Below are 115,343 nucleotides of genomic sequence, written 5' to 3' on the forward strand. Positions count from 1 at the left end.
CGCAATGGGGGTTTTGAATGAACATGGACAATCTGATATTGAAGTACTTCGACGCCGAGATGCGTTACCTGCGCGAGGCCGCCAGGGAGTTCGCGCAAGCCTTCCCGGACCGGGCGGCGGCACTGAACCTGGATAAAACGGGGGCGCGGGATTCCTCCGTGGAGCAACTGTTCGAGGGCTTCGCCTTCCTGATGGGGCGCCTGCGCGAGAAGCTCGACGACGACCTGCCGGAGCTGACCGAAGGTCTGCTCAGTCAGCTATGGCCAGACTACCTGCGCGCCATTCCTTCGCTGTCGGTCATCGAGTTGCTGCCCGAACTCCATAAGATGAAGGGCTGCGAGCAGATCGGCCAAGGCTTCGAGGTGTTGTCGCAACCCATCGGGCCACAGCGTACCCGTTGCCGCTACACCACCACCCAGGATCTGACGCTGCGTCCACTGGCCCTGGAGTTGCTGCGACTGGACCGTGAGCCGGACGGTCGTTCGTTGTTGCGTTTGCGTTTTGCCCGCAGCGAGCTGGCGAGCTGGAACGATATCGGCCTGAGCCGTCTGCCGCTGTACCTGAATGCCGATGCGCCGCTGGCCAGCGCATTGCACCAGGCGCTGACACTCAACGCCCAGGCGTTGTACGTGCGCCTGCCGGGGCAGTCGGAGCGCCGTGTGCTGGGCGGTCATTTCTCGCCCAAGGGTTTCGCCGAGGAAGATCGCCTATGGCCCAAGGGCGACGGCACCTTCAGCGATTATCAGTTGCTGCTGGAGTATTTCACCTTTCGTGAGAAATTCATGTTCGTGAGGCTCTGCGGGTTGGAGCAGCTTGAGATCAATGAGGGAACACCCTGGTTCGAACTCGAAGTGGTGTTGCGCGAGCCGTGGCCACACGAGTTCAGCCTGAATGCCGGGCATCTTCGCCTGCATGTCGTGCCGGTGATCAACCTGTTCCCGTTGAAGGTCGATCCACTGCCTCTGGATCCCTTGCAAACCGACTATCGGCTGCGACCACCGCACGGGCAGGACGGGCATACCGAAATCTATTCGGTGGATCGGGTCAGCATCCCCCGGAGAGCCAAGCGGCATGACTATGTGCCCTTCACCAGTTTTTGTCACAAGGGCGGCATGTTGTGTGATGACGCCCCCGAACGTTACTTTCATACGCGTTTGAAACGGGCCGCCAATGGGCGACATGACACCTGGCTGATTCTCGGCGGCGAGGGCTTCGAACAGGATCGGTTGAGCGCCAGTGAAGGCCTGTCGTTGCAGTTGACCGGCACTAACGGCCAACTGCCGCGCAAGGCGCTGCAAAGCACTTTGCTCGACACCCCGGGCCAATCCGTCCATATGGGCTTGCGGGTGCGCAACCTGTGCGCGCCGACCTTGCCCTGCTATCCACCGAACCGCGACCGTTTCCACTGGCACGTGCTCGGTCACCTGGGCTCGAACTTTCTGCCGATGCTCGACAACGCCGACTCGCTGCGCGCTACCCTGGCGTTGTACGACTGGACGGACAGCGAGCTGAGCCGGCGGCGTCTGGCGGCGATCGTCGAGGTTCGCCATCATCTGCTCCAGCGTTTTGAGAAGGGCTTTCTGCTACGTGGGGTGGATATCGAAGTCACCCTGGATGCCGATGGCTTTTGCGGCGAAGGCGATATCAGCCTGTTCGGCGAGATGCTCAATCGCTTCTTTGCCCTGTACGCCGACATTCACCTGTTCAATCAACTCACCTTGATCCTGCAACCGACCGGGAAGTGCCTGCGCTGGAGCGAGAATCACAGTCAGTGGATTCCCGGCTGAAAGCCGACGGTTTGCTGGACAACCTTGAAGGGCGGGCGCCGAGGCGATCCTCAAGTTGTTGATCGAGGAAGGGGTGGTGCGCTGATAGCGGCGATCATTGATTTTGTGACAGCCAGCTTTGTGATGATGGGGCCGGTGAGCGCGAACTTTGTGGGAGGGGCTTGCCCCCGAAGAGGCCAGTGGAAGCACTAAAAGCTTCGGGGGCAAGCCCCCTCCCACATAAGCCCGCTCGCCACACTACCCGCCACTGCCGGCCTAAGGTGGTGGAGCGGCTGGTGCGGCCGCCGGGGGTTGCTCCACCGGCTTGGGCAAGGGTGATTCCATCACCGGTTGCTCCACGGGCGCCGGCAACGGCTGCCAGTTCTCGTTCGCGCGCGGCACCGCCAATGGGGGTGGAATAGCGCTGCCATTCGCCCCTCCGCTGGTCTTCATGTTCAGGTTCTGGCTGTTGTGCAGGACCATGCCCTCGGTTGAACTGCGTGCCTCGGTACCGCTGTTGAAGGTACTGACCTGGGACGCCGGCAGGTCGAGATTCCGCTCGATGCGTGGGGTGATCAGCAGGATGATCTCGCTCTTGCCCTGTTCGCTCTTGTTGGTGCCGAAAATCGCCTGGCCCAACCCTGGGAGACGACTGAGCCCCGGCAGGCCGGCGCCTTCTTCGGTGTCGGCGGTGCGGATGAGGCCGGCGACCACCTGGGTTTCATTGTTGCGCGCGGTCAGCGTCGTGCGGGTCGAGCGCGAGCCCAGCTCGAAGGTCGCAGGTATCTCGGCCGTCGCCTCGTTGCGCTTGGTGATATGGGTCATGTCGATCAGCATCTGCAGGTTGATCTCGTCGTTCAGGCTGATATTGGGCTGTACCTCGATGGTCAACCCGACGTCCTGGTAGGACACCGACGAAGTGGTGACCAGGTTGGCGGTGGTGGTGCTGATCACCGGAATCTTGTCGCCGATCTTGATCTCGGCCTTTTCCCGGTTCTTCACGCGGATCCGCGGATTGGCCAGCGTCACCGTGTTGCCGCTGCGTTGCAGCAGGTTGATCTTGGCTTCCAGGCTGCCGACTTCGAGCTGGCGCCCACCGAGGCCCGTGGTGGCCGGGATGGTGCCGGGCAACGAGAGGCCGATGGAGCCGGGGTAGTTGATCCCCAGGTTGAGTTCGTCCACCAGGCTGACTTCCATTACCTGGATATCGATGGTCACTTCCGAGTCGGCCAGGTCGATGGCCTGTACCAGCTTCTCCACGGCGCTCAGGGTTTCCAGGCCGTCGCGCACGATCACCGCGCTGAGCCGTTCGTCCACCAGCACTTCCTTGGGCTTGAGCAACTGCTTGATCTCGGCCGCCGCCAGTTTCGGATCGGCGTGGCTGAGGTAGAAGGTGCGCACCGCCAGTTCGCGGTATTCGCGTTCCTTGTCCGGGCGCGCGGGGTAGATCAGCACGGTGTCGGCATTGAGCACCTTCATCTGCAACTGATGGGTCGACAGCAGCAGGTTCAGCGCATCTTCGGCGGTGGTGCGGGAGGCGGAGATGCTGGCGGCGGCGTTGGGGTTGACGTCCTTGTCGATGACGAAGTTGATGCCCGACAACCGGGCAATGGTCTCGAAAATGGTGGTCAGGCTCTGAGAACTGAAGTGCAGGCTGACCGGCTTTTTCATCGACTCGCTCAGCTTCGGCTTGAGACTGTCGACGCTGACCAGGGTGCGCGTCAGGCTGTCGCGCAGGTCCAGGGCGTCGCGGTAGTTGGGTTGCTGCGTGATGATCTGTCGGACAATCGCCAGCGCCTCCCGCGGGTTGCTCTCGCGCAGGGCATTGGCCCGGGCCAGCTCGGGACGCAGCCGGGCGAGATTCTGGATGGTGCGGATGGCCTGGCTGGCGCCGAGGTTGCCGGGGTCGTACTTGAGGATCTGCTGCATGGCCGCGATGGCCCCGGCATCATCGTTGCGCGCCAGCGCCTCGCCGGACTGGCGACTGTACAGATCGACCAGTTGTTCGGTGCGGCTGAACAGCGCGGCGCGCAGCTGGATGTCGTCCGGGTGTTCGCGCACGGCGGCGCGCAGCACGTCCACCGAACGGGTGATATCGCCGTCCTGGCGCAGCAGTTCGCTCTCGTTGAGCGGCCCTTGGGACTGGCAGGCCGTCAGTCCGATCACCAGCAGGCCCAGCCATGGCCGGATAGATTTTGACATGATCGTTCTCTTCGCTAGAGCCGTCCGTGCTCAGGGAGTATCCAGGCGCAACGTGGTCACCTGGCGCAGGGGCAGGTACGTCAGCACCACGCTGGTGTCGGTCAGTTTGTCCAGGCGATAACCCTTGTCGAAGGTCGCTCCCGGGCGGATATGACCCTCCACCGAGCAGCTCTTGCACAGGGTGTAGCGCACGCCCTGGCCCTGCAGCACGACGATCTTCGACTGGCCCTGGTAGCGCCATTGCGCGCTGACCGTGAAGGGCATCGGCGGTGCCTGTGGGGTAGCGGGTTTCGTCGGTTCCACCGGTGGCGGTGGTGGCAGCCAGCTCTGGGCGGGAAACAGATCCACCAGGGTCGTGGCGGGTGCCGGCGCACTACCGTCGGACGGCACTTGCGGCAGGGCGTCCGGCGCGCGTTGTACCGGGGCGGGCACCGGGATGTCCGGCGGCGTGGGACTGTTCAGGTCCTGCCAGAACAGCCAGCCACAGCCGAGCAGCACGACACCGAGCAATACGCGCAGATACGGCGGCAGCTTCACTTGAGCACCGCCAGCAGGCTGAGGCGCAGGCGGATGTCCAGTTGCGCGGTGGTGATCTCCTTGCGCTGCAGGCTCAGGCTTTCGATGCGCACCGCCGGTTGTTGCGCGACTTCGTCGAGGGCCCTGCGCAAGTTCGGGTAGCCGCCGCTCAGCGGGATATCCAGTTCCAGGCGCTGGGTCTGATCGTCGCCCGGAGACGAGTACTGGAAGTCGGTTTGCAGGACCGCGAAACCGTTGCGCTGCAAGACCGTCAACAGGCTTTCCAGGCGCGCCTCGAAGCTGTCGGTGTCGGGCAGGCGCCGGACTGCCTCGGGTTCGGCGGCATGCAGGTCCAGCGGACGTTCGGCGATGCCCGCCCGGGCCTCGCGCAGGCGCACGGCGCTGTCTTCGAGGCCGGGAACGATCAGGCCCTGGCGGATCACCAGGGCGACCACGATCAACAGCAACGCCAGGCCGCCCCAGAACCCGAGCACGCGTTGCCCCTGGGCCAGATACCAGCGCAGCCGCGCTTGCAGTTGGGCGGCGTCGGGCCACTGGCGGGGTGTCGGCTTCATGGCCTGTCCGTTCCCTATTGGGCGCTGAGTTTGAATTTGACGCTCATCGGCAGCATCGGATCGCGGGTATTGCGCGCGCTCTGTTGCAGGCTGACGGTGAGGCCGGTGTCGGTCTTGAGTTTCTCGATAAAGCGCAGGCTGCCTTCCAGGTGCTGGCTCTCCAGGTCCAGGCTGAGTTCCCGGGCCGCGGTGTTGACCTCCAGGCGCAACAGGGCGACGTCCGGTGACCAGGCCTGGCCAAGGGCATCGAGCAGGGCGAAGGGCGTGGCACTCTGGCGGGCAAAGGTTTCCAGCTGTTTTTTCTGCTGGGGCGAGGTGCGCAGGGAGGCTTGCATCCGTTGTTCCTGCTGGATCGCCAGGGCGGTGAATTGCCGTTCCACTTGTTGGGCTTCGGCTTCGCGGACCTGCAGGGTCTGCCAGTCCGACCACAGCAGCAGCCACAGACCAAGGGCGATCACGCCGAGCAGGATCACCAGCCAGGGCCTGGCCCTGTCACCGCGCAGATCGATCAGCGGTGCCCGTGGCTGGCGCCAGCGCCGGATCAGCCGGGTCTTCATCAGGCCTGCTCCGCCAGCCAGGGATGCAATGGTCCGAGCCAGCGCCAGGGCAGGGTCGTCGACGGTTCGAAGGCCGCTTCGGCGGCCACCACCAGGGTCTGCTGTTCCTCTTCGTCGCACAGTACATCGGCCATCAGCAAGGCATCGGCCAAGGGTGTCTGCTGGTTCAGCGGCAGGACGCAGACTTGCGTCGGCCGGCCCTGGTGGGCGAATACGCACCCGAGGGCGCCGGGTTCGCGAACGGCGAAGCGATAGTCCCGGGGCAGCCTGGGCCAATGGCGGTGCAGGGCATCGATGAGCAACGGTGCGCAGTGTGTGATGGGCAGGCGACGGGCGCGGAACAGGGCCTTGAGGGACTCCAGCAGTTCCTTGTTGACCGCCGCCGCCAGGCGCTCGCGACCGAACGGCGCGGGATCGAGCGCGACCTGCCACTGGGCGGGATCGAGGTCGTTGTGCTGACGGAACAGCGCCATGGCGAAGCCCTGCCAGTCGAGGGCGCTGTAGAGGCCTTCCTGCCAGGGCAGGACCCGGTAATGCACATGGGGAAAGCCCAGCAGCAGGGTGACCCGCTCCAGATAGCTCACGCGGCCATGGGGCGCCTGCTCCAGCAGCGCGGCACAGGCCGCCAGCGGCTCGCCACGTTGGCGGCCCTGCCAGAGAGGGCCGGCGGGCCAGCGCGGGCGGGCGGCCCAATGGACGTCGTCCTGCGCCAGCAGCACCACATGATCAATAAAGGGAGAGGACACGGTGCACCTCCTGCAAGGTGGTCTGTCCGGCGGCGGCGCTGGCCAGCGCGATATCACGCATGAAGCGGTGGCCCGACTCCCGTGCCAGTTCACGCAGGGCGGCGGCCGAGCGGCGTTGCAGCAGGCCTTCCTTGAGCGCATCGGTGACGGTCAGCACTTCCGCCAGCGCCAGCCGGCCGCGATAGCCGGTATGGCGGCACGCCTCGCAGCCCCGGCCAAGCCGGTAGTGGCTGTCCGGCGAATCGGCCGGTAGGTGTGCCAGTTGCAGCAGTTGCGCGTCGGGCTCGCAGGCTTCGGCACACTCGCTGCAGACCCGGCGCAGCAGCCGTTGTGCGACCACGCCGTTGAGCGCCTCGACAAAGCTGGCGGGCTCGACCTTCAGGTAGTTGAAGCGCTCCAGTACGCTGAATGCGCTGTTGGCGTGCACCGAAGACAGCACCAGGTGGCCGGTCAGCGCGGCCTGCACGGCGATCCCGGCGGTTTCGCCGTCGCGGATCTCGCCCACCAGGATGGTGTCCGGGTCGTGCCGCAGAATCGAGCGCAAGCCGCGGGCGAAGGTCAGGCCCTTCTTGTCGTTCACCGGGATCTGCAGCACGCCGGGCAGTTCGTATTCCACCGGGTCCTCGATGGTGATGATTTTCTTCTCGCCGGTATTGGTCTCCGACAGGGCCGCATACAGCGTCGTCGACTTGCCGCTGCCGGTGGGGCCGGTGACCAGCAGCATGCCGTAGGGTTCGCTGGCCAGCAGGCGGATACGGCGGATCGCGTCCGCGTCCAGGCCCAGACTGTCGAGGCTCAGGGACTCGCCACGCTGGGACTTGTCCAGCACCCGCAGCACCGCATCCTCGCCGTGAATACTGGGCATGATCGAGACCCGGAAATCGACGTCGCGCTGCTGGATGCGTGCCTTGAACCGGCCGTCCTGGGGCACCCGGCGTTCGCCGATATCCAGGCCCGAGAGCACCTTGAGCCGTGACAGGGCCTGCTCGGCGGTGTCGAGTCCGGCGCTCTGGCCGATCTGTTGCAGCACACCGTCGATGCGGTACTTGATCACCAGGCCCTCGGGGGTGCTCTCGACATGGATATCGCTGGCGCGGCTCTGCAGGGCGTCGAACAGCATCGAATTGACCAGCCGCACCACCGGGTTGTCATCGCGGGCGATGCTGCTCAGGGAGATTTCCTGGACGGCTTCGGCCACCCGCGCGTCTTCGTCGTCGCGGGCGAACGGGTCCATCACGCGCTGGCTGGCCTCGGCCTTTTTCAACTGCGTCTCGACAACCCCCGGCAGGCTCATCGCCAGGGCCATCGGCGCCAGTTCGGCATGGGCCTGCAACCATTGGCGACCGCTCAGGGAGAAGGGCGCGCCGAGCACCAGGTAGGCCTGGCCGTCGATTTCCACCGGCAGCGTGCGGCGGTTCAGGGCCTGGGGCAGGGTGAGAACGTCGAAGCGCTCGTGCCCGTCGATCTGCGTGTCGGTGAGCGGCGTCAGGCCCAGGAGCGCGGCGACATCGGCGAGGTGCTCCGGCGTGTCCTCCAGCACCTGTTGCAGGTACTCCGACAACGGCAGGTTGTCCTGCCGTGCCTGCTGCTGCCAATGCTGTCTGAGTGTGTCCATCGTGCTACCCCTGGATGGAACCGGCCAGTTCGAAGATCGGCATGTACAGCAGGAACACAATCAGCCCGATCAGGCCGCCGACCACCAGCATCAGCAACGGCTCGAAGACCTTGCTGAACAGTTCGATGGCCCGCTCCAGCGCCTCGTCGTGGAACTGCGCGATACGCTCGCACATGGACGCCAGTTCGCCGCTCTGCTCGCCGACGCGCAGCAGGCGTTCGGCCACCGGCGTGGTGAGCCGGTGCCGGGCAAGGGTGGTGGACAGCGGCCGGCCGGCGCGAATATCGCTCAGGCTGCGGTGCAGGTCGCCCTGGCGCTCCGCCGGCAACAGCGCGCCGGCCATGTCCAGGGCCGATACCGCGGGCATCCCGCCCATCAGCAGCATGCCGGCGGTGCGGTAGAAACGCGCGAGGATAAACAGGGTGCGCTGGGCTCCGAGGCTGGGGATTTTCCACAACAGGGCGGCCAGATGGCGCTTGACCGCCGCGGTTCGCACCAGCAGCACCAGGGCGGCGATCAGCAGCGCCAGGCCGCCCATCAGCAGGCCACCTTGCTGCTCCACCAACTCGCCCCACCAGACCATGAACCGCGCGGTCGCCGGCAGGTCGCTCATGGCATCGAACACCGAGGCGAAGCGCGGGATCACGAAGAACAGCAGGAACAGCAGGATCACCGCGCCCACGCCGATGACCACCAGGGGGTACATCAGCGCACTGCTGACGCGTTTCTTCACGGTTTCCAGGTGGGCTTCGAAATGGTGGTAGCGACGCAGCGCCACCGACAATTGCCCGCTGTGTTCGGAAGAGGCTGCGGTGGCCACCAGCAGGTTGGGAAAGATCGCCGGCTTGGCCTGCATCGCCCTGGAAAAGGCATTGCCCTGGTACATCGACGCCAGCAGTTCGCTCAGCACTTGCCGGTTGATCCCCGGCGCGGCCTTGTCGCGCAGGGTTTCCACCGATTCCACCAGCACCAGCCCGGCATCGAGCAGCACCACCAGTTCCTGGATAAACAGGCCCAGGGCGAAACGCGCGCCGCGTCCCGGCCACTTGAACGAGGCGCGTTGGCGCAACGAGACCACCTGGGCATCCTGCAACTGGCGACGGGCATCGTCGAGGTCGACGGCCTGCAGGCGCAGGTTGCGCAACTGGCCCTGGCTGACGATGCGCGCGTCGAACTCCCTCATGGTCGTGCACCGTGGCGCGCCGCGAGTGTGCCCGCGCTGCGCTGGCGCAGTTCCAGCAGGCTGGCGTAGTAACCCCACACCAAGCGAGCGTAACGGCTGCGATTGGCATCGCGTTCAGCACGGGCACCGGCGTTGTAGGCGCCCACGGCCTGCCAGCCATAACCCAGTTGCTGGACGAACTGGGCGAGAATCCAGGCACCGGCCATGACGCTGGTGCAGGGCTGGTCGAGCAGGTCCTGTTCGCCGATACCGAAGGCGGCGAGGCGCCCCAGGTGACGGCTGTTGATCTGCATCAGGCCGATATCACGGCTGCCATCGCGGTTGATATTGCGTGCCCGGGGATCGAGTCCCGATTCGACCTGGGCGATGGCGTAGAGCAGCAGGGGATCGATACGGTAGCGCTCGCCGGCGTCCTGGAAACAATTGGCCGCGCTGGTGCCGGCCATCAGCAGGGCACCCAGGGCGATCAGCAAATCGAATGAGTGACGCATGGGCGCGGCCTCCGGGCTCAGAAGCCAAACACGATATCGGCGTTGGTCCCGTCGCCCGCGGCCTTGCCATCGCGGCCGAGGGAGATGATCTCGACCTCATGGCCGGCGCCGGGGTTCTTGAAGATATAGGGATTGTTCCAGGGGTCGGGCGGTATGCCCTTGGACAGGTACGGCCCGTGCCAGCCGGGTTCGCTGGCCGGCCGCTCGACCAGTACAGTGAGACCCTGGGCCTCGCTGGGGTAATGGCCGTTGTCCAGGCGGTACTGATTCAGGGCATCGGACAGGGATTTCATCTGGCCCTTGGCGGTCTGGACTTTCGCCAGTTCCAGGCGATCGAACATCTTCGGCCCGACATAGCCGGCCAGCAGGGCGATGATCAGCAGGACCACCAGCAGTTCGAGCAGGGTGAAGCCGCGTGAGGGCTGGGCAAGGCGCGGGCGTGACGATAAACCGTTCATGGAGGCCGCTCGGCTGATGAGGCAGGGAACGCGGTTACTTCTAACCTATTCCGGCCCTACATCAGGTGGGCACCACCGGCAGGTACACGTTGAACATGTCTCGGGTTGAATGACTGAGTGTAACTCTAGTTCAATACCCTCGGCGGCAAGGGCCTGGAGGTTATATCTCTTTATTATTAAAAAAAGAGTCCTCGTTGTTGGGACATATAAAAAGAAACATGTAGCGGGAATAACGCCGTACAGGCAGTACGGCGTTATCACTCACCGATGGCTAGAGCTTGTCCCAGGCCTCCTGCCAGTGCACGCCGGTGCCGGGGGCATAGGCCCAGGCCGCGCCCTTGCACCAGCCGGTAGCGGGCCAGGGTTTGCAGCGGTACTGACCGCCGGCATTGCTCACGACATCGCCTGCCTTGTAGTCCGTGCCTTCCTGGTAGGCGGGAGCATCGCCACCGCCTGACGCGGGAGTCGCGGTCAGTGTCACTTCCGCTTCATGGCGTTTCTTGTTGGCGTCATCGTAGACGTTGAGCAGCAACTTCGCGGTCGAGGCCTTGTCGCTGGCCGGGGTGGTGATGGTGAAGGTCTGCTCGGTGTTCGAGCCGTAGGTCCAGCCCTCTCCGCCGAGGAATGTCCAGACATAACGTAACGGCGTGCTGTTATAGGACACGGATTTCTTGCCATCGAGGGTGAACCGCTCGCCGGCCTTGATCTCGGTGCGCCCTTCGATCACCGCCACGGGCGGACGCTCATCCACCGGGCCGGGATTGCCGCCACCGTCATCCTCGGTGTCGACCGACATCTGCGTGGAGTCTCCGGCATCCATCAGGTAGTTGTAGTTGGCGTAGATGTCGGTGGGGTTGAACGTGATGGTTTCATTCTTTTTGACGCCGACACGAATGATGTGCGGGCTGCTGCTCAACAGGTTCGCCAACTGCGCCCCCCATGTGGCGGGGTTCTGGTTGCTGGCGTCGATGGGCAGTTTCAGGTCGATCAGCTCGCTGACCGCGCGATCATGTCCGAACACGCGAAAGTGCACCGTATCACCGGCCTTCGGATCGATCCCGTTGCCGTCGATAAACACCTTCTCCTTGACCCAGGGGGAAGGTTGGGTCTTGTCGTCGAAGGCGATATCGCTGCAGCCGTAGAAACCTTCACCCACCGGATCCCGGCGTTGCCAGCGGGTGAAGAGTACGGCAGTACCCGAGCGGCTGGCGGGTATCTGCACGTTGAACTGAAAGAAACCGCTGGCGCCCGATATGACCGGAGGCTTGTCGCCCCAGTCCTTGCGGGAAGCGGTCAGTTCTTCGCTGTGAATCAGCTCCAGATCGTCCCATTTCAGAGGGCGAGTCGCGCTGTCGTAGCCGGGCTTGCTCAGGTAGATCCTGACGAAACTGGGTACATGGGGGGCCGTGGCGATCAGGCGCATGGTGACCTTGCCGGAGCTGTCGGGTTTGACCTCGGTCTTGGTCCACTGCGGCATGGCCAGGTTGAGTACATTCATCCCCGGACGGTTGACCGAGCAGAGCTTGCCGTCGGGTACGAGGGCCTTGACGGCCGCCTCGCCGCCGTCGGCATCGTTGTAGCGACCACCGATGTTCAGGGTGACTTCATGCCACTGGGTCGCGGCATGGGTCAGCTGCCCCGAGTACCCGGGCTCCGTCACGGCCCGGCGGCAGCCCGCGTCTTTCATCTTGTCGGGAGCGCCCCAATAGTCAGCGTAGCTTCGACACAGGGTCTGTCGAGTGATGGGGATGTCGAATGCCCCGTGCCCCCAACTCAGCGCGGGTACTGCCAATAACGTCGCCAGGGCGCAACCGATGAGGGGGCGTGCGTAAAAATGTAAGCTGTTCATTGTTTAATCCACATTCAAGTTGGAAGAAACGTTCCGAACCTTTCGGAACTTTGGCTTTTCACTTAGCGACTGGCTGGATCACCAGACATGCTCACCTCCCACGTAGCCTTTACGTTCTTTTTGGAGGGTTACTCTGTCCAGGCCGGTACAGAAACTGCCACCCCTGATAACTGCGTTGCCCGGTGAAACTCTCCTGGTGATGACGAAAGTTGCCTTGCTTGAGGGGTTGTCCCGCCGCCTGGCTGAATACGCCCATGATGGTTTCTCCGGGCCCGGCGATGACGCCCCAATCGGTCGTGCCGCTCATGGGGTCGGGGTAGACCCGGCGCAAGTAGCGTTGGGTCGTGGGTTGGCGCCGGTCCAGCAGCAGGTCCTGTAGGGTCTTCGGGTACTGTCTGCCCGGTTGTTCGTAGTACAGGCCGATGGCCCGACGGATTTCCTCGCCCTGGGCCAGTAGTTGCGCTTCGCGTTCGCGGCGCAGTCGGGTCGACCAGAGCACGCCGACTTCCATCATCATCACGGCGACGATCGCCACCGAGACCAGCAGGCCCATGAACACCGAGCCGTGCTGCAGTGTCCGCGGGCGCCGGGCGTTACCAGGAGCCATAGTCCGTGCCATCCCCGGCCCGCCCTTCGGCACCGCTGTGTACGTCGCCGAAACCGCTGTCCTCGCCGCTCTGCAAGCGCCAGGTATCGCGCCGGCCGGTGATCGGGTCGCGGGGGATCTCGCGCAGGTAGCGGCCGTTGACCAGGTCTTCCAGGGACTCGGGGTTGCTGCCCTTGTCTTCGCGGTAGTGATCGAGCGCCTGGCGGATCGACACCAGGTTGTGGCGCAACACAGTTTCCTGGGCCTTGCCGTGCTGGCGAAAATACTGCGGCATGACCAGGGTCATCAGCGTGGCGATGATCGCCATCACCACCAGCAGCTCGATCAAGGTGAAGCCCTTGGCCTTACCATTGGTTGTATGGCGTCCCATTGAGGCCCTCCCGCTGGCTGGTGGAGCTGATGTCGAAGACGTCTTCGCCTTCCGCCGGATTCTCGGCGGTGCTCTTGTAGCTGCGCAGGCGCCAGGTTTTTTCGGCGGGCAGGTCCGGGCATTCGCAGACCGGATCGCGGGGAATGCGGCGCAGGAAAAAGATCTTCCCGCCGCTCGGGTCGCTCTTGTCGACGATGCCTTCGACCAGGGCTTCGAGGGAGGGTGGATAACCGTTGGTGATGCCCTTGTCGATCCGTCCGTCATCGACCGCCTCCCTGTAGGCGTCGATGGCACGGCGGATCTCCCGCAACGAGCGTTGCAGGTCGAGTTCACGTTCGCGTTTGCCCACCAGGGCGGTCAGCGGATAGGCCACCGTTGCCAGGGTTGCCAGCAGTGCCAGGGCAAGCAGCAACTCGATCAGGGTGAAGCCGGCTGCGGATGGGCGGCGAAAGGCTAGGGGAAATAGCGCAAGCGACCACATGGAGAACGCACCATCTGGATATCCTCGGGTAAATGCGTCAGGCCAAGACACCTTTACTGCAAGAACATGGCGCGCTGTGCGAGAAGTGTAGTCGATAGTTCAAGGATGCCAGGTTTGCCCCCGGCACCGGCCGATGCTCGTGTTCATCGATAAATGTCCACAGAGGCTGTTGGTCGATCTGTGGATAAGTTGTTCGTGCATCGCTGTACCCGTTACGATTCAAGGGCTGTAGCCCTTCGTACGAAAAATGATCAACCTAACTGACGGTTTTTGTTCAGGTTTTTATGTGGATAAGCGGCTTTCAGGAGGGCGTCCCGTGGGCGACTTGTTAACAAAGTCTGTTGGCGCTTTTGTGGATAAGATGTTCGTTATCCGCTGTAGGCCTTGTTTTATAAGGTTTACAAGGTGTTGATCAAAAAACATCCAAATGTGGTTCTTTCTTCCTTCGATCGGCTTGAAACCTTCATATCTCGCGGTTTTCCAGGGTTTTCCACAGAGCCTCGGGGAAACGGTCGAGTTGCACACAAAGTCTGTTGGCCGTTCTGTGGATAAGGTGTTCGCGATCCTCTATAGACCTTGATAAACGTGGCCTGTATCGATGTGATTAAAAAATGATCAAAAGCTGCCCGAACCGGCCTTTCTGAATAAGTCACGGATTTTATTCAGATTCTCTGGATATCGACGGTGCATAAACCGGCACTTGCCCACATTTGCGGTGGATGGCTCTGTGGATAAGTTGTTCGCCAAGTCCGGCAAGCCGCGGTTCTCATAGCTCAGTGCGCTATAGATCAAATTTCATACAGTTCTAAGGGTGTTTATTGACACCCCTCCGGTCCAAGTCTTCACTCATGGCACAAGGACACAGCGTTATTCGCATCCATACCAGGTTCAGGGAGAACGCTTGATGGGTCGCCAGCCGTACCACCGCCCACCGTCACCCTCCACCTTCAATGCCGTGGCCCGCGCCAGTGCCCTGGTGCCCAGGCGCATTCACCGCCACGCCACCAACCAGCGTGCTCGCCTATAGCGCCTGACCCGGCGCCTGTGCGCCATCCCGATCATCCACCGCATACCCGGCCTGTCTGGAGAACCCGCGTGCGCGTTCGCCCGTTGCACCACCGTCTGCCCCTGTAGCGGCAACCGCAGAGTTGCCCGACTTAGCCCGATAGAGGAAATGACCATGACACGGATTTCGACATCCATCAGTGAGATCAAGGAGCGCTACGACGTTATCGTCATCGGTTCCGGCTACGGCGGCGGCATCGCCGCTTCCCGGCTGTCGCGTGCCGGGAAAAGCGTGTGCCTGCTGGAGCGCGGGCGCGAGATCCAGCCGGGGGAATACCCCAACACCATGATCGCGGCGACCGAGGAGTTGCAGGTGCATGACCCGGACGGCCATATCGGCTCGCGCACCGGCCTGTTCGACCTGCACGTCAATGCCCAGCAGAACGTGGTGGTCGGCTGTGGCCTGGGCGGCACGTCGCTGATCAATGCCAACGTGTCCCTGGAGCCGGAGCCCGGTGTCTTCGACGATCCGCGCTGGCCCCAGGCGGTGCGCGAACATCGCGACACGCTGCTGGCCGAAGGCTATGCACGGGCCCGGGAGATGCTCAAGCCCAACCCGTATCCGGCATCCGGGCCGAAGTTGCCGAAGCTGGACGCCAACCGCAAATCGGCGGATTACCTGCAGGAAAAAGCGCATTTCTACACCCCGCCGATCAACGTGACCTTCGACAAACTGCCCAACAATCTCAACCATGTCGGTGTCGAACAACTGCCCTGCAACCAGTGCGGCGACTGCGTCTCGGGCTGTAACAACAAGGCCAAGAACACCACGCTGATGAACTACCTGCCGGATGCCTGGAACCATGGCGCGGAGATTTTCTGCCAGGCCGAGGTACGGCATCTGGAGCGCGACGGCGAGGGCTGGATCGTGCACTTCCAGTACCTGGACAGCGGCCGGGAAAAATTCTCGGCGCCGACCCTGTTCGTCAAGGCCGACATCGTGGTCGTTTCCGCCGGCACCCTGGGCTCCACGGAGATCCTCCTGCGTTCGCGCGGCATGGGCGTGCCGATGTCCGGTCAGTTGGGCGAAAACATGAGCGGCAACGGCGACATCCTCGGCTTCGGCCATAACTGCGAACAGACCATCAACGGCATCGGCTTCGGCGCCCATCCGGCCAAGGAGCTGCAACCCGTCGGCCCATGCATCACCTCGATCATCGACATGCGCACCGAAGGCGACTGGCGCAGCCGCATGGTCATCGAGGAAGGTTCGATTCCCGGCGCCCTGGGCCGGCCCATGGTGCCGGCCATGGCCGGGTTCGCCGAACTGATCGGCGAGGCCACCGACAAGGGCGTCAGCGCCGAACTGCACTACAAGGCCCGCGAGGCCGAGAGTTTTTTGCGCGGGCCGTATTACGGCGCGCTGCACAATATGCAGACCTACCTGATCATGAGCCATGACAACGGCAAGGGCCGTATGGTCCTGGATGACAAGGACCAGTTGCGTATCGACTGGCCGGGCGTCGGCGAGCAGGAGAACTTCAAGCTCGGCAATGACCGCCTGCACCGCTCGACCCAGGCGCTGGGCGGGGTCTGGGTGCCGAACCCGATCTGGACCAAGCTGCTCAAGCACAGCATTGTCTCGGTGCACCCGCTGGGCGGTTGCGTGATGGGCGAGGACGCGGCCCAGGGCGTGGTCAACCACAAGGGCCAAGTGTTCAGCGGCGCCAGCGGCACCGCCGTCTATCCCGGGTTGTACGTGACCGACGGCGCGGTGATCCCGACCTCGCTGGCGGTCAATCCGCTGCTGACCATCTCGGCGGTCAGCGAGCGCAATATGGGCCTGCTGGCCGCCGATCGTGGCTGGGTCATCGACTACCGCCTGCCGTCGGCACCACGCAAGCCGGTGGCGCCGCCGACCCTCGGCGTGCAGTTCACCGAAACCATGAAGGGCTATTTCTCCAAAGACTTCACCCAGCCCCAGGGCACCGACCTGGCGCTCTACCAGGCCGCCGCCAAGAGCGGCGAGGCGCAGAACTCGCCCATCGAGTTCACCCTGACCATCACCGCCAATGACCTCAACCGGATGATCAAGGAGCCGGAGCATGCCGCGACCCTGGTCGGCACCCTCAACGCCCCGGCGTTGTCACCCTATCCGCTGACGGCGAGCAACGGCGTGTTCAACCTGTTCGAGCAGTATCAGGAGCAGGTCGGCGTGCGCCATATGAACTACGACATGAAGCTGACCGCCGAAGACGGTCGCGACTATTATTTCAGCGCCTTCAAGACCGTGCCCGAGGACAACGGCGTGCTGAATATCTGGCCGGACACCAGCACGCTCTACGTCACGCTTTACCGGGGCGCGGACAAGAACGGCGCGGTGATCGGCTCCGGGGTCATGCATATCCAGCCCGCCGACTTCGCCAAGCAGATGACCACCATGAAGGTGCTCAATGCGCGCAACGAGCGCGAGCGGATCGAAGCGCTGGCGCGGTTTGGCAAGTTCTTCGCCGGGATCCTCTGGGAAAGCTACGGCGGTGTGTTTGCCGGTGATATCTACTTCAATCCGGATGCGCCGCCCCGGCACAAGCGGCCGCTGGATGCGCCGGTGCCGACCGTGCATTTCTTCGCGACCGAGGACCAGGTGCAATTGCGCCTGACCCGCTACCAGGCCGGCAACAAAGGCCCGGTGATGCTGGTGCACGGGCTGGGCGTGGGCTCGAACATCTTCTCTACCGACACCATCCAGACCAACCTGCTGGAGTACCTGTGCAAGCACGAGTACGACGTCTGGCTCCTGGATTTGCGTGTCAGCATCCTGTTGCCGGCGAGCAAGCACGAGTGGAACGGCGACCAGATCGCCCAGTACGACTACAAGGCCGCCATCGCGCAGATCCGCCAGGCTACCGGCGCGCCGGACGTGCAGTGCGTGGTGCACTGCTACGGCGCCACGACCTTTTTCATGTCGCTGCTGGCGGGGTTGGAGGATGTGCGCTCGGTGGTCTGCTCGCAGATCGCCGCCGATACGGTGGTGGCCACGGCGACCGGGATCAAGGCCGGCCTGCATCTGCCGGGGATGCTCGACGCGGTGGGCATCAAGTCGTTGACCGCTTATGCCGACAGCAAGGAAAGCTGGTTCAACAAGCTGTATGACAAGGCCCTCAACGTCTATGCGCGGATCGAGGCCCAGGGCTACTGCACCAACCCGGTCTGTCACCGGATCACCTTCATGTATGCCTCGCTGTACCGTCACGACACCCTCAACGAGACCCTGCACGACAACCTGCACGAACTGTTCGGCGAATCGAATATCCAGACCTTCGAGCACCTGGCGCTGATCTGCCGCAAGGGGCATCTGGTGGACTTCAAGGGCAACGACGTCTACATGCCGCATTTCGAGCGGTTGCAGATGCCGATCTGCTTTATCAGCGGCGCCGACAACCAGTGCTACCTGCCGGAAAGCACCGAGAAGACCTACGAGCGCCTGGTCAAGCTGCACGGCCCCGAGCTGTTCAGCCGCCATGTGGTGCCGGGTTACGGCCATATCGACTGCATGTTCGGCAAGAACGCGGTGGTCGATGTGTATCCGCTGATTCTCGAGCACCTGGAGAAGACCGCGCTGGGTTGACGGGGCACACGCTCATCAACGCCACACCTGTGGGAGCCGGCTTGCCGGCGATGGGGCCCGTCGGCCTTGCATCGCCCTCGCGACCGCCATCGCCGGCAAGCCGGCTCCCACAAGGATCGTGATCGGCCGGTAAAAAACGGATTTGCAGGGAAGGGTGACATGGACAATTACATCCGCTGGTTTCAACGCTTTATCTGGATAGGCATCGTGATGAACATGGTGTTCGCACTGCCTGCCCTGTTCGCTCCGGCGCTACTGACCTCGGTGGTCGGCCTGCCGCCGGTGCTGTCGGACCCCTGGCTGGAAAACGCCGGCATGCTATTGGTGGGCATCAGCGTGTTCTACATGCCGTCGGGCTTCAACGCCCGGCGTTTTCCCGTCCACTCCTGGCTGTGCGTGCTGACGCGACTGATCGCCGTGGCGTTCTGGATCTACCTGATCGACACCAGCAACCAGGCCTCGGTGTTTTTCCCGATGCTGATGGGCGACCTGAGCATGTTCCTGATCCTGGGAATCCTGCTCTACCTCGGCAGCCCGCCGGCCGAGCGGCCCTGGGCCCTGCTCGCCAGTGGCTGGCATAGTTGGTGCGATGGCTGGGCCGTGCGCTGGCAGGGCCACGGCTTGCGCGTGGGCCTGCTGGTCACCGTGCTGGTGCTCGGGTTTATCGGCTACCAGACCTGGTACAACATGCTGCGGGTGGTACCCGAGGAGCAATTCGCCTCCGACGAGGACCACTTCAAGTACGCCGCCATCGGCCTGGGGATCGAGGCGCGGATTCCCTACTACCTGTTTGCCGTGCTGCCGCAGATGTGCCCGGAAAAGATGCCCAAGGCCGGCGGCGGCTGGGATTCGTTCGGCTTCCTCTATGAAAACGGTCGCGACCTGCCCATCGGCATGGCCAAGCGGCAGATCGGCTACCCGACGGTCGAGCCCAACTGCGCCCTGTGCCATACCGGTTCCTACCGCGCGTCGGCGGGCGATGTGGCCAGGCCGATTGCCACGGCTCCGGCCAATACCCTGCAACTGCAGGCCTTCCAGTGGTTCGCCTACGATTGCGCCAGCGATCCGAAATTCACCACCGACGCGGTGATGACGGCGATCAACGGCAAGTTCCAGCTGGGTTTCTTCGAGCGCCTGTATAACCGCTACCTGATCATCCCCATGGCCAAGACCGCGCTGCTCAAGCAGAAGCAGGCCTATGCCTGGCAGAAACTGCGGCCGGCCCAGGGGCCTGGGCGCACCGACACCTTCAACCCGACCAAGATGGTGGTCTTCGGTTTCCCGGATGACTCGACCATCGGCACCGTCGATCTGCCGCAGATCTGGAACCAGAAACCACGCGAATCGCTCTACCTGCACTGGGACGGCAACAACAACGATATCCACGAGCGCAACTACGCCGCTGCCATGGCCGTCGGCGCGACGCCGCAGTCGGTGTTGCCGGCCAGTTTCAACCGCGTCACCAACTGGCTGCTGGGCACCAAGCCGCCGGCCTGGCCGTTCGCCCTGGACCAGGCGCGGGTTGCCCAGGGCAAGCCGCTGTGGGACAACAACTGCGCGGGTTGCCATGAGTTCGGCAAGGCCGACACCGGCCAGGTCACCACCCAAATCGATCAACTGGGCACCGACCCGCATCGCCTGGACTCCTTCACCGTGGGCCTGGTGCAGGCGTTCCATGGCTTCAAGAAACCGCCGTTCGACTTCAACGCCTACCGCAAGACCCAGAGCTACAGCAACACTCCCACCGATGGTGTGTGGATGCGCGCGCCGTACCTGCACAACGGTTCGGTGCCGAGCCTGTGGGATCTGTTGCAGGCCCCGGACAAGCGCCCGGTCACCTTCAGTACCGGCTCGGATGTCTACGACCCGGTCAAGGTCGGCTTCGTCACCAGCGGCGCGCAGGTCCAGGCGCCGAGCTACTTCAAGTACGACACGCGCCTGGAAGGCAACCACAACAGTGGTCACCTGTACGGCACCGAACTGACCGACGCCGAGAAATGGGCGCTGATCGAATTCATGAAGACGTTGTAGGGAGAGCGCCATGACCATGCATCATTTCGAACACGAACTGGCGAAGATCCGCGTGCGCCTCAGCGGCTTGAAGGCACGGCTGGAACTGTCCTGGAAAAAACTCGTCAGCGAGATCGAGCCCGAGGAGTTCCAGGCGATCCAACTGCTCCTGCAGCGCGGGCATGACCAGGCCCAGTACGTGCTGGAACACGGCGACTTGCCGACCGACGAGCCCTCGGTGCCGTGGGAGTTGTCCCATGGCCTGTCGATCTTGCATATGGGCAGTGCCAAGGCGCTGCCGACATCAGAGTCGCAATTGCCAACCCGGGTGCTCAAGGACGGCACGTTGCTGGGCTGTCGCAAGTGGGAGCTGCTGGACCTGCTGTGGAGCGAGGCGCTGATCAAGTGGATCGAGAACCTGCGGCGTCATGCCACTTTCGCCACCACGCCGATGGTGATGATGATGGATCGCGAGGTGGTCCTGGCGATTGCCGGCGACTGGGGCACCGGGCCGTTCGACAGCCATGCACCGGCGGTCGCCGTGGCCAATCAGATGCAGCTGGCCCAGGCCGATTTCACCATTCACCTGGGCGACGTCTACTACGCCGGCACCGGCTCCGAAGAGGACGTCGACATGGCCGGTTGGCCGATGGGCAAGCACGGCGCGTTCACCCTCAACTCCAACCATGAGATGTACAGCGGTGCCCACGGCTATTTCGCCGAGCTCAAGTCACGTTTCCCGATGCAGCAGGGCACCAGCTATTTCGCCTTGTACAACGATGACTGGCTGATCGTCGGGCTGGATTCGGCCTATGCCTCCAAGCCGCTCAATCTCTACATGGACGGCACCCTGAACCCGCAGCAGATCGACTGGATGCAGACGTTGCCCAAGCGCGGCAAACTGATGGTGCTCAGTCATCATCAGGGCTTCGATATCAGCGGGCACCACCCGAATGACCTGTACAAACAGGTGTGCGCGGCCCTGGGCCGGGTGCCGGACTACTGGTACTGGGGGCATCTGCACAACGGTATCGTCTATGCCGAGCAGGGCGGGTTGCGGGCGCGCTGTGCCGGGCACGGAGCGATTCCCTATGGCGTGACCAGCGAACTGGTCGGCAATGAACGGGTGCTGTTTTCCGAGACGCAGAATGCCGGTGACGATGAATATCCGGAACGGGTGCTCAATGGTTACGCGAGGGTGCGTCTGAGCGGGGAGAACATCATCGAGGAGTTTGTCGGCGAGGATGGGTCGGTGCGGTGGTCGTCACACGGGTAATTCGCTGTTGAGCGCGCTGTGGGCGTGAAACGCGACCTTGTTCTGGGACCTTGTAGGAGCTGGCTTGCCAGCGATGGCGATGCCCGTCGCACCGCCGCTTTCGCGGGCAAGCCCGCTCCCACAGGAGGGTGGCGCACCACGGACTGTCGTCTAGCCCGGGACCTTGTAGGAGCTGGCTTGCCAGCGATGACGATGCCAGTCGCACCGCCGCTATCGCCAGCAAGCCGGCTCCCACAGGGCGATGTTCCACCACGGACTGTCGTCTAGCCCGGGACCTTGTAGGAGCTGGCTTGCCAGCGATGACGATGCCAGCCGCACCGCCGCTATCGCCAGCAAGCCGGCTCCCACAGGGCGATGTTCCACCACGGACTGTCGTCTAGCCCGGGGTCGTGTGGGAGCGGGCTTGCCCGCGAAGCTTTTAGCCGTGAACGGGCACGCCCTTGAGGTACGGCGCAGGCTCGGCCCCCAGGTTGCTCAGCAGGCGCTCGCTGTACCAGTCCACGAAGTTGACCACGCCGAACTCGTAGGTCTTCGAGTACGGGCCCGGCTGGTAGGCCGTGGAGTTGATGCCGCGCTGGTTCTCTTCGGCCAGGCGACGGTCCTGGTCGTTGGTCGCATCCCAGACTTCACGCATGCGCGCCACGTCATAGTCGACACCTTCGACCGCGTCCTTGTGCACCAGCCATTTGGTGGTGACCATGGTTTCCTGGGCGCTGATCGGCCACACGGTGAACACGATGATGTGGTCGCCCATGCAGTGGTTCCACGAGTGCGGCAGGTGCAGGATGCGCATCGAACCCAGGTCCGGGTTCTGGATCCGGCCCATCAGCTTCTTGCAGCCCTGCTTGCCGTCCATGGTCATCGACACGGTGCCCTTGAGCAGTGGCATGCGCACGATACGGTTGCGCAGGCCGAAGCTGGCGTGGGCGTAAGGGATCTTCTCGGCTTCCCAGGCCACGGTGCACTCGGCCACGTGGTCCTTGAATTTCTGGTCTGCGCGCGGGTCGGTGACGTCGTCCCACTCCAGCAGGGTCTTGAGCAGTTCCGGGTGGGAGCCGCCGCAGTGGTAGCACTCGCGGTTGTTTTCCAGCACCAGCTTCCAGTTGGCCTTTTCCATCAAGGTGGTTTGCACCGCCACCTTGGTGTTCTCCATGTCGTAGGGTTCCATGTAGTGGTTCAGGGTCGCCAGGAACTCATCGATCGGCGGCGGGTTTTCCGCCAGGCTGATAAAGATGTAGCCGCCGGAAGCCTTCACGTGCACGGGCTTGAGGCCGTATTGTTTCATGTCGAAGTCGGCGCCCATCTCGGTGCCGGCGAACAGCAGGCGGCCGTCCAGCTCGTAGGTCCACTGGTGGTAGTGGCAGACCAGTTTGGCGACCTTGCCCTTGTCGCTGGTGCACAGGCGTGAACCGCGGTGGCGGCAGACGTTGTGGAAGGCGTGGACCACGCCATCGGCACCGCGGATCACGATGATCGGGTTCTTGCCGATCTGCAGGGTCATGTAATTGCCCTTGGCCGGGATCTCGCAGGTCATGCCGGCGATCAACCATTCTTTCTGGAAGATTTCCTGCATATCGATTTCGAACAGCCGCTCATCGGAGTAGAACGGTTGCGGCAGGGAAAAAGTCCGCTCGCGCTCTTGCAGCATTTTCGCGGTGGCCTTGCGTGCGGGTTCCAGCGGATCGCCCAGGCTCAGGGTTGCGGTGACGTCCATCGATTTAGTCCTCATGGCCATGCGGTGTGGCCGGCGAATAGTGGCTGATACGGTTAGCACGCAAGTACGGAAATACAGTGGATCATTTGCGATGGAGTGTGGGGCTGGCAGCGACACGAACCTTATCCATGGGCGACATGGCCGAATCCGTTCCCGACGCCCAACCCCCGGTCGTTGGGGGCTGGTCGCGATAAGCATGCCAATGTCGCGGATAGGTAAATGGTCGCCCCGGCGCTTGCGCAGAATCGCCAACATAGAGCCGACAGTCGGCGGTGGAGAACAATATGTCGAACAACTTCCTCAATCCGGTAACCACCCAGACCTGGGCCAATGGTCGGCATATCGTGCGCTGCGTGAAGGTCATCCAGGAAACCTGGGATGTGCGTACCTTCTGCTTCATGGCCGACCAGCCGATCATGTTCTTCTTCAAGCCGGGGCAGTTCGTCACCCTGGAGCTGGAAATCGAAGGGCAGCCGATCATGCGCTCCTACACCATTTCCAGCTCGCCATCGGTGCCCTACAGCTTTTCCGTGACCATCAAGCGCGTGCCGGGAGGCAAGGTTTCCAACTGGTTGCATGACACCCTGCACGAAGGCCAGGAGTTGGCGGTGCACGGGCCGGTCGGGCTGTTCAACGCCATCGATTTCCCCAGCCCCAAGGTGCTGTACCTGAGCGGCGGCGTCGGTATCACCCCGGTGATGTCCATGGCTCGCTGGTTCTACGACACCAACGGCAACGTCGATATGGTGTTTATCCACAGCGCCCGTTCGCCCAAGGACATCATCTATCACCGCGAGCTGGAACATATGGCGTCGCGGATCGACAACTTCAGCCTGCACCTGATCTGTGAAAAGCATGGCCTGGGCGAGCCTTGGGCCGGTTATCGCGGCTACCTGAACCACAAGATGCTGGAACTGATGACACCGGATTTCCTTGAGCGCGAAGTGTTCTGCTGCGGTCCGACGCCGTACATGAACGCGGTCAAACGCCTGCTGGAAGCGGCCGGGTTCGACATGAGCCGCTACCACGAGGAATCCTTCGGTGCGACGCCGCCTGAGGCCCGCGCCGATGCGGTGGAGCAGGCCGAACAGGCTGCCGAGGCCCCGGAAGTGGATGCCGCTGATCTGCACCAGGTGGAATTCACCGCCACCGGCAAGAGCATCCGCGTGGCCCCGGGCGAAACCGTGCACGCGGCGGCGGCCAAGCTTGGCCTGATGATTCCCAAGGCCTGTGGCATGGGCATCTGCGGAACCTGCAAGGTGCTCAAGCTGGGCGGGGAAGTGGAGATGGACCACAACGGCGGGATCACCGACGACGACGTGGCCGAGGGTTATATCCTGTCGTGCTGCAGCGTGCCGAAGGGTGATGTGCGGATCGAGTACTGATCGCACACCGCGGCGCTTCTTTCGCGGGCAAGCCCGCTCCCACAAGACCGGTGTCAAGCCTGGGACCTTGTGGGAGCGGGCTTGCCCGCGAAAGCGGCGGAGTGGCTGGCATCGTCATCGCTGGCAAGCCAGCTCCTACAAGGTCCCGGGCTAGACGACAGTCCGTGGTGCACCCCCTCCTGTGGGAGCGGGCTTGCCCGCGAAAGCGGCGGGGCGGCTGGCATCGTCATCGCTGGCAAGCCAGCTCCTACAAGGTCCCAGGCTAGACGACAGTCCGTGGTGCGCCCCCTCCTGTGGGAACGGGCTTGCCCGCGAAGGCAGCGCCGCTCTCTCGGGGTTTTCTACAGACTGAAGCGCGCCACCATGCTGTTCAGGTCCACCGCCAGGCGGGCCAGTTCGTTGCTCGCGGCGCTGGTCTGGTTGGCTCCGGTTGCCGACTGCACCGACAGGTCGCGGATATTCACCAGGTTGCGGTCCACTTCACGGGCCACCTGCGCCTGTTCTTCCGCCGCGCTGGCGATCACCAGATTGCGTTCGTTGATCTCGACGATCGCGGTGTTGATGGTGTCCAGCGCCAGGCCGGCGCCCTTGGCGATGCTCAAGGTCGACTCGGCCCGCTCGGTGCTGTTGCGCATCGAGTCCACGGCGTGCTCGGTGCCGCTCTGGATGCTGCCGATCATCCGTTCGATTTCGCTGGTGGACTGCTGGGTGCGGTGCGCCAGCGCGCGGACTTCATCGGCGACCACCGCGAAGCCGCGACCGGCTTCCCCGGCGCGTGCCGCTTCGATGGCCGCGTTCAGTGCCAGCAGGTTGGTCTGGTCGGCCAGGCCGCGAATCACGTCCAGCACCTTGCCGATATCCCGGGACTCTTCCGCCAGGTTGCCGATCAGCGTCGCGGTGCTCTGGACATCGCCGCTCATGCGTTCGATGGCGCTGACGGTTTCCTGCACCAGGTCACGACCGTCGCCGGCCGAGGTGGTGGCGTTCTTCGAGGCTTCGGAGGTGCTGACCGCATTGCGCGCGACTTCTTCCACGGCGCTGGTCATTTCATTGACCGCGGTGGCGGCCTGTTCGATCTCGTTGTTCTGCTGCAGCAGGCCACGGGCGCTTTCGTCGGTGACGCTGTTCAATTCTTCGGCCGCCGAAGCCAGCTGGGTGGCGGAGCCGGAAATACGTTGCAGGGTATCGCGCAGTTTCTGCTGCATCTTGACCATCGCCTGCAACAAGCGGCCGGCTTCGTCGGTGCCGTCGACCTGGATGGGGCGGGTCAGGTCGCCTTCGGCGATCTGTTCGGCGGCACTCAGGGCCTGGGCGATCGGTTGGGTGATGCTGCGGGTCAGCAGCCAGGCGAACAACAGCGTCAGGCCGGTGGCGAGCACCAGCAGGGCCACGACCAGGTTGAAAGCCGAGTCGTATTGATCGATGGCCTGCTGGTTGGTGGCGTTGGTCTGCTGGGTGTTGATGTCCAGCAGGCGGTTGAGCACGGTGTTGACCTGCTCGGAGTTGGCCAGCAGGTCGCTGTTGAGCAGGTTCGCCAGCTCGGTCACCTGGTTGTTGCGCGACAGGGTTTTCATGCGATCTTCGATCTGCCGGTACTGGCCGAGCAACTGGACGTATTGCTCATAGATCGAGCGTTCCTCAGGGGCGGCGATCAGCTTTTCATAGACCACCCGCGCCTTGTCGATCTGCTGGTTGCGCTGGGCGAGCAAGTCCAGGGTCTTGGCCTGGGTATCCGGCTCGCGATTGGTCAGCAGGCGATAGGACAGCACACGCAGGCGCAGGGTCAGCTGGGTGAATTCGTCCAGGGCCTTGATGCTGGGCACGCTGTTGGCGGTGATTTCCTGGGCCGCTTCGCGGATCTTGCTCATCTGGTTCAGCGAGAACACCCCCAGGATCAGCATCAACGCGCCGATCATGGCAAAGCCGAGGAACGCCCGTGGGGCGATATTCATAGTGCGTAGGGACATGGTTTTTCCTGAGAGAAAGCGCGTTCCGTGCGGCTTTGGAGACGGGTCTATGTGACCTATCGGTCATACGACTAAAGTCTAAAGCCCCCTGCGCGCATTTGTCGCAGGAACGGCTTTGCGACAGGAGACCGGGAACCTGTTCCATCAATCGCAGTCCCTAGGGGGCGAAGAAAAGCATCTGGCCAGGAAAATCAAGGCTTTGAGAGCGTTTTTCCCTGGCAAAGCCGGGGGCTTTTCTTTATCGTACGCGCCCTTTGAAACTGCCCGAGAGATCAAGAAAATGTTGGAGACTTCCCTCAATCAACTGGAACAACTGGTCAGCGAGCTGGTTCAGCAGAAGCAGGAGCTGTTGGCTGCCAACACGGCGCTGAGCAGCGAACTGGCCCAGGCCCGGGATGAAAACGAAAGCCTGCAACTGAGCCTGATGGAACAGGAAGAAAAGCACGGCGCCACCGCCGCCCGTATCCAGGCGCTGGTGGAGCGCGTCAGCGCAGGTCCTGTCGGCGCATGAGAACCAGCACCGACGGGGTGACCGTCATCTCGATCCTCGGTGAGGAATATTCGATCAAGGCACCTGCCGGCCAGGAGCAGACGTTGCAGGACGCAACCCTGATGCTCAAGACGGCCCTGGTCGATACCAAGAAGAAGTTTCCCACGCTGATCGGCGAGCAGTTGCTGGTCCTGGCCGCCCTGAACCTGTGTTCCCGGCAGATCGAGGCGCAACGCCAGCACCGCGAGGAACTCGACCGTTATCAAGAGCAAGTCAGCGCCACGGTCGAAGTGATTTCCAAGACGATCGGGCAGAACTGAGGTGATATCCCGGTCGCGGGATGGATCGAACCCTGGTCGGCGTCGGCTTGTCGACGATAAGGCCCTTGGGCTCGGACGCTATCGTTGGCAAGTCGACGCCTGCCTGAACGGCGTGGTTCAGGCAGCGCAGGATTATTCCTCGTTAACCGTGAGACTGATTTCGTAAAAGCCGTTCTCCGTTAGCCTGTAGGTCTTGCTCTTGACGACCAGCTTGGTTCCGGCGTTGTTCTCGATGCGCTCGCCGATATGGGCCAGCTTCAACAGTTCTTCGAAGGTGATCACGGGGTAGGTTTTGGCCTTGCCGTCTGCTTTGAGAACGTATTCGGTCTGCTTTGTCATGTCGATCTCTCCATAGGTATGGCGGCGGTCATTTCTTGAATGACGTGCCCATATCCTGAAAGACTGCACACACTTCTTTTCAGGCTGACCGCATTTTCCCACGCTCGGGAGGGCGCTCAATACTGTCAGAAATGACAGTCGCGACCGGCGGTAGCCGCCTGAAACAGCCGGCTCCTACAGGGCGCCGGTCATGACCGCGCGGATATCCGCCGCCAGCTCCCGCACCCGCGCCTCTTCGGTGTCCCACGAGCACATGAAGCGCGCGCCGCCCTTGCCGATAAAGGTGTAGAAGCGCCAGCCTCTGGCGGTCAGCGCGGCGATGGCCGGTTCCGACAGTTGCAGGAACACGCCGTTGGCCTCGACCGGGAACATCAGTTCCACGCCGGGAATATCCCTGACCAGGCTGCTGAGCAACTGTGCGCAGTGGTTGGCGTGGCGGGCGTGCTTGAGCCAGGCGTCGTTTTCCAGCAGGCCGACCCAGGGCGCGGAGAGGAAGCGCATCTTCGAAGCCAGTTGCCCGGCCTGCTTGCAGCGGTAGTCGAAGTCCACCGCCAGGTCGTGGTTGAAGAACAGGATCGCTTCGCCCACCGCCATGCCGTTTTTCGTCCCGCCGAAGCACAGCACGTCGACCCCGGCCTTCCAGGTCAGGTCGGCCGGCGAGCAGCCGAGGAAGGCGCAGGCGTTGGAGAAACGCGCGCCGTCCATGTGCAGGTTCAGGCCCAGTTCCTTGCAGGTGGCGCTGATGGCACGGATTTCATCCGGGGTGTAGACGCTGCCGACTTCGGTGGCCTGGGTCAGGGTCACGACCCGTGGCTTGGGGTAGTGGATGTCCTGGCGCTTGAGGGCGATTTCACGGATCGAGTCCGGGGTCAGCTTGCCGTTTTCCGTACGGGCGGTGAGCAGCTTGGAACCGTTGGAGAAAAACTCCGGCGCGCCGCATTCGTCGGTCTCGACGTGGGCGGTTTCCGAGCAGATCACGCTGTGGTAGCTCTGGCACAGGGACGACAGGGCCAGGGAGTTGGCGGCGGTGCCGTTGAAGGCGAAGAATACTTCACTGTCGGTTTCGAAGAGTTTGCGGAAGCCGTCGGCGGCGCGCTGGGTCCACTCGTCGTCGCCGTAGGCGCGCTGGTGGCCGTGGTTGGCCTGCTCCATGGCGGCCCAGGCTTCGGGGCAGATACCGGAATAGTTGTCACTGGCGAATTGTTGGCTCTTGTCGGTCATGGCCCGGTCCTTGTGATCGATTATGGTGCGCACTGTAACCAGAATTGACTGTGCCGCACAGGCACAGTTTCTGTAGGAAAAACCGGTATTCAACGATCACGGATCACCTTGTGGTGAGCGGGCTTGCCCGCGCTCGGCTGCGAAGCAGTCGTAAAACCGGCCCCCTCGGTCTGCCTGACAGACCGAATGCAACGGTTTCAGGGCCGCTTCGCGCCCCAGCGCGGGCAAGCCCGCTCGCCACGGGGTTGCACTACCTTTCGCCTTGATTATCCCCGCGCGCCAGGCCATGTCGTAAACGCACCTTTGCGTGGCGTGCGTAGGCATTTGACCTGTCTGCGCCGGTCATACCATCACGTCCAAAGGGCACTGCCGCACGGCAAAGGCCTCACCGAGACGAATGGCGTACCACCGCCGCCGGGAGAGACGCGATGTTCAGCAAGCAAGACCAGATCCAGGGTTATGACGATGCACTGATGGCGGCCATGAATGCCGAGGAGCAGCGTCAGGAAGATCACATCGAGCTGATCGCGTCGGAGAACTACACCAGCAAGCGTGTCATGCAGGCCCAGGGCAGCGGCCTGACCAACAAGTACGCCGAAGGTTATCCGGGCAAGCGCTACTACGGCGGCTGCGAGCACGTGGACAAGGTCGAGGCCCTGGCCATCGAGCGCGCCAAGCAACTGTTCGGCGCCGACTACGTCAACGTCCAGCCGCACTCCGGTTCCCAGGCCAACAGCGCCGTGTACCTGGCCCTGTTGCAGGCTGGCGACACCATCCTGGGCATGAGCCTGGCCCACGGCGGTCACCTGACCCACGGCGCCAAGGTGTCGTCCTCGGGCAAGCTGTACAACGCCGTTCAGTACGGAATCGACACCAATACCGGCCTGATCGACTACGATGAAGTCGAGCGCCTGGCCGTCGAACACAAGCCGAAGATGATCGTCGCCGGCTTCTCGGCCTACTCGAAAACCCTTGATTTCCCGCGCTTCCGCCAGATCGCCAACAAGGTCGGTGCGCTGCTGTTCGTCGACATGGCCCACGTCGCCGGCCTGGTCGCCGCCGGTCTGTACCCGAACCCGCTGCCTTACGCCGACGTGGTCACCACCACCACCCACAAGACCCTGCGCGGTCCCCGTGGCGGCCTGATCCTGGCCAAGGCCAACGAAGAGATCGAGAAGAAACTCAACGCCGCGGTGTTCCCCGGTGCCCAGGGCGGTCCGCTGATGCACGTGATCGCCGCCAAGGCCGTGAGCTTCAAGGAAGCGCTGGAGCCGGGCTTCAAGGTCTACCAGCAGCAGGTGATCGACAACACCCAGGCGATGGCGGGCGTATTTATCAAACGCGGCTACGATGTAGTGTCCGGCGGCACCGACAACCACCTGTTCCTGGTCAGCCTGATCCGCCAGGGCCTGACCGGCAAGGAGGCCGATGCCGCCCTGGGCCGTGCCCATATCACCGTGAACAAGAACGCGGTGCCGAACGATCCGCAGTCGCCGTTCGTCACGTCCGGCCTGCGCATCGGTACCCCGGCCGTGACCACCCGTGGTTTCAAGGTGACCCAGTGCGTGGAACTGGCCGGCTGGATCTGCGACATCCTCGACAACCTCGGCGATGCCGATGTCGAGGCCAACGTCGCCAAGCACGTGACAGCCCTGTGCGCGGACTTCCCGGTTTATCGCTGAGAGCGTTTTTGGAGTAAATGACTATGCAACGCTATTCGGGCTTCGGCCTCTTCAAGCACTCTCTCAGCCATCACGAAAACTGGCAGAAAATGTGGCGCACGCCGACCCCGAAAAAGGTCTATGACGTGGTCATCGTCGGCGGTGGCGGGCATGGCCTGGCGACCGCCTACTACCTGGCCAAGGAGCACGGCATCACCAACGTCGCCGTGGTCGAGAAGGGCTGGCTGGGCGGCGGCAACACCGCCCGCAACACCACCATCGTGCGTTCCAACTACCTGTGGGACGAATCGGCGCACCTGTACGAACACGCGATGAAACTGTGGGAAGGCCTGTCCCAGGACCTCAACTACAACGTGATGTTCTCCCAGCGCGGCGTCTACAACCTCTGCCACACGCTGCAGGATATCCGTGATTCCGAGCGCCGGGTCAGCGCCAACCGCCTCAATGGCGTCGACGGCGAACTGCTCAACGCCAAACAGGTGGCGGACGAGATTCCGTACCTGGACTGCTCGAAGAACACCCGCTACCCGGTGATGGGCGCCACCGTCCAGCGTCGCGGCGGCGTGGCCCGTCACGATGCCGTGGCCTGGGGCTTCGCCCGTGCGGCCGACGCCCTGGGCGTGGACCTGATCCAGCAGACCGAAGTGATCGGTTTCCGCAAGGAAAACGGCGTGTGCATCGGCGTCGAAACCAACAAGGGCTTTATCGGCGCCAAGCGCGTCGGTGTGGTCACCGCCGGCAACTCCGGGCATATGGCCCGACTGGCGGGCTTCCGCCTGCCGGTCGAATCGCACCCGTTGCAGGCCCTGGTGTCCGAGCCGATCAAGCCGATCATCGACAGCGTGATCATGTCCAACGCCGTGCACGGCTACATCAGCCAGTCCGACAAGGGCGACCTGGTGATCGGTGCCGGTATCGATGGCTACAACGGCTACGGCCAGCGTGGTTCGTACCCGGTGATCGAGCACACCATCCAGGCCATCGTCGAGATGTTCCCGGTCTTGTCCCGCGTGCGCATGAACCGCCAGTGGGGCGGCATCGTCGACACCACGCCGGACGCCTGCCCGATCATTTCCAAGACGCCGGTACCGAACATGTTCTTCAACTGCGGTTGGGGCACCGGCGGCTTCAAGGCCACCCCGGGCTCGGGCAACGTGTTTGCCGCGAGCCTGGCCAAGGGTGAAATGCACCCGTTGGCCGCACCTTTCTCCATCGACCGTTTCCACAACGGTGCGTTGATCGACGAACACGGCGCTGCAGCGGTCGCCCACTAACAAAGGCCCCATGAAAACTACTGCGCCCGGCAATACGGCGTTAAAAACAGGCTCGAAATGCTCACTTAGTAAACTAAGCTCCGCTTTCTCCCCTGTTTTTGCCTTGTCTTGCCTTCGCTCGCTACGTTTTCACGGCGCTTGATAGGAGAAATCCCTATGTTGCATATCTTCTGTCCTCATTGCGGCGAAATGCGCTCCGAAGAGGAATTCCACGCTTCCGGCCAGGCGCATATCCCGCGTCCCCTGGACCCGAACACCTGCACCGACGAGCAGTGGGGCGACTACATGTTCTTCCGCGACAACCCGCGCGGGCTGCACCACGAGCTCTGGGACCACGTCGCCGGCTGCCGCCAGTATTTCAACGTGACCCGTGACACCGTGACCTACGAAATCCTCGAAACCTACAAGATCGGCGAGAAACCGCAATTCACCGCCAAAGCAGACAGTTCGAAAGTGCCCGGCGCGGCTGTGGGAGAAAAGGTATGAGCCAGGTCAATCGCCTGTCCAACGGTGGTCGGATCGACCGCAACAAAGTCTTGAGCTTCACCTTCAACGGCGAGACCTACAAGGGCTTCGAAGGCGACACCCTGGCCGCCGCGTTGCTGGCCAACGGCGTGGATATCGTCGGGCGCAGCTTCAAGTATTCGCGGCCACGGGGCATTTTCGCCGCCGGGGCCGAAGAGCCGAACGCAGTGCTGCAGATCGGCGCCACCGAGGCCACCCAGATCCCCAACGTGCGGGCTACCCAGCAAGCGCTGTATCAGGGCCTGGTCGCCACCAGCACCAACGGCTGGCCGAGCGTCAACAACGACATGATGGGGATTCTCGGCAAGGTCGGCGGCAAGCTGATGCCGCCGGGCTTCTACTACAAGACCTTCATGTATCCGCAGTCGTTCTGGATGACCTACGAGAAGTACATCCGCAAGGCCGCCGGCCTGGGTCGCTCGCCGACCGAGAACGATCCGGATACCTACGACTACATGAACCAGCACTGCGACGTGCTGATCGTCGGTGCCGGCCCTGCCGGCCTGGCCGCCGCGCTGGCCGCTGCCCGCAGCGGTGCACGGGTGATCATCGCCGATGAACAGGAAGAGTTCGGCGGCAGCCTGCTCGATTCGCGCGAAAGCCTCGACGGCAAGCCGGCGGCCGAGTGGGTCGCCAGCGTGATCGCCGAGTTGAAGGCGCTGCCGGATGTCCTGCTGCTGCCACGGGCCACCGTCAACGGTTACCACGACCACAACTTCCTGACCATCCACGAGCGTCTCACCGATCACCTCGGCGACCGTGCGCCGATCGGCCAGGTTCGCCAGCGTATTCACCGCGTGCGTGCCAAGCGCGTGGTCCTCGCCACCGGCACCCACGAGCGTCCGCTGGTCTATGGCAACAACGACGTGCCGGGCAACATGCTCGCTGGTGCCGTTTCGACCTACGTGCGCCGTTACGGCGTGGCACCGGGCAAGAAGCTTGTGCTGTCGACCAACAACGACCACGCCTACCGCGTGGCCCTGGACTGGCTCGATGCCAGCCTGCAAGTGGTCGCCATCGCCGACGCCCGCAGCAATCCTCGCGGTGCGCTGGTGGAAGAGGCTCGGGCCAAGGGCATTCGCATCCTCACCGGCAGTGCCGTGGTCGAAGCCCGTGGCAGCAAGCATGTGACCGCTGCGCGCATTGCCGCCATCGACGTCAAGGCGCACAAAGTCACCAGTCCCGGTGAATGGCTGGACTGCGACCTGGTGGCCAGCTCCGGCGGCTACAGCCCGGTGGTGCACCTGGCCTCGCACCTGGGCGGCAAGCCGATCTGGCGCGAAGATATCCTCGGTTTCGTCCCTGGCGAAGCGCCGCAGAAACGCGTCTGCGTGGGCGGCATCAACGGTGTCTATGGCCTCGCCGATGCCCTGGCCGATGGTTTCGAGGGTGGCGTGCGCGCCGCCAGCGAAGCCGGTTTCAAGGCGGTCGAAGGTGTACTACCCAAGGCCCTGGCGCGTCTGGAAGAGCCGACCCTGGCCCTGTTCCAGGTGCCTCATGAAAAAGCCACCGCACGGGCGCCGAAGCAATTCGTCGACCTGCAGAACGACGTCACCGCCGCCGCCATCGAACTGGCGACCCGCGAAGGCTTCGAATCGGTCGAACACGTCAAGCGCTACACCGCACTGGGCTTCGGTACCGACCAGGGCAAGCTGGGCAACGTCAACGGCCTGGCGATTGCCGCCCGTTCGCTGAACGTGACCATCCCGCAGATGGGCACCACCATGTTCCGTCCGAACTACACGCCGGTGACCTTCGGCGCGGTCGCCGGTCGTCACTGCGGGCATATCTTCGAGCCGGTGCGCTACACCGCCTTGCAGGCCTGGCATGTGAAACAGGGCGCCGAGTTCGAGGACGTCGGCCAGTGGAAACGGCCATGGTACTTCCCGCGCAACGGTGAAGACCTGCATGCCGCGGTCAAGCGTGAGTGCAAGGCCGTGCGCGACAGCGTCGGCCTGCTCGACGCCTCGACCCTGGGCAAGATCGATATCCAGGGCCCCGATGCCCGCGAGTTCCTCAATCGCGTGTACACCAACGCCTGGACCAAGCTCGATGTGGGCAAGGCCCGCTACGGCCTGATGTGCAAGGAAGACGGCATGGTCTTCGACGACGGCGTCACCGCCTGTCTGGCCGACAACCACTTCCTGATGACCACCACCACTGGCGGCGCCGCGCGCGTCCTGCAATGGCTGGAGCTCTACCACCAGACCGAATGGCCGAGTATGAAGGTGTACTTCACCTCCGTGACCGACCACTGGGCGACCCTGACCCTGTCCGGCCCGAACAGCCGCAAGCTGCTCAGCGAAGTCACCGACATCGACCTGGACAAGGACGCGTTCCCGTTCATGACCTGGAAAGAAGGCCTGGTCGGCGGTGTGCCGGCGCGGGTGTTCCGGATTTCCTTTACCGGTGAGCTGTCCTACGAGGTCAACATCCAGGCCGACTACGCCATGGGTGTCCTGGAAAAGATCGCCGAGGCGGGCAAGCAGTACAACCTGACTCCTTACGGCACCGAGACCATGCACGTGCTGCGGGCCGAGAAGGGCTTCATCATCGTCGGCCAGGACACCGACGGCTCGATGACCCCGGACGACCTGAACATGGGCTGGTGTGTCGGTCGCACCAAACCGTTCTCCTGGATCGGCTGGCGCGGGATGAATCGCGAAGATTGCGTGCGTGAAGAGCGCAAGCAGTTGGTCGGGCTCAAACCGATCGATCCGACCAAGTGGCTGCCGGAAGGTGCGCAGCTGGTGTTCGACACCAAGCAGACGATCCCGATGAAGATGGTCGGTCACGTAACCTCCAGCTATGCCCACAACTCCCTCGGCTATTCGTTTGCCATGGGCGTGGTCAAGGGCGGTCTGAAGCGCATCGGCGAGCGGGTGTTCGCGCCACTGGCCGATGGCAGCGTGATCGAGGCGGAAATCGTTTCTTCGGTGTTCTTCGATCCGAAGGGCGATCGCCAGAACATTTAAGTCGATCGTTCCCACGCTTGGCGTGGGAATGCATCCCGGGACGCTCCGCGTCCCAAGAGCGGACGCAGAGCGTCCATGGCGGCATTCCCACGCAGAGCGTGGGAACGATCAACCTGAGCTAAAGGTGTTTTATGACCACAGCCAACGTTTACCAACAACGCCCGACTTCCGGGGCCAAGGCCGAGTCGTCGTTGCACCATGCCGACCTCGCCAGCCTGGTGGGCAAGGGCCGCAAGAACGCCGGCGTGACCGTGCGGGAAAAGAAACTGCTCGGTCACCTGACCATCCGTGGCGACGGCCATGACCCGGCGCTTGCCGCCGGCGTGCACAAGGCCCTCGGCCTGGAACTGCCCGTGGCCCTGACCGTCGTCGCCAAGGGCGAGACCAGTCTGCAATGGCTCGGCCCCGATGAATGGCTGCTGATCGTCCCGAGCGGCGAAGAGTTCGCCGCCGAGAAGGCGCTGCGCGAAGCCCTCGGTGATCTGCATGTGGCCATCGTCAATGTCAGCGGTGGCCAGCAGTTGCTGGAACTGAGCGGCCCGAACGTGCGCCAGGTACTGATGAAGTCCACCAGCTACGACGTGCACCCGGACAACTTCCCGGTGGGCAAGGCGGTCGGCACGGTGTTCGCCAAGTCGCAACTGATGATTCGCCACACCGCCGAAGACACCTGGGAGCTGGTGATCCGTCGCAGTTTCTCGGACTACTGGTGGCTGTGGTTGCAGGATGCGGCGGCCGAGTACGGTCTCAGCGTCCAGGCCTGATACAGATTCAATGTGTTCGGTGGACTCCAGGTGGCGAGGGGGCTTGCCCCCGCTGGGTTGCGCAGCAGCCCCAAACCCCGAAAACGTGGTCTGTCTGACACCGCGCGATTTGATCGTTCCCACGCTCTGCGTGGGCATGTATCCCGGGACGCTCCGCGTCCCAAGAGCGGACGCAGAGCGTCCATGGCGGTGTTCCCACGCAGAGCGTGGGAACGATCATCAACCGCCTGGCGGTTGCCCCACACGAACAGGAGTCAAGCAATGAGCCGCGCACCCGATACATGGATTTTGACCGCCGATTGCCCCAGCGTGCTCGGCACGGTGGATGCGGTGACCCGCTATCTGTTCGAGCAGGGCTGCTACGTCACCGAGCACCACTCGTTCGATGACCGGCTCTCTGGCCGGTTCTTCATTCGCGTGGAGTTCCGCCAGCCCGACGGTTTCGACGAACAGGCCTTTCGTGCCGGCCTGGCCGAGCGGGGCGAGTCCTTCGGCATGATCTTCGAGCTGACCGCGCCGAACTATCGGCCGAAAGTGGTGATCATGGTCTCCAAGGCCGATCACTGCCTCAACGATCTGCTCTACCGCCAGCGCATCGGTCAATTGTCCATGGACGTGGCCGCCGTGGTGTCCAACCACCCGGATCTCAAGCCCCTGGCCGACTGGCACCAGATTCCCTACCACCATTTCCCGCTGGACCCGAATGACAAACCCGGCCAGGAGCGCCAGGTCTGGCAGGTGATCGAAGAGTCCGGCGCCGAACTGGTGATCCTCGCCCGCTACATGCAGGTGCTGTCGCCGGAACTGTGCCGCAAGCTCGACGGCAAGGCCATCAATATCCACCACTCGTTGCTGCCCGGTTTCAAGGGCGCCAAGCCCTATCACCAGGCCTACAACAAGGGGGTGAAACTGGTGGGCGCCACGGCGCACTACATCAACAACGACCTGGACGAGGGCCCGATCATCGCCCAGGGCGTGGAAGTGGTGGATCACAGCCATTACCCCGAGGACCTGATCGCCAAGGGCCGGGACATCGAAGGGCTGACGCTGGCCCGTGCGGTGGGTTATCACATTGAGCGGCGGGTCTTCCTGAACGCCAACAGGACGGTGGTCCTCTGAGTTTTTTGCTGCCCAGGCGGGCCCCATCGCCGGCAAGCCGGCTCCCACAGGGGAAACGGTGCCTGCCGTATCGATGGATGACCTCTATCGCCGGCAAGCCGGCTCCCACAGGGGAAACGGTGCCTGCCGTATCGATGGATGACCTCCATCGCCGGCAAACCGGCTCCTACAGGGAAACGGTGCCTGCCGCATTGATGGATGACCTCCATCGCCGGCAAGCCGGCTCCTACAGGGGAAACGGTGCCTGCCGTATCGATGGATGACCTCCATCGCCGGCAAACCGGCTCCCACAGGGGAAACGGTGCCTGCCGTATCGATGGATGACCTCCATCGCCGGCAAGCCGGCTCCTACAGGGGCGGGTGAACGCGGTCTATTGTAGGAGCTGGCTTGCCAGCGATGAGGCCCGTAAGAACAACGCAACAACCACAGGCAATAACCCGAGCAATCAACGCGCTGCCCCCTTGGCGGCGCGCCGCTACATAAAAACAACAGCGAGGTGAAAGCATGTCTGGCAATCGTGGTGTGGTGTATCTCGGCAACGGCAAGGTCGAAGTACAGAAAATCGACTATCCGAAAATGCAGGACCCGCGCGGCAGGAAGATCCAACACGGCGTTATCCTGCGCGTTGTCTCCACCAATATCTGCGGCTCCGACCAGCACATGGTCCGCGGTCGTACTACCGCCCAGACCGGTCTGGTCCTGGGTCATGAAATCACCGGTGAAGTGATCGAGAAGGGCAGTGACGTCGAGAACCTGAAGATCGGCGATCTGGTTTCGGTGCCCTTCAACGTCGCTTGCGGGCGCTGCCGCTCCTGCAAGGAACAGCACACCGGCGTCTGCCTGACCGTCAACCCGGCTCGTGCCGGCGGTGCCTACGGCTACGTCGACATGGGCGACTGGACCGGTGGCCAGGCCGAGTACGTGCTGGTGCCGTACGCTGACTTCAACCTGCTGAAACTGCCGGATCGCGACAAGGCCATGGAGAAGATCCGCGACCTGACCTGCCTCTCCGACATCCTGCCGACCGGCTATCACGGTGCCGTCACCGCCGGTGTCGGTCCGGGTAGCAGCGTGTATATCGCCGGTGCCGGTCCTGTCGGCCTGGCCGCCGCCGCCTCGGCGCGCCTGCTGGGTGCCGCCGTGGTCATCATCGGTGATGTCAACCCGATCCGCCTGGCCCACGCCAAGGCCCAGGGTTTTGAAATCGCCGACCTGTCCAAGGACACACCGCTGCACGAACAGATCGCCGCATTGCTGGGCGAGCCGGAAGTGGACTGCGCCGTCGATGCCGTGGGCTTCGAAGCCCGTGGTCACGGGCATGAAGGCGTGAAACACGAGGCTCCGGCCACCGTGCTCAACTCGCTGATGGGCGTGGTCCGCGTGGCGGGCAAGATCGGTATTCCGGGCCTGTACGTGACCGAAGATCCGGGTGCGGTGGACGCCGCCGCGAAAATCGGCAGCCTGAGCATCCGCTTCGGCCTGGGCTGGGCCAAGTCCCACAGCTTCCACACCGGCCAGACCCCGGTGATGAAGTACAACCGCCAGCTGATGCAGGCGATCATGTGGGATCGGATCAACATCGCCGAAATCGTGGGTGTGCAGGTCATCAGCCTGGATGACGCACCGAAGGGTTATGGCGAGTTCGACGCCGGCGTACCGAAGAAATTCGTGATCGACCCGCACAAGCTGTTCAGTGCGGCATAAGCGGTAAAGGGCAAGACGGAAAAAGGGCGACTTCGGTCGCCCTTTTTAATTTTCCGGATCTGCTTGTGCCGGTTGATCGTTCCCACGCTCTGCGTGGGAATGCCTCACTGGACGCTCCGCGTCCGCTCTGGATCTGTGACGCGGAGCGTCACGGGCTGCATTACCACGCGGAGCGTGGGAACGATCAATCAACGATCAATCAGGTTGTGCTGGCGGCTACTGCAAGAGCTGCCTGGCCTTTGCGGTGCTGACCCGCTGGCAGAACTCGGGATAGAAGCCCTGGGCACTTGGGCCACGGCAATAGTCGCGCGCCTGGGCCAGGCTCGCGCTGCTGAACCTTAGCACGCGGGGCATGCTGGCAAAGGTGGTGTAGCCGTCCTGTTGGGTCTTGATGGCGTCGAAATCGACCATCGCGTAGATCAGTTCGACGTCATTGGGAGTGATGATCTGCGCATTAATCGTCACTTGTGTGTACTGCTTGCCGCCCGGTGCGCTGTTCACGGCCGCCAGTCCCTGGCCAACAATACGCAGCAGGCGCGGCGGCCACGCCTCGTCATCATCGGCAGCCTTGTCCGGCTGATAGAGAATACTCAGTGTTTGCCCGTCATGCGTGACCTCGGTAAAGGCCGGGTCGGCACGTTTGATCCGGTGTTCGAGGGTCAGCCAGGCCTTTTGCTCGTCGCTGGTCCCATCGACCACTTCCGGGTCCAGCGGGCCGCGTTGGCATTCGGTCACGCCGAAGGCGATGGCCAGGCCCACCAGGATAATGGCCAGGGCCGCGCCGCCGATCTTTACGTCCATGTGCAGATTCTCCTGAAGGGATACGCACTGTACGACAAGCGTCCGGGCAACGGCAGGGAATTGATCGTTCCCATGCGCCGCGTCACAGAGCTGGAGCGGACGCAGAGCGTCCGGTGAGGCATTCCCACGCGGGAGCGTGGGAACGATCGGAGGGCCGGGGCGTTTACGATCATTGATCGTTCCCACGCTCTGCGTGGGCATGCGGCCCGTGACGCTCCGCGTCACAGACCTGGAGCGGACGCAGAGCGTCCGGTGGGGCATTCCCACGCGGGGACGTGGGAACGATCGAGTCGGCTATTGGCGGATCGGGCAATGCGCCTTTAAGGTCAAAGCGTCGCCAGCGGCCCCGAATACAGTACCGGTCCGGTCGGTTGTCCGGTCGGCGAGCCGCCTTGCGGTTCAAGACTGACCGCCAGCACCACCGCGGTCCCGAGCAGGGCCTTGTGCGCTTCGCTCAACTCCAGCCGACCCTTGCCTTCTTTCGGCACCAGGCCAAGGGACACCGGCTTGCCATCCACCGGGATCGCCCACAGTTCCAGGCTGCGGTTGGCGTCCACCGTGGCCAGGGTCAGTGGTTCCACTTGCAGGTAGCCGGCATGGGCCTGGATGCGCAGCGCCGGTTGTTGCGTGCCGCTGAGCAGGGTCGCGCTGGCGCTGACCGGGTCATGGTTGTAGAACACGCCCAGGGCCACGACCACCGCCAGTGAACAGACCGCCGCCGTGGCGCGCAGCCAGTTCCAGAACGGCCGTTTCGCCGGTATGTGCAGTTGCTGCGGATCGATGCGCGCGACGATGGCGTGCCAGACGCGGTCCGGCACCGGTTGCGGTGGCACGGATTCGGTCAGTGTCGCCAGGGTTTCCTGCCATTCGGCGACTTGCGCCCGCAGCCGGGCATCGTCACGCATCAGGCTTTCGAAACGACGACGGCCGGCGGCGGACATCAGGCCGATCGCGTAGTCGGCAGCCAGGGCGCGGCGCAGGCGGGGGTTCTGGTAGTTCATGATTCAAGGCACCTGCGCAGGCGCTCCATGCCGCGGCGGATCCAGGACTTGACCGAACCCAGCGGCGCGGCCAGTTGTTCGGCCAGTTCCGAGTACGACAGGCCATGGAAGTAGGCAATGGTGATCGATTGGCGCTGCATGCCTTCGAGGCTGTCCAGGCAGCGATTGAGCGCCGAAGCGTCGCGGGCGCTGGCCAACTGGTCGTGGGCACTGGGCGCGTCGTCGGGCAGTTCCTGCTCCTGGAACTCGCCCAGGCGTTCCTCGCGTTTCTTGCGCAACTGGTCGATGGCCAGGTTGCGGGTGATGTTCACCATCCAGGTCATCGGTGCCGACAGATGGGCGTCGTAGCGCGAGGCGTTGTTCCAGATCCGCACGAAGCTTTCCTGCAGCACTTCCTCGGCCAGGTCCGGGCGGCCCATGCAGCGCAGGGCAATGCCGTGCAGACGTGGGGCGACGCTGCGGTAAAGCGTCTCGAATGCGCGGCGGTTACCCAGTGAGCACTGGGCCAACAGCTGCCTGAGTTGATCGGCGTCGGCGGTGGGAATGGGCATTCTCCAGACAATCACACTACGTTGAATGGGCCGCGCGCGGTGCACGTTGCTGGCTGAGGGTAGTTCACGGCACGGGGTTATTCCATTCATTTAAGCGGGCTCGCAGAGGGGGCGCCAGGGTTCGGGCCATTGGCTGTCCGTCTCTGATGTACGCAGGAAGACGAGGATCGGATGCAAGCTTTGTGGTGAGCGTCAGGGGAATGGGATCTTGAAAACGCCGCGTAACCTGTAGGAGCCGGCTTGCCGGCGATGGCGTCCGAACAGGCGCCGCATGGCTCAAGGGCCTCATCGCTGGCAAGCCAGGCTCCTACACAGAATCAGGGCAAGCCCGCTTAGGGAACAAGCCGGGTTTTTTCGACTCCAACGGGCAGTGCCAGGTCCCTGCACGCAGGGGCTTTCGATGACTCAAGAGGTGGTAGCGATGAAGATTTCCCGCGGTGTTGTATTGGCTTCGCTCATGGCCTTCGCCGCCACGCCGGTGTTCGCGGCGTTCAGCCTGAGCGATGCGGCCAATGCGGTATCGTCCATGCAGGGTGGTGACAAGAATGCCGCGGCGCCGGCCAACGGCTTGCTCAGTTCCCTCGGCTCGCAGCTCAATGTCACGCCGGAACAGGCCATCGGCGGTACCGGCGCGATGCTGGGGCTGGCGAAGAACAAACTCAGCGGCAACGATTACTCGCAACTGAGCCAGAGCGTGCCGGGGCTGGATCAATTGTCGGGTGGCGGTGCCCTGGCCGGACTCGGTGGTTTGCTCGGCGGGCAGTCGGGCAGCTCTTCCGCCGTCGGCAATGCCCTGGGCAATGTGAAAGATACCGGTGACCTGAACAATGCCTTTGGCGCCCTGGGAATGAACAGCAGCATGGTCGGCCAGTTCGCGCCGATCATTCTCAAGTACCTGGGCGACCAAGGTGTCGGTGGGCCGCTGTTGCAGAGCCTGAGCGGGATCTGGGGCGCCGGCAGCTAAGCGCTCTCCGGGGCAACTGAAAAACGCACCGGGAACCTGAAAAGGCCCGGTGCGTTTTTGTCCGTGGCATCGAAGGTCTGTTCAGTTCTGTCGTGCAGTGTGCTATTTGTCGCCGCCTGTTCATGGAGAGAGTGGCGCAAGCATGTTGGTCGATGCAGTGAGAATGTCGTTGCACCTGGATGCGGTCATGGGCTTTGTCCTGTATCTGCTGGTGGCGCTGCTGGTCTTTGGGCTGTATGCCTGTCTCTACACCCGCCTGACCCCCCACAAGGAATGGACGTTGATCCGCGAGGGCAACGTGGCCGCCGCCATCGCCCTGGGCGGTGCCTTGGTCGGCTTTGCCATTCCCGCCGCCAGCGCTATTGCCCATTCGGTGTCGTTGGTGGATTTCCTGGTCTGGGCATTGATCGCACTGGTGGCACAGTTGGGCGCCTTTGCGTTGGTCAACTGGGTGATCCGCGGCCTGTCGGCGCGCATCGGTAACGGTGAGTCGGCGGCGGCGATCCTGTCGGCCGCGATCTCCATCAGCGTCGGCCTGCTCAATGCGGCCTGCATGACGCCTTCGGTCTGAGGACGCCCGCGATGAAACGCAGTCAACGTGTGGGCCTGGTATTGCTGGGCAGCGTGCCCTTTGTGCTGGTGGCCTGCGATGGCGAGCAGGTGGTGACGCGCGATGTCAGCGAGACCGTGCAGTACGCCAATGAGCAGGCCTGCGTGGTCGCCGGTGTGCCGGCCGATGCCTGTGCGGACGCGGCGGAGACGGCCCGCGAGCAGCATCGGGAGATCGCTCCGGTCTATGGCGACCAGGCGGCCTGTGCCCTTGATTTTTCCCTCGACAGTTGCATCGCCGATCCACAGCGTGCGCAGTTCAACCCACTGATGGCCGGGTTTGCCCTGACCACCTTGCGCGCGGTGACGGTCGCACCGGGGCAATCCGTGCCGCCGGAGAAACAGGAGGAGCAGTCCGCAACCTCCAGCAGTTCGTCATCGGGTGGCGGCTACGGCGGTTCGAGCGGCGGCTCGGCAACGTCCAGTCATTCCAATAGTTGGGCCAGCCGGGTCTGGCGCTGGATCGGCCTGGGCACCGACCCGTATGCACCGCGTTACTTCAGCGAACCGCTTTACCAGGAGCGCGATGGGCGTGGCGGCTATCGCCTGAGCAGCCTCGACCAGCAGGTCAAGGCCGGCAAGACCTTTGCCCAGGCGCGCAATGCGCGTTTCCGGGTGGCGAGCCCGGCGCATTTCGTCACCGGTTTCTATGACGGCTCCGCGCCACGGGCGGTCAGTCGTGGCGGTTTCGGTTCGTCCCACGGCAGTTGGGGGGGCTGATGCAACGCATCCAGATCGCACCGCGCCCGGACTGGCGAACCACCGCCGAAAAGCTCGGTTTTCACTTCCATACCTTCGATGGCGAGCCTTACTGGGATGAATCGGCGTACTACCGCTTCAGCCTACGCCAGATCGAGGACGAGCTGGAAGAGCCGACGCGGCAACTGCACGAGCTGTGCATGGCCCTGGTCGAACAGGTGGTGGACAGCGAACAACTGCTCGACCGGCTGGCGATTCCCCCGGCCTATCGCGACCTGATCCGTGACTCCTGGCGCCAGGGCCAGCCGCATCTCTATGGGCGGATGGACCTGTGCTACGACGGCCGCGGCCCGGCGAAACTGCTGGAGACCAATTACGACACGCCGACCTCGTTGTACGAGGCGAGCTTCTTCCAGTACGTCTGGCTGGAAGAGCAGATGAAGTGCGGGCAACTGCCGGTCCATGCCGACCAGTTCAACAGCATCGAGGACAAGCTGCTCCAGGCGTTTGTCGAAGGCGGCTTCCAGTCGCCGTTCCACTTCGCCTCGATCAAGGGGTCGCTGGAGGATCGTGGCACGGTCGAGTACCTGCGCGATATCGCCCGCCAGGCCGGACTGCGGACGCGGCTGATCGATATCGAGGACATCGGGCTGGATCAGGCCGGGCGTTTTGTCGATGAGCTGGGCTCGCCGATCGACACCCTGTTCAAGCTCTATCCCTGGGAAAATCTGTTCAGCGAGGCGTTCGGGCCGGCCATCGAGCACAGCCGGACGCTGTTCGTCGAACCCCCGTGGAAGACGATCCTGTCGAACAAGGGGGCCATGGCCTTGCTCTGGGACATGCACGAAGGCCACCCGAATCTGCTGCCGACCTTTATCGATCCGGACCCCACCAGCCGGTTGGGCGCGGGCTGGGTGCGCAAGCCGTTCTTTTCCCGCGAGGGCGCCAATGTCGAGATCCATACGCCGGCGGGCGAGCGGCTCAGCCAGCCGGGGCCTTATGCGCAAGGGCCGTTTGTCCTGCAGCGGTTCCAGGCGCTGCCGTTGTTTGCCGGCAGCCATACGGTGCTGGGCAGTTGGGTGATCGGCGATCAACCGGCCGGTATCGGCATCCGCGAAGACCACTCACTGATCACCCAGGACACCAGCCGCTTCCTGCCCCATGTGATCCTCGACTGAGGTTCAGTCGCGCTCATTGCGCAGAGCGGCGATACGGCGGTCCTTCTCGCTCCAGAGCCGGTTGACCCAGTCCTGGATATGTTGACGAAACACCGGGTCGTTCTCGTAGTCGCCTTGCCACAGCGATGGGTCCATGGCGTGGGTCTGGAAGTCGATGATGACCTTGGGCACATTGCCGCTGATCAGGTCCCAGAAACCCGGAATACGTTCTTGCGGATAGACCACGGTGACGTCGAGGATCGCGTCCAGCTGTTCGCCCATGGCCGCCAGCACGAAGGCCACGCCGCCGGCCTTGGGCTTGAGCAGGTGGGTAAAGGGCGAGGCCTGTTGCTGGCGCTTGGCTTCGCTGAAACGTGTGCCTTCCAGGTAGTTGACCACGGTGACCGGCTGGCGCTTGAACAGCTCGCAGGCGGCCTGGGTGATTGCCAGGTCCTGGCCCTTGAGTTGCGGGTGCTTGTCCAGGAAGGCCTTGGAATAGCGCTTCATGAACGGGTAGTCCAGCGCCCACCAGGCCAGGCCGAGGAACGGTACCCAGATCAGTTCCTTCTTGAGGAAGAACTTGAAGAACGGCGTGTGGCGGTTGAGGGTCTGGATCAGCGCCGGGATATCGACCCAGGACTGATGGTTGCTGACCACCAGGTACGAAGTGTCGCCACGCAGGCCTTCGGCGCCGCGGATATCCCAGCGGGTGGGGATGCACAGGGCGAAGATCAGCTTGTCGATCTCGGCCCAGGTTTCGGCGATCCACATCACCGCCCAGCTGGCGTAGTCGCGAAAACGACCGGGCAGCACCAGCTTGAGCAGGGCAAAGACCATCAGCGGGCCGAACAGCACCAGCGTGTTGAGCAATAGCAGCGATGTGACGAAGCTGCCGGTGAGCAGGCGGCGCATACAGGAACTCTTTCCAGGCGAGAGGGCGCGCCATGATAAAGGCGGCGCGGGCGGACGCCAAATCCGGTGGCTCACACATCCCTCTCGCAGGCGCCGGGCTTGCCCGCGAAGAGGCCCTCGAACCTTGCGGTGCCTGTACGCACGCCATCGTCGGCAAGCCGGCTCCCACAGGGTTTGTGTTGATCGTTCCCACGCTCGGCGTGGGCAATGCAGCCCGTGACGCTCTGCGTCACCCGCAGAGCGGACGCGGAGCGTCCAGCGAGGCATTCCCACGCGGGAGCGTGGGAACGATCAAATCCGGTGGGCCGACAAAAGTTTCACGCGCGTGGGGATACGTTGATTTGTTCATGAACCAACGCGGTCGGCGCGGTCTAAAATGCCGACCCATGTGCGTCCACTCAAAGGTACCGCCCCAGTGAAAGCCCTTCTTGTCCTGTTGCCCCTCCTGGCTCTGCCCGCCATGGCCGCCGAGCCGACCCTGTACGGGCGTTACGAATACATCCAGCTGCCGGAAATTGGCCAGACTTTCAAGGCCAAGATGGACACCGGTGCCCTGACCGCGTCGCTGTCGGCCAAGGATATCGAGCTGTTCAAGCGCGACGGCGAAGACTGGGTGCGTTTCCGTCTCGGTACCGCCGATGCCGACAATAAGGTCTATGAACACAAGGTTTCGCGCATCAGCAAGATCAAGACCCGTACCGAGGAAGACGAGGACAGTGAAGTCGCCGATCCGAGCAAGCGCCCGGTCGTGGACCTGGAAATGTGCCTGGGCAACGTCAAGCGCACGGTGGAGGTCAACCTGACCAACCGCAGCAGCTTCAACTACCCGCTGCTGATCGGCGCCAAGGCCTTGCGCGAGTTCGGCGCGGCGGTGAACCCGGCGCGGCGTTATACCGCCGACAAACCCGACTGCTGATTGACGGGGCGACACGCGTCCGGCACCGTTGCGCCATTGATGCCAGTGCTCGGACGCCATGCCCCATATCCTGATTGTCGAAGACGAAGCGGCGATTGCCGATACCCTTGTGTATGCCCTGCAGGGCGAGGGGTTCACCACCACCTGGCTGAACCTGGGCGGCGCCGCGGTCGAGCACCAGCGCGTCACGCCGGCTGACCTGCTGATCCTCGATATCGGCTTGCCGGACATCAGCGGCTTCGAGGTGTGCAAGCAGTTGCGGCGCTTTACCGAAGTGCCGGTGATGTTTCTCAGTGCCCGTGACGGTGAGATCGACCGTGTGGTGGGCCTGGAAATCGGTGCCGACGACTATGTGGTCAAGCCTTTCAGCCCTCGGGAAGTGGCGGCGCGGGTGCGGGCGATTCTCAAGCGTGTGGTGCCCCAGGCGTCGCCGCTGCCGTCCGGCGAGCGTTTTCTGGTGGATCACGAACGGGTGCAGATCAGTTATCGCGCCCAGGCGCTGAACCTGACCCGTCATGAATTCCGCTTGCTCGCCTGCCTGCTGGAGCAGCCCGAACGGGTCTTCAGCCGCGAGCAATTGCTCGATGCCGTCGGTGTGCCGGCGGACGCCGGTTATGAACGCAGCATCGACAGCCATATCAAGAGCCTGCGGGCCAAGCTGCGGGCGGTGGCCGCAGAAGCCGAGCCGATCCAGACCCACCGTGGCCTGGGCTACAGCTACAGCCCGGGGAACAGCTGATGCCGCTGGGGATCCGCATCTTCCTGATGTATTTCCTGTTCGTCGGCCTCACCGGCTATTTCGTGCTGAGCACGGTGATGAAGGAAATCCGCCCCGGCGTGCGCCAGTCCACGGAGGAAACCCTGGTAGACACCGCCAACCTGCTGGCGGAAATCCTCCACGACGACGTCAAGGCCGGCACCCTCGGCCAGAGTCGCCTGCCCCAGGTGCTCAAGGCCTACGGCCAGCGCAAGCCGGCGGCGAAGATCTGGGGCTTGTCGAAGAACCAGGTCAACCACCGCATCTACGTGACCGACGCCAAGGGCATTGTCCTGCTCGATTCCGCCGAACTGGCGGTGGGCCAGGACTACTCGCGCTGGAACGATGTCTACCTGACCCTGCGTGGCGAGTACGGTGCCCGCTCGACCCGCGCCGTGGCGGACGATCCGAACTCGTCGGTGATGCATGTCGGCGCGCCGATTACCGATAACGGCCAGATCATCGGCGTGGTCACCGTGGCCAAGCCCAACAGCTCGTTGCAGCCCTATGTCGACCGCACCGAGCGCCGCCTGCTGTGGTGGGGGGCGGGGCTGATCGCCCTCGGCCTGTTGTTCGGCGCATTGTTGTCCTGGTGGCTGAGCGGGGCATTGCGCCGGTTGACCGCCTATGCCCAGGCGGTGAGTGAGGGGCGCCGCGCCGAGCTGCCGCATTATCGCGGCGGGGAGATGGAGCAGTTGGCCAATGCGGTGGAACATATGCGCACGCAACTGGAAGGCAAGGCCTATGTCGAGCGGTATGTGCACACCCTGACCCATGAGCTGAAAAGCCCGTTGGCGGCGATTCGCGGCGCGGCGGAGTTGTTGCAGGGCGACATGCCGGTGAGCCAGCAACAGCGTTTCGTCAGCAATATCGAGAGCGAAAGCGCGCGGATGCAGCAGTTGATCGAGCGGCTGCTGAACCTGGCCCTGGTGGAACAGCGCCAGGTCCTGGAAGAACAGGTCGAGGTGCCGCTGGCGGCCCTGGTGGACGAGGTGGTGCGGGCCCAGGGCGCGCGTATCGAACGGGCCGGGCTGCGGATCGAGCAGACCATCGTGCCGGGCATCCAGGTCTTCGGCGAACGCTTTCTGCTGCGCCAGGCCATCGGCAACCTGCTCGATAACGCCCTGGATTTCACCCCCCGGGGCGGGGTGATCCGCTTCACGGCCGAACAGCAGGGACGGCAGACACGCTTGACCCTGTTCAACCAGGCCGAGGCGATTCCCGACTATGCCTTGCCGCGCCTGAGCGAACGCTTCTACTCGTTGCCGCGTCCGGGCAGCGGGCGCAAGAGCACCGGACTGGGGCTGAACTTTGTCGAGGAAGTGGTCAAGCTGCATGGCGGCGAGCTGCTGATCGGCAATGTCGCCGGTGGCGTCGAGGTGACGTTGCATCTGCGCTGACTCTCCACGCAGTCTCCACACAGTCTCCACATTGCGCCCATCAAGGCTCCACACGGGCGGCACAGACTTTCTCCCATTCCAACAGGGAGAGAGACCCCATGAATCGCAGTCTGGCCATAAAACTCGGGGCGATTGCCCTATTGATGCTGTTGTTGCTGATCCCCTTGATAATGATCGACGGGATGATCGACGAGCGGCAGAACCTGCGTGACGGCGTCCTTGAGGATATTGCCCGCAGTTCCAGCTACAGCCAGTTGCTGAGCGGCCCGGTGCTGGTGGTGCCGTATCGCCAGACGGTGCGCGAGTGGAAGACCGACGCCAAGGGCGATCGCTTCCAGCAGACCAGCGAAACCAGCGGACGCCTGTACTTCCTGCCGGAGCGCTTCGAACTCGACGGCAAGGTGCAGACCGAGCTGCGTTCGCGGGGCATCTATGAGGCGCGGCTGTTTCACGCCAGCAACCATATCAGCGGCACTTTCGCGCTGCCGGCGCAGTTGGGCATCAGCGAGGATTTCGCCGACTACCGTTTCGACGAGCCGTACCTGGCGGTGGGTATCAGCGATATCCGTGGCATCGAGAATGCCCTGACCCTGCAACTGGGCAGCCAGCAGCTGGAGTTCCTGCCGGGGACTCAGGTGAGCTGGTTGGGAGATGGCGTCCATGTGACCTTGCCGCGTGTCGATGGCCGCGAGGAAAAGCGCCTGGACTTCGCCTTCGACCTGGCCCTGCAAGGCACCGGTCAGTTGCAGGTGATGCCGGTGGGCAAGACCAGCACCGTGCACCTGAGCGCCGATTGGCCGCACCCGAGCTTTATCGGCAACTACCTGCCGACCCAGCGGGAAATCAACGATCAGGGGTTCAGTGCCAACTGGCAGACGTCGTTCTTCTCCACCAACCTGCATGAGGCCCTGAACCAGTGCCTGGAGACCACCCGCTGCGAAGCGTTCAAGGCGCGCAGCTTCGGCGTGAGTTTTATCGAGCCGGTGGACCAGTACCTCAAGTCCGACCGGGCGATCAAATACGCCCTGCTGTTCATTGCCCTGACTTTCGCCGGCTTCTTCCTGTTCGAAGTGCTCAAGCGCCTGGCGGTGCACCCGATCCAGTACGCCCTGGTCGGCGCGGCGCTGGCCTTCTTCTACCTGCTGTTGCTGTCGCTGTCGGAGCACCTGGGGTTTGGCCTGGCTTACGTGTTGTCAGCCGGGGCCTGTGTCGGCCTGATCGGCTTCTATGTCTGCCATGTGTTGCGCAGCCTGAGTCATGGCCTGGGTTTCGCTGCTGCCTTGGCCGCGCTGTATGGTCTGTTGTATGGGCTGCTCAGTGCCGAGGACTATGCGTTGCTGATGGGCTCGCTGTTGCTGTTCGGCCTGCTCGGAGTGTTCATGGTCCTGACCCGCAAGCTCGACTGGTACGGCATCGGCCAGGCCAGGTCCGCCGTAGCGCTGAAGTCCGATAGCGAGGCGGTCCATGGGTAAGTCGCTGGGGTTGCGTGAGGATCAGCGGTGGGGCACGGAGTTGGCGCGGATGATCGTCGATACCCTCACTGGAGGCGCTGGCTTGCCGGCGATTAGGCCCTTGAGCCTTGCGGCGCCTATCCGGGCGCCATCGCCGGCAAGCCGGCTCCTACAGGGTTGCGCATCACCGCGCAGTACGGTGTGACCCGGATCTTCTGGAGGCGCTGGCCTGCCGGCGATGAGGCCCTTGAGCCTTGCGGCGCCTGTCCGGACGCCATCGCCGGCAAGCCGGCTCCTACAGGGGGCGGCGTGAGGGCTAGGCCACGGCGGGTGTCCCGCTGATCGCCGGTTCGGCCGGGCTCGACTTGAGCGGCCGGGCCACGTTCCACACCAGGAAGGCGGCGACGATATCGAGGATGGCCAGGGTCACGAACAGCGGGCTATAGCCGACCTTGGTCACCATGATGCCTAGCACCATGGTGAACAGGGCCGCGCCGAAGAAGCCGAACATGCCGCTGACACCGGTGGCGGTGGCCACTTCGTTCTTGCCGAAGGAATCTGAGGTGATCGCATACAGCGCACCGGACAGGGTCTGGTGGGCAAAGCCGCCGACACAGAGCAGGGCGATGGCGACGTAAGGGCTGTCCACCAGGCCGATGCAGGCCGGGCCGATCATGCAACTGCAGCCAAGGAACATGACCATTTTGCGCGAGGTGAACAGGCTGACCTTCAGGTGCTTGTGGAAGAACGGGCTGAGGTAGCCGCCGACGATGCAACCCAGGTCGGCGGCGAGGAACGGCAGCCAGGCGAACATGGCGATTTCCTTGATGTTCATGTGCCGCTCGGTCATCAGGTACAGCGGAATCCAGGCGTTGAAGGTCTGCCAGGCCGGCTCGGAAAGAAAGCGCGAGCTGGCGATGGCGAAGAAATTGCGACTGGCGACGACCTTTTTCCAGTTGCCCTTTTTCGCCGCGGTGTCCTTGAAGTGGTCTTCCTGGCCACTGAGGATGTAGTCGCGCTCGGCGTCGCTCAGGCGTTTCTGGTCACGGGGATGCTTGTACAGCAGCAGCCAGGCCGCGCTCCAGGCGATGCCCAGCACGCCGACGCTGATAAATGCCAGTTGCCAGCCGCTGTGCAGGATCGCCCAGACCACCAGCGGCGGGGCGAGCAGGGCACCGAAGGACGAGCCGATATTGAACCAGCCGATGGCGACGGAGCGCTCCTTGGCCGGGAACCATTCGGTGGAGGTCTTGACCGCCGACGGCATGCCGGCCGCCTCGGTGACGCCGAGCAGGCCGCGCATGAACGCCAACCCCTGCCAGCCGGTGGCCAGGGCCGCCGCCGCGCAGGCCAGGGACCAGGCAATGGCGAAGATCGCAAAGCCCAGCTTGGTGCCGATGGCGTCGACGATATAGCCGGCGATCGGTTGCATCAGGGCATAGCCTATCTGCCAGGCGACGACGATGTGCGAGTACTGCTCGGTGGAGATGTTCATCTCGCTCATCAGGGTCGGTGCCGCTACCGACAGGGTATTGCGAGCCAGGTAGTTGACCATCAGGCCGCACGTGACCAGCGCGATCATCCACCAGCGGATGCCTTTGACTTTCATCACTTCACCATTGTTATTTTTGGAATGGGGGTGGTGCAGGGCGACCCCGTGCGCGAACGCTCAGCGAGGCGGGAAGGACATCACAAGCGTGACGTGCCTGTCGTTCGGGAGCGGGGAGTACGGAATGCGGGAAGGCCTGCGGAGAAAGCGGCGAGTCTGATCATGGGGGCGGACACTCTTTGAATTATTTTTATTTGAGTAAATATGTTTCGTTGTATGTCATCGTATGACTGTGGTCCTTATAAGGAGTGTCGAGCGGGGATGTCAATCGCGGGCGCAACAAAAAAGCGCCGGTAACGGCGTTTGCCGACGAGCGCTATGGTGGGGACAGCGCCGGACCTGTGGGGGCTTGCCCGCGGAGGGCACGCTGCGTTTCTTCAGGAAAACCGCGTTATCGTTCTTCGCAGTTCAAGCCAGCTCCCACAAGGGGCGCAACTTCGTGGGCGCGGGTGGGTGTGGGAGCGGGGTTGCCCGCGAAGGGCACGCTGCGTTTCTTCAGGAAAACCGCGTTATCGTTCTTCGCTGGCAAGCCAGCTCCTACAAGGGAAGCAACTTCGTGGGCGCGGGTGGGTGTGGGAACGGGTTTGCCCGCGAAGGGCACGCTGCGTTTCTTCAGGAAAACCGCGTTATCGTTCTTCGCTGGCAAGCCAGCTCCCACAAGGGGCGCAAGTCCGTGGGCGCGGGTGGGTGTGGGAGCGGGCTTGCCCGCGAAGGGCACGACGCGGGCTGTTGTCGTATGACTTCAGTTTTTTCTCGGACCGGACCTCAGCAATGCCTGCACCGCGATCAGTGTCGGAATCCCCAGGCCCAGCCAGCTCAACGCGTCCCACGCGCCATCGCCGAGCAGGGCGGCGAACAGCCCGATGGCGGTGAGCACGGCGATCACAGTCGGAAGGCTGAAGACCTTCCAGAAGTTCGATTGCCTCGGTTTCATCGCACGACCTCCGCCGCGACGCCCGCCGTCGCCCGGCGCCGCACCCACCACAGGTACAGGCCGCTGCCGAGCACGATGAGGGTCAGCACATCGAGGGCGGCCCAGAGGATTTTCATCGGCATGCCGCCGTAGTCGCCGAAGTGCAGCGGTTGCGACATGCCCATGGCGTCCATGTACCAGGGCCGTTCGGCCACTGCCGTGACGTGCAGGGTGCCGGCGTCGATCAGCACCGGGGTCAGCAGGTGCGAGGTCAGGTGCGTGCTGCCTTTCATGAACACCGCGTAGTGGTGCTCGCTGGAGAACCGTGTGCCGGGAAAGGCGATAAAGTCCGGGCGCATGCCGGGGGCCGCCCGGGCGGCGATCTCCAGCAGGTGCGTAGCGGGCGCGCGGTCGGTCAGCGGCGGCGCATTGCGGTAGGGTTCGACCATGGCGCCGAGGCTGTCGTTGCGCCAGGCGGCGATGATCAGGTCGGCGCAGGCGCTGATCACGCCGGTAATGCCGACCACCAGGCACCAGGTCAGGGTCACGATGCCGATCAGGTTATGCAGGTCGAGCCAGCGCAGGCGGGTGGATTTGTCCTGGCGTACGCCGGCGAACTTCAGGCGGCGCATGAACGGCAGGTAGAGCACCACGCCGGAGATGATCGCCAGCACGAACAGCAACCCCATGAAGGCCAGCAGCAGTTTGCCGGGCAGCCCGGCGAACATGTCCACATGCAGGCGCAGCATCACCATCATCAGCCCGCCGTTGGCCGAGGGCAGTTCCAGGGCTTCGCCGGTGCGGGCGTCGAGCATGAAGGTGTGGGACGAGTTGGGCTCGGTTCCGGCGGTTTTCGCCATGATCGCGATCACGCCATTGGGATCTTCCTCGTCCCAGCCGAAATACTGCATGACCTCGCCCGGACGATGGGCCTCGGCGGCGCGGACCAGTTGCTGCAGGTCCAGTTGCGGGGTATCGGCGGGCATCTGCCTGAGCTCGGCCGCATCGCCCAGCAGGTGGTCGATCTCATGGTGGAAAATCAACGGCAGGCCGGTCAGCGCCAGCATCAGCAGGAACAGGGTGCAGATCAGGCTGGTCCAGGTGTGGATAAAGGACCAGCGGCGGATGGTTTTGCTTTTCATGGTTGACCACAGTCTGGATGAGGGCGCGCTATGGGAATGCGGCTTGCCTCAAGGTTGCCCGGCTAAGCAAGTGGGAGGCGGGAAACGTCACAAGGCCTGTGGGAGCCGGCTTGCCGGCGATGGCGTCCGAATGGGCGCTACAAGGCTCAAGGGCCTCATCGCCAGCAAGCCGGCTCCTACAGGTCCGTGGTGGTTCAGGTGGTCCGCGTGATCAAGGCGGGTGCCGTTACCACTTGTAATTCACGCTGGCGACCACGTTGCGCTCGTCACCGTAGTAACACCAGGTGCCATCACAGGTGGAAAGGTAGTCCTTGTTGAACAGGTTCTTCGCGTTGACTTCCACCGAAGCACCCGCCAATGAACTGCTCAGGCGACCCAGGTCGTAGTGCACCGCCGCATCGTAGACGGCGTAGGAACCGACGTGGCCGTTGGCGGTGTTCGCCGTGTTGCCGTAGGTGTCGCCGACATAACGCACGCCGCCACCGACGCCGAAACCATCGAGGAAGCCGGTGCGCCAGGTGTAGTCGCTCCAGACGGAGGCCTGGTTGCGCGGGACCAACTGCAGGCGATTGCCCTTGTCGTCGCCCTTGAGGATTTCCGAATCGGTGTAGGTGTAGGCCGCGATCAGCTTGAGGTTCTCGGTCACGTTGGACGTGGCTTCGAGTTCCAGGCCACGGACCTTGGTTTCGCCGATCTGGCTGGTGATGCCACGGTCGCTGACCGATACGTTCTCCTGGCGCAGGTCGAAGACGGCTGCGGTGAGCAGGGTCTTGCTACCCGGCGGCTGGTACTTCACGCCCAGCTCGTACTGGTGACCTTCGGTCGGCTTGAAGGATTGGGTTGCGCTGGCGTTGGCGCCCTGGGAAGGCTGGAACGACTCGGTATAGGAAATGTACGGCGTGATGCCGGAGTCGAAGACATAGCTCAGCCCGGCATTGCCGCTGAAGGCCTTGTCGCGACGTGTGCTGGTGGCATCGTTCTGGTTGAAGAAGGTGGTGCCGGTATGAATCCAGTCTTCACGTCCGCCGAGGGTCAGGCGCCACTTGTCCAGCGAGATCTGGTCCTGGGCATACAGGCCGGTCTGGTTGGTCTTCTGGTTGTAGTTGTAGAAGGTGTTGTAGGCGATATTGGAGAAGTCCTGCCCGAAGATCGGATGGATCACGTTGCTGTTGGGCGCGCTGCCTTCCTGCCAGTGGTAGCTGGTATCGGTGCGCTGGTGGTCCAGGCCCAGCAGTACGGTGTGGCTGAGGACACCGGTCTGGAAGTCGGCCTGGAAGTTGTTGTCCAGGGCGAACTGGCTGATGTCTTCGTCGACCTTGTCGACGAGGCGGGTAAGGGTGCCATCCGGAGCGACGACATTGCCAAAGGAGGCGTAGGCCTGGCGGAAGGCCAGTTCGCTCTTGGTGTAGCGCAGGTTTTGCTTGAACTGCCAGACATCGTTGAAACGATGATCGAAGCTGTAGCCCAGGGCGTAGTAGGTACGGTCGTAGTAGTCCGAATCCGGGTCGCCCAGGTTCTTGTGATGGGAAATATCCCCGGCCGCCGAAGGCAGCTTGGTGCCCTGCAGTGGCAGGAACTGACCGGTGATGCCGGTATCGTCGCGGGTGTACTGCGACAGGAAGGTCAGGTGGGTATCGTCGTCGATATTCCAGGTCAGACTGGGGGCGATGTTGTAGCGCTTGTCGTCGATATGGTCGATGGGCGAGCCGCCGTCACGGATCACGCCGTCGATGCGGTAGAGGAACTGGCCTTCGTCGTCGATCTTGCCGGTGCTGTCGAAGCTGATCTGCTTGCGGTTGTTGCTGCCGACTTCGGCGCGTACTTCGTGGCTGCTCTCGGCCTCGGGGCGGCGGCTGACCATGTCGAGCATGCCGCCTGGTGGAGTCTGACCATACACCGAGGAAGCTGGGCCGCGCAGGACGGCAATGCGTTCCAGGTCCCAGGTTTCGGCTTTCGGGTTGGCATAGGAACCCTTGGGCAGTGGCAGGCCATCGAGGAACTGGGTCGGTTCGAAGCCGCGTATTCTCAACCAGTCGGCCCGCGAGTCGCTGCCGTAGCTGCTGGCGATCACGCCGGGGGTATAGCGCAGAGCGTCGTCGAGATTCTGTACGCCGCGATCTTCCATCTGTTCACGGGTAATGACCGAAATCGAGCGGGGGGCTTCGACGATCGCCGTGTCCGTCTTGGTGCCGGCGGCAGTGCGGGTCGCGGTGTAGCCTTCGACCGGGCCCCAGGCGCTTTCAGCATTGGCCTGGCCGGTAATGCTGGTTTCCGGCAGGGCCATGACGCCGCTCGGAATGGCGATCAGGGTGTAGGTCCCGGCGCTGCTCTGCACCAGTTGCAGGCCGGTACCGCCAAGGGCAGTGTGCAGCGCGGTAATGGCGTCGAGCTTGCCCTTGACCGGGGCCGAGGTCTTGCCCGACGCCAGTGCCGGGTCGAGGCTGAGGGTCAGGCCCGCCTGGCTGGCGATCTGGCTCAGGGTCGAGCCCAGTGGCCCGGCTGGCAGGTCATAGGCGCGAACGCTGGACGTCTGTTCGGCGGCGACCAGCGTCGGGCTGAGCAGGGGAGTGCCGAGGGCGATGGCGACGGCCAGGAGACTGGGGCGGAGCAGGGTATGGAGCGAACGGGACATGGCATGGGTTCCTGAATGGAAATGTTTCTCAATGCCTATGTGCCGAGCGAAATCCGAAAAGTGATAGGGCTGATTGAAAATAATTTAGATTCACGAATTTTCTGCTTACAAAATATCAAGTGGATCCCTGTGGTGAGCGGGCTTGCCCGCGCTGTGGCGCGAAGCGGCCCTGAAACCGGCTAGTCAGGTCTATCAGGTAGACCGCAATAACCGGTTTTACGACTGCTGCGCAGTCGAGCGCGGGCAAGCCCGCTCGCCACAGAGTTGTGTTCGTCCTTGATATCTGGATCGTTCCCACAGGCTGTGCAGGTATCCAGCCGTGCGCTCTGCTTCACACCGTGGACGCAGAGCGTCCAGAGAGGCATTCCCACGCAGAGCGTGGGAACGATCAGCCGCCGAGCGCGGGCAAGCCCGCTCGCCACAGAGTTGTGTTCGTCCTTGATATCTGGATCGTTCCCACAGGCTGTGCAGGTATGCAGCCGTGCGCTCTGCTTCACACAGCGGACGCGGAGCGTCCAGAGAGGCATTCCCACGCAGAGCGTGGGAACGATCAGCCGCCGAGCGTGGGAACGACCGGCGTTGTTATTCAGGGTTTGCTGATGGCCTTGGCCTGCACCGTTACCCACCATTGCGTGTGTCGTGCGATCTGCACCGGCAAGGTCGGCAGCAGGGCGGTCAGCGCCAGGTCGGTGTCGTGCAGCGGGAAGCTGCCGGTGATCCGCAGGTCGGCGACTTTCGGGTCGACGCCCAGGTGGCCGCGTCGATAGCGGCCCAGTTCTTCGAGCATGTCCGCCAGGCGTACGTTGTCCACCACCAGCATGCCGCGGGTCCAGGCATCGGCGCCGGGGTTGAGGGCTTGTAGCGGGCCGAGGCCATCGCGGTGCATCAGTACTTGCTGGCCTTCATGCAGGATCTGTTCGTCGGTCGCCGCGTACGGGCGGGCGGCGACCGCCGACTGCAGGACGCTCAGCAGCGTGCCGTCCTCCTCGCGCTTGACCAGGAAGCGGGTGCCCAGCGCGCGCATGCGGCCGTCGTCGGTTTCGACGATAAACGGCCGGGTATCGTTATGGCCGGTTTCGATCAGGATCTCGCCGTCCCTCAGCACGATGCGCCGGGTCTTCTCGTCGAAACGCACATCCAGGGCACTGTGGGTATTGAGCTGGATAACGGTGCCGTCGGCCAGGTGCAGGGTGCGCTGCTCGCCGGTGGCGGTGCGCTGGTCGGCCAGCCAGTAGTCGACGGGCAGGTAGCGATTGCCGAGGAACAGCGCCAGGCCGCAAGCCAGCATCACACTGGCCAGGCCGCTGCCGAGCTTGCGCACGCGCTGGCGAACGCCATCACGGGATTTCAGCAGGGCGCCGCGCGCCGGGCCACTGGTGCCGCTGAAACGCTGGTCGAGCATGCCCAGTTGGCTCCAGGCCCGGGCATGTTCTTCATGGGCCGCATGCCATTTCTCGAACTCGGCCTGCTCCACGGAGCTGCGTGTGCCGGTGTCCAGGCACAACTGCCAGGCAATGGCGGCATCGAGGACACGGGCGGAAACCGGCTTGGCGCTGAACTGATTCATGTCGGCTCGCCATACAGCGCGATGTAGCACTGGCGAATCCCCTGGGCCAGGTACTGGCGCACGCGGGGGACCGAGACGCCGAGCTTCTGCGCGATCTCGGCATGGCTCAGGCCTTCCAGGCGGTTGTAGAGGAAGGCGGCGCGGGCCTTGCTCGAAAGTTTGCCGAGCAGGCGGTCGATGGCCTTGAGGTCTTCGAGGATCAGTTGCTGTTCTTCCAGGGACGGTTGCTCGCCTTCCGGGATCAGCATCAGCTCGTTGAGGTAGGCCTGTTCCAGCGCTGCGCGGCGGAAATAGTCGAACAGCAGGCCCTTGGCGATGGCCGCCAGGAAGGCCCGGGGCTCACGGGGTGTCTTCAGTTCGTCACGTCCCAGCAGCCGGACGAAGGTGTCCTGGCTCAGGTCTTCGGCACGCTGCGGGCAGGCAATGTTGCGCCGCAGCCACGACAACAGCCAGCCGCGATGGTCGCGATACAAGGCTCCAACAAGCTCATTGTGCGGGCTTCGGGCTGACGACACGGGCGTTACCGATAGGAAGTTTAAACTAACGAGAATTATTCGCGATTGTGTCAGGGCGTAGGAAAAGGCGCAATGGTTGCTGGTCGGGAAGCCATTACGCGGTATGGAGTTTGTGTGAAAGGAGCTTGCATGGGGGCTCCGATGATCGTTCCCACGCTCCGCGTGGGAATGCCTCGCTGGACGCTCCGCGTCCGCTCTGCAAGTGACGCGCAGCGTCACGGGCTGCATGCCCACGCGGAGCGTGAGAACGATCAAGTGAGGCTGGCTAGAACGAGTGGCTGTGCTGGCGTCGCTTCCACTGGCTCAGCCGTTGTTGCAGGTTCAGCGGGCTGTGGATCTGCTGTTGCCGGGCGCGGCTGAACAGGATCAGCGCCAGTTCGGCGGTGGCCAGGGCATCGGCGCTGGCGTGGTGGCGTTCTTCGACGTGCAGGTTGAAGTGGCCGATCCAGTCATCCAGCCCGGCTTCGCGCAGAGTGGCTTGCGGGCACAGCAACGGCGCGATATCGGCGACATCGAGAAACGGATGCTGCAGGCGATAACCCAGGCTGTCCTTCAGGGCGCGGGACAGCATGTGCTGGTCGAACGGCGCGTGAAAGGCCAGCAGCGGGCTGTCGCCGACAAATGCCATGAAGTCCAGCAGGGCTTCGGCCGGGTCGCTGCCCGCCGCCAGGGCGCTCGGTCCCAGGCCATGGATCAGTACGCTGGGGTTGACGGTCTGTTCGGTGCGCAAGAGCGTGCGTTCGAAGGATTGCCCCAGGTCGATGGCGCCATCCTCGATCACCACCGCGCCAATCGAAATCACCAGGTCGCGGTTGAGGTTGAGCCCGGTGGTTTCCAGGTCGACGACGATCCAGCGCTGCTCACGCAGCGAGCACTCGCCCAGGGGTGTCGCCGTCGGCAATTGTCGCAGGCGCTCCAGTTGCGCCGCCGTGAGCTGCGGTGTGTTGGACTTCAGCCAGGAAAACAGCTTCATAGCTGGTACCGCAGGGCCAGGCTGCTTTGCAGGCGCTGGGCCTGGCGCAGGGATTCGCGCAGGATGCGCCGGTCCAGGTGATTGAGGCTTTCCGGGTCGACCCGGTTGGAGTACGGCAGGTTGTCGCGGGTCTGCAACTGGTGCTGCTGCATGCGGGTCTGCTGGATAAAGTGGTAGGCCTCTTCATAGGCGGCGCCGTCGAGGGGTTCGATGACCTCCCTGGCGACCAGCTGTTGCAGACGGGCCAGGGTGTTATTGGCCTCGATGCCGTTGGCCAGCGCCAGCAGGCGGGCGCCGTCGACAAAGGGCGTGAGGCCCTGGACCTTGAGGTCGAGGGTCGCCTTGTCGCTGCCCTTGCGGCTCAGCACGAACTCGCGGAAACGTCCCACCGGCGGGCGGTTGCGCAGGGCGTTTTCGGCCATCATGCGCTGGAACAGGCGGTTGTCGGCGACCTGGGCGAGAATACCCTGGCGCAGTTGCTGGCAGGCCTGCTCGTCGCCCCAGACTACCCGCAGGTCGAAATAGATGCTCGACCCCAGCAGGTTTTCCGGCGTCGCCTCGCGAATGAAGGCGGAGAAGCGCCTGGCCCATTCGGCGCGGGACAGGCACAGCTCGGGGTTGCCGGCCATGATATTGCCCTTGCACAGGGTGAACCCGCACAGCGCCAGGCTCTGGTTGATCTGCTGGGCCAGCGGCAGCAGCTTGCCGCGAATCTCGGCGGCATGGGCCGCATCACGGGCTTCGAAGAGGATGCCGTTGTCCTGGTCGGTGTGCAGGGTCTGTTCGCGGCGGCCTTCGCTGCCGAAACACAGCCAGCTGAAGGGCACGCCGGGATCGCCGCGGTCGGCCAGGGTCAGTTCGATCACCCGGCACACCGTGTGATCGTTGAGCAGGGTGATGATATGGGTGATCTGCGTCGAGGAGGCGCCGTGGGCCAGCATGCGCTCCACCAACTGGCCGATCTCGCCGCGTATCGCCACCAGGTGGTCCACCCGGGCGGCGGTGCGGATGGTCCGCGCCAGGTGTACCAGGTCGACCCGTTGCAGGGAAAACAGATCGCGCTCGGAGACCACGCCGCACAACCGCTGGTCCTTTACCAGGCAGACATGGGCGATATGCCGTTCGGTCATGGCGATGGCCGCGTCGAAGGCGCTGTGGTCCGGGGTCAGGGCGAACGGTGCCCTGGTCATGTGCCGGTCGATACTCTGGTTGAAGTCATTGGTGCCGTCGGCCACCACCTGGCGCAGGTCGCGCAAGGTAAAAATGCCCACCGGGGCCTTGAGCTCGTCGACGACCACGATGCTGCCGACCTGCTGCTCATGCATCAGGGTCACCGCTTCGCGCAGTGGGGTGAGCGGCCCGCAGGTGACCGGATGACGCATGGCCAGCTCGCCGAGGCGGCTGTTCAGGGAGTATTGCGTGCCGAGGGTTTCCACGGCCTTCTGCTGGACCTGCTGGTTGACCTGGTCCAGCAGGCTGCTGACGCAGCGCAGGGCGAAGTTGCGGAAACGGTCGGACAACGAGAACAGCTTGATAAAGGCCGCTTTGTTCAGTTGCAGGCAGAAGGTGTCTTCGCCCGCCAGGTGCTCGGTGCGGGTGGCACGTTCGCCCAGCAGCGCGGCCAACGGGAAGCATTCGCCGGTGGTGATTTCGAAGACCGTCTCGGTGCCGCCACGGGCGGTGTGCGGGCGCTCGCCGACGATGCGTCCCTGCTTGACGATATAGAAGTGCTCCACCGGGCCGTCGGCGGGCTTGATGATGCTCTCGCCCTGGCTGTAGAAGCGCAGTTGGCATTGCTCGACCAGATACGCCAGGTGGGCGTGCTCCATCTGGTTGAACGGGGGGAATCGTTGCAGGAACTGCAGGGTGCCGTGGATGTTTTGCAACACCGCGGTCTTCCCTGCCTGGGTGAAGGCATCCGCTTTGCTCATGACCGCTATCGCTGTTGTCCGTTGTTGTTATCGAGCTCTTTCACCCATGGTCGGACGTCGAGTGGCAGGTGCCCATTGGACGTAAGTCTAGGTTTGAGAAATAACCTACAGTTAACTAGTCGAGTTCTTAATGAAGTCCCTCTTGGAAAACTTTCCGACGAAGTGCACATTGAGCACCCGTTTAGCGATGTCTGACCACAGTGCTAGGGGATTGGATAGCTAAGGGAAGCTAGAGAACCGTTATGTCCGACCAAGATATTTTGAGCGATGCCGAGCGTGAAGCCTTACTTCAGGTGATGCAGGCACCGCAATTGCCACCACAACGGGTGCTGATCGTCGATGACGACCAGGACGCCCGTGAGTTGTTGTCGGAGATTTTTGCCCTGGATGGCATTCATTGCATGACCGCCGCCAGCGGTAGCGCGGCGTTCGAGGTGTTGGAGGCGAACCGCTCCATCGGTTTGCTGATCACCGACCTGCGCATGGCCGACGATGGCCTGGACCTGATTCGCAAGGTACGCGGCTCGGAGCGGGCGGCGTTGCCGATCATCATCGTCTCCGGCAATGCCGAGGTGCGTGATGCCATTGATGCCATGCATTTGAGCGTGGTGGATTTCCTGCTCAAGCCGATCAATGCCGATCATCTGCTGAAGCTGGTCAAGCGTGAACTGGGGATGGTGGCCTAGGCCTGAAGCCGGCTGGCCGGTGATGGCGATGCAAGCCACACCGTCGCTATCGCTGGCAAGCCAGCTCCTACAGGGAATGGCGGTGTATTGAGACAGCGTAATGAAAAAAGCCCTGGTCGTTGCCGATCAGGGCTTTTTCTGTTTCGTCGCGTGATTACAGGCCGTTGCGGGCCTTGAACTCGCGGCGACGACGGTGCAGTACCGGCTCGGTGTAGCCGTTTGGTTGCCTGGTCCCTTCGATCACCAGTTCGACCGCCGCCTGGAAGGCGATGTTGCTGTCGAAGTCCGGTGCCAGCGGACGGTACAGGGCGTCGCCGGCATTCTGCCGGTCAACCACCGGCGCCATGCGCTTGAGGCTTTCCATGACCTGGTCCCGGGTGACGATGCCGTGGCGCAGCCAATTGGCGATGTGCTGGCTGGAAATCCGCAGGGTGGCGCGGTCTTCCATCAGCCCGACGTCGTTGATGTCCGGCACTTTCGAACAGCCGACGCCCTGGTCGATCCAGCGCACCACGTAACCGAGGATGCCCTGGGCGTTGTTGTCCAGTTCGTTGCGGATCTCTTCGGCCGACCAGTCGGTGCTGCCCGCCAGCGGGATGGTCAGGATATCGTCCACCGAAGCCCGGGCACGCTTGGCCAGTTCGGCCTGGCGGGCGAACACGTCGACCTTGTGGTAGTGCAGCGCATGCAGCGCGGCAGCGGTCGGCGACGGCACCCAGGCGGTATTGGCGCCGGCCAGGGGGTGGGCGATTTTCTGTTCGAGCATCGCCGCCATCAGGTCGGGCATGGCCCACATGCCTTTGCCGATCTGGGCGCGACCTTGCAGGCCGGTGCTCAAACCGATATCGACGTTCCAGTTCTCGTAGGCGCCGATCCATTTTTCCGCTTTCATGGCGGCCTTGCGCACCATCGCGCCGGCTTCCATGGAGGTGTGGATTTCGTCGCCGGTACGGTCGAGGAAGCCGGTGTTGATGAACACCACGCGCTCGCTGGCGGCCTTGATGCAAGCCTTCAGGTTGACGGTGGTGCGCCGCTCCTCGTCCATGATCCCGACTTTCAGGGTGTTGCGCGGCAGGTTCAGCACGTCTTCGATGCGGCCGAACAGTTCGTTGGTGAACGCCGCTTCTTCCGGACCGTGCATCTTCGGCTTGACGATATAGACCGAGCCGGTGCGGCTGTTCTTGCGCACGTTGTTGCCGTTGAGGCTGTGGATCGCCGCGAGGCTGGTGACCAGGCCGTCGAGGATGCCTTCGGGGACTTCGTTGCCGTCTTTGTCGAGGATCGCGTCGATGGTCATCAGGTGACCGACGTTGCGCACGAACAGCAGCGAGCGACCGTGCAGGCTCAGTTCGCCGCCGCCTGGGGCGGTGTAGGTGCGGTCGGCGTTCATGGTGCGGGTGAAGGTGGTGCCGGCCTTGGCGACTTCTTCCGCCAGGTCGCCCTTCATCAGGCCGAGCCAGTTGCGGTAGATCACCACCTTGTCATCGGCATCGACGGCGGCGACCGAGTCTTCGCAATCCATGATGGTGGTCAGGGCCGCTTCCATCAGCAGGTCCTTCACGCCGGCGGCGTCGGTCTGGCCGACCGGGCTGCTGGCGTCGATCTGGATTTCGAAGTGCAGGCCGTTGTTCTTCAGCAAGATGGCGGTGGGGGCCGCGGCATCGCCGTGGAAACCGATCAGTTGGGTATCGTTGCGCAGGCCGCTGTTGCTGCCGCCCTTGAGGGTGACCACCAGCTTGCGGTCGACGATCTTGTAGCCGATGGAGTCGACATGGGAACCGGCCGCCAGCGGTGCGGCTTCATCGAGAAAGGCGCGGGCGAAGGCGATGACCTTGTCGCCGCGGACCTTGTTGTAGCCCTTGCCCTTTTCCGCGCCGCCGGCTTCGCTGATGGCGTCGGTGCCGTAGAGGGCGTCATACAGCGAACCCCAGCGGGCGTTCGAGGCGTTGAGGGCGAAACGCGCGTTCATCACCGGGACCACCAACTGCGGGCCGGCGGTGCGGGCGATCTCGTCGTCGACGTTCTGGGTAGTGGCCTGGAAATCCGCCGCTTCTGGCAGCAGGTAACCAATGTCTTGCAAGAAGGCTTTGTAAGCCACGGCGTCGTGGGCCTGGCCGGCTCTCGACTGGTGCCAGGCATCGATGCGGGCCTGGAAATCATCGCGTTTGGCGAGTAGGGCTTTATTCTTCGGCGCCAGGTCGTGGATGACCTTGTCGGCACCGGCCCAGAACTGGTCGGTGGTCAGACCGGTACCGGGAATGGCTTCGTTGTTCACGAAGTCGAACAGGACTTTGGCGACCTGAAGGCCACCGACTTGAACGTGTTCAGTCATTGCTTGCCTCACTCTGCTCAGCTATTCAGCTCTTCTGTTTTAAAGCCTTGCGTGCTTCTCTGGACACAGTACCAGAACATGCCCTTGCGGACGGCTGGGCTTGCCTCGCCAAGCTGAGCCGGCGGGGCTTTCCGTGCTTTCACAGACACTCGGGCAGACATCCATCCAACGTTATGTAGTGCGCGCTGGCGCATACTACATGATGGCTTGCGGTTGTGAAAATCAGACTAAATACGTCGTTCTGCGACCAATGGGTTCTATCCGGTCACGCAGAAGCCGGTAATGTTCTCAAGAAAGATAGGGATTGTTCCAGATAAATCTGAAAATGGTACACGATTTGTTTTGCGGCAGACCGACGCCCTGGAGGGCGCTCCTGCGACCCCTTGCCTATACTGGATCGATCCATCACCAGAGGGCTATCCCGTGGACCATCTCGTACTGACTGTATTCGCCCCGGATAAGGCCGGCCAGGTGGAACGGATTGCCCAGTGCATCGCCGAACACGGTGGCAACTGGCTGGAAAGCCGTATGTCGCGGATGGCCGGGCAGTTCGCCGGGATCCTGCGGGTAGGCGTGCCGGCCGAAGCCCATGATGAATTGATCGACGCCTTGCAGGCACTCGCCAGCCAGGGCATCCGGGTGTTGGTCGCCGAAAGCGGTATCGAGCAGTCCTGTACCTGGAAACCCATTGCCATGGAACTGGTGGGCAATGATCGGCCCGGGATTGTCCGTGATATCACTCGTTTGCTGAGCGAGCAGGGCGTCAATCTGGAGCGTCTGGTGACCGACGTACGTCCGGCACCGATGAGCAGCGAGCCGTTGTTCCATGCCGAGGCGATTCTGGCGGTGCCGCTGACCTTGTCCCTGGATACCCTGCAGGCACGCCTGGAAACCCTGGCGGACGACCTGATGGTGGAACTGGTGCTGCGCAGCGAAGGTTGAGGCGGGTTATCCAAGTTAACCGGGGACGGCCCTGTGGATAACCTGGGGAGACACGGCGCCCGGCCAGGCCGGCCTGGGCTTGCCGAGATATGAGCAAAAAACGAACAGTTTCAAGGGTTTGTGCACAAACGGCGTGGACCGGCTTGTGGATAACCTTGGGGTAGAAGCCTGTAGCCCTTGAACGCCGTGGTCTACAGGGTCTTGTACGTTTTTTGATCAGCTGCGTTTGCGCAGGCTGAGCCAGATATCGACGCTGTACACCAGCAGCCCGGCCCAGATAAAGATGAATGCGAGCAGTGTGGCCGGCGTCAGATGTTCGTCGAACAGCAGCACCGCCTGCAGCAGCACCAGGGTTGGCGCCAGGTACTGGAGGAAGCCCAGAGTGGTGTAGGGCAGGTGGCGCGCGGCGGCGTTGAAGCTCACCAGCGGGATCAGCGTGACCGGGCCGGCGGCCACCAGCCACCAGGCTTCGGAGCTGCTCCAGAAGTCGGCCTGCGCAGTGCCGGCCGCCGGATGGAACAGCAGCCAGGCAACGGCGATCGGTACCAGCATCCAGGTTTCCATCACCAGGCCCGGCAACGCCTTGACCGGTGCCTGCTTGCGGATCAGGCCGTAGAAGCCGAAGGTCAGCGCCAGCACCAGCGAGACCCACGGCAGGCTGCCGACCTGCCAGACCTGTTGCACCACGCCGATGGCCGCCAGGCCGACCGCAACCCATTGCAGGCGGCGCAGGCGCTCGCCCAGCAGCAACATGCCCAGCAGCACGTTGATCAGCGGATTGATGTAGTAACCGAGGCTGGCCTCGAGCATCCGGCCGTTATTGACCGACCAGACATAGGTCAGCCAGTTGGCCGCGATCAGCGTACCGCTCAGTGCCAGGATCGCCAGGCGGCGCGGGTTCTCCCGCAGCTCGCGCCACCAGCCCGGGTGTTTCCAGACCGCCAGCAGCATGGCGCCGAACAGCGCGGACCAGAGCACGCGGTGGATGATGATTTCCACGGCCGGAACGGCGGCGATGGCCTTGAAGTAGATCGGGAACAATCCCCAGATGATGTAGGCGGTGAGGCCGAGAATGTACCCGCGGCGCGGGTTGGCGGCTTGCATGCAGAGTCCTTTCTTGGGCTGCGGACTGATTGTCGTTATGGGTGTCGGGGGGGTGATGAGTGTGCTGGGGCTGAGGGCCCTATCGCTGGCAAGCCAGCTCCTACAGGTTCCGGGAACGGCTGGAGAGCAACGGACTGTCACCTCTCCACTGTGGGAGCTGGCTTGCCGGCGATGGCGTCTTTTCAGACGCTATTGTCAGCAAATCCTGCCACAACCGTCAGAATAATTTCAGCGGTTCTTCGTTCAGGGCCGAGAGTTGTTCGCGCAAGGCCAGCACCTGGTCGCCCCAGTAACGTTCGCTGCCGAACCACGGGAAACTGTGGGGAAACGCCGGATCGTCCCAGCGGCGAGCCAGCCAGGCGCTGTAGTGCATCAGGCGCAAGGCGCGCAGGGGCTCGATCAGGGCCAGTTCGCGGGGATTGAAGTCGTGGAACTCGCTGTAGCCATCCATCAGTTCCGACAACTGGCCGAGGCATTCCTGGCGGTCACCGGCGAGCATCATCCACAGGTCCTGGACGGCCGGCCCCATGCGACAGTCGTCGAGGTCGACGATATGGAACATCTCGTCGCGGCACATCATGTTGCCGGGGTGACAGTCGCCGTGCATGCGGATGTTCTGGTGCGGGGTTTCCTTGTAGACCTGTTCCACGCGCTTGAGCAGGTCGCGGGCCACTGACTCATAGGCCGGCAACAGGCTGCGTGGGATGAAGTTGCCTTCGAGCAGGGTGGTCAGGGAGTCGTGGCCGAAATTCTTCACGCCCAGGGCTTCGCGGTGTTCGAACGGACGGGTGGCGCCGACGGCGTGCAGGCGTCCGAGCAGTTGGCCGAGGCGATAGAGTTGGTCGAGATTACCCGGCTCCGGGGCCCGGCCACCGCGACGGGGGAACAGGGTGAAGCGGAAACCGGCGTGTTCGAACAGGCTTTCGCCGTTGTGGATCATCGGCGCGACGACCGGGACTTCACACTCGGCCAGTTCGAAGGTGAAGCGATGTTCTTCGAGGATGGCTTCGTTGGTCCAGCGCTGGGGCCGATAGAACTTGGCGATCAGTGGCTCGCCACCTTCGATGCCCACCTGGTAGACGCGGTTTTCGTAGCTGTTGAGCGCCAGCACGCGGGCGTCGCTGAGAAAGCCGATGCTTTCCACGGCGTCGAGCACCAGGTCGGGGGTAAGTGTTTCAAACGGGTGGGACATACTGGCTCCTGCGGGCGGCAGGTAGCCGCGTCCGGCCAAGCATGTTAGCGCACCGGGGCCATGAAGTGTGGTGACTGTACCAGCCCTTTCGCGGGCTGGAAAATGGGGTGGCTGTGCGGGCCTCTTCGCGGGCAAGCCCGCTCCCACATGGACGCTGTCGTTTACAGGAGAGCCTTACGACACAGGATCTGTGGGCGTGGGCTTGTCGTGACCGGCCGGTGACGATGCCAAGGCGCAGCGCGGGCCCTGTGGGAGCCGGCAAGCCGGCTCCTACAGGTTTCGTGGCGTTTTCGGGCTCGGTTTATCAGGCGCCGACGATCCCGCCATCCTCCCGGCGGATCGCCATCACCGAAGAGCGCGGCTTGCCGTTGGGCAGATGCTCGGGGAAGGTCGAGCCGCCGTTTTCGCCCGGATGCTGGATGCCGACGAACAGGGTCTTCTGGTCCGGCGCGAAGCTGATGCCGGTCACCTCGCAACCCACCGGACCGACCATGAAGCGACGAATCTCACCGGTCGCCGGATCGGCGCAGAGCATCTGGTTGTTGCCCATGCCGGCGAAGTCACCGGCGTTGCTGTAGTCGCCGTCCGTGAGGATCCACAGCCGCCCGGCCTTGTCGAAGCCCAGGCCGTCCGGGCTGTTGAACATGTTCTGCGGGGTGATGTTCGACGAACCGCCCTTGGCGCTGCCGGCATGCACGCCCGGGTTGCCCGCGACCACGAACAGGTCCCAGTCAAAGCGCAACGCGCCGTGATCGTTGCCCGCGGCCTGCCAGCGCAGGATCTGCCCATAGACGTTTTTCTCCCGTGGGTTCGGCCCGCCCACCGGCTGGCCGTCTTCGCCGCGCTTGGCGTTGTTGGTCAGGGTGCAATAGACCTGGCCATCGATGGGGCTGACGACGATCCACTCCGGACGGTCCATGCGCGTGGCCTTGACCACGCTGGCGGCCAGTCGGGCATGGATCAGCACTTCGGCCTGGCTGGCGAAACCGCTGTTGGCATCGATGCCGTTCTTGCCGAAGGTCAGTTCGACCCATTCGCCCGCGCCTTTCGGCCGGTCCGGGTTGCCGTCGCCATTGTCGAAGCGGGCAACGTACAAGGTGCCGTGATCGAGCAGGTCGCGGTTGGCCTTGGCGTTCTTGTGGTTGATCTTGTCGCGGCTGATGAACTTGTAGATGAACTCGCCACGTTCATCGTCGCCCATGTAGACCACGGCGCGACCGTCACGGGTTTCGGCCAGGGCCGCGTTCTCGTGTTTGAAGCGACCGAGGGCGGTGCGCTTGACCGGGGTGGACTGCGGGTCGAACGGATCGATCTCCACGACCCAGCCATGACGGTTGAGTTCGTTGGGGTTCAGGGCCATGTCGAAACGCGGATCGTGCAAGTGCCAGTTGATTTCCTTGCTGCCGGCGACCACGCCATAGCGCTTTTGTCCGGCATCGAATTTCTGTTCGGCGTTGCTGCTGCCGAAGCAGTCGGTGAAGTTCTCTTCACAGGTCAGGTAGGTGCCCCAGGGTGTCTTGCCGTTGGCGCAGTTCTGGAAGGTGCCGAGGACTTTGCGCCCCTGCTTGTCGGCCTTGGTCTGCAACCAGGGGTGGCCGGCGGCCGGGCCGCCGAACTTGATCGGCGTGTTGCCATGGATGCGCCGATTGTAGGAAGAGCCCTGGACGAACTGCCATTGCTCGCCCTTGCGCCGCACTTCGATCACCGATACGCCTTCGCTGGCCTGGGCCTTGCGCACGTCATCGAGGGATTTCGGCTGGCCGCCGTGGGGATAGAGGTAGCGGTAGTTGGTGTATTCGTTATTGATCGCCATCAGCGCACGGTGGTCGTCGCCGGGGAACGGGAACAGGCTCATGCCGTCGTTGTTGTCGCCGAACTGGACCTCCTGGGCCTGGGCGGTGCCGTTGCCGCTCGGGTCGAAGGCCGGACCGTTTTTTTCCAGGGGCTGGCCCCAACTGATCAGTACCGACGAGGTATAGCCGGGCGGCAGGGTCAGGCTGTCGCCGGTGGCGGCGGCAATGCTGTCGAAGCCCAGCAGCTTGCCGGAGGCGGCGTTGATACTGGCGGCCATCACGCTGCGTGTCAGCAGGTTGCCGCCGAGGAACATCGCCGCGCCGCACAGGGCGCCGGCACTGATAAAGCCACGGCGGCTGAGGCCGACCATCTGTTCGAGATCGGTGGATTGGTTTTCTTCTAGTAGTTTCATCATCAGGCTCCCTGCGGTTAAGCGGTCACCTTAGTGAGGGAGGATGACGGATTTGTTGCAGGGAAAAGTCGGGCGTGTTGCTGAAACGATCGCCGGCAAGCCGGCTCCTATGGAGGAACGCCTACTTCCCGTAGGAGCCGGCTTGCCGGCGATAGCGTCACAACGGCGTACCGAGCAACACGAAGGACGGCGCAAACTGCGTCTGCACCGCGCTTCCCGCCACCAGGCCGAGTGCGGCGAACTGTTCCGGCTCGGCCAAGACACAGAGGGTTTGCCCGTTCGGCAGGGCAATCCTGACCTCCGAAGGCCCGCTTTCGTCCTCCAGGATTTCCTCGACAAGACCACCCAGACAATTGTGTCCGGGTGTTACCGACGCCTGCGGGGCGATCAATTCCAGCCAGCCGGCCTTGATCAGGGCAACCACCTGAGTGCCGATTTCCAGTTCCAGCCTGAGGGTGCTGTCGTGGGTGATCTGCGCTTGCAGGGTCAGGCCGCCGGCCAGCTCCAGGCGGATCAGGTCATTACGGCCATGGCTGTCGATGGCGATCACGGTGCCATGCAACTGGTTGCGGGCGCTGGTGCGCAGCATCAGGCGGCCAAGCAGGTCGAGGTCACTGGCGTCCTCGGCGGCTTCCAGCACCTGGGCCTGGATGACTTGCAGGCGCTGGTACAGGCGCAATACCCGTTCGCCCTCGGCCGACAACTTCGCGCCGCCGCCGCCCTTGCCGCCGACACTGCGCTCCACCAGCGGTTTCTGCGCCAGGTTGTTCAACTCGTCGATGGCGTCCCAGGCCGCCTTGTAGCTCAACCCCGCGCTTTTTGCCGCGCGGGTGATCGAACCCTGCTCGGCGATGTGTTGCAGCAGGGCGATGCGCTGCGGGCGGCGGACAATGTGTTGGGTCAGCAGGACGGGCAGGGACATGGGTGAACTTCGAACGATAGAGGTGCCAGGCAAGGTGCCTTTCGGCGTCGGTGGCGTCAAGCCAGCTCCCACAACATGTGGGCTCCGACGCTGCATATGAGGTAGTCACAGCCTAGTAGGAGCCGGCTTGCTGGCGATGGCGGCTGGTCAGGCGATACAAGGCTCACGGGCCTCATCGCTGGCAAGCCAGCTCCCACGACTAGCGGCTTTGTGGGGCCGGCGTGCGCGCCAGGCAATAGACGTCGACGCGCCGGGCGCCGGCCTTGAGCAGCAACCGGGCCACGCTCTCGGCGGTGGCGCCGGTGGTCAGCACGTCGTCGACCAGGGCCAGGTGCAGGCCTTCGACCTGGGCTCCGGGCACCAGGGCAAAGGCGTTCAGCAGGTTGCGGCGGCGCGCCCGGGCATCCAGTTCCTGTTGGGCCACTGTGTCCTGAATACGCCGCAAACGGTGTTCATCAACGGGGATTTCCAGGCTTTGGCCCAGCCAGTTCATCAGCATCGCGGCCTGGTTGTAGCCGCGTTGGCGCTGGCGTTTTGTCGCCAGGGGCACCGGCAACAGCAGGTCCGGACGCGGCAGGCCGCTGTCGAAACGCTCGCGCAGTGCCTGGACCAGCAGTTCGGCGAGCAAGCGCCCCAATGGCCATTGGCTCTGGTGCTTGAAGCGGGTGATCAGGCTGTCCACCGGAAAACGATAGATCCACGGGGCGATCACCTGTTCGAAGCCGGGCGGGCGCTTCAGGCAATGGCCGCAGGTCAGGCCGGACATCGGCAGGGGCAGGGCGCAGGTCTGGCAGTAGTCCAGCAGCCAGGGCAGCTCGCTTTCACAGGGTGTGCAGAGTGGATAGGTACTGTCGGCGGGTTCATCGCACAACAAACAGGATTGTTTGTTTTTTAACCAGATGTAAACCTGAGATTTGTTATGTGGTTGACAGTCCATGTCTGTTCCTTAAATATGCCGAGCATCCGTGTCGCGGTTGTGGGTATTGCTTGCCCCGCCGCTTGCCCAGCATAAAACAAGGAACTCCGCCGATGAGCGCCAGCATCACCGCCACTTTGCGTCATGATTGGTCTTTGGCCGAGGTCAAGGCGCTGTTCGTCCAGCCGTTCAATGACCTGCTGTTCCAGGCCCAGAGCGTGCACCGCGCGCACTTCGATGCCAATCGCGTGCAAGTGTCGACCCTGCTGTCGATCAAGACCGGCGCCTGCCCGGAAGACTGCAAGTACTGCCCGCAGTCCGGTCACTACAACACCGGGCTGGAAAAAGAAAAACTGATGGAAGTGCAGAAGGTGCTGGAGGAGGCCGCGCGGGCCAAGGCCATCGGTTCGACCCGTTTCTGCATGGGCGCGGCGTGGAAACATCCGTCGGCCAAGGACATGCCTTACGTGCTGCAAATGGTCAAAGGGGTGAAGGCCATGGGCCTGGAAACCTGCATGACCCTGGGTCGCCTCGACCAGGACCAGACCGCGGCCCTGGCGGACGCCGGCCTCGACTACTACAACCACAACCTCGATACCTCGCCGGAGTTCTACGGCAGCATCATCACTACCCGTACCTACAGCGAGCGCCTGCAGACCCTGGCCTATGTGCGTGACGCCGGCATGAAGATCTGCTCCGGCGGCATCCTCGGCATGGGCGAGTCCCTCGATGACCGCGCCGGGCTGCTGATCCAGCTGGCCAACCTGCCGGAGCATCCGGAATCGGTGCCGATCAACATGCTGGTGAAGGTCGCCGGTACACCGCTGGAAAACGCCGATGATGTCGATCCGTTCGATTTCATCCGCATGCTGGCGGTGGCGCGGATCCTCATGCCGAAATCCCACGTGCGCCTGTCGGCGGGTCGTGAGGCGATGAACGAGCAGATGCAGGCCCTGGCGTTCCTGGCCGGCGCGAACTCGATTTTCTACGGCGACAAGCTGCTGACCACCGCCAATCCGCAGGCCGACAAGGACATGCAACTGTTCGCGCGCCTGGGCATCCAGCCGGAAGCCCGTGAAGAGCACGCCGACGAAGTGCACCAGGCGGCCATCGAACAGGCGCTGGTGGAGCAGAAGAGCAGCGAGCAGTTCTATAACGCGGCTGTCTGATCCCCACCGTCCTTCCTGCAGGAACACGAACCTGTAGGAGCCGGGCCTGCCCGCGAAGGCGTCCTTGAGATCGCTAGAGGCTTCGCGGGCAAGCCCGGCTCCTACAAGGTCATGCGGTGTTTCTGAGATTGTATCTGCGAGGCACTCATGCCCTTCGATCTGTCCGCACGCCTGGCTGCCCGGCGTGCTGAAAATCTCTATCGCCAGCGGCCGCTGCTCGAAAGCCCGCAGGGCCCGGACGTGGTCGTCGACGGCCAGCGGCTACTGGCCTTCTGCAACAACGACTACCTGGGCCTGGCCAATCACCCGCAAGTGATCGAAGCCTGGCAGGCCGGTGCGGCACGTTGGGGCGTGGGCGGCGGTGCGTCGCACCTGGTGATCGGCCACAGCAGCCCGCACCATGCGCTGGAAGAAGCCCTCGCCGACCTCACCGGGCGGCCCCGTGCGCTGCTGTTCACCACCGGCTACATGGCCAACCTCGGTGCGGTCACGGCCCTGGTCGGGCAGGGCGACACGGTGCTGGAAGACCGTCTCAACCACGCCTCGTTGCTGGATGCCGGCCTGCTCTCGGGTGCGCGTTTCAATCGTTATCTGCACAACGACGCCGAGAGCCTCGCCAAGCGCCTGGAAAAGGCCACCGGCAATACACTGGTGGTTACCGACGGGGTGTTCAGCATGGACGGTGACCTCGCCGATCTGCCGGCCCTGGCCCGTGAAACCCGGGCCAGGGGCGCCTGGCTGATGGTCGACGATGCCCACGGTTTCGGCCCGCTGGGGGCCAACGGTGGCGGTATCGTCGAGCACTTCGGCTTGAGCCTGGAGGACGTGCCGGTACTGGTCGGCACCCTGGGCAAGGCCTTCGGCACGGCGGGGGCGTTTGTCGCCGGTAGCGAAGAGCTGATCGAGAGCCTGATCCAGTTCGCCCGCCCGTATATCTACACCACCAGCCAGCCACCGGCGCTGGCCTGCGCCACCCTGAAAAGCCTGGAGCTGCTGCGTACCGAGCACTGGCGCCGGGCGCACCTGGATGCGCTGATCCGTCAGTTCCGCGAGGGCGCGCAGCAGATCGGCCTGGCGCTGATGGACAGCTTTACGCCGATCCAGCCGATCCTGATCGGCGATGCCGCGCGGGCCATACGTTTTTCGCAGTTGCTGCGCGAGCGCGGGTTGATGGTCACGGCGATTCGTCCGCCGACCGTGCCCGCCGGCAGTGCGCGTTTGCGGGTGACCTTGTCGGCGGCTCACAGTGAGGCGCAGGTGCAGCTATTGTTAGAAGGATTGGCAGAATGTTCCAGGTTGCTGGGTCCCCATGAGCCGTTGGAGCCACACCATGCGTGATCGTCTGATCCTGTTGCCCGGTTGGGGCCTCGGTGTTTCACCGCTGGAGCCGCTGGCGGCTGCCTTGCGCGGGCTGGACGAGCGCTTGCGGGTGGAAGTCGAACCCTTGCCGGAACTGGACTCCAGCGATCTGGCGGAGTGGCTCGATGAACTGGATGCGACCTTGCCGGAGAACACCTGGCTGGGCGGTTGGTCCCTGGGCGGGATGCTCGCCTCGGAGTTGGCGGCGCGCCGTGGCGATCGTTGCTGCGGCTTGCTGACCTTGGCCAGCAACCCGTGTTTTGTCGTCGGCGACGGTTGGCCCGACGCGATGGCCAACGAGACGTTCGATCAGTTCCTGGCCGGCTGTCGCGAGCAGCCCCAGGCGACGCTCAAGCGCTTCAGCCTGCTGTGTGCCCAGGGTGGCGCGGACCCGCGCGGGCAATCGCGGTTGTTGTCCAGTGGCGCGCCGAACACCTCGGCTGCGGTGTTGCTGAGCGGCCTGGAAGTGCTCGCGCAACTGGACACCCGCGAAGCCCTGCAAGCCTACCGTGGGCCGCAACTGCATCTGTTCGCCGGGCTCGATGGCCTGGTCCCGGCCGAGGCCGCGGGTGCGTTGCTGGCGCTGTTGCCGGATGTTGAAATCGGTCTGATCGAGCAGGCCGGCCACGCCTTTCTTCTGGAGGACCCCCACGGAGTGGCCGGGGCTATCCAGGCTTTTCTGCATGAGTCCGGTGATGACTGATCTTTCCCATCCGCCGTTGCCGGGCGGCCTGCCCGACAAGCGTCAGGTCGCGGCTTCGTTTTCCCGGGCGGCAGCCAGTTATGACAGCGTTGCCGAGTTGCAGCGCGATGTCGGCCATGAACTGTTACTGCGTTTGCCGGCGCCGCTGAAGCCGTCGCGCTGGCTCGATGTCGGTTGCGGCACCGGGTATTTCACCCGTGCCCTGGGGGCTCGATTCGGCGAGGCGCAGGGGCTGGCGCTGGATATCGCCGAGGGCATGCTTGAACACGCCCGGCCCCTGGGTGGCGCCCGACATTTTATCGCCGGTGATGCAGAGCGCTTGCCGCTGCAGACGCAGAGCTGCGCGCTGGTGTTTTCCAGCCTGGCGGTGCAATGGTGCGCGGATTTCGCGGCAGTGCTCGCTGAGGCCCGTCGGGTCCTGCAGCCAGGTGGCGTAATGGCCTTTGCCAGTTTGTGCGTCGGCACCTTGCACGAGTTGCGCGAAAGCTGGCGGGCGGTGGACGGCATGGTCCACGTCAACCGCTTCCGTGCATTCGCCGATTACGAGCGCCTGTGCGCGGCCAGCGGCTTGCGGGTGCTGAGCCTGGAAAGCCGGCCGCAGGTCCTGTACTACCCGGATGTGCGCAGCCTGACCCATGAACTCAAGGCGCTGGGCGCGCATAACCTCAATCCCGGGCGACCGGGCGGGTTGACGGGCCGGGCACGGATTCTCGGCCTGATGAATGCCTACGAGCAATTTCGCCAGGAACAGGGTTTGCCGGCGACCTATCAAGTGGTCTATGCCGTGCTGGAGAAGCCGCTATGAGTGCAGCCTATTTCGTCACCGGCACGGATACCGACGTCGGCAAGACCACCATCGCCGCGGGCCTGTTGCATGCCGCACGGGCGGCAGGGTTGAGCACGGCGGCCGGCAAGCCGGTGGCCTCCGGCTGCGAGGTGACGCCCAAGGGCCTGCGCAACGCCGACGCACTGGCGTTGATGGCCGAGTGCTCGGTGCCGCTGACCTATGCCGAGGTCAATCCGGTGGCGTTCGAGCCGGCCATCGCGCCGCATCTGGCGGCGCGTGAGGCCGGCGTGGCGTTGACCGTGCAATCGCTGCTGGGGCCGATGCGTGAGGTCCTGGCGAGAAATGCCGATTTCACCTTGATCGAAGGCGCCGGCGGCTGGCGGGTGCCCCTGGCGGACCAGGCCAATCTGTCGGATCTGGCCCAGGGCCTGGGGCTGCCGGTGATCCTGGTGGTTGGGGTGCGCCTGGGGTGCATCAGTCATGCCTTGCTGACCGCTGAGGCGATTGCCCGTGACGGCCTGCAACTGGCCGGATGGGTCGCCAATATCATCGAGCCGAAGACCTCTCGTCTGGAGGAGAATCTCGCAACGCTGGCGGAGCGGTTGCCCGCGCCGTGCCTGGGGCGAGTGCCGAAGCTCAAGGCGGCCACGGCCGAAGCGGTGGCGGCGTATCTGCAACTGGACTTGCTGGACCTGGATTGGCAGGGCTAGGTTTTGCCTATCACGAGGCATTGTGCCATTAGTGTTTTTGACGGGCCTTTTTCCGGCAGGTCTGCTTCAATGAGCCCTGTTACTCTTTCGTACAGTTGAGTTCGCCCATGGAAATCTCAGGAAACACCGCTTTTTATGCCGGTCTGAGCACTATTCAGTCTGGGCAGAACCGTGTCGATCAGGCCGCGAGCCAGATCGCCAATACCACTGTCGAACGTTCGGTGAAGAGCCAGTCTTCCGATGTCCAGGTCGAGCGCCTGCTGTCGGTGGATCGCAGTCAGCAGGATCTGTCGAGCACCCTGGTCGACATGTCCCAGGGCAAGCTTCAGGTCGAACTGGGTGCCAAGGTCGAGAAGGCCGCCGACCGGGCGCTGGGCACGCTGATCGACACCTACGCCTGATCGTTTTCACCCGGGATCTGCTGCGTCCGTCTCTGTGACGCGGAGCGTCACGGGCTGCATTCCCACGCGGAGCGTGGGGAACGATCGAAGCGAATACGGACCCTGTGGATCGTTCCCACGGCCTCCGTGGGAATGGCTCCCCGGACGCTCCGCGTCCTGCCCTGCGCCGATAATCCTGCTGAGCCAAAGCCCCTTTTCCCTCGACTATCCTTAACTTATCGCCAGCCGCTGCCCTTCAGGCCGCAGGCCTTTTCCTGCGTGTTCGTCTGTCATGTATGACGAATGGCTTATGAACGATGCTTGACAAGATTTGAGCGCAAACGTATGTTTCAAACAACTGTTTGACCGGCGTGGCAAATCGACGCGGTCGCTTATTCCAGGTTTCATCAGCAGAGGTTTATCGCTATGCCTGACTACAAGGCCCCCTTGCGTGATATTCGCTTCGTTCGTGACGAACTGCTCGGCTACGAAGCGCACTATCAGAGCCTGCCGGCTTGCCAGGACGCTACCCCGGACATGGTTGACGCCATCCTCGAGGAAGGCGCCAAGTTTTGTGAACAGGTCCTGGCTCCGCTGAACCGTGTTGGTGATACCGAAGGCTGCACCTGGAGCGAGTCGGGCGTGAAGACGCCGACCGGCTTCAAGGAAGCCTACAAGCAGTTCGTCGAAGGCGGCTGGCCAAGCCTGGCCCATGACGTGGCTCACGGCGGCCAGGGCCTGCCGGAGTCCCTGGGCCTGGCGGTGAGTGAAATGGTCGGCGCGGCCAACTGGTCGTGGGGCATGTACCCGGGCCTGTCCCATGGCGCGATGAACACCATTTCCGAGCACGGTACGCCCGAGCAGCAAGAGGCCTACCTGACCAAGCTGGTGTCCGGCGAGTGGACCGGCACCATGTGCCTGACCGAGCCGCACTGCGGTACCGACCTGGGCATGCTGCGCACCAAGGCCGAACCTCAGGCCGACGGTTCCTACAAGGTCAGCGGCACCAAGATCTTCATTTCGGCCGGTGAGCACGACATGGCCGACAACATCGTCCATATCGTCCTGGCCCGCCTGCCGGATGCACCGGCCGGTACCAAGGGTATCTCGCTGTTCATCGTGCCCAAGTTCCTGCCTCAGGCCGACGGTTCGGTCGGCGAGCGCAACGCCGTTTCCTGCGGTTCCATCGAACACAAGATGGGCATCCACGGCAACGCCACCTGCGTGATGAACTTCGACGCGGCCACCGGCTTCCTGATCGGCCCGCCGAACAAGGGCCTGAACTGCATGTTCACCTTCATGAACACTGCTCGCCTGGGTACCGCGCTGCAAGGCCTGTCCCACGCCGAGATCGGTTTCCAGGGTGGCCTGAAGTACGCTCGCGAGCGTCTGCAGATGCGCTCCCTGACCGGTCCGAAAGCGCCGGACAAGGCTGCCGACCCGATCATCGTGCACCCCGACGTGCGTCGTATGCTGCTGACCATGAAGGCCTTCGCCGAAGGCAACCGGGCGATGGTCTACTTCACCGCCAAGCAGGTCGACATCGTCAAGTACGGCCAGGACGAAGAAGAGAAGAAGAAAGCCGACGCACTGCTGGCGTTCATGACGCCGATCGCCAAGGCGTTCATGACCGAAGTCGGCTTCGAAGCCGCCAACCACGGCGTACAGATCTACGGCGGCCACGGCTTCATCGCCGAATGGGGCATGGAGCAGAACGTTCGCGACAGCCGCATTTCGATGCTGTACGAAGGCACCACCGGTATCCAGGCCCTCGACCTGCTGGGTCGCAAGGTGCTGATGACCCAGGGCGAAGCACTGAAGGGCTTCACCAAGATCGTCCACAAGTTCTGCCAGACCAACGAAGGCAACGCCGCCGTCAGCGAGTTCGTCGCACCGCTGGCCGCATTGAACAAGGAGTGGGGCGAACTGACCATGAAAGTGGGCATGGCCGCGATGAAGGACCGCGAAGAAGTCGGTGCCGCTTCGGTGGACTACCTGATGTACTCCGGTTACGCCTGCCTGGCCTACTTCTGGGCCGACATGGCACGCCTGGCTGCCGAGAAACTGGCTGCCGGCACCACCGAGGAAGGCTTCTACACCGCCAAGCTGCAGACCGCGCGCTTCTACTTCCAGCGCATCCTGCCGCGTACCCGGACCCACGTTGCAACCATGCTGTCGGGTGCCAACAACCTGATGGACATGCAGGAAGAGAACTTCAGCCTGGGCTACTGATTCGCGCCGGGTTGACCTCTGAAAAGCCGCTTCCTCTTCCGGGGGAAGCGGCTTTTTCATGGGTGATTTTCCAGCCTCGCGATGGCGTCGGTTGCGCCAATAAATATTCCTGAGCAAAACACTAAGAAGAAGCCACTTCCTGCCGTTAAAGAGAGAGCATTCGTGATCCATGTCACATTCTTTGTGCTTTACTCGCACAAATAAAGGCACAATGCCATCTCTTGATTCAGCCGGTCGGAGCTTTACCCTTGCCGCGTTCTTCCGCTGTACATTTCAGTCATTTCCTACCTTCTTTACTGTTGTTACTTGCGGGGCTGGCGGCTGCCTACGTCAAGGATCTCAACGTTTTCTTCACCTCGCTGTTCAACGTCTTGCCGACCCTGGTGCTGTTGCTGGGCGGGGCCTATTGCGCGGTGTATCGACGTCAGCGCGAATTGTTCCTGATGCTCACGGTGTATATCGCCTATTTCCTGCTGTCCACGCAGGCTGATTACTACCGCGACCATGGCAAGGTCCGCGAAGACGCCGCAGTGGTTTTCCATCTGGTCTGCCTGTTGCTGCCGCTGCTGTTCGGTGTGTTCGGTGCCTGGCAGGAACGCACGCATCTGTTCCAGGACATGGTGGCGCGGTTTGCCGTGCTGCTGGCCGTGGGCAGCGTCGCCCTGGGCTTGGAGCAAAGCTATCCGGACGCCCTGCTCGGCTGGCTGGCGGAGATCCGCTGGCCGGCGTTGCACGGGGCCTGGATGAGTCTGATCCAGTTGTCCTACCCGGTCTTCCTGGCGGCATTCCTGCTGTTGGCGGTGCAGTACTGGCGTAGCCCGCGGCCTTTGCACGCGGCCCAGTTGATCGGCCTCCTGGGGCTGTTCTGGATGCTGCCCATGACTTTTATCCTGCCGTTCACCCTGAACATCATGTGCAGCCAGGTGATGCTGATGATCGCCGCGGCGGTGGCCCACGAGGCCTATCAGATGGCGTTCCGCGATGAGCTGACTGGCCTGCCGGGGCGTCGCGCGCTCAACGAGCGCATGCAGCGCCTGGGACGCAACTATGTGCTGGCGATGACCGACGTCGACCACTTCAAGAAATTCAACGACACCCACGGCCATGACGTCGGTGACCAGGTGCTGCGCCTGGTGGCGAGCAAGCTGGCCAAGGTCAGCGGCGGCGGCCGCGCCTACCGTTACGGTGGCGAGGAGTTTGCGGTGGTATTCGCCGGCAAGAGCCTGGAAGAGTGCATGCCGCACCTGGAGGTGATCCGTGAAGTCATCGCCAACTACAACATCCATCTGCGCAACCCGGAAAATCGCCCGCAGGACGACCAGCAAGGTCGCCAGCGTCGCGCGGGAAGCGCGGCAACGAGTGTCTCGGTGACGGTCAGTATCGGTGTCGCCGAGCGCCAGCAGGACCAGCGTACCCCGGAAGAAGTGCTCAAGTCCGCCGACCAGGCGCTCTATGCCGCCAAGGGTGCCGGCCGCAACTGCGTGATGGCCGCGGGGCAGACCTCGCGCCGTGGCGCCATACGCACGGGCGAAGCTGTCGGCTGAGTTATGGCGGCGCATTCAGCGACTGGACTGTGATTGTCCGGGGGCGGGGCACGGCAGTAGGTTGAATGATCTGCTGCCGGAGAAACGACCATGCCTGAATACAAAGCCCCGCTACGCGACATGCGCTTTCTGCTCGACCATGTCTTCGATTTCCACGCTCATTACGACCGCCTGGGTGCCAGCGATGCCAGTCCCGACATGGTCGCGGCCATCCTCGAGGAAGGCGCGAAGTTCTGTGAGCAGGTGCTGTCGCCACTGAACCGCTCCGGCGATGAGGAGGGCTGTCACTTCGACAATGGCGTGGTGACCACGCCGCAGGGTTTCAAGCAGGCCTTTGCCCAGTACGTCGAAGGTGGCTGGCACGGTCTGGCGGCCGATCCGGAATACGGCGGCCAGGGCCTGCCGCATTCGCTGGGGTTGGTGATCAGCGAGATGATCGGTTCCAGCAACACGTCCTGGGGCATGTATCCCGGGCTGACCCATGGCGCCATGTCGGCGATCCATGCCCACGGTACCGCTGAACAGAAAAACACCTACCTGAGCAAGCTCACCGCCGGCACCTGGACCGGCACCATGTGCCTGACCGAAGCCCATTGCGGCACCGACCTCGGCTTGATCAAGACCCGCGCCGTGCCCCAGGCCGACGGCAGTTATGCGCTGTCCGGCAGCAAGATCTTCATCTCCGCCGGCGAGCACGACATGAGCGAGAACATCGTGCACCTGGTGCTGGCCAAGCTGCCGGATGCACCGGCGGGCACCAAGGGCATCTCGCTGTTCATCGTGCCCAAGTTCCTGCCGGACGCGGTGGGTGATGCCGGCCCGCGCAATGGCGTGAGCTGCGGTTCGATCGAACACAAGATGGGCATCAAGGCCTCGGCCACCTGCGTGCTGAACTTCGATGAAGCGAAGGGCTTGCTGATCGGTGAGGCGAACAAGGGGCTCAACTGCATGTTCACCATGATGAACCATGCGCGCCTCGGCACCGGGATGCAGGGCCTGTGCCTTGGGGAAGCGAGCTTCCAGGGTGCGGTGAAGTATGCCAACGACCGCTTGCAGATGCGTGCGTTGAGCGGACCGAAAGCCCCGGACAAGGTAGCTGATCCGATCATCGTGCACCCGGATGTGCGGCGCATGCTGCTGACCATGAAGGCCTTCAACGAGGGCAACCGGGCACTGACCTATTTCACCGCGCAGTGGCTCGATATCGCCCACCTCGGGGCGCAGCCTGAGCAGCGCCAGGAAGCCGAGGACCTGTTGGCGTTCCTCACGCCGATCTGCAAGGCCTTCATGACCGAGACCGGGCTGGAGGTGACCAACCATGGCATGCAGGTGTTTGGCGGCCACGGCTTTATTCGCGAGTGGGGGATGGAGCAACTGGTGCGCGATTGCCGGATTGCGCCGATCTATGAAGGCACCAATGGCATCCAGGCGCTGGACCTGCTGGGCCGCAAGGTGCTCGGCAGCCAGGGCAAACTGCTGCGCGGCTTCACCCGGATCGTGCACAAATTCTGCGCGGCGAATGCCGGGCATCCCCAACTGCAGAACCATGTGGCGCAGCTCGATGAACTGAACCGGCAATGGGGCGACCTGACGATGCAGGTCGGCATGGCCGCGATGAAGAACCCCGACGAGGTAGGCGCGGCGGCGCTGGATTACCTGATGTACAGCGGCTACATCATCCTCGCCTACCTATGGTTGCGCATGGCGCTGGTCGCCCTGGCACAGCTGGAGGACGGCAGCGGCGACGCGGATTATTGCCAGGGCAAGCTGGCGACCTGCGAGTTCTACTTCAAGCGGCTGCTGCCGCGTACCGCTGCTCACCGGGCGGCGGTGGAGGCAGGGAGCGATTGCCTGATGCGTTTGCCGGCGGAGTTGTTTGCCCTGTAGGCGAGCGGTGGGTCTTGAGGGCCTCATCGCCGGCAAGCCGGCTCACACAGTGTGTGAGTCGATCCTGAACGGTCGCAGGCGGCACCAGACCTGTGGGGTGGCTTGCCAGCGAAGGCGTCCTGACAGGCGCCACATGACTTCAATCCTTGTTCGGTGACCAAAAATAACAAAAACGTCACATCCCGACCCTATGTGTCGCAAAAGTTGTTCGGGTACACTCAAACCTTCGGAAATCGGCCCCGCGTGGGCCGTATCGTTTTAGATCCTGCGAGGTTTGCCATGGCTGACTACAAAGCGCCCCTGCGCGATATGCGCTTCGTCCTCAATGAAGTTTTCGAGGTCGCCAATCTCTGGGCCCAGTTGCCTGCCCTGGCCGAGACCGTGGACGCGGAAACCGTCGAGGCGATTCTCGAGGAAGCCGGCAAGGTCACCGCCAAGAGCATTGCGCCGCTGAGCCGCAGTGGCGACGAAGAGGGCTGCCGCTGGGACAATGGCGCGGTCACCACGCCAGCCGGTTTTCCCCAGGCCTACCAGACCTATGCCGAAGGTGGCTGGGTCGGTGTCGGCGGCGATCCGGCTTTCGGCGGCATGGGCATGCCCAAGGCCGTCTCGGCCCAGGTCGAGGAAATGATCAACTCCTCCAGCCTCGCTTTCGGCCTGTACCCGATGCTGACGGCCGGCGCCTGCGTGTCGATCAACACCCACGCCAGCGAAGAACTCAAGGCGGCCTATCTGCCGAACATGTACGCCGGTGTCTGGGCCGGCTCGATGTGCCTGACCGAGCCTCATGCCGGTACCGACCTGGGGATCATCCGTACCAAGGCCGAACCGCAGGTCGATGGTTCGTACAAGATCAGTGGTACCAAGATTTTCATCACCGGCGGCGAGCACGACCTGACCGAAAACATCATTCACCTGGTCCTGGCCAAGCTGCCGGATGCGCCGGCAGGTCCCAAAGGCATCTCGCTGTTCCTGGTGCCGAAATTCCTGGTCAATACCGATGGCAGCCTCGGCGCGCGCAATCCAGCGAATTGCGGCTCCATCGAGCACAAGATGGGCATCCAGGCCTCCGCCACCTGCGTGATGAACTTCGACGAAGCCGTGGGCTATCTGATCGGCGAGCCGAACAAGGGCCTGGCCGCGATGTTCACCATGATGAATTACGAACGCCTGGGTGTCGGCATCCAGGGTCTGGCCTCGGGTGAGCGTTCCTACCAGAACGCGGTCGAGTATGCCCGTGACCGCCTGCAAAGCCGTTCGCCGAGCGGGCCCAAGGCCAAGGATAAAGTGGCCGACCCGATCATCGTTCATCCTGATGTACGGCGCATGTTGTTGACCATGAAGGCGGCAAACGAAGGCGGCCGGGCGTTCTCCACCTATGTGGCGATGCAACTGGATACCGCCAAGTTCAGCGAAGACGCGGCGACCCGCAAGCGTGCCGATGAGCTGGTGGCCTTGCTGACGCCGGTGGCCAAGGCGTTCCTCACCGACCTGGGTCTGGAAACCACGGTGCACGGCCAGCAGATCTTCGGTGGTCACGGCTATATCCGCGAGTGGGGCCAGGAGCAACTGGTGCGTGATGTGCGCATCACGCAAATCTACGAGGGCACCAACGGTATCCAGGCCCTCGACCTGGTCGGGCGCAAGATCGTCGGCAGCGGTGGGGCCTACTACCGGCTGTTTGCCGAGGAAATACGCCATTTCATCGACACCGCGAGCGCTGACCTGAACGAGTTCACCCAGCCCCTGGCGGCGGCGGTGGACAACCTCGATGAACTGACGGCCTGGGTGCTGGATCGCTCCCGGACCAACCCGGACGAGATCGGTGCGGCATCAGTCGAATACCTGCAAGCCTTTGGCTATACCGCCTATGCCTACATGTGGGCGCTGATGGCCAAGGCGGCCTTGGGCAAGGAGACCGAGGAGACGTTCTACGCGAGCAAAATGGGCACCGCGCGGTTCTATTTCGCACGCCTGTTGCCGCGTATTCACTCGCTGACAGCGTCAGTGAAAGCGGGCAGCGAATCGCTGTTCCTGCTGGATGCCGAGCAGTTCTGACGCTTCGTTTTTCGCGTAAGCATTTGCTTACATAACGTGCTGCTGTTTACCCATATCGCCGGATTGGATCCAGGGTTAACCTACAAATCAAGGACGTCGAGCAGGAAGCTCAAAAGCAACAACAGGGACACGTAGGATTCCGCCAGGATGGTGGAGAGAAAGGGATGTCAGGGAAACAGTCTGCAAAGCCCCGCTTCGGCGGGGTTTTCTTTTGCCCGCGAAAAAGTTTTCCTCAGCTCAGGCCTTCGAGCCCCGTCGCTCCCGACAGATGCCCGCCCGGGCTGTGTGTCACGTCCTCCAGCATAGTGCGCAGTAATTCCAGTGTGGCTTGTTGCCGCTGTACATCCCGGCACACCAGACCGACCTTCAGTAGCACCCGCGGTTCGGTCAGCGGCTTCCAGAGCAGTGCCTGATCGTCGTGTTCGTCCCGCGAGCGACCGGGCAGCACGGTCGCCAGGCGCGTGTGCGGCAGGCTGTCGAGAATCCCCGCCATGGTGTTCAGCTCGGCCTGCACTTGCGGTCGACGGCCCAGGTTGGCTAGCTGTGCCTGCCAGATCTGTCGGACCTGGAACTCTTCGCCGAGCAACAGCATCGGCAGTTCCGCCGCCTGGCTGACGGAGACCTTCTTGAATTCACGCAGCGGGTGGTCGGCGGGGATCACCAGTTGCAGTTCATCTTCATACAGCGGCAGGCCGTGCAGACCCGGCTGGCGCGGTGGCAGATAACTGATGCCGATATCCAGCGAACCGTTGAGCAGGCGCCTTTCGATTTCCATGCCGGTCAATTCGTAGATCTGCACCACCAGGTGAGGCTGGGCCTTGCGCACCCGCTCGAGCATCTGCGGCACCAGGCTGGTATGCACGGTCTGCAGAACGCCGATGGCGATGGTGCGCAGGGCCTGGCCCTGGAAGTTGCGCAGGGCATCGCGGGCCCGTTGCATGCCGTCCAGCAACGGCAAGGCGTGGTTGTACAGGGTATGGGCCGCCAGGGTGGGCAACAGACGTTTACTGCTGCGCTCGAACAGGCTGACATCCAGGTGGTGTTCCAGATGGCGTATCTGCTGCGACAGGGCCGGCTGGGAGATCGACAGTCGTTCGGCGGCGCGCCCGACATGCCCTTCTTCATACACCGCGACGAAATAACGCAGTTGCTTGAAATCCATAAGCAGAACTTATCGAAAGTGTTCGAAAATCGAAATGGCCGTGAACGCCGGAGAGGCCTAGTCTAACCCCAATTCACAAGGCTTACAGGGCCAGAGAGCTGCGCATGAATCTGTTCAAACTGCGTCGGCCGCAGCCGAGCCTGGATGATCTGACCGCCGACTTCCGGACTTCTCCTCGGCATGACAAAGCACCCAGTGAATACCTGATGCCGGCGATTGAGCGGCCGAGCCCGGTGTTTGTCCGTGGCCAGGGCTCATGGTTGTGGGACAGCGAGGATCGCGCCTACCTGGATTTCAGCCAGGGCGGCGGGACCAACAGTCTCGGTCACAGCCCCGGCGTACTGGCCCGGGCTCTCGCTGACCAAGCCCATGGGTTGATCAATGCCGGTGCGGGTTTTCATAACCCGGCACAATCGAAGCTGGCTGATCGCCTGTGTCGCGGCACCCGCAGTGACCAGGCGTACTTTCTCAACAGCGGCTCCGAAGCCTGTGAGGCAGCGATCAAGCTGGCGCGCAAGTGGGGCCAACTGCATCGCGGCGGTGCCTACCGGATCATCACGGCGGGCAACGCCTGTCATGGTCGCAGTTTCGGGGCGATGTCGGCGTCCGGGCAGGATTGCTTCGGCAACCGTTTCGAACCGCAGTTGCCGGGGTTCAGCCAGGTGCCATTCAATGACCTGCCGGCGCTGCACGCGGCGGTCGATGCCAAGACCGTGGCGATCATGCTCGAACCGATCCAGAGCGCGGCTGGGGTCACGCCAGCCACGCAGGAGTATCTCAAGGGTGTGGAGCGCCTGTGCCGGGAGCTGGGCATCCTGCTGATCTTCGATGAGGTCCAGACCGGGATGGGGCGTTGCGCCAGTCTGCTGGCCGAACAACTCTATGACGTGCAGGCCGACATCATCGCGCTGGGCAAGGGGCTGGGCGGTGGCGCACCGTTGTCCGCCTTGCTGGCCCGAGGCAAGGCTTGCTGTTTCGAGTCCGGTGAAATCGGCGGTAGCCATCATGGCAATGCCTTGATGAGCGCGGCCGGCCTGGCGGTGGTCGACACTCTGCTCGAAGGCGGTTTCTTCGCCGACGTGGCCGATCGGGGGCAGTACCTGCAACAGGGCCTGAGTCGCCTGGCCCGGCGTTACGACCATGGTGAACTGCGCGGTGCCGGACTGCTCTGGGGACTGACCTTGAGCGATGATTCGGCGGACGCGGTGGTCAAGGCTGCCCGGCATGAAGGTTTGTTGCTGGATGCGCCGACCTCGGGCTGCTTGCGTTTTTCCCCGGCCCTGACTGTCAGCCAGGGCGCTATCGACGAGATGCTGCTACGGCTGGCCCGCGCATTCTCCCGGGTGCGTACCGCCCAGGTGCAATGCCGCAAGGGTATTGCCGTCTGACAGATGGCGGCGCCCTTTCCTGAACCCATTCCAGAACCGTCTCGCGGTATAACGCGTCGCCCTGTGCCTGACTCTTTTGGCACGGGGTGTTTTTTTGTCGGCGGCATTTCAGCCGGGCCATGGCGCACAGCGACGGTGCGGAGGGGCGTTGCCGTTCGGCAGGCAGCGTCACGACGGGTTTGAATTTATATACCACCCAGTGGTATGTTTTATGGAGAAGGATTTCCATGCGATACAGGGTCTTCAAAACCCGGGTTTCGCCACGAGTGCCAGAAAGGCGCACATTGGCGATGCCGAGTTGGTGATGGCGATGGGCGATGTGATCAGGGGACAGGGCAGTGACCTGGGGGGAGGGGTCTGGAAAAAGCGCCTGAATGAAAACCGCCATCGATCCATTGTCCTGGCACGAGGGCGCGGCTACTGGATCTTCCAGTTCCTGTTCGCCAAAAGCGACCAGGGCAATATCAGCCAGCAGGAGCTTCGGGCGTTCAAGGCATTGGCCAAGGCCTATGAAGGCCTGGACAGCCAGCAGATTCAGCAACTGCTGGATATGAGAGAGTTTGTGGAGATAGCTTATGAGCAAGACATTTAAAACCGGGGCACTTGAGTCGATCCATGAGTCCGCCAGTGCCCTGCATGCCATCGGCGCGATCAGCAAGGCGACCATGCGCGAGTTCGACCAATCCTGCCTGGCGCAGGTGCCGGACGAAATGGCTCCGGAACAGATCAAGTTGCTGCGCGAGCGCAATCATGTCAGCCAGCCGGTATTCGCTCGCTACCTGAATACCAGCGCTTCGACGGTCAAGCAGTGGGAGGCTGGGGACAAGCAACCCGGCGGCATGGCGCTCAAGCTGTTGAGTATCGTGCACAAGCACGGCTTGCAGATACTCGCCTGATCACCGGGGTATTTCAGCCTTTGGCGATCAGGCGCGAGTTTCGTTCATTGCGAAAGGCCAGTTGTTCGATGGTCTGGGTGGCTTGTTCGGCGTCTTCGCGGGCCCGGAGGATCACGCCGTGGTGCGCCGACTTGCTGCAGACCGGGTCGGCGTTGCTGGCATCGCCGGTGAGCATGAAGGCCTGGCAGCGACAGCCGCCGAAATCCTTTTCCTTTTCATCACAGGAACGGCACGGCTCGGGCATCCAGTCGTAACCGCGGAAGCGGTTGAAGCCGAACGAGTCGTACCAGATGTGTTGCAGGCTGTGATCGCGCACGTTGGGAAACTGCACCGGCATCTGGCGGGCGCCGTGGCAGGGGAGTGCGGTGCCGTCCGGGGTGACGGTGAGAAACACGCTGCCCCAGCCGTTCATGCAGGCTTTCGGGCGTTCCTCGTAGTAATCGGGGGTGACGAAGATCAGCTTGCACGGGTGGCCCTGGGCTTCGAGTCGGGCGCGGTATTCGTGGGTGATGCGCTCGGCGCGCACCAGTTGTTCGCGGGTTGGCAGCAGTCCCACCCGGTTGAGCTGCGCCCAGCCGTAGAACTGACAGGTGGCGAGCTCGACGAAGTCCGCCTCCAGGGCAAGGCACAGTTCGATGATGCGGTCGATCCTGTCGATGTTGTGCCGATGGGTCACGAAGTTGAGCACCATCGGATAGCCGTGGGCCTTTACCGCCCGAGCCATTGCCAGCTTCTGCGCGAAGGCCTTTTTCGAGCCGGCCAGCAGGTTGTTCACCTGTTCGTCACTGGCCTGGAAACTGATCTGGATATGGTCCAGCCCGGCTTCCTTGAAGTCGCTGATCTTCTGTTCGGTGAGGCCGATGCCTGAGGTGATCAGGTTGGTGTAGAACCCCAGTTGGCGGGCCCCGGCGATCAGTTCGGCAAGGTCCTGGCGCACCAGCGGCTCGCCGCCGGAAAAGCCCAGTTGGGCGGCACCCATTGCCCTGGCTTCACCGAAAACCTTGAGCCACTGATCGGTACTCAGTTCCTTGCCCTGCTCGGCGAAATCCAGTGGATTGGAGCAGTACGGGCATTGCAGCGGGCAGCGGTAGGTCAACTCGGCGAGCAACCACAACGGCAAGCCGGTTTCCGGTTTGGGTGGCAGGCCGGATGACTCAGGCAAGTTCGATCCAGTGCTCTGCACGGGCGACCTCCATGAATTGCTCGATATCCTCGCCGAGCTCGGGCACACCGGGGAACTGCTGCTCCAGTTCGGCGATGATCGCCTTAACCTGGCGCTCGCCGTCGATCAGGCCGCCGATCAGGGCGGCACTCTCGTTGAGCTTGATCATGCCCTCCGGGTACAGCAGCACATGGCCTTGCTGGGCCGGTTCGTACTGGAAACGGTAACCGGGGCGCCATCTCGGGGTCTTGCTGCGATCGAAGCTCATAGGGCGATTCCTTTGTGCCAGACACGCTGGTCGGTCACGCTGTGGTACGGCGGACGGTTCAACTCGTAGGCCATGCTCATGGCATCGAGCATGCTCCAGAGTATGTCCAGTTTGAACTGGAGAATTTCCAGCATGCGTTGTTGGCCCGCGCGGGTGGTGTAGTGCTGCAGGGTGATCGCCAGCCCGTGCTCGACATCGCGCCGGGCCTGGCCCAGGCGGGTGCGGAAGTATTCGTAGCCGGCGGGATCGATCCAGGGGTAGTGCCGGGGCCAACTGTCCAGGCGCGACTGGTGGATCTGTGGCGCGAACAGTTCGGTCAGCGAGCTGCTGGCGGCTTCCTGCCAGCTGGCGCGGCGGGCGAAGTTGACGTAGGCGTCCACCGCGAAGCGCACGCCGGGCAGCACCAGTTCCTGGGAGCGCAATTGCTCCGGATCAAGGCCGACCGCCTGGCCCAGGCGCAACCAGGCTTCGATGCCGCCGTCCTCACCGGGTGCGCCGTCATGGTCGAGCAGGCGCTGGATCCATTCGCGGCGGATTTCCCGATCCGGGCAGTTGGCCAGGATCGCGGCGTCCTTGAGGGGAATGTTCACCTGGTAATAGAAGCGATTGGCGACCCAGCCCTGAATCTGTTCGCGGCTGGCGCGGCCTTCATACATCGCCACATGGTACGGGTGATAAATGTGGTAGTAGGCGCCCTTGGCGCGCAGGGCCTGCTCGAACTCGGCAGGGGACATCGGGGTGTCGGTCATTGCGGTTCTCCGGTGTACAACCGTTGAAGTCTTTGGTGTCTGGTCGGACGCCTTCGCGGGCAAGCCCCCACAGGTTTACGCGATCACTGTGGGAGCGGGCTTGCCCGCGAAAGGGCCCTCGGCTACAGCACAATACTCATGCCGTCATACGCCACTTCAACTTGGCGCCGGTCAAGCTCCGCCCGTTCCGGCGAATCCTCATCGAGGATCGGGTTAGTGTTGTTGATATGGATAAGGACCTTGCGCGGCCCGGGGAGTTGCTCCAGCACTTCGAGCATACCGCCGGGCCCGTTCTGGGCCAGGTGGCCCATTTCCCGGCCGGTACGGGTGCCGACGCCGCGCCGCTGCATTTCATCGTCGTCCCACAGGGTGCCGTCCACCAGCAGGCAGTCGCTGCCGGTCATGGTCTCCAGCAGGGAGGCGTCGACCTTGCCCAGGCCCGGTGCGTAGAACAGTTTGCCGCCCGTGCGCAGGTCTTCGACAACCAGGCCGATATTGTCGCCGGGGTGCGGGTCGAAGCGATGCGGGGAATAGGGCGGCGCGGCGCTGCGCAGCGGCAACGGGGTGAAGCGCAGGTTGGGACAGGCCGGGATGGTGAAGCTGCCGGCCAGCTCGATGCGCTGCCAGTCGAGGCCGCCATTCCAGTGGGTCAGCATGGTGAACAGCGGGAAGCCGGTACTCAGGTCTTCCTTGACCATGTCGGTGCACCAGACCTGGTGCGGGCAGCCTTCGCGCAGGCTGAGCAGACCGGTGGTGTGGTCGATCTGGCTGTCCATCAGGATGATCGCGCGGATGCCGGTGTCGCGCAGGGCACGGCCCGGTTGCATCGGGGCGAAGCCCTGGAGCTGGGCGCGGATATCCGGTGACGCATTGCACAGCACCCAGTTCACGCCATCGTCGGAGAGGGCGATGGACGACTGGGTACGCGCCGTGGCCCGCAGGCTGCCATCACGAAACCCGGCGCAGTTGGCGCAGTTGCAGTTCCACTGGGGAAAACCGCCGCCGGCGGCGGAGCCTAGGATCTGGACGAACATGGCTGTGTCACTCGCTCTAAGCTTTGAAGATAAAGCCCTGAAAATAAAAACGCCCCGGCGAGCCGAGGCGTTGCACTGCCTGTAGCGGAAAAACGCTGCTCAACGGTTGGCGAAGTACATGGTGACTTCGAAGCCGATGCGCAGGTCGGTGTAGGCGGGTTTGGTCCAGGACATGAATGACTCCTTCGGGTGGGTGGGCGGTGGTTCTCTATACATATAGTCCACCTCCGGCCGGAGATGTTCAGATGCTTAGGCAGCTAATGTTACTAAATCTGACATTGAGGATAGACCGCGTTGCCGGAGAAAGCTCATTGCAGCACCGGTAACGATCATCGGGCGAGCTGCCAGCCTGAAGTCGGCCCGGGCCCATTTGCCAGGCACCACCAGCCGCCCGCGGCCTGATCGAGCTGTCGGGCGGCCCTCAGCACTTGTTCGCGTTCAAGGGTGCGAATGGCCGAAGCGAGTTGTTCGAGGTGATCCGACGAATGGTCGGCCAGTTGAGCCTGCCAGAGCAGTTCGGCGGCTTCGTCCAGCGGACGCTCATCGATTGCGAATTGCCCGGCCAGGGTTTCGCGCTGGTTGTTCCAGGTGCTGTCGTCGAGGGCGCCGATCATCTCGGGGAGCTGTGACAGGAAGCTTTCGACATGGCCGAGCAGTTCTGCGAGTGGGGTGTCGGGCGATTGCACGCCCAGCAGCAGGCCGGTGCGGCCATCGATCTGGCGCACGGCGCTGAAGACCGCATAACCCAATTGCAGTTCGACGCGCAGGCGCTGGTAGAAGGGCGCCTGGAGCAGGTGACCGAGCAGCCGCCAGCAGGCTTCGTCGATGGGGGCTGGCGTGGGGCTCGGGCAGAACAGCAGCAAGGCCTGCTCGCGGGTGTCACAGGCGACTGTCTGCCAGCGCTTTTCGCCCGCCACGAATGGTACGGGCGTCTGCTGCCGCGCGACGCGGCCGGGAACGCGGCCCAGTGCACTGTTGAGCGCCGGCTGCGCGGCTGGCGGGAAGCCCAGTGCCAGTCCGTGCCAAGTGGCTCCGGACCAGAGTGTTTGCAGATCCTGGGCCCTCTGGAGTGAGGGGACATCCTTGGCGATCGCTGGTTGTTCGGACAGTTGCCTGAGCAGTTCCCGGATAGGGATCAGCGGTACGCGCTCGGGTATGCCGGCATCGCTGTGCCAGAGATTGTCGGCAGGACTGGCCAGTGTCCGCAGGGTTTGTTCGAGGATGGCCGGCATCGGCTCGCGGACACCGCTGAGCTTGAGTTGCCAGGCATCGCCGTGAGTGGTGAAGGACAATTCCACGCCCGCCTGGTGCGCTTGATATCGCAGGTTCTGCAGGCCGTGATCCAGTCGCGCATGCAGAAGCTGGGCACCACCGCTGATGTCCAGTTGCCAGCGCAGGTAAATCACCGCCTCTGTGCTGTCATCCGCGACTTGGCGGTAGGTGATGGCGGCGGTTTGGCGGCCGCGCAGGCGGTCCTGTGCGAAGGTCCGCAAGCCGCGGTGGGCGCTGGTTTGTCCACGGATCAGGCCTGGATGTTCGGCGGGTGCGGTGGACCGCAGGAAAGGATTGGCGGGAGGCAGTTGCCAGGATGCGGTCAAGTTATCCACAGGTGCGAAAGACGTCTGCCGGAGCAGGTCCTTGAGGGCGGCCATACCGGCTTCACCGAGTTCCAGCGGCGACTGCTCGCTGTCCCGCCGGGCCCTTTCCAGGGCGCTGCCGACCCGTGCCTTGCGCACTTGCAACAAACGATACTCCCGGCGCAGTGCCGGCCAGTCGGCATGGCTGCGAAAAAACGCCAGCCAGTCGCCGAGCAGTGCCTGGATCGAGGCGGTCTGGCCGACGCCGTCGGGCGTCAGCTTGAACTCGATATGCAGCAGGGCCTGTCCGGCGAACTGATAGATCGGCGCGGCGTTCAGCGAATCTATCCACAGGCGCGAGCGCAACTCGGCCGAAAGCCCGCCGGGTTGGCTGTCGTTCAGCCAGGTGCAGAGAAAGTCCAGGGCCGGCCGTGAGCCGGCGGGCAGGGCTTCATAGGTCAGGAGCAGATCGAGTCGCTGCGGGTCGGGCTGTGGATAAGTTTGCCCGCTGGCGTCGATCAAGGTCGGTGGTGCCTCTTGCGGGATCGCTTGTCCAGGGCGCAGGTCTGCCGTCAGTGCTTGTGTCAGGGTCTTCAGTTCATCCAGCGACTGCGGGCCGACCAGGCTCAGAGTCATTTGCCCGGTCTGGTAGAAGCTCCGGTAAAAGTCTTGCAGTGCCTGCTGAAAGGCCGGCTCCTCGATCCGCAGGCTGGAGCGATTGCCGGCGTGCAAACCACGCAACGGGTGATCGGCGGACAGCCTGTCGTAGAGCTGGAACTGCCGTTGCGCCACGGCATCCCGGGACCAGGCGATAAATTCCGCCTCCAGCACCTCGCGTTCGCGCCGTTGATCGTCCAGCGCCAGGCGCGGCTGGGCGAGCATATCGCACAGGCGCTCAAGCCCACCGGCAAAAGCCCGGGGTGGCAGTTCGAAAAAGAACTCGGTGGTGCGCTCGCCCGTGCGTGCATTGACCTGGCCACCCTGGCGTTGCACGTAGGCCATCATTCCTTCGGCGGCGGGAAAACGCACGGTGCCGAGAAAGAACAGGTGTTCGAGGAAGTGCGCCAGGCCCGGCCAGGCCGGCGGCGCGTCATGGCTGCCCGCCGCGACCCGCAGCACCGCCGCGCAGCGTTTGAGCTGTGGTACAGGGCGCAGCGAGACGCGCAGGCCGTTGGCCAGGGTTGTCCATTCAGGGGCAGGGGAGATCGGCGCAGACATGAGCACTTCCGTGACAGAGAAGCGCTCATGCTAGCGGATAACGACGGGTCAGTCCTGGCCCAGGTCGCCGTAGAGTTCCGGGCGACGGTCCAGCAGATAGCGGTTGTTGGCCCGCGATTGCTGCATCAGCGGGCGATCCAGGGTGCCGATGATCAGGGCCTCGTCCAGGCCGGCCCGGGCGATCCGGCTACCGTCCGGCGCGGCAATGCTGCTCTGGCCGCAATACTGGATTTCGCCTTCATGGCCGCAGTAGTTGGCGTAGGCCACATAACACTGGTTCTCGAACGCCCGGGCACGGATGGTCACGTCGGCGACGAAGTCGAAGGGCACCATGTTCGCGGTGGGCACCAGGATCAGCTCGGCACCGGCCAGGGCCAGACGCCGGGTGTTTTCCGGAAACTCCACGTCGTAGCAGATCAACAGCCCGAGCTTCCAGCCATTGAGTTCGACGACCGGGAAGTCATCCGGTCCGGCACTGAACATCGAGTGATCGAGGTCGCCGAACAGGTGCGTCTTGCGGTAGTTGCACAGGCTGTGGCCATGGGCATCGATCAACTGCACCGCGTTGTAGATCCGACCGTCCTCGGCCCGTTCCGGATAGCCATAGACAATGGCGATGTTCGACGCCTTGGCGAGCGCGGCGATATGTTGCGCCGCCGCGCCGTCACGGGCCTCTGCCAGCGCCGCCACCGCTTCGCTACCGATGTTGTAGCCGGTCAGGAACATCTCCGGCACCACCAGCACATCGGCACCGCGTGCTTCGACCGCCAGTTGCTGCAGGCGCTGCAGGTTGCCCGCCACATCCAGTGGCAGCGGCGGGCATTGGTAAAGGGCTACGCGCATGGAGTCGCTTCCGTTCAGTCGGCCAGGGCGATCGGGCCGATCTCGGCGAACACGTCGCCCGGGCCCGGGTTCTCGGCGTGGGAGCGGCCACCGAAGTGATTCATGATGCCCCACACAGCGTTGAGCGAGGTCTGCACCGCGCCTTCGACCCAGGCCGGGGTCCAGGACACGTCGTCGCCGGCAATGAAGATCCCGCGTTGTTCGGCCGGCAGGTCGGCCTGCATGAAGTGTGCGTACATCCGCTGGTTGTAGCGATAGTGACCCGGCAACGCGCCCTTGAAGGCACCGAGGAAGTGCGGGTCGGCTTCCCACGAGACGGTGATCGGGTCGCCGATGATGCGCGCGGCGATATCCACCTTCGGATAGATTTTCTTCAGCGCATCCAGCGCCAGTTTGACCCGCTTGTCGATGGGTTGCGGGAGCATTTTCAGCGCGTCGCTCATCCACGAGTACGACAGGCAGATCACGCCGGGCTTGTCGTCGCCGTTGTCGAACAGGTAGGTGCCACGGGTCAGGCGATCGGTCAGGGTCATGCTCATCAGGTCGCGGCCGGTCTGCGGGTCCTTGTCCTTCCAGAATGGCCGGTCGACCATGACGAAGGTCTTCGACGATTGCATGTAGCGCGTGCGGTCCAGGGCCATCCACATTTTCTGCGAGAACAGCGATTCCTCGCATTCGATCTGGGTGGTCAGCAGCCAGCTCTGGCAGGTGGTCAGCACGGCGGCGTAATGGCGGGTATCGCCCCAGTTGTCGGTCACGGCGAACTGGCCGTCGGCGGCACGGGCAATGCGTTTCACGCCGGTACGCGGCGCGCCGTGGTGCAGCGAACTGAGGCTGGTGCCGGCCGGCCAGTGGGCGCAGCGTTCCGGCACATGGCGCCAGATCCCCAGCGGTACCTGTTCCACGCCGCCGACCACCAGGTGCTGGTGATCGTCGCAGTTGGTCATGACCACGCGGAAGATTTCCAGCATCGAGTTGGGGAAGTCGGAGTCCCAGCCGCCAGTGCCGAAACCGACCTGGCCGAACACTTCGCGGTGATGGAAGGACAGTTTGGCGAAGGCTTTCGAGGTGGCGACGAAGTCGTAGAAGGTGCGGTCGTCCCACAGCGGCACGAGGGTGTTCCACAGCTCTTTCAGGCGCGGCACATCGCGGTCACGGATGGCCTGCTGGATATCGCCGAAGCGCGAGCCGTCTTCCAGGGCATCGGCCCAGGCATCGGCGACTTCCTGGAACAGCGCCGGCAGGTCGGCGAGTTTTTCCGCGTAGTGGGTCTGGCCTTCGAGGTCGATCACCGTGCTGCCGGAGGCTGGCGTCAGCGGGTTGGGGAAGGGTTTGGTTTCCAGGCCGAGTTTGTCGACATAGTGATAGAACGCGGTGGACGACACCGGGAAGCGCATGCCACCCAGCTCGGCAATGATGCCCTCGGCACCTTCGAAGGCCTGGGAGCGCAGGCGCCCGCCCATTTTCGATGCCTCGTACACCACCGGCTTGAGACCCAGCTTCATCAGCTCGTAGGCGGCGACCAGGCCGGCGATACCGGCACCGACAATGGCCACTTCGGCACCGTGGTTTTGCGCGGGAATACTGCCCAGGCCCGCCGGGTGTTCGATCCAGTCATCGAAGGCAAAAGGAAAGTCCGGACCGAAGATGGTGATCGGTTTTTTACCGTCGGCAGGATGGCGATTGTTCTGGTTCATGGCTGACCTTGCTGGCGACTCGGGCCGGTTTTTACCCGGCTGGAGTATAGATAGGAAAAGACTGGCGCCATTGTAGGGAGCGGGGAGCACGTAAATAAGACGCAAAGTGTCGTCGTTTTGATGGCTATTGATGTTTTATGACGAAAGCTCTGCTCAGATTGACGAAGCTCTGTAGGCGCTGGCTTGCCAGCGATGAGGCCCTCAGGCCTTGCTGCGTCTATCCGGGCGCCATCGCCGGCAAGCCGGCTCCTACAGGTATCGCGTTCAGCCAGCAAATTTGTCGGGTCAGACTGGCTGACCGCGGTCGACCTTGCTGCTGAGGATGATCGACGTGGTGGTTTTCTCCACGCCTTCGACGCTGCCGATCTGGTCGAGCAGTTGGTCCAGTTGCTCCGGCGAATCGCTGCGCAGCCAGGCAACGTAGTCGAACTCGCCGCTCACCGCGCACAACTGCTGGACCTGCGCCATGGCACTGAGGCGGCGCACCACATCCTTGCCGGAGCGTGGCTGCACGGTGATTCCGACATAGGCCTGCAGGCCGCCGTCCACCACCCGTTGGCCCAGGCGCACGCCATAGCCGGTAATTACCCTGGCTTTCTCCAGGCGCGCCAGTCGCGAGGTGACCGTGGTGCGCGCGATCCCCAACTGCCGTGCGAGCATCGCCACGCTTTCACGGGCATTGATCTGCAGGGCGGCGATCAACTGGCGGTCGATTTCGTCGAGAGCGGGAGGGCGGGTGTCGGGCAAGGTGGGGCTCCGGTGATTGATGAGGCTCATGCTACTGATCCGTTTGATCTTTGGCTTGCAGTCCGGGGATCTGATAGCGGGTACTGCGTCCTCCACCCTGCAGGCGAACAACGCAGCCTTTTTCTAGCAAGTCCGCCAGGTGCCGTGTCGCCGTGGCCTTGCTGACTTTGGCGACCGCCTGATACTGCGCGGCGCTGATACCGCCCACGAAGCCCTTTTCGCCACCATCGAGCAGTCGGTTCAGCACCTTGAGTTGTTCGGGCGAAAGCTGAAGCTGGCGGTGTTGCTGCCAATATCTGGCCTTGATCAGAACCCGATCAATCCTGTCCTGCGCCTGCTCCAGGCTGCGCAGCAGTGTTTGCAGGAACCATTGCAGCCAGGGCGTTATATCCAGCGAGCCTTTCTGGCTGTTCTCGAGTATCTGGTAGTAACCTTTCCTGTCTTCGAGGATGCTGGCGGACATTGCATAAAAACGGATGGCCTGCTGCTCGCTCTGGGCCAAGGCAAGGTCGGTGAGGGTACGGGTCAAGCGTCCGTTGCCATCATCGAAAGGGTGCAGGGTCACGAACCAGAAGTGAGCGATCCCGGCCCGTAGCAGCGGGGGAAGTGTTGCGTCCGTCCGGCTGGTATTGAACCAATGGATAAAAGCCTTCAGTTCCTGGTCGAGCACGTGACGGGGCGGGGCTTCGAAATGCACCACCGGTCGATCGAGACGCCCGGAGACAACCTGCATCGGCTCCTCGCCGCGCATCTCGCCCACGCGTATCCGGTGAGCCAACGGGCTTCCGTTACCGGGGAACAATAGCGTATGCCAATGCAGCAAGCGTTCAAGGCTCAGGGGCGTTTCGTGACCTTGCGTGGCATCGAGAAGGAGTTCCGCCAGGCCTTCGCTGCGCGGACTGGCCTGCTGGTCAGCCTGCAATCCCAGGCGTCTTGCGAGTGAGGACCGAACCGAGCCGACATTCAACTGTTCGCCCTCGATGGCCGAGGACGTGATGATGTTCTGCAGCAGGGCATCCAGCTCGTTCTGTGCGCTGCTATCCGAGCCGATGGCATGGGCCATTCCGAGCAAGCGTCCCTGCGCCTGACCACACGCCAGCAGCCAGGGCGCGAGTGTTTCGGCCTGCCAGGTGAAACGGGGCCAGTCGGGTTGCTGCCAGATCCAGTAAGGAAGTTCGGTCATCAGCGTCTCGGCTTGAGCGTGAGCCGAATAGAAACGCTATTCGGCTCATTTGATGAGCCGATTGTGCGAGTTATTCGGCTCAGCGTCCAGTCGAGAGGCAAAGTGCTGGTGATGGGATGCCGCTTTCTCAGTGGTTATTTTTCTGTCATCAGATTAGGAAAGAAGAGCACCTTTTAGCGGGTGGTTCCCACGTCTATCGCGTTGATTCGGTTTCGGTCGACGACTAGTGTTGAGGCGTCGCTGCCAATTCAGCGACCGGGCTTGGACACCCGTGTTTTTGGAAACAAGCGCACAATGCCGCGTAAGCGGTATTCTTGTGTCTGCTTTATGGCGGACTGTGCGCGGGACACTTGTAATGGGTGTGCCGGGTTTACTTGTTTCCCCGGTTGTCCAACCTGCGCACGGTTCGCCACCCTTTCGCTTGGACACGAAAGATGGCGGGCTTCCTCAAGGTGTCTCTGAAACAAGGGTTTACCGACGATGAAAAAAATCACGCCCGATCCACCGCCTTGCCGCACTTCAAGTCTTTCTGAAAAGAGCGCTTTTCTGCGCAGCATCCTGCACAGTGCTTTAGATCAGATAAATTCAGATCCGCCGCCTCTCTCGCTCGATACCCTCGAAACAACCGCTTTCAAGCCCGCCTCCCCCGACTCCGACCACAAGTCACCGTTGTTTGTCGTGCAACCCGGCATCACCGCTAGGGTGGCGTTGACCCATGTGTCGGATCTGCTCAGGGTCGCCGAGTTGAACGCCGATGAAATCGGCCCGCGCCTCGGTAGTGTCGAGCGCGATCTGTTCATCGGCGTGATGCATTCGCTTGAGCTTTCGCGGGCTGTGGTGGACTCGCTGCTGGCAGCGGGCGAGCCGCAACCGAGGAACTGAGTTTGCAGCCTCGGCAACCGCGCTGCGCGGCGGTTGCCGAGATATATTGTTAGCTCTCCACTCATTTGTGAAGACTACCAATGGTACGGATCAGAAGGCGATGAAAGTGGCGCAGCAGCGGCTTACGAACCTCAAAGTTGAGCTCCGCAAGCAGGGAGTCAGATGCTAGAACGTTGAGAAATGACGATTTGTGCCTCATCACCTGCGATTGTGCCGGGCAAGATGAAATTGACGCGAAAGCCCAGCTTATCGAGCATGTCCATCATGGCATCGATGGTGAATTTCTCTATTTTACCGGTAGCCAGCTCGGAAACCCGGGATTGAGCAATATTAAGCTTCTCAGCGGCCCCGATTTGTTTGAGGCCCATTTTTTTGATGCAGTCCGTGATGAAGATGGATAGATCCATTTTCACAGCCATCTTGCTTGCCGTTTCGGCATCATGAGTCGCGTGAAACGGGCTCTCAAAGAACTGAAGTGCCATTTTTTCCTTGCCCTCCCGAGTGGAAGATTTATCTAAAATTTACGATATTTAAATTAACCATTGATCGAGCCCGGTGCAATGGCTATTTGCGGACTGCGTGAACCAACCTTGATCATCTCAGCTATCGCATTCATATAGACTTCACGGCGCATCGCGTTCATTCGATCAGTATTTTTTTCTTTTTCATCGTGGCGCAGTTGTATTTTTAATCTTTTGTTGTTGCCTGAATTCACGATCAGCGCGGCAGTGAGGGTGAGAAGTGCACCAAAAGCGGTTCCGATTATTCCCCACATTGGCGCTGGTATTGCGTCAATGAAAGCTTTGATTTCAGCCATTTCTAACCCCTAAGGCAATTACTTAAAACAGCTCAAGCTGTTGATCTTCCAAATACTTTGATTCAGCAGGGGGCAACAGGCCGCTATCCTTTATGAGGTGGCTGTCATATCCAACGCTTAACCCTATAAGATGATAGAACAGGTCAAGGCAGTTGTTTATATCTTCAATAAATAGACTCAGCGTCGCCGCGTCAGACTCCATGTTGGCAGCGTGAGCAAGAGAATGTCTTAAGTTGTTCCAGCTCTTCACATGGGCTTCTAAGACTTGTCCTTCGTCTGCCAGAGCCCGAAGGATATTAGGGGCCGTAATTGTCTTCATCCCTCCCAAGGTGTTTTTCAATCGGGAGTTTGTACTCCCCGGAAGCTTCAAAGGCTTGATGAGTTTTTTACTAAGATTGATTTCGCCCAGTAAAGTATCCGAAGGTGTTCTGCCTTCTCTGAAGTAATTGTTTATCAGTCCTTCAATGTTCACGGTGAGAACCAGTGCAGCGACATCAGTGACTTTGTTGGATATGTAGTAAAGTCGTCTCCAGTAATAAACTATATGATCATGTTCTGTTTTACGATTTTTCGTGTAGTAATTTAAGAATGTTATTAGTTTTGCGGTTTTATAGGGAAAAACATCGACGAGAGGTCTAACCATTCCCTGTTCGATAACATCGGATCTACCATTTATGAATGACGAGATCATTCCGTCTCTATAAACCCGATAATACGATGGCCACGCTTCTCTGCCGATAGCTATGCTTAAAGCTTCGGAGATTTTGATAATGAAGTCATGATCTATTTGCACTGAGGTGCTTACGATATCTAACGTCAGGTGCTTTGCTTTCTGAGAGAGTGTTATTTCCGCACCCTCAATTCTGAACTCTAAACCCGTCACTGAGGAAGAACCGTCTGATTGGTCTTCAAACTTATTGAATGGAAGTCGATAGCGTCCTGCTATAACAATGTTCGCTATACTCACACCATTAAGGTCGGTACGGCGATGCACGCGCTCCGTCCGTATTTCAGGAATGTGGAACTCAACAATTGTTCCGTGAGGCGTCAGTTGTAATCCGTCATTTATATAGTTTCGCGGGGCGTGCCAAAGATTGCCGTGAAAGTCTTTCGCTTTTAAAGAAAAATATTCCGATTCGGCAACAACGCCGGTGCCTTGGTGAAAGGCGATACGCATCATCTGACTCATTGAACTCCTTTTTGTTGAGTCATACATCTTTAGCGAAAGCTTGCCATCAGGCTCTATCGTGATGCTGCCTGGGCCGTTGAAGGATATCGGTGAATTATCATTATTCTCAGTTAATTCGATTTCAAAGCATTCTATTATTAGAGTTCTGCTAACCAAGCCTTCAATGTCAGCATTGTTGAACTGCATGCAATCGCCCTTAACTTTTAATGGTCATGGCATCCGGTGCCACCTCAGAGAGTTATATGCTTTAGCTCCGTAGAAAGCAAAGTGGCTTCAGCGGCCATTTTCTGGAAACCAGCCGTGTCAGCCGGGCTTGGATTCGGCCCGGGAAAATAGGGGACGGACCTCGATTTTCTATTTGTACCCGCGATCCAGAATCCTGCGCGTCTTATAGCCGTTCATCACTTCCCTCGCCCCTTGCTGCTGACTTTTCAGAGGAGAATGATGTATCCGCGCAAGGCGTTTGCCGTTTGCGGCAGCCCCTGCTTGAAGATGCACTCAATGAACTCTTCGGGGGTGTACGGGGATCGGGTCAGCGCCCGCCGCATCTCTGTCGCTGCGGCCAGCACTGCCGCCTGATCAAGGTCCCAGAGGTCCATGATGAATTCGTCTGGATGCTGAGCTTCAACATCGAATGTGGCGAGCGCCGCTGGGGGGAAGTCCTTCAGGTTGAAGGTTACGATCACCTCGGCGTTGCTGCGGATCGCAGCGGCGAGTACGTGGGCATCGTCAGGGTCGGGTAGCACCAGTCCAGCACACAGCTTTTCATGGCCGGTGATGATTGAGTCAGGCACAGCCGCAACCATGAGGCGAGAAACGTGATCGAGCTGTTCACGTGTCAGATCCTGGCGGTTCTCCAGCAGGTTTCGCTTCCACTCTTCATCTATCTGCGCCGTCCACTTCGCCCTGTAGAGCCCCTTCCCAGCCAGCCGTATCAGCAGGTCGCGAAGGGGGGCAGGGTAGAGGACACACGCATCATAGACTGCGGTGAAAGGCGAATACCGCATCAGTAGCCCATCCCGAGTTCTTCGGAAAGATTGGCCAGTTCGTCCATGGCTTTGTGGCTGGCTGTATCGCGCTGCTGTTTGTATTCCATCAGATCGGAGAAAAGCACCCGGCGATGGCGGCCGGTTTTGTGATGAGGCAAAGCACCATCCTCCAGCAGTTTCACCAGGTGAGGTCGAGATACGTTCAGCAGGTCGGCCGCTTCCTGGGTGGTCAACTCCGCGTGCACAGGAACCACCCGAACCGAGTTGCCCAGAGCTAATTCACCCAGTATGTCCACCAGCAGGCGTAGCGCGCTGGTGGGCAACTCTACGGGATGAGCGCGGTTCTCGGCATCGTAGATTTCGATCCGCTGGGTATCTGTCTTGGTCGACAGGAAGGCTGCGAGATCGCGTTGCCCTTGTACCGCGGCGGCAACCTCGCGAGCCTCTGGGAAGCCGGCGGGTTCGGACATGTTCATGGGTTCACTCCGTTCGTGCATTGCTTGGGTTTACAACCCTATATTAATCGAAATAAACGAAAGGGCAATATACGAAACAAACGAAACGACGAGCGATGCTGGCTTTTGGCTCGCGCGGGTTCCTGGGATGCCCCAGCTCGGTCCAGGGAGGCTGGGCGATTTCTGGCAGTTTTTAGGGCCGGAGAAATCGCCTGACCAGAAACGCAAAAGCCGCGCAATGCGCGGCTTTCAAAGGTGGTGGGCCCACACGGACTTGAACCGTGGACCAAAGGATTATGAGTCCTCTGCTCTAACCAACTGAGCTATAGGCCCTCAGTAGGCCGCGAATTATAGCGACGGTTTCTCGCCTGTGCTATCCGAAAACTCCGAAAGCGTTATATGAAGAAAAGTCGCGGCGAATTCCTCGGCCGCCAGCGGCAGGCTGACGATGTAGCCCTGGATCTGTTCACAGCCTTCGGCCGCCAGGAATGCCTGCTGCGCGAGGTTCTCCACGCCCTCGGCAATCACCGTGAACTGCATGCTGCGACCCAGGGCGATGATGGCGCGCACGATAGCCGCGTCATGGGGATCGTCCGGCAGGCCGCGGACGAACGATTGGTCGATTTTCAGGATATCCAGCGGCAGGCGCTTGAGGTAGCTGAGGGACGAGTAGCCGGTGCCGAAGTCGTCGATGGCCAACTGCACGCCGAGGCGCTTGAGCTGGTGTAGCACTTCCAGGGCTTCTTCGGCCTGGCTCATGATGAAGTTTTCGGTGATCTCCAGTTGCAGGCAACCGGGCCGAAGGTGGTTGTCCTTGAGCAGTTGCTCGATGCGCGGTAGCAGGTTGGGCTGGCGCAGTTGGGCGCCGGCGAGGTTGACCGACAGGGGGCCGAAGTCGCCATAACGATGGGTCCAGCGCTGCATCTGGCGGCAGGCCCGTTCAAGCACCCAGTCGCCGAGCAGCAGGATCATGCCGTTTTCTTCCGCCAGCGGGATGAAGTGTTCGGGCGGGACGTCGCCGAAGGTCGGATGATGCCAGCGGATCAGCGCCTCGGCACCGACCAGGGCACCGGTATCGAGGCTGACCTTGGGTTGGTAGTAGAGGGCCAGCTCCTGGCGCTCGATGGCCCGCCGCAGTTCGTGTTCCAGGGCCACGCGCTCGCTGGCCTGGGCCGTGAGGTCGCGGGTATAGCTTTCGACGCGGTTGCGGCCCTTGGCCTTGGAGCGATACATGGCCGCGTCGGCGTTCTTGATCAGGGTGGCGACGTCGTTGCCATCCTTGGGGTAGAGGCTGGTGCCGATGCTGGCGCTGATAAAGAATTCATGCTCGCCAGCCTGGAACGGTGCGCCGAAGCAGTTCAACAATTTTTCGGCCAGGTATTCGGCATCGCTGGGTTGTTGGAGGCCGGGCAGCAGGATGATGAATTCGTCGCCGCCGAGGCGGGCGACGGTGTCGATATCCCGCAGTTGTTCCTTCAGGCGCAGGGCAATACCCTTGAGCAGCAGGTCACCGACCGGATGGCCGAGGCTGTCGTTGATGTGCTTGAAGCGATCGAGGTCGAGGAACAGCACCGCGCCCTGGCCGCCATTTTCCTGCTGGTTGTCCAGGGCCGCCAGCAACCGGCTTTCGAACAGGGTGCGATTGGGCAGCCCGGTCAGCGGGTCGTGGTGGGCCTGATAGTCGAGCCGGGCCTGGGCATGTTTCAGGCTGGAGATATCGGCGAACACGGCGACGAAGTGGGTGATGAATTTGTCGCGATTGCGTACGGCGCTGATGGTCAGCCAACTGGGATAGAGCTCGCCGTTCTTGCGTCGGTTGTAGATCTCGCCCTGCCAGTGGCCTTCGGCGCTCAACTGGTGCCACATGGCGGCATAGAAGGCGCTGTCGTGTTGGCCCGAGGCAAGCAGGCGCGGAGTGTGGCCGAGGGCTTCGGTCTCGCTGTAGCCGGTGATTTCGGTGAAGGCGCGGTTGACCGCGCTGATGTGCTGCTGGGTGTCGGTGATCAAGACGCCTTCGGCGGTGCTTTCGAACACCGTGGCGGCCTGTTGCAGTTTTTCCTGCATCAGGTGACGTTCGGTGATGTCCCGGGCGATGGTCAGCATGCAGTCTTCGCCGCCGATGGGCAGGGGGCGGCTGGAGACTTCGCAGAGGCGGATCTGTCCGTCGCTGCGGCGGATATGGCAGCTGAAGTCGCGGACAAGACCGTCACGCTGCAGCAGTTCGAGCATGTGCTTGCGTTCGTTCAGGTTGACCCAGATCCCGAGGTCCAGGGTCGAGCGGTCCAGCGAACTGGCGCTGTTGTAGCCGGTGAGGCGGCTGAAGCCTTCGTTGACTTCCATCAGCAGCCCGTCGCGCTGCCGGCTCAGCAGCAAGCCGTCGGGAGAGGCGTGGAAAGCCTTGGCAAACTTCTCTTCGGAGGTTTGCAGTTGCTGCTGGGTTTCCTTGAGCTGGCTGATATCCCGTACCACCACCACCAGGGCCGGTGTGGTATCGAGATCAAAGGGCTCGGCGGAAATCAGGCCGGTGAACAGTTGACCGTTGTTGCGACGGAAAGGCATTTCCAGGTTGCGGATGCTGCCGCCCTGCAAACGCTGCAGGAGGCCCGGGCCGACGCCCTCGATGCCCCATATATTCAGCGAGGTGGCGGTGTGGCCGACGACGTCTTCGGCGCTCAGGCCGATCTGTTCCTCGAACGCTTCGTTGACTTCCAGCAGGCAACCGTCGGACAGGCGGGCAATCACCAGGATGTCCGGGCACTGCTGGAATACCGAGGCGAACTTCTGTTCCGACAGGCGCAGGGCTTCTTCGGTGCGCTTGGTTTCGCTGATGTCGATCATCAGTCCGCGCATGACCGGCTCATGGCCGTGTTCGATCAGGCTGACGATGTCACGCACCCAGAGTGTCCGGCCATCGGCGGTGATCACCCGGTAGTCGAGGCTGTGGTCGCGTCCGGCCAGGGTTTCATGGTCGCAGAAGGACTGGGCGCGGATCAGGTCGGCGGGATGCGCGATACTGCGCCAGAAGCCGGGTACCAGCCAGTGGGCCAGTGGATAACCGAGCAGGGCTTCGGCGTGGGGTGAAACGTAGGTGTAGGTGTAGTCGCTCACCCGCGATTCCCAAGCAATCGCCGACAGGCTTTCCACCAGGCCGCGGTAATGGTATTCGCTGCTGCGCAGCTCCTGTTCGAGGGCGATCCGCCGGGAGATTTCCGAACTCAGGCGCCGGTTGATGCGGATTACCACCGCCAGGACGGTGACCAGTAGCAGGACGCCCGGCAGGCCGTAGATCAGGACATCGGGCCAGAACGAGGAATTGACCAGTACATTGCCGACCCAGTGTTTCTGGATGGCGTCGACCTCGCCGGGGCTCATGTCGGCCATGACCTTGTCGAGAATACCCACCAGAATCTTCTGCTCCTGGGGCACGCCCATTGCCAGTTGGTAGCGGTAGGGCGTTTCGCCGCTGACATACAGTCCTTCGAGCTTGAGCTGGCGCAGGCTCCAGACACTGGAGGCGAGATCGCCTACCACGGCATCGACCTCATCGGTGGCCAGCGCCTGGAGGGCCGAGCTGACATTGGGCAGGGCGACCAGGTTCAGGTCCGGATGGTGGGTGCGTAACAGTTCATGAGGGGCGTAGTTCTCCACCACGGCGATTTTCAGGCCGTACAGTTCCTTCAGGTTGTGCGGCTGGGCACCGCCCTCGTGGGCGAGGATGACAATAGGGAAGTCCAGGTAGGGGCGGGTGAAGGCCAGGTAGCTCTGGCGTTCCGGCGTGGACATGACGCCGGGCAGCAGATTGACCTGGTTATCCTTGGCCAGTTGCAGCACGGCCGTCCAGCTCATGGGTTCGATGGGGGTGAGCTTGACGCCCAGGCGCTTCTCGACCAGCGCCATATAGTCGGCAGCCAGGCCCTGGTAATGTCCCTCTTCGTCGCGGAACTCGAATGGCGGCCATGAGGCATCTACACCCAGGCGAAGGTCCGGGTGGTCCGCCAGCCAGCTACGTTCATCATCGGTCAGAGTCAGCGCGCCAGCCGTTGCGGTCCAGGTGAGCAGCATCAGCAGAAGCAGGGCCGGCAGTCTGGGCATAACGTAACGGTCTCGTTATGGCACGGGGAATCATTCGAGTGTAGACGGGCTATGCGGGGAGGGAGGGACGCTTTTGTCGCTGTGCAGAAAGCAAAACCCCCGGCGGGCCGGGGGTTATGGTGTTACTCGTCGAGGAAGGAGCGCAGATGCTCGCTTCTCGTCGGGTGGCGCAGCTTGCGCAGCGCCTTGGCTTCGATCTGACGAATCCGCTCGCGGGTGACATCGAACTGCTTGCCGACTTCCTCGAGGGTGTGGTCGGTATTCATGTCGATGCCGAAGCGCATGCGCAGGACCTTGGCTTCACGGGCAGTGAGGCCGGAGAGCACTTCGCGGGTCGCTTCTTTAAGGCTCTCAACGGTGGCGACATCGATTGGCGACTGCATGGTCGAGTCTTCGATGAAGTCACCCAGATGGGAGTCTTCGTCATCACCGATCGGGGTCTCCATGGAGATCGGCTCCTTGGCGATCTTCAATACCTTGCGGATCTTGTCCTCAGGCATTTCCATGCGTTCGCCCAGCTCTTCCGGAGTCGGTTCACGACCCATTTCCTGCAACATCTGCCGGGAAATACGGTTGAGCTTGTTGATCGTCTCGATCATGTGCACCGGAATACGGATGGTGCGGGCCTGGTCGGCGATCGAGCGAGTGATCGCCTGACGGATCCACCAGGTGGCATAGGTCGAGAACTTGTAGCCGCGACGGTATTCGAACTTGTCCACCGCTTTCATCAAGCCGATGTTGCCTTCCTGGATCAGGTCGAGGAACTGCAGGCCACGGTTGGTGTACTTCTTGGCGATGGAGATCACCAGACGCAAGTTGGCTTCAACCATCTCTTTCTTCGCGCGGCGGGCCTTGGCCTCACCGATCGACATGCGACGGTTGATGTCCTTGATCTCGGCAATCGTCAGGCCGGTTTCGGCCTCGAGCGCGGTCAGCTTCTGCTGGCAACGGACGATATCCGGCTGCAGGCGGCCGATGGCTTCGGCGTACTTGCTCTTGCCCTTGGCCAGGGCATCGGTCCAGCTTTCGTCGATTTCGTTGCCCGGGAACTGGCGCAGGAAATCGGCACGCGGCATGCGGGCATCACGCACGCACAACTGCATGATGGCGCGCTCTTGCTGACGCAGGCGATCCAGGGCACCGCGAACACGCTCGACCAGGCCTTCGAATTGCTTCGGTACCAGTTTGATCGGCATGAACAGCTCGGCCAGGGCCAACAGTTCGGCAATCGCCGCCTTGTTGTTGCGACCGTGCTTTTTCAGGGCCTTGCGGGTGATCTCCATCTGATCGGCCACGGCGCCAAAGCGCTGTGCGGCGATGATCGGATCCGGACCGCTTTCGGCTTCTTCTTCGTCGTCACTGGACTCGGCTTCATCGTCGTCGCTGTCATCGTCCGCTTTCGCGGCCTTGGCATCGATGGGCGGTGGAACTTCGGCAGCAGGCGGCGCAATGCCGTCGTCCGGGTCGATATAACCACTGAGGACGTCGGACAGGCGGCCACCTTCGGTGGTGACGCGAGTGTACTCGGAGAGGATGTGTTCAACCGTGCCAGGGAAGTGCGCGATTGCGCCCATCACTTCACGGATGCCCTCTTCGATACGCTTGGCGATTTCGATTTCGCCTTCACGTGTGAGCAGCTCCACCGTACCCATTTCGCGCATGTACATGCGCACTGGGTCGGTAGTGCGACCAATGTCGGTTTCCACGGCCGCCAACGCTGCAGCTGCTTCTTCGGCGGCTGCTTCGTCGGTATCGGCTTCGGCCAACAAAAGGGCATCCGCATCCGGAGCACTCTCGAATACGTTGATCCCCATGTCGTTGATCATGCGGATGATGTCTTCCACCTGTTCCGGATCTGAAATATCCTCCGGCAGGTGGTCGTTGACCTCCGCGTAAGTCAGGTAACCCTGCTCACGACCACGGCTGATCAACTCTTTGAGGCGAGACTGCTGTTGCGCTTTTCCGGACATAACACCCTATCCACTGAAGGTCTTGGCGGGCAAAAAACAAGCCGAGGATTATACCCGAGCTATGACCTCACGCGCCAGTTGAGGTCGGGTTTGATGCAGGAAGATTGCGTTTTAGCAGGTCAAGCAGCAAAGATTTCTCTTCGGCGCTCAACTCGCTTTGTCGCGATTTCCTGAGAAGTTGTTCCAGCTTTCGCTCGCGCTGGCGGGCTGACAAGCTAGTTATGGTGTCGAAAAACTGTTGTTCAAGGTTTTCTCCCTCGATCAGCCACTCCTTTTCCGCCAGGCGGGTCAGCAATCGGCCCTGTTCGGTGCCGTGCCAACGTGAGATCAACTGAAATGAGCTTAGCTTAGGATTCTTTTGCACGGCTTCGAGCAAGGCCACCAGAAGCTGTGTATTGGTGTTGTCTTCATCCGCGAAGTGACCAGCGGTCTCGACCTTCTCGGCCAGTTGCGGATGGTGGACCAGAGTCCGCAAGGCGGTCAGGGTCGGTGGTTCGACGGCGGCCGGGACTCTCGGGGCACGTGGCTGGTCACGATCGCCGCCACGCTTGCCGTTCTTGTCCCAGGGCTTCTTGTCCCACTTCTTGCCGCCGGCGCCGGGTTTCTTCGGGGTCCATTCCTGCTGGGGCGCATAGGCTTCCTGCGGCTGGTGGTAATCCGAATAGTCCGGTATGGCATCGTAGTCGATACCGGGATCATAGGCCGGTGGCGGGGCGTCCATCGGGGTGCTGTGGGCGAGCTGGCTGACGGTTTCACTGGTCAGGCCGGTGATTTCCGTGAGGCGCTGGCGCATCAGGATCTTCAGGTTGGCGCCGGGAATCTTGTCGATCAGTGGCGCGGCGAGGGTGGCCATATGGGCCTTGCCTTCGAGCGAGCGCGGATCGGCTTCTTCGGTCAACTGTTGGAAGAAATAGTCCGCCAGCGGCTGCGCGTGCTGATTGATCCGGGCGCGGAAGGCGTCGGTGCCTTCGGCGCGGACCAGGGTGTCCGGGTCTTCGCCTTCGGGCAGGAACAGGAAGCGTGCGCGCCGTCCGTCCTGCAGGCTGGTCAGGGTCGCTTCGAGGGCGCGCCAGGCGGCGTTGCGGCCGGCCTGGTCGCCGTCAAAGCAGAACAGCACGTTGGGTACGATGCGGAACAGCTTCTTCATGTGGTCTTCGCTGGTCGCGGTGCCGAGCGTTGCCACGGCGTTGCGCAGGCCTTGCTGGGCCAGGGCGATGACGTCCATGTAGCCCTCGACGACGATGATCTCGTCGAGGTTGCGGTTGTTCTTGCGGGCCTCGAACAGGCCGTAGAGCTCCTGGCCCTTGTGAAACACCGGGGTTTCCGGTGAGTTCAGGTACTTGGGCTTGTCGTCGCCCAGCACCCGGCCGCCGAAGGCGATGATGCGGCCGCGGCTGTCGCGGATCGGAAACATCACGCGATCACGGAAGCGGTCATAGCGTTTGCCGGTCTCGGCGTTCTCGATCAACAGGCCGGCATCGATCATGGCTTTCTGCTGCAGCGTGTCGCTGGACAGGTGCTTGAACAGGTTGTCCCAGCCCGGCGGGGCAAAGCCCAGGCCGAAGTCGCGGGCGATTTCGCCCGTCAGGCCGCGACCCTTGAGGTAGTCCACGGCGGCTTTGCGTGCCGGGTGGCTTTTCAGCGACTGGCGATAAAAATCGGCGGCCGCGGTCAGCAGCGGGTAGAGCGGCGAGTCGGTCGGTTGTCGCGGCTTGTGCGGCCGGCCGCTTTCCTCGCGGGGAATCTCCATGCCGGCGGCTTTCGCCAGTTCCTCGACGGCCTGGGGGAAGTCCAGGTTGTCGTGGTCCATGATGAAGCCGAGGGCGTTGCCGCCCGCGCCGCAGCCAAAGCAGTAGTAGAACTGCTTGTCCGGACTGACGCTGAAGGACGGGGTCTTTTCCTTGTGGAACGGGCAGCAGGCAGTGTAGTTCTTCCCGGCTTTTTTCATTTGCACGCGCGAACTGACCACGTCGACGATGTCGGTGCGGTTCAGAAGGTCGTCAATGAAGCTCTGGGGAATCAACCCGGCCATGGCGTTCTCGTCTTTGCTGCGCTGCAAGGAGATCCCGAAAGGGGCTGGACGTCGTCGGGGCGTGCAGCCACGTGCGCTGCTCGATCGTTCGTCGTCTGCTCAATCATCGTCGGGAAGTGTATCTGCCGAAAACTCGCTGACCTTAATTTCAATCAGCCTTTCAGGTTTCGATTTATAACTGTCGCTGTCGGGCGCGCCGGAGGTCAAGGTGACCGCGCAATGCCGCAAGCTGGAAAGGGTGTGCTCGTCGGTAGCCTTGGCAGGCTCGTCAGTAAAGACGCGCACCACTGGCAAGAAGCCAGTTCTGACGTGGTGAAGCGGGTTCGTCTGGGTCGCATCGGCGGCTTTGACGGTGAAGCATCAAGCGATATCCGCAAATGCCATTAGCCCGGCTGAGGGCCGGGCTTGGCAGAAGCTTGCAGCGAACGTCTGTGTATTAGTACAGACGAACGGCGCGGCGCTGTTCGCGCTGAACTTTCTTGGCGTGACGCTTAACAGCAGCTGCTGCTTTGCGCTTACGCTCGGAAGTCGGCTTCTCGTAAAATTCGCGGCTACGAACTTCAGCCAGAACACCGGCTTTTTCGCAGGAGCGCTTGAAACGACGCAGAGCTACGTCGAAGGGTTCGTTCTCTTTAACTTTGACGGCTGGCATCCAGAGCTACCTTCATTCATTACCGGGGTCAACGTCCTCAGGCAAAAGCGCACTGGAGATCGTCGGTTTTTAAGGGTTGCGGATGTTAACCCCTCAACGGCAGGAATGCAAAGCCTCTGATCGAAAACCGCTGGTCGGGGCCCGGAGTGGCGACTATTATGCGCGCCTTCGAATTCAGCCTCAGGGCGTAAACCCATGCTAGTACTGGGATTGGAAACTTCCTGCGACGAAACCGGTGTCGCGCTGTACGACAGTGAACGCGGGCTGCTGGCCGATGCGCTGTTCAGTCAGATCGACCTGCATCGGGCCTATGGTGGCGTGGTGCCGGAGCTGGCCTCCCGCGATCACGTCAAGCGCATGCTGCCGTTGATTCGCCAGGTGCTGGCCGAGGCCGATCGCGTGCCGACCGAGATCGACGCGATCGCCTATACCGCCGGCCCGGGCCTGGTCGGAGCCTTGCTGGTCGGGGCTTCGTGCGCCCAGGCACTGGCTTTTGCCTGGGGCATACCGGCGCTGGGCGTGCACCACATGGAAGGTCATTTGCTGGCGCCGATGCTGGAAGCGCAGCCACCGGAGTTCCCGTTCGTCGCTTTGCTGGTCTCGGGCGGTCATACGCAGCTGGTTCGGGTGGATGGCATCGGTCAATACGAGTTGCTGGGCGAGAGCCTGGACGATGCCGCGGGCGAGGCCTTCGACAAGACGGCGAAGATGATCGGCCTCAATTACCCGGGTGGGCCGGAAATTGCCCGCCTGGCGGAGCAGGGCGTGTCCGGGCGTTTCGTCTTTCCTCGGCCGATGTGCGACCGGCCGGGCCTGGCGTTCAGCTTCAGCGGCCTGAAAACCTTCGCGCTCAACACCTGGCAGCAGTGTGTCAGCACTGGGGACGACGGTGAGCAAACCCGTTGCGACATCTCGCTGGCCTTCCAGCAGGCAGTGGTGGAGACTTTGACCATCAAGTGCAAGCGGGCGTTGAAGCAGACGGGCATGAAGCGCCTGGTGATCGCTGGTGGTGTCAGCGCCAACAAGGCGTTGCGGGCGTCGCTGGAGAAAATGCTCGGTGAAATGAAGGGCAATGTGTTTTACGCCCGTCCCGAGTTCTGTACCGATAACGGCGCGATGATCGCCTTTGCCGGTTGCCAGCGGCTACAGGCCGGGCAACAGGAAAGCCTGGCGATCAGCGTGCAGGCGCGCTGGCCGATGGAGCAGTTGTCACCCCTCTGACGGCTGGCCGGCGGGTTGCTTGAAGCATTTTCACGCTGTCGATCAGAAATGTCGTTCGCGACCGGCAAAGAGGTCGCGTAGATTGCCACGGTGGCGCCAGACGATCAGGCCGGTCAGCACGCTCATCGGCAACAGCGCCGCCGGTTCCTGCCAGGCCAGTAGCGGCAGGGTCAGCGGGGTGGCGATCAAGGCGGCGAGCGAGCTGGTGCGGGTGAGGTAGAAGGTCAGGATCCAGGCGGCGATGGCCAGCAGGGCGGCAGGCGGGTAAAGCCCCAACAGCATGCCGGCGGCCGTCGCGACGCCTTTGCCGCCGCGAAAGCGGAAGTACAGCGGGAACAGATGGCCGAGGACGGCGCAGAGTCCGACCCAGGCCTGTTGTTGCAGTGACAACCCGGCGAATCCGGCGATCAGCACGGGCAGCAGGCCCTTGAGCAGATCGCCGAGCAGGGTCAGGATCGCCAGCTTCTTGCCGGCCAGGCGCAGCATGTTGGTCGCGCCGGCATTGCCCGAGCCACTCATTCGCGGATCGGGATTTCCCGTGAGGCGGCTGAGCAAAATGGCGAAGGACAGAGAGCCGAGCAGGTAGGCGAGGATCGCCAGTAACCAAAACATGCTAACTATTCCGGGCGAGGACGCCCTGATTCTAACGGCGCATTGCGCCCTTGTCGTGCTGTGGAGAAGAGCGCTTGGACAGAGTGTTTATCGAGGGCCTGGAAGTCGACACCGTGATCGGTGCCTATGACTGGGAGCGCGGCATCAAGCAATGCCTGCGTCTTGACCTCAGTTTCGCCTGGGACAACCGTCCGGCCGCCGCGGGTGACGACCTGACCCTGGCGCTCGACTATGCGAGCGTATCGGCGCGTATCCAGGCCTTTGCCGAGCAATCGCAGTTCCAGTTGGTGGAAACCTTCGCCGAACGCCTGGCTGAAGTACTGATGAGCGAGTTCCAGATTCCCTGGTTGCACCTCAAACTGACCAAGCCGGGTGCCGTCGCGGCCGCCAGGGGCGTGGGCGTGGAGATCGAGCGCGGATGTCGCTAACTCAGGTTTACCTCGGGCTCGGCAGCAATATCGAGCGCGAAACCCATTTGCGCGCTGGCTTGGATGCGCTGGCCGGTTTCCTGCTGGATATTCGTTGCTCGGCGGTGTTCGAAAGCCAGCCGGTGGGGATCAAGAGCGGACCGTTCTTCAATCTGGTGGTGTCGGCAATCACCGACTTGCCGTTGCTGGAGCTGGATCGTCGGTTGAAGTTCATCGAGGCGGACAACGGTCGCTACGCGCCGGAGCGCAAGGGGTTGCCGCTGGACATCGACGTATTGCTGTATGGCGAGCAGGTGGGAAATTTCGATGGGCTGATTCTGCCCCGTGCGGAAATTCTGAAAAATGCCTTCGTCTTGTGGCCATTGTCGTTGATCGCGCCGGCAAAGCTGCACCCTGAAGTGGGCAAGAGCTTTGCGGCGTTATGGCAGGAAGCGAGTATCGATCAGGTACTGGCGCCGGTTGCTTTCGAGTGGCGTGGTCTCCAGTTGACCTCCTCGGATCTGTTGTAGGTCTGTGTCACGGCTTACGCGGTTATTGTAGGAGCCGGCTTGCCGGCGATGACGTCCGCAAGATCGATGCAAGACTTTCTGGCCTCATTGCCGGCAAGCCGGCTCCTACAAGGTGCGTGTTTCAACCAATGATTTTTTCCTTGTAGGCCTTGATGGCCTTCAAGCGCTCACGCTTGAGCGCTTCACCCAGTTCCGGTCCCTTGAACCCCTTTTCCAGCAGTGGCTGGACGGCTACCGCCTTGGCCGCAAGCGCTGCGCCGCGCAGATAGGCGGCCTGTGGATAATCCCGCTCTTCCAGGCCCTGGCGACCCCGGGCGTCCATCTCGCAGGCGGCGATAAACTCCTCGAAACGTTGTGGGCGGCGATACACATCGAAGCTCTGCAGCAGTTCCAGCAATGTTGATGGTTTCAACTCCAGGGCGCGATGGCCGTGGGTATGATATTCGCCCACCAGCAAGGCCAGTTCCTGGCAGTCGCGCGGCACCTTGTAGCGTTCATTGACGGCCTTGATCAGTTTCAATCCCTTGAACTCGTGAGCAATGTGCCTTGGCCATTCGCTCTCGGGTGTAAGGCCTTTGCCCAGGTCATGCAGCAAACAGGCCCAACGCACGGTCAGTGGCTGCCGGTGGCGGGCGGCCTGTTCCAGTACGCTCAGGGTGTGGATGCCGCTGTCGATCTCGGGGTGGTGGGCCGCGGGTTGCGGAACGCCGAACAGGGCATCGACTTCGGGAAACAGGACCGCCAATGCACCGCACTCGCGCAGCACCTGGATAAATACCTGGGGTTGGTCTTCCATCAGGGCGCGGGAGATTTCCTTCCAGCTGCGCTCGGGTGTCAGGGCTTCCAGTTCGCCCGATTCAGCCAGTTGGCGCATCAGGGCGAGGGTTTGCGCTGCAACCTTGAAACCCAGGCCTGCGTAGCGCGCGGCAAAGCGGGCTACGCGCAGGACTCGTAGCGGATCTTCGGCGAACGCGGGGGAAACATGGCGCAGTACGCGGGCTTGAAGATCCTGCTGGCCGTGATAGGGGTCGGTCAATTTGCCGTGATTGTCCTCGGCCATGGCGTTGATCGTCAGGTCGCGGCGGATCAGGTCTTCTTCGAGGGTAACCTCGGGGCTGGCGTGGAAG

At 62.6% G+C, this 115,343-nt stretch carries 100 protein-coding genes, 1 tRNA gene and 2 pseudogenes (1 of these 103 running past the window's edge); 43 read left to right on the top strand and 60 right to left on the bottom strand.

Annotated elements, in window-relative coordinates:
* Positions 1-17 precede the first annotated feature (17 nt).
* Positions 18-1,787, top strand: a complete 1,770-nt coding sequence (gene tssF, locus HX851_RS43400; protein ID WP_177065973.1) for a type VI secretion system baseplate subunit TssF — start codon at positions 18-20, stop codon at positions 1,785-1,787.
* 255 nt (positions 1,788-2,042) lie between these two features.
* Here tssF and HX851_RS43405 read toward each other — a convergent pair whose 3' ends face one another.
* The 13 genes from HX851_RS43405 to HX851_RS43465 all read right to left on the bottom strand — a co-directional run bounded on the left by HX851_RS43405 (position 2,043) and on the right by HX851_RS43465 (position 13,416).
* The gene (locus HX851_RS43405; protein WP_177065974.1) at positions 2,043-3,968 is read right to left on the bottom strand and encodes a secretin GspD/PilQ domain-containing protein; all 1,926 of its coding nucleotides are present in this window, start codon (positions 3,966-3,968) and stop codon (positions 2,043-2,045) included.
* Positions 3,969-3,998: 30 nt separating this feature from the next.
* Entirely contained in the window at positions 3,999-4,505 is a 507-nt protein-coding gene (locus tag HX851_RS43410; protein ID WP_177065975.1) for a hypothetical protein, read from the bottom strand.
* On the bottom strand, positions 4,502-5,059 hold the full coding sequence (locus tag HX851_RS43415) for a GspMb/PilO family protein (protein ID WP_177065976.1): 558 nt from the start codon (positions 5,057-5,059) through the stop codon (positions 4,502-4,504). The genes HX851_RS43410 and HX851_RS43415 overlap by 4 nt, the downstream gene beginning before the upstream one ends.
* 14 nt (positions 5,060-5,073) lie before the next feature.
* Positions 5,074-5,616 carry a PilN family protein gene (locus HX851_RS43420; RefSeq protein ID WP_177065977.1) on the bottom strand — a complete coding sequence of 181 codons (543 nt, stop codon included), beginning with the start codon at positions 5,614-5,616 and terminating at the stop codon, positions 5,074-5,076.
* On the bottom strand, positions 5,616-6,362 hold the full coding sequence (locus tag HX851_RS43425; protein WP_369680879.1) for a hypothetical protein: 747 nt from the start codon (positions 6,360-6,362) through the stop codon (positions 5,616-5,618). Before HX851_RS43425 ends, HX851_RS43420 begins: the two co-directional genes overlap by 1 nt.
* Positions 6,343-7,977 carry a GspE/PulE family protein gene (locus HX851_RS43430; RefSeq protein WP_177061349.1) on the bottom strand — a complete coding sequence of 545 codons (1,635 nt, stop codon included), beginning with the start codon at positions 7,975-7,977 and terminating at the stop codon, positions 6,343-6,345. Before HX851_RS43430 ends, HX851_RS43425 begins: the two co-directional genes overlap by 20 nt.
* A gap of 4 nt (positions 7,978-7,981) precedes the next feature.
* Positions 7,982-9,160, bottom strand: coding sequence for a type II secretion system F family protein (locus HX851_RS43435; RefSeq protein WP_177065978.1), 1,179 nt, complete (start codon positions 9,158-9,160; stop codon positions 7,982-7,984).
* Complete coding sequence (locus HX851_RS43440; protein ID WP_017123234.1) at positions 9,157-9,651, bottom strand: lytic transglycosylase domain-containing protein; 495 nt, start codon at positions 9,649-9,651, stop codon at positions 9,157-9,159. Before HX851_RS43440 ends, HX851_RS43435 begins: the two co-directional genes overlap by 4 nt.
* Before the next feature lie 17 nt (positions 9,652-9,668).
* Complete coding sequence (gene gspG / locus HX851_RS43445; protein WP_017123233.1) at positions 9,669-10,109, bottom strand: type II secretion system major pseudopilin GspG; 441 nt, start codon at positions 10,107-10,109, stop codon at positions 9,669-9,671.
* Positions 10,110-10,380: 271 nt separating this feature from the next.
* The gene (locus tag HX851_RS43450) at positions 10,381-11,958 is read right to left on the bottom strand and encodes a lytic polysaccharide monooxygenase (RefSeq protein ID WP_083875225.1); all 1,578 of its coding nucleotides are present in this window, start codon (positions 11,956-11,958) and stop codon (positions 10,381-10,383) included.
* Between the two features lie 109 nt (positions 11,959-12,067).
* Complete coding sequence (locus tag HX851_RS43455) at positions 12,068-12,565, bottom strand: type II secretion system protein (protein WP_017123231.1); 498 nt, start codon at positions 12,563-12,565, stop codon at positions 12,068-12,070.
* Positions 12,552-12,935, bottom strand: coding sequence for a type II secretion system protein (locus HX851_RS43460; protein ID WP_177061355.1), 384 nt, complete (start codon positions 12,933-12,935; stop codon positions 12,552-12,554). The genes HX851_RS43455 and HX851_RS43460 overlap by 14 nt, the downstream gene beginning before the upstream one ends.
* A complete protein-coding gene (locus HX851_RS43465; protein WP_017123229.1) occupies positions 12,910-13,416 on the bottom strand; it encodes a prepilin-type N-terminal cleavage/methylation domain-containing protein in 507 nt (168 codons plus the stop codon). Before HX851_RS43465 ends, HX851_RS43460 begins: the two co-directional genes overlap by 26 nt.
* A gap of 904 nt (positions 13,417-14,320) precedes the next feature.
* Here HX851_RS43465 and HX851_RS43470 point away from each other — a divergent pair.
* From HX851_RS43470 to HX851_RS43485, 4 genes are all read left to right on the top strand, one after another.
* Complete coding sequence (locus HX851_RS43470; protein WP_256260495.1) at positions 14,321-14,443, top strand: hypothetical protein; 123 nt, start codon at positions 14,321-14,323, stop codon at positions 14,441-14,443.
* A 153-nt stretch (positions 14,444-14,596) separates the two neighbouring features.
* Positions 14,597-18,049 carry an alpha/beta fold hydrolase gene (locus tag HX851_RS43475; protein ID WP_177061357.1) on the top strand — a complete coding sequence of 1,151 codons (3,453 nt, stop codon included), beginning with the start codon at positions 14,597-14,599 and terminating at the stop codon, positions 18,047-18,049.
* 159 nt (positions 18,050-18,208) lie between these two features.
* The gene (locus HX851_RS43480; protein ID WP_177065979.1) at positions 18,209-20,080 is read left to right on the top strand and encodes a c-type cytochrome; all 1,872 of its coding nucleotides are present in this window, start codon (positions 18,209-18,211) and stop codon (positions 20,078-20,080) included.
* 10 nt (positions 20,081-20,090) lie between these two features.
* A complete protein-coding gene (locus HX851_RS43485) occupies positions 20,091-21,335 on the top strand; it encodes a metallophosphoesterase family protein (protein ID WP_177065980.1) in 1,245 nt (414 codons plus the stop codon).
* Between the two features lie 418 nt (positions 21,336-21,753).
* Here HX851_RS43485 and gbca read toward each other — a convergent pair whose 3' ends face one another.
* Complete coding sequence (gbca, locus tag HX851_RS43490) at positions 21,754-23,049, bottom strand: glycine betaine monooxygenase oxygenase subunit (protein WP_177065372.1); 1,296 nt, start codon at positions 23,047-23,049, stop codon at positions 21,754-21,756.
* Between the two features lie 284 nt (positions 23,050-23,333).
* Here gbca and gbcB point away from each other — a divergent pair, with 284 nt between their 5' ends.
* Positions 23,334-24,434, top strand: a complete 1,101-nt coding sequence (gene gbcB / locus HX851_RS43495; protein ID WP_177061365.1) for a glycine betaine monooxygenase reductase subunit — start codon at positions 23,334-23,336, stop codon at positions 24,432-24,434.
* A 341-nt stretch (positions 24,435-24,775) separates the two neighbouring features.
* Here the strand turns inward: gbcB and HX851_RS45565 are convergent, their stop codons facing one another.
* The gene (locus HX851_RS45565; RefSeq protein WP_439899141.1) at positions 24,776-25,648 is read right to left on the bottom strand and encodes a methyl-accepting chemotaxis protein; all 873 of its coding nucleotides are present in this window, start codon (positions 25,646-25,648) and stop codon (positions 24,776-24,778) included.
* Positions 25,649-25,678: 30 nt separating this feature from the next.
* A pseudogene (locus tag HX851_RS45570) lies at positions 25,679-26,401 on the bottom strand (MCP four helix bundle domain-containing protein); the annotation flags it as partial.
* A 280-nt stretch (positions 26,402-26,681) separates the two neighbouring features.
* Here HX851_RS45570 and HX851_RS43505 point away from each other — a divergent pair.
* Positions 26,682-26,912 carry a hypothetical protein gene (locus HX851_RS43505; protein WP_017128778.1) on the top strand — a complete coding sequence of 77 codons (231 nt, stop codon included), beginning with the start codon at positions 26,682-26,684 and terminating at the stop codon, positions 26,910-26,912.
* Positions 26,909-27,211, top strand: a complete 303-nt coding sequence (locus HX851_RS43510) for a cell division protein ZapA (protein WP_017128777.1) — start codon at positions 26,909-26,911, stop codon at positions 27,209-27,211. Before HX851_RS43505 ends, HX851_RS43510 begins: the two co-directional genes overlap by 4 nt.
* A gap of 132 nt (positions 27,212-27,343) precedes the next feature.
* Here HX851_RS43510 and HX851_RS43515 read toward each other — a convergent pair whose 3' ends face one another.
* Together HX851_RS43515 and HX851_RS43520 are read right to left on the bottom strand one after the other, a co-directional pair.
* Positions 27,344-27,550 carry a hypothetical protein gene (locus HX851_RS43515; protein WP_017128776.1) on the bottom strand — a complete coding sequence of 69 codons (207 nt, stop codon included), beginning with the start codon at positions 27,548-27,550 and terminating at the stop codon, positions 27,344-27,346.
* 174 nt (positions 27,551-27,724) lie between these two features.
* Positions 27,725-28,771 carry a threonine aldolase family protein gene (locus HX851_RS43520; protein WP_017128775.1) on the bottom strand — a complete coding sequence of 349 codons (1,047 nt, stop codon included), beginning with the start codon at positions 28,769-28,771 and terminating at the stop codon, positions 27,725-27,727.
* A 428-nt stretch (positions 28,772-29,199) separates the two neighbouring features.
* On the opposite strand from HX851_RS43520, the gene glyA reads away from it, so the two are divergent.
* From glyA to fdhA, 7 genes are all read left to right on the top strand, one after another.
* Positions 29,200-30,453: a serine hydroxymethyltransferase gene (gene glyA, locus HX851_RS43525; RefSeq protein WP_177065374.1), complete on the top strand. Its 1,254-nt coding sequence runs from the start codon at positions 29,200-29,202 to the stop codon at positions 30,451-30,453.
* Between the two features lie 23 nt (positions 30,454-30,476).
* Entirely contained in the window at positions 30,477-31,727 is a 1,251-nt protein-coding gene (locus HX851_RS43530) for a sarcosine oxidase subunit beta (protein WP_017128773.1), read from the top strand.
* 156 nt (positions 31,728-31,883) lie between these two features.
* Positions 31,884-32,213, top strand: a complete 330-nt coding sequence (locus tag HX851_RS43535) for a sarcosine oxidase subunit delta (RefSeq protein WP_177061373.1) — start codon at positions 31,884-31,886, stop codon at positions 32,211-32,213.
* A complete protein-coding gene (locus HX851_RS43540; RefSeq protein ID WP_177065376.1) occupies positions 32,210-35,227 on the top strand; it encodes a sarcosine oxidase subunit alpha in 3,018 nt (1,005 codons plus the stop codon). Before HX851_RS43535 ends, HX851_RS43540 begins: the two co-directional genes overlap by 4 nt.
* Positions 35,228-35,358: 131 nt before the next feature.
* Positions 35,359-35,991 (top strand): sarcosine oxidase subunit gamma, encoded by a 633-nt coding sequence (locus HX851_RS43545; protein ID WP_177061377.1) that lies wholly within the window; start codon positions 35,359-35,361, stop codon positions 35,989-35,991.
* 261 nt (positions 35,992-36,252) lie between these two features.
* Positions 36,253-37,110 carry a formyltetrahydrofolate deformylase gene (gene purU, locus HX851_RS43550; protein ID WP_177065378.1) on the top strand — a complete coding sequence of 286 codons (858 nt, stop codon included), beginning with the start codon at positions 36,253-36,255 and terminating at the stop codon, positions 37,108-37,110.
* A gap of 505 nt (positions 37,111-37,615) precedes the next feature.
* The gene (fdhA, locus tag HX851_RS43555; RefSeq protein WP_177061382.1) at positions 37,616-38,815 is read left to right on the top strand and encodes a formaldehyde dehydrogenase, glutathione-independent; all 1,200 of its coding nucleotides are present in this window, start codon (positions 37,616-37,618) and stop codon (positions 38,813-38,815) included.
* 216 nt (positions 38,816-39,031) lie between these two features.
* On the opposite strand, the gene HX851_RS43560 is transcribed toward fdhA, so the two are convergent.
* From HX851_RS43560 to HX851_RS43570, 3 genes are all read right to left on the bottom strand, one after another.
* Positions 39,032-39,616, bottom strand: coding sequence for a hypothetical protein (locus HX851_RS43560; protein ID WP_177065380.1), 585 nt, complete (start codon positions 39,614-39,616; stop codon positions 39,032-39,034).
* Between the two features lie 326 nt (positions 39,617-39,942).
* The gene (locus tag HX851_RS43565; RefSeq protein WP_177061386.1) at positions 39,943-40,617 is read right to left on the bottom strand and encodes an anti-sigma factor; all 675 of its coding nucleotides are present in this window, start codon (positions 40,615-40,617) and stop codon (positions 39,943-39,945) included.
* Positions 40,614-41,258 carry an RNA polymerase sigma factor gene (locus tag HX851_RS43570; protein WP_177065382.1) on the bottom strand — a complete coding sequence of 215 codons (645 nt, stop codon included), beginning with the start codon at positions 41,256-41,258 and terminating at the stop codon, positions 40,614-40,616. The genes HX851_RS43565 and HX851_RS43570 overlap by 4 nt, the downstream gene beginning before the upstream one ends.
* A 331-nt stretch (positions 41,259-41,589) precedes the next feature.
* Here HX851_RS43570 and HX851_RS43575 point away from each other — a divergent pair, with 331 nt between their 5' ends.
* The 4 genes from HX851_RS43575 (at position 41,590) to HX851_RS43590 (ending at position 44,618) form a co-directional block, all read left to right on the top strand.
* Entirely contained in the window at positions 41,590-42,132 is a 543-nt protein-coding gene (locus tag HX851_RS43575) for a DUF2780 domain-containing protein (protein ID WP_177061389.1), read from the top strand.
* Positions 42,133-42,277: 145 nt separating this feature from the next.
* A complete protein-coding gene (locus tag HX851_RS43580; protein WP_177061426.1) occupies positions 42,278-42,703 on the top strand; it encodes a DUF350 domain-containing protein in 426 nt (141 codons plus the stop codon).
* Positions 42,704-42,714: 11 nt separating this feature from the next.
* The gene (locus HX851_RS43585) at positions 42,715-43,461 is read left to right on the top strand and encodes a DUF1190 domain-containing protein (protein ID WP_177061390.1); all 747 of its coding nucleotides are present in this window, start codon (positions 42,715-42,717) and stop codon (positions 43,459-43,461) included.
* Complete coding sequence (locus HX851_RS43590; protein WP_177065384.1) at positions 43,461-44,618, top strand: glutathionylspermidine synthase family protein; 1,158 nt, start codon at positions 43,461-43,463, stop codon at positions 44,616-44,618. Before HX851_RS43585 ends, HX851_RS43590 begins: the two co-directional genes overlap by 1 nt.
* A gap of 3 nt (positions 44,619-44,621) precedes the next feature.
* Here the strand turns inward: HX851_RS43590 and yihG are convergent, their stop codons facing one another.
* Entirely contained in the window at positions 44,622-45,509 is an 888-nt protein-coding gene (gene yihG, locus HX851_RS43595; protein ID WP_177061392.1) for a 1-acylglycerol-3-phosphate O-acyltransferase, YihG family, read from the bottom strand.
* 415 nt (positions 45,510-45,924) lie between these two features.
* Between yihG and rloA2 the strand changes: the two genes are divergently transcribed.
* From rloA2 to creD, 4 genes are all read left to right on the top strand, one after another.
* Positions 45,925-46,425: a retropepsin-like aspartic peptidase RloA2 gene (rloA2, locus tag HX851_RS43600; RefSeq protein ID WP_177061393.1), complete on the top strand. Its 501-nt coding sequence runs from the start codon at positions 45,925-45,927 to the stop codon at positions 46,423-46,425.
* 58 nt (positions 46,426-46,483) lie between these two features.
* Positions 46,484-47,164, top strand: coding sequence for a two-component system response regulator CreB (creB, locus tag HX851_RS43605; protein ID WP_177061394.1), 681 nt, complete (start codon positions 46,484-46,486; stop codon positions 47,162-47,164).
* The gene (gene creC / locus HX851_RS43610; protein ID WP_177061395.1) at positions 47,164-48,582 is read left to right on the top strand and encodes a two-component system sensor histidine kinase CreC; all 1,419 of its coding nucleotides are present in this window, start codon (positions 47,164-47,166) and stop codon (positions 48,580-48,582) included. Before creB ends, creC begins: the two co-directional genes overlap by 1 nt.
* Positions 48,583-48,680: 98 nt before the next feature.
* Positions 48,681-50,054, top strand: coding sequence for a cell envelope integrity protein CreD (creD, locus tag HX851_RS43615; RefSeq protein ID WP_177065386.1), 1,374 nt, complete (start codon positions 48,681-48,683; stop codon positions 50,052-50,054).
* A 295-nt stretch (positions 50,055-50,349) separates the two neighbouring features.
* On the opposite strand, the gene HX851_RS43620 is transcribed toward creD, so the two are convergent.
* The 4 genes from HX851_RS43620 to HX851_RS43635 form a co-directional block, all read right to left on the bottom strand.
* Positions 50,350-51,642, bottom strand: coding sequence for an MFS transporter (locus HX851_RS43620; RefSeq protein WP_177065389.1), 1,293 nt, complete (start codon positions 51,640-51,642; stop codon positions 50,350-50,352).
* A 742-nt stretch (positions 51,643-52,384) separates the two neighbouring features.
* Positions 52,385-52,576, bottom strand: a complete 192-nt coding sequence (locus tag HX851_RS43625; RefSeq protein WP_177061399.1) for a hypothetical protein — start codon at positions 52,574-52,576, stop codon at positions 52,385-52,387.
* Positions 52,573-53,697 (bottom strand): PepSY-associated TM helix domain-containing protein, encoded by a 1,125-nt coding sequence (locus tag HX851_RS43630; RefSeq protein WP_177061401.1) that lies wholly within the window; start codon positions 53,695-53,697, stop codon positions 52,573-52,575. The genes HX851_RS43625 and HX851_RS43630 overlap by 4 nt, the downstream gene beginning before the upstream one ends.
* Positions 53,698-53,923: 226 nt before the next feature.
* On the bottom strand, positions 53,924-56,329 hold the full coding sequence (locus HX851_RS43635) for a TonB-dependent siderophore receptor (protein WP_177065391.1): 2,406 nt from the start codon (positions 56,327-56,329) through the stop codon (positions 53,924-53,926).
* Between the two features lie 15 nt (positions 56,330-56,344).
* Between HX851_RS43635 and HX851_RS43640 the strand changes: the two genes are divergently transcribed.
* Positions 56,345-56,512, top strand: coding sequence for a hypothetical protein (locus HX851_RS43640; RefSeq protein WP_177065393.1), 168 nt, complete (start codon positions 56,345-56,347; stop codon positions 56,510-56,512).
* Between the two features lie 403 nt (positions 56,513-56,915).
* Here HX851_RS43640 and HX851_RS43645 read toward each other — a convergent pair whose 3' ends face one another.
* From HX851_RS43645 to HX851_RS43660, 4 genes are all read right to left on the bottom strand, one after another.
* Positions 56,916-57,896, bottom strand: coding sequence for a FecR family protein (locus HX851_RS43645; protein WP_177061407.1), 981 nt, complete (start codon positions 57,894-57,896; stop codon positions 56,916-56,918).
* Complete coding sequence (locus HX851_RS43650) at positions 57,893-58,411, bottom strand: RNA polymerase sigma factor (protein ID WP_177061409.1); 519 nt, start codon at positions 58,409-58,411, stop codon at positions 57,893-57,895. Before HX851_RS43650 ends, HX851_RS43645 begins: the two co-directional genes overlap by 4 nt.
* 265 nt (positions 58,412-58,676) lie before the next feature.
* Positions 58,677-59,384 (bottom strand): 3'-5' exonuclease, encoded by a 708-nt coding sequence (locus HX851_RS43655; RefSeq protein ID WP_177065395.1) that lies wholly within the window; start codon positions 59,382-59,384, stop codon positions 58,677-58,679.
* The gene (locus tag HX851_RS43660) at positions 59,381-61,315 is read right to left on the bottom strand and encodes a putative nucleotidyltransferase substrate binding domain-containing protein (RefSeq protein ID WP_177061419.1); all 1,935 of its coding nucleotides are present in this window, start codon (positions 61,313-61,315) and stop codon (positions 59,381-59,383) included. The genes HX851_RS43655 and HX851_RS43660 overlap by 4 nt, the downstream gene beginning before the upstream one ends.
* A gap of 242 nt (positions 61,316-61,557) precedes the next feature.
* On the opposite strand from HX851_RS43660, the gene HX851_RS43665 reads away from it, so the two are divergent.
* Positions 61,558-62,001 (top strand): response regulator, encoded by a 444-nt coding sequence (locus tag HX851_RS43665; RefSeq protein WP_177065397.1) that lies wholly within the window; start codon positions 61,558-61,560, stop codon positions 61,999-62,001.
* A 154-nt stretch (positions 62,002-62,155) separates the two neighbouring features.
* Here the strand turns inward: HX851_RS43665 and HX851_RS43670 are convergent, their stop codons facing one another.
* On the bottom strand, positions 62,156-64,333 hold the full coding sequence (locus HX851_RS43670) for a malate synthase G (protein WP_177065399.1): 2,178 nt from the start codon (positions 64,331-64,333) through the stop codon (positions 62,156-62,158).
* A gap of 423 nt (positions 64,334-64,756) precedes the next feature.
* Here HX851_RS43670 and HX851_RS43675 point away from each other — a divergent pair, with 423 nt between their 5' ends.
* Positions 64,757-65,275: a glycine cleavage system transcriptional repressor gene (locus HX851_RS43675; protein WP_177062989.1), complete on the top strand. Its 519-nt coding sequence runs from the start codon at positions 64,757-64,759 to the stop codon at positions 65,273-65,275.
* Between the two features lie 216 nt (positions 65,276-65,491).
* Here HX851_RS43675 and rarD read toward each other — a convergent pair whose 3' ends face one another.
* From rarD to HX851_RS43700, 5 genes are all read right to left on the bottom strand, one after another.
* Complete coding sequence (rarD, locus tag HX851_RS43680) at positions 65,492-66,379, bottom strand: EamA family transporter RarD (RefSeq protein ID WP_177065402.1); 888 nt, start codon at positions 66,377-66,379, stop codon at positions 65,492-65,494.
* 217 nt (positions 66,380-66,596) lie between these two features.
* The gene (locus tag HX851_RS43685) at positions 66,597-67,571 is read right to left on the bottom strand and encodes a serine/threonine protein kinase (RefSeq protein ID WP_177062991.1); all 975 of its coding nucleotides are present in this window, start codon (positions 67,569-67,571) and stop codon (positions 66,597-66,599) included.
* Between the two features lie 304 nt (positions 67,572-67,875).
* A complete protein-coding gene (locus HX851_RS43690; RefSeq protein ID WP_177062992.1) occupies positions 67,876-69,777 on the bottom strand; it encodes a PhoX family protein in 1,902 nt (633 codons plus the stop codon).
* A 157-nt stretch (positions 69,778-69,934) separates the two neighbouring features.
* On the bottom strand, positions 69,935-70,699 hold the full coding sequence (locus HX851_RS43695) for a TOBE domain-containing protein (protein ID WP_177065404.1): 765 nt from the start codon (positions 70,697-70,699) through the stop codon (positions 69,935-69,937).
* Positions 70,700-70,898: 199 nt separating this feature from the next.
* Positions 70,899-71,636 carry a ComFC family protein gene (locus HX851_RS43700; RefSeq protein ID WP_177062994.1) on the bottom strand — a complete coding sequence of 246 codons (738 nt, stop codon included), beginning with the start codon at positions 71,634-71,636 and terminating at the stop codon, positions 70,899-70,901.
* 92 nt (positions 71,637-71,728) lie between these two features.
* Between HX851_RS43700 and bioB the strand changes: the two genes are divergently transcribed.
* The 10 genes from bioB to HX851_RS43750 all read left to right on the top strand — a co-directional run bounded on the left by bioB (position 71,729) and on the right by HX851_RS43750 (position 84,444).
* Positions 71,729-72,784: a biotin synthase BioB gene (gene bioB / locus HX851_RS43705; protein WP_177062995.1), complete on the top strand. Its 1,056-nt coding sequence runs from the start codon at positions 71,729-71,731 to the stop codon at positions 72,782-72,784.
* Between the two features lie 147 nt (positions 72,785-72,931).
* Positions 72,932-74,122: an 8-amino-7-oxononanoate synthase gene (gene bioF, locus HX851_RS43710; protein ID WP_177065406.1), complete on the top strand. Its 1,191-nt coding sequence runs from the start codon at positions 72,932-72,934 to the stop codon at positions 74,120-74,122.
* Positions 74,115-74,846 carry an alpha/beta fold hydrolase gene (locus HX851_RS43715; protein ID WP_177065408.1) on the top strand — a complete coding sequence of 244 codons (732 nt, stop codon included), beginning with the start codon at positions 74,115-74,117 and terminating at the stop codon, positions 74,844-74,846. Before bioF ends, HX851_RS43715 begins: the two co-directional genes overlap by 8 nt.
* Positions 74,839-75,651: a malonyl-ACP O-methyltransferase BioC gene (gene bioC / locus HX851_RS43720; protein WP_177062998.1), complete on the top strand. Its 813-nt coding sequence runs from the start codon at positions 74,839-74,841 to the stop codon at positions 75,649-75,651. The genes HX851_RS43715 and bioC overlap by 8 nt, the downstream gene beginning before the upstream one ends.
* A complete protein-coding gene (gene bioD, locus HX851_RS43725; protein WP_177062999.1) occupies positions 75,648-76,343 on the top strand; it encodes a dethiobiotin synthase in 696 nt (231 codons plus the stop codon). Before bioC ends, bioD begins: the two co-directional genes overlap by 4 nt.
* A 107-nt stretch (positions 76,344-76,450) precedes the next feature.
* Complete coding sequence (locus HX851_RS43730) at positions 76,451-76,744, top strand: pyrroloquinoline quinone biosynthesis protein PqqE (RefSeq protein ID WP_177063000.1); 294 nt, start codon at positions 76,451-76,453, stop codon at positions 76,742-76,744.
* A 405-nt stretch (positions 76,745-77,149) separates the two neighbouring features.
* Positions 77,150-78,955: a phenylacyl-CoA dehydrogenase gene (locus tag HX851_RS43735; protein ID WP_177063001.1), complete on the top strand. Its 1,806-nt coding sequence runs from the start codon at positions 77,150-77,152 to the stop codon at positions 78,953-78,955.
* Positions 78,956-79,203: 248 nt separating this feature from the next.
* Positions 79,204-80,499 carry a GGDEF domain-containing protein gene (locus HX851_RS43740; RefSeq protein ID WP_177063002.1) on the top strand — a complete coding sequence of 432 codons (1,296 nt, stop codon included), beginning with the start codon at positions 79,204-79,206 and terminating at the stop codon, positions 80,497-80,499.
* Between the two features lie 90 nt (positions 80,500-80,589).
* On the top strand, positions 80,590-82,386 hold the full coding sequence (locus tag HX851_RS43745; protein ID WP_177065410.1) for an acyl-CoA dehydrogenase C-terminal domain-containing protein: 1,797 nt from the start codon (positions 80,590-80,592) through the stop codon (positions 82,384-82,386).
* Positions 82,387-82,665: 279 nt separating this feature from the next.
* Positions 82,666-84,444, top strand: coding sequence for an acyl-CoA dehydrogenase C-terminal domain-containing protein (locus HX851_RS43750; RefSeq protein ID WP_177063004.1), 1,779 nt, complete (start codon positions 82,666-82,668; stop codon positions 84,442-84,444).
* 232 nt (positions 84,445-84,676) lie between these two features.
* Here HX851_RS43750 and HX851_RS43755 read toward each other — a convergent pair whose 3' ends face one another.
* Positions 84,677-85,606 (bottom strand): LysR family transcriptional regulator, encoded by a 930-nt coding sequence (locus tag HX851_RS43755; RefSeq protein WP_177063005.1) that lies wholly within the window; start codon positions 85,604-85,606, stop codon positions 84,677-84,679.
* 104 nt (positions 85,607-85,710) lie between these two features.
* Between HX851_RS43755 and HX851_RS43760 the strand changes: the two genes are divergently transcribed.
* The 3 genes and pseudogenes from HX851_RS43760 (at position 85,711) to HX851_RS43770 (ending at position 87,890) form a co-directional block, all read left to right on the top strand.
* Entirely contained in the window at positions 85,711-86,994 is a 1,284-nt protein-coding gene (locus HX851_RS43760; protein WP_177063006.1) for an aspartate aminotransferase family protein, read from the top strand.
* A 227-nt stretch (positions 86,995-87,221) separates the two neighbouring features.
* Positions 87,222-87,586: pseudogene (locus tag HX851_RS43765) on the top strand (type II toxin-antitoxin system RelE/ParE family toxin).
* On the top strand, positions 87,570-87,890 hold the full coding sequence (locus HX851_RS43770) for a helix-turn-helix domain-containing protein (protein WP_177063007.1): 321 nt from the start codon (positions 87,570-87,572) through the stop codon (positions 87,888-87,890). Before HX851_RS43765 ends, HX851_RS43770 begins: the two are co-directional and overlap by 17 nt.
* A gap of 13 nt (positions 87,891-87,903) precedes the next feature.
* Here HX851_RS43770 and pqqE read toward each other — a convergent pair whose 3' ends face one another.
* The 10 genes from pqqE to HX851_RS43820 all read right to left on the bottom strand — a co-directional run bounded on the left by pqqE (position 87,904) and on the right by HX851_RS43820 (position 98,368).
* Positions 87,904-89,073: a pyrroloquinoline quinone biosynthesis protein PqqE gene (gene pqqE, locus HX851_RS43775; RefSeq protein ID WP_370590553.1), complete on the bottom strand. Its 1,170-nt coding sequence runs from the start codon at positions 89,071-89,073 to the stop codon at positions 87,904-87,906.
* The gene (gene pqqD, locus HX851_RS43780; protein ID WP_177063008.1) at positions 89,045-89,320 is read right to left on the bottom strand and encodes a pyrroloquinoline quinone biosynthesis peptide chaperone PqqD; all 276 of its coding nucleotides are present in this window, start codon (positions 89,318-89,320) and stop codon (positions 89,045-89,047) included. The genes pqqE and pqqD overlap by 29 nt, the downstream gene beginning before the upstream one ends.
* Positions 89,317-90,069, bottom strand: coding sequence for a pyrroloquinoline-quinone synthase PqqC (gene pqqC, locus HX851_RS43785; RefSeq protein ID WP_177063009.1), 753 nt, complete (start codon positions 90,067-90,069; stop codon positions 89,317-89,319). The genes pqqD and pqqC overlap by 4 nt, the downstream gene beginning before the upstream one ends.
* A 122-nt stretch (positions 90,070-90,191) precedes the next feature.
* Positions 90,192-91,103 carry a pyrroloquinoline quinone biosynthesis protein PqqB gene (gene pqqB / locus HX851_RS43790; RefSeq protein ID WP_177063010.1) on the bottom strand — a complete coding sequence of 304 codons (912 nt, stop codon included), beginning with the start codon at positions 91,101-91,103 and terminating at the stop codon, positions 90,192-90,194.
* Positions 91,104-91,202: 99 nt separating this feature from the next.
* Entirely contained in the window at positions 91,203-91,277 is a 75-nt protein-coding gene (pqqA, locus tag HX851_RS43795) for a pyrroloquinoline quinone precursor peptide PqqA (protein WP_010444206.1), read from the bottom strand.
* Between the two features lie 155 nt (positions 91,278-91,432).
* Positions 91,433-93,898, bottom strand: a complete 2,466-nt coding sequence (gene pqqF, locus HX851_RS43800) for a pyrroloquinoline quinone biosynthesis protein PqqF (protein ID WP_177065414.1) — start codon at positions 93,896-93,898, stop codon at positions 91,433-91,435.
* 48 nt (positions 93,899-93,946) lie between these two features.
* Positions 93,947-94,741: a carbon-nitrogen hydrolase family protein gene (locus tag HX851_RS43805; protein ID WP_177065416.1), complete on the bottom strand. Its 795-nt coding sequence runs from the start codon at positions 94,739-94,741 to the stop codon at positions 93,947-93,949.
* Between the two features lie 14 nt (positions 94,742-94,755).
* Positions 94,756-96,438, bottom strand: coding sequence for a flavin monoamine oxidase family protein (locus HX851_RS43810; protein ID WP_177063013.1), 1,683 nt, complete (start codon positions 96,436-96,438; stop codon positions 94,756-94,758).
* 285 nt (positions 96,439-96,723) lie between these two features.
* Positions 96,724-97,185, bottom strand: coding sequence for an Lrp/AsnC family transcriptional regulator (locus tag HX851_RS43815; protein ID WP_177063064.1), 462 nt, complete (start codon positions 97,183-97,185; stop codon positions 96,724-96,726).
* 31 nt (positions 97,186-97,216) lie between these two features.
* A complete protein-coding gene (locus tag HX851_RS43820) occupies positions 97,217-98,368 on the bottom strand; it encodes a Fic family protein (RefSeq protein WP_177065418.1) in 1,152 nt (383 codons plus the stop codon).
* A 480-nt stretch (positions 98,369-98,848) separates the two neighbouring features.
* Here HX851_RS43820 and HX851_RS43825 point away from each other — a divergent pair, with 480 nt between their 5' ends.
* Positions 98,849-99,250 carry a hypothetical protein gene (locus HX851_RS43825; RefSeq protein ID WP_177065420.1) on the top strand — a complete coding sequence of 134 codons (402 nt, stop codon included), beginning with the start codon at positions 98,849-98,851 and terminating at the stop codon, positions 99,248-99,250.
* 158 nt (positions 99,251-99,408) lie between these two features.
* Here HX851_RS43825 and HX851_RS43830 read toward each other — a convergent pair whose 3' ends face one another.
* From HX851_RS43830 to rpsU, 11 genes are all read right to left on the bottom strand, one after another.
* Positions 99,409-99,732 carry a helix-turn-helix domain-containing protein gene (locus tag HX851_RS43830; RefSeq protein ID WP_177065422.1) on the bottom strand — a complete coding sequence of 108 codons (324 nt, stop codon included), beginning with the start codon at positions 99,730-99,732 and terminating at the stop codon, positions 99,409-99,411.
* Positions 99,733-99,785: 53 nt separating this feature from the next.
* The gene (locus tag HX851_RS43835; protein ID WP_177065424.1) at positions 99,786-100,067 is read right to left on the bottom strand and encodes a hypothetical protein; all 282 of its coding nucleotides are present in this window, start codon (positions 100,065-100,067) and stop codon (positions 99,786-99,788) included.
* 22 nt (positions 100,068-100,089) lie between these two features.
* On the bottom strand, positions 100,090-101,442 hold the full coding sequence (locus tag HX851_RS43840; RefSeq protein ID WP_177065426.1) for a hypothetical protein: 1,353 nt from the start codon (positions 101,440-101,442) through the stop codon (positions 100,090-100,092).
* 245 nt (positions 101,443-101,687) lie between these two features.
* A complete protein-coding gene (locus HX851_RS43845) occupies positions 101,688-102,263 on the bottom strand; it encodes a PIN domain-containing protein (RefSeq protein WP_177065428.1) in 576 nt (191 codons plus the stop codon).
* A complete protein-coding gene (locus tag HX851_RS43850) occupies positions 102,263-102,721 on the bottom strand; it encodes a helix-turn-helix domain-containing protein (protein ID WP_177065430.1) in 459 nt (152 codons plus the stop codon). The genes HX851_RS43845 and HX851_RS43850 overlap by 1 nt, the downstream gene beginning before the upstream one ends.
* Positions 102,722-102,956: 235 nt before the next feature.
* Positions 102,957-103,033, bottom strand: a tRNA-Ile gene (locus HX851_RS43855).
* Between the two features lie 15 nt (positions 103,034-103,048).
* Positions 103,049-106,792: an EAL domain-containing protein gene (locus tag HX851_RS43860; protein WP_177065432.1), complete on the bottom strand. Its 3,744-nt coding sequence runs from the start codon at positions 106,790-106,792 to the stop codon at positions 103,049-103,051.
* 122 nt (positions 106,793-106,914) lie between these two features.
* Entirely contained in the window at positions 106,915-108,762 is a 1,848-nt protein-coding gene (gene rpoD / locus HX851_RS43865; protein ID WP_177063020.1) for an RNA polymerase sigma factor RpoD, read from the bottom strand.
* A 67-nt stretch (positions 108,763-108,829) separates the two neighbouring features.
* Positions 108,830-110,794 carry a DNA primase gene (gene dnaG, locus HX851_RS43870; RefSeq protein WP_177063065.1) on the bottom strand — a complete coding sequence of 655 codons (1,965 nt, stop codon included), beginning with the start codon at positions 110,792-110,794 and terminating at the stop codon, positions 108,830-108,832.
* 99 nt (positions 110,795-110,893) lie between these two features.
* Complete coding sequence (locus HX851_RS43875) at positions 110,894-111,088, bottom strand: hypothetical protein (protein WP_177063021.1); 195 nt, start codon at positions 111,086-111,088, stop codon at positions 110,894-110,896.
* A gap of 142 nt (positions 111,089-111,230) precedes the next feature.
* Positions 111,231-111,446: a 30S ribosomal protein S21 gene (gene rpsU / locus HX851_RS43880; RefSeq protein WP_002551877.1), complete on the bottom strand. Its 216-nt coding sequence runs from the start codon at positions 111,444-111,446 to the stop codon at positions 111,231-111,233.
* A gap of 195 nt (positions 111,447-111,641) precedes the next feature.
* Between rpsU and tsaD the strand changes: the two genes are divergently transcribed.
* Positions 111,642-112,667 (top strand): tRNA (adenosine(37)-N6)-threonylcarbamoyltransferase complex transferase subunit TsaD, encoded by a 1,026-nt coding sequence (gene tsaD, locus HX851_RS43885; protein WP_177063022.1) that lies wholly within the window; start codon positions 111,642-111,644, stop codon positions 112,665-112,667.
* Between the two features lie 42 nt (positions 112,668-112,709).
* Here tsaD and plsY read toward each other — a convergent pair whose 3' ends face one another.
* Entirely contained in the window at positions 112,710-113,279 is a 570-nt protein-coding gene (plsY, locus tag HX851_RS43890; RefSeq protein ID WP_177063023.1) for a glycerol-3-phosphate 1-O-acyltransferase PlsY, read from the bottom strand.
* Positions 113,280-113,353: 74 nt separating this feature from the next.
* Here plsY and folB point away from each other — a divergent pair, with 74 nt between their 5' ends.
* Together folB and folK are read left to right on the top strand one after the other, a co-directional pair.
* A complete protein-coding gene (gene folB, locus HX851_RS43895; protein ID WP_177063024.1) occupies positions 113,354-113,707 on the top strand; it encodes a dihydroneopterin aldolase in 354 nt (117 codons plus the stop codon).
* Positions 113,698-114,216 carry a 2-amino-4-hydroxy-6-hydroxymethyldihydropteridine diphosphokinase gene (folK, locus tag HX851_RS43900; protein WP_177065434.1) on the top strand — a complete coding sequence of 173 codons (519 nt, stop codon included), beginning with the start codon at positions 113,698-113,700 and terminating at the stop codon, positions 114,214-114,216. The genes folB and folK overlap by 10 nt, the downstream gene beginning before the upstream one ends.
* Positions 114,217-114,337: 121 nt before the next feature.
* Here the strand turns inward: folK and HX851_RS43905 are convergent, their stop codons facing one another.
* Positions 114,338-115,343 carry the 3' portion of a multifunctional CCA addition/repair protein gene (locus HX851_RS43905; protein ID WP_177065436.1) on the bottom strand. It continues 224 nt past the right edge of the window, so only the last 1,006 of its 1,230 coding nucleotides appear in the window; its start codon lies off the right edge, out of view; the stop codon is at positions 114,338-114,340.

The organism is Pseudomonas gingeri (assembly GCF_013385635.1).
Lineage (GTDB): Bacteria > Pseudomonadota > Gammaproteobacteria > Pseudomonadales > Pseudomonadaceae > Aquipseudomonas > Aquipseudomonas gingeri_A.

Bases quoted from the DNA above. Each gene is read 5' to 3' on its own strand.
- HX851_RS43830 (WP_177065422.1), bottom strand. From the start codon at position 99,732: ATGGCACTTCAGTTCTTTGAGAGCCCGTTTCACGCGACTCATGATGCC.
- rpoD (WP_177063020.1), bottom strand. From the start codon at position 108,762: ATGTCCGGAAAAGCGCAACAGCAGTCTCGCCTCAAAGAGTTGATCAGC.
- HX851_RS43405 (WP_177065974.1), bottom strand. From the start codon at position 3,968: ATGTCAAAATCTATCCGGCCATGGCTGGGCCTGCTGGTGATCGGACTG.
- HX851_RS43585 (WP_177061390.1), top strand. From the start codon at position 42,715: ATGAAACGCAGTCAACGTGTGGGCCTGGTATTGCTGGGCAGCGTGCCC.
- bioB (WP_177062995.1), top strand. From the start codon at position 71,729: ATGAGCGCCAGCATCACCGCCACTTTGCGTCATGATTGGTCTTTGGCC.
- glyA (WP_177065374.1), top strand. From the start codon at position 29,200: ATGTTCAGCAAGCAAGACCAGATCCAGGGTTATGACGATGCACTGATG.
- gspG (WP_017123233.1), bottom strand. From the start codon at position 10,109: ATGAACGGTTTATCGTCACGCCCGCGCCTTGCCCAGCCCTCACGCGGC.
- HX851_RS43565 (WP_177061386.1), bottom strand. From the start codon at position 40,617: ATGAACTACCAGAACCCCCGCCTGCGCCGCGCCCTGGCTGCCGACTAC.
- HX851_RS43560 (WP_177065380.1), bottom strand. From the start codon at position 39,616: ATGGACGTAAAGATCGGCGGCGCGGCCCTGGCCATTATCCTGGTGGGC.
- HX851_RS43625 (WP_177061399.1), bottom strand. From the start codon at position 52,576: ATGAAACCGAGGCAATCGAACTTCTGGAAGGTCTTCAGCCTTCCGACT.
- bioD (WP_177062999.1), top strand. From the start codon at position 75,648: ATGAGTGCAGCCTATTTCGTCACCGGCACGGATACCGACGTCGGCAAG.
- rarD (WP_177065402.1), bottom strand. From the start codon at position 66,379: ATGCAAGCCGCCAACCCGCGCCGCGGGTACATTCTCGGCCTCACCGCC.
- HX851_RS43730 (WP_177063000.1), top strand. From the start codon at position 76,451: ATGGAAATCTCAGGAAACACCGCTTTTTATGCCGGTCTGAGCACTATT.
- HX851_RS43750 (WP_177063004.1), top strand. From the start codon at position 82,666: ATGGCTGACTACAAAGCGCCCCTGCGCGATATGCGCTTCGTCCTCAAT.
- HX851_RS43660 (WP_177061419.1), bottom strand. From the start codon at position 61,315: ATGAGCAAAGCGGATGCCTTCACCCAGGCAGGGAAGACCGCGGTGTTG.
- HX851_RS43485 (WP_177065980.1), top strand. From the start codon at position 20,091: ATGACCATGCATCATTTCGAACACGAACTGGCGAAGATCCGCGTGCGC.
- HX851_RS43840 (WP_177065426.1), bottom strand. From the start codon at position 101,442: ATGCAGTTCAACAATGCTGACATTGAAGGCTTGGTTAGCAGAACTCTA.
- tssF (WP_177065973.1), top strand. From the start codon at position 18: ATGAACATGGACAATCTGATATTGAAGTACTTCGACGCCGAGATGCGT.
- purU (WP_177065378.1), top strand. From the start codon at position 36,253: ATGAGCCGCGCACCCGATACATGGATTTTGACCGCCGATTGCCCCAGC.
- bioC (WP_177062998.1), top strand. From the start codon at position 74,839: ATGACTGATCTTTCCCATCCGCCGTTGCCGGGCGGCCTGCCCGACAAG.
- HX851_RS43510 (WP_017128777.1), top strand. From the start codon at position 26,909: ATGAGAACCAGCACCGACGGGGTGACCGTCATCTCGATCCTCGGTGAG.
- HX851_RS43535 (WP_177061373.1), top strand. From the start codon at position 31,884: ATGTTGCATATCTTCTGTCCTCATTGCGGCGAAATGCGCTCCGAAGAG.
- HX851_RS43755 (WP_177063005.1), bottom strand. From the start codon at position 85,606: ATGGATTTCAAGCAACTGCGTTATTTCGTCGCGGTGTATGAAGAAGGG.
- HX851_RS43515 (WP_017128776.1), bottom strand. From the start codon at position 27,550: ATGACAAAGCAGACCGAATACGTTCTCAAAGCAGACGGCAAGGCCAAA.
- yihG (WP_177061392.1), bottom strand. From the start codon at position 45,509: ATGCGCCGCCTGCTCACCGGCAGCTTCGTCACATCGCTGCTATTGCTC.
- HX851_RS43435 (WP_177065978.1), bottom strand. From the start codon at position 9,160: ATGAGGGAGTTCGACGCGCGCATCGTCAGCCAGGGCCAGTTGCGCAAC.
- HX851_RS43850 (WP_177065430.1), bottom strand. From the start codon at position 102,721: ATGAACATGTCCGAACCCGCCGGCTTCCCAGAGGCTCGCGAGGTTGCC.
- HX851_RS43805 (WP_177065416.1), bottom strand. From the start codon at position 94,741: ATGCGCGTAGCCCTTTACCAATGCCCGCCGCTGCCACTGGATGTGGCG.
- HX851_RS43430 (WP_177061349.1), bottom strand. From the start codon at position 7,977: ATGGACACACTCAGACAGCATTGGCAGCAGCAGGCACGGCAGGACAAC.
- HX851_RS43460 (WP_177061355.1), bottom strand. From the start codon at position 12,935: ATGGGACGCCATACAACCAATGGTAAGGCCAAGGGCTTCACCTTGATC.
- HX851_RS43715 (WP_177065408.1), top strand. From the start codon at position 74,115: ATGCGTGATCGTCTGATCCTGTTGCCCGGTTGGGGCCTCGGTGTTTCA.
- plsY (WP_177063023.1), bottom strand. From the start codon at position 113,279: ATGTTTTGGTTACTGGCGATCCTCGCCTACCTGCTCGGCTCTCTGTCC.
- folK (WP_177065434.1), top strand. From the start codon at position 113,698: ATGTCGCTAACTCAGGTTTACCTCGGGCTCGGCAGCAATATCGAGCGC.
- pqqD (WP_177063008.1), bottom strand. From the start codon at position 89,320: ATGAGCTTCGATCGCAGCAAGACCCCGAGATGGCGCCCCGGTTACCGT.
- HX851_RS43695 (WP_177065404.1), bottom strand. From the start codon at position 70,699: ATGTCCCTGCCCGTCCTGCTGACCCAACACATTGTCCGCCGCCCGCAG.
- HX851_RS43520 (WP_017128775.1), bottom strand. From the start codon at position 28,771: ATGACCGACAAGAGCCAACAATTCGCCAGTGACAACTATTCCGGTATC.
- HX851_RS43505 (WP_017128778.1), top strand. From the start codon at position 26,682: ATGTTGGAGACTTCCCTCAATCAACTGGAACAACTGGTCAGCGAGCTG.
- dnaG (WP_177063065.1), bottom strand. From the start codon at position 110,794: ATGGCCGGGTTGATTCCCCAGAGCTTCATTGACGACCTTCTGAACCGC.
- HX851_RS43745 (WP_177065410.1), top strand. From the start codon at position 80,590: ATGCCTGAATACAAAGCCCCGCTACGCGACATGCGCTTTCTGCTCGAC.
- HX851_RS43415 (WP_177065976.1), bottom strand. From the start codon at position 5,059: ATGAAGCCGACACCCCGCCAGTGGCCCGACGCCGCCCAACTGCAAGCG.
- HX851_RS43540 (WP_177065376.1), top strand. From the start codon at position 32,210: ATGAGCCAGGTCAATCGCCTGTCCAACGGTGGTCGGATCGACCGCAAC.
- tsaD (WP_177063022.1), top strand. From the start codon at position 111,642: ATGCTAGTACTGGGATTGGAAACTTCCTGCGACGAAACCGGTGTCGCG.
- HX851_RS45565 (WP_439899141.1), bottom strand. From the start codon at position 25,648: ATGGTCAAGATGCAGCAGAAACTGCGCGATACCCTGCAACGTATTTCC.
- rpsU (WP_002551877.1), bottom strand. From the start codon at position 111,446: ATGCCAGCCGTCAAAGTTAAAGAGAACGAACCCTTCGACGTAGCTCTG.
- HX851_RS43645 (WP_177061407.1), bottom strand. From the start codon at position 57,896: ATGAATCAGTTCAGCGCCAAGCCGGTTTCCGCCCGTGTCCTCGATGCC.
- HX851_RS43670 (WP_177065399.1), bottom strand. From the start codon at position 64,333: ATGACTGAACACGTTCAAGTCGGTGGCCTTCAGGTCGCCAAAGTCCTG.
- HX851_RS43440 (WP_017123234.1), bottom strand. From the start codon at position 9,651: ATGCGTCACTCATTCGATTTGCTGATCGCCCTGGGTGCCCTGCTGATG.
- HX851_RS43630 (WP_177061401.1), bottom strand. From the start codon at position 53,697: ATGAAAAGCAAAACCATCCGCCGCTGGTCCTTTATCCACACCTGGACC.
- HX851_RS43770 (WP_177063007.1), top strand. From the start codon at position 87,570: ATGAGCAAGACATTTAAAACCGGGGCACTTGAGTCGATCCATGAGTCC.
- pqqF (WP_177065414.1), bottom strand. From the start codon at position 93,898: ATGTCTGCGCCGATCTCCCCTGCCCCTGAATGGACAACCCTGGCCAAC.
- HX851_RS43690 (WP_177062992.1), bottom strand. From the start codon at position 69,777: ATGAAACTACTAGAAGAAAACCAATCCACCGATCTCGAACAGATGGTC.
- HX851_RS43700 (WP_177062994.1), bottom strand. From the start codon at position 71,636: ATGGACTGTCAACCACATAACAAATCTCAGGTTTACATCTGGTTAAAA.
- HX851_RS43810 (WP_177063013.1), bottom strand. From the start codon at position 96,438: ATGAACCAGAACAATCGCCATCCTGCCGACGGTAAAAAACCGATCACC.
- HX851_RS43860 (WP_177065432.1), bottom strand. From the start codon at position 106,792: ATGCCCAGACTGCCGGCCCTGCTTCTGCTGATGCTGCTCACCTGGACC.
- HX851_RS43635 (WP_177065391.1), bottom strand. From the start codon at position 56,329: ATGTCCCGTTCGCTCCATACCCTGCTCCGCCCCAGTCTCCTGGCCGTC.
- HX851_RS43575 (WP_177061389.1), top strand. From the start codon at position 41,590: ATGAAGATTTCCCGCGGTGTTGTATTGGCTTCGCTCATGGCCTTCGCC.
- HX851_RS43620 (WP_177065389.1), bottom strand. From the start codon at position 51,642: ATGAAAGTCAAAGGCATCCGCTGGTGGATGATCGCGCTGGTCACGTGC.
- HX851_RS43530 (WP_017128773.1), top strand. From the start codon at position 30,477: ATGCAACGCTATTCGGGCTTCGGCCTCTTCAAGCACTCTCTCAGCCAT.
- creC (WP_177061395.1), top strand. From the start codon at position 47,164: ATGCCGCTGGGGATCCGCATCTTCCTGATGTATTTCCTGTTCGTCGGC.
- HX851_RS43845 (WP_177065428.1), bottom strand. From the start codon at position 102,263: ATGCGGTATTCGCCTTTCACCGCAGTCTATGATGCGTGTGTCCTCTAC.
- HX851_RS43640 (WP_177065393.1), top strand. From the start codon at position 56,345: ATGGAAATGTTTCTCAATGCCTATGTGCCGAGCGAAATCCGAAAAGTG.
- HX851_RS43825 (WP_177065420.1), top strand. From the start codon at position 98,849: ATGAAAAAAATCACGCCCGATCCACCGCCTTGCCGCACTTCAAGTCTT.
- HX851_RS43570 (WP_177065382.1), bottom strand. From the start codon at position 41,258: ATGAATGGAATAACCCCGTGCCGTGAACTACCCTCAGCCAGCAACGTG.
- HX851_RS43465 (WP_017123229.1), bottom strand. From the start codon at position 13,416: ATGTGGTCGCTTGCGCTATTTCCCCTAGCCTTTCGCCGCCCATCCGCA.
- HX851_RS43820 (WP_177065418.1), bottom strand. From the start codon at position 98,368: ATGACCGAACTTCCTTACTGGATCTGGCAGCAACCCGACTGGCCCCGT.
- creD (WP_177065386.1), top strand. From the start codon at position 48,681: ATGAATCGCAGTCTGGCCATAAAACTCGGGGCGATTGCCCTATTGATG.
- HX851_RS43475 (WP_177061357.1), top strand. From the start codon at position 14,597: ATGACACGGATTTCGACATCCATCAGTGAGATCAAGGAGCGCTACGAC.
- HX851_RS43545 (WP_177061377.1), top strand. From the start codon at position 35,359: ATGACCACAGCCAACGTTTACCAACAACGCCCGACTTCCGGGGCCAAG.
- HX851_RS43455 (WP_017123231.1), bottom strand. From the start codon at position 12,565: ATGGCTCCTGGTAACGCCCGGCGCCCGCGGACACTGCAGCACGGCTCG.
- HX851_RS43450 (WP_083875225.1), bottom strand. From the start codon at position 11,958: ATGAACAGCTTACATTTTTACGCACGCCCCCTCATCGGTTGCGCCCTG.
- bioF (WP_177065406.1), top strand. From the start codon at position 72,932: ATGCCCTTCGATCTGTCCGCACGCCTGGCTGCCCGGCGTGCTGAAAAT.
- HX851_RS43420 (WP_177065977.1), bottom strand. From the start codon at position 5,616: ATGAAGACCCGGCTGATCCGGCGCTGGCGCCAGCCACGGGCACCGCTG.
- HX851_RS43590 (WP_177065384.1), top strand. From the start codon at position 43,461: ATGCAACGCATCCAGATCGCACCGCGCCCGGACTGGCGAACCACCGCC.
- HX851_RS43835 (WP_177065424.1), bottom strand. From the start codon at position 100,067: ATGGCTGAAATCAAAGCTTTCATTGACGCAATACCAGCGCCAATGTGG.
- HX851_RS43480 (WP_177065979.1), top strand. From the start codon at position 18,209: ATGGACAATTACATCCGCTGGTTTCAACGCTTTATCTGGATAGGCATC.
- gbcB (WP_177061365.1), top strand. From the start codon at position 23,334: ATGTCGAACAACTTCCTCAATCCGGTAACCACCCAGACCTGGGCCAAT.
- HX851_RS43685 (WP_177062991.1), bottom strand. From the start codon at position 67,571: ATGTCCCACCCGTTTGAAACACTTACCCCCGACCTGGTGCTCGACGCC.
- HX851_RS43735 (WP_177063001.1), top strand. From the start codon at position 77,150: ATGCCTGACTACAAGGCCCCCTTGCGTGATATTCGCTTCGTTCGTGAC.
- pqqC (WP_177063009.1), bottom strand. From the start codon at position 90,069: ATGACCGACACCCCGATGTCCCCTGCCGAGTTCGAGCAGGCCCTGCGC.
- pqqB (WP_177063010.1), bottom strand. From the start codon at position 91,103: ATGTTCGTCCAGATCCTAGGCTCCGCCGCCGGCGGCGGTTTTCCCCAG.
- fdhA (WP_177061382.1), top strand. From the start codon at position 37,616: ATGTCTGGCAATCGTGGTGTGGTGTATCTCGGCAACGGCAAGGTCGAA.
- gbca (WP_177065372.1), bottom strand. From the start codon at position 23,049: ATGGACGTCACCGCAACCCTGAGCCTGGGCGATCCGCTGGAACCCGCA.
- HX851_RS43655 (WP_177065395.1), bottom strand. From the start codon at position 59,384: ATGAAGCTGTTTTCCTGGCTGAAGTCCAACACACCGCAGCTCACGGCG.
- HX851_RS43665 (WP_177065397.1), top strand. From the start codon at position 61,558: ATGTCCGACCAAGATATTTTGAGCGATGCCGAGCGTGAAGCCTTACTT.
- creB (WP_177061394.1), top strand. From the start codon at position 46,484: ATGCCCCATATCCTGATTGTCGAAGACGAAGCGGCGATTGCCGATACC.
- HX851_RS43760 (WP_177063006.1), top strand. From the start codon at position 85,711: ATGAATCTGTTCAAACTGCGTCGGCCGCAGCCGAGCCTGGATGATCTG.
- HX851_RS43470 (WP_256260495.1), top strand. From the start codon at position 14,321: ATGGGTCGCCAGCCGTACCACCGCCCACCGTCACCCTCCACCTTCAAT.